This is a genomic window from Pedobacter sp. V48 (assembly GCF_000523515.1).
In the GTDB taxonomy this organism is placed as follows: domain Bacteria; phylum Bacteroidota; class Bacteroidia; order Sphingobacteriales; family Sphingobacteriaceae; genus Pedobacter.
In genome coordinates, this window is record NZ_AWRU01000032.1 from 230,687 (window position 1) to 334,739 (window position 104,053).

The following is a 104,053-nucleotide window of genomic DNA, read 5'->3' on the forward strand; positions in this document are numbered from 1 at the left end:
AGGCGCGCAGTACGCAGGTAAAATTCATACGCGCGTTGTTCGTCGTTTAGTTTTGCAGCTAATATGCTATGCACACAGGGCGAAAGGGAGCTTTCATGAACGGTTCGGCTTTCATAAAAATCGAAGTTTTTTCTTAAAGTTTCCAATTCATAATCCTCTTCAAAGAAATACATTCCCTGGAGCACATCCGCCTGCTTGATGAAGCCCGATCGCAATATTCTGTCCCAGCTCCATTTTTGATTAAGAGGTCGCTCCTCAGCAGGCAAGTCTTTAACCAGAAGCTGTTCCTTATCCATAAAACCATCCTGTTGCAGAAACACTCCTGTATTTTCATCATAAGGGTAATACATATTGACCACTATTTTTGTCCAATCAGCGAACTCCAAATCCGTGTTCAGATTTGTTTTTAATATTACACTCTGGTACTGCTCCGGATGTTTTTCCTTCACTATTTCCGCAGCTTCAACTGTATATTCTAGGCACCAAGCTGCTAATGTATTGGTATACCAATTGTTATTAACATTATTCTCGTATTCGTTTGGCCCGGTTACCCCCAGCATTACATACTTATTCTTTTCTGTACTCCAATTAACCCTTTGTTTCCAAAAACGAGCGATGCCAATCAAAACTTCTAATCCATATTCACTTAAGTAACTTTCATCACCAGTATAACGGACATAGTTAAATATGGCAAAAGCTATGGCTCCATTTCTATGAATTTCTTCGAAAGTTATCTCCCATTCATTGTGGCACTCTTCTCCGTTCATAGTTACCATCGGATATAGGGCGGCCCCATCTTTAAAACCAAGCTTTGATGCGTTTTCAATTGCCTTTTGAAGATGTTTATAGCGATATACCAATAAGTTTTTAGCTACTTTCTGAGGAGCCGTTGATAAATAGAAAGGAATACAATAGGCTTCAGTATCCCAATAAGTTGAGCCACCGTACTTTTCTCCGGTAAACCCTTTAGGTCCGATATTTAATCTTGCATCTTTACCCGTATATGTTTGATTTAATTGAAATATGTTAAATCTAATTGCTTGCTGAGCAGCAACATCACCAGCAATGACAATATCGCTTTCCTGCCATTTAACTGCCCAAGCATCTGAGTGTTCTTTCAGCAACTGTTCAAAACCCTTGGCGGAAGCTTGATCGATTACTTGTTTTGATCTTTCAATTAGCACTGGCTTCTCGTGATTCTCGGAAGTTAGATTGGATACAATTTTATAAACATCAATCACATCGCCCTGCTTAACATTTACCTTAACTGTTTGGCCAAGGTATTTTTCACTCACAACCGGACTTAAGCTTACACTTTCATTATTTATCAATATGGTTGATCTTGCACCCGTACAAACATCAAAATCAGTTTTTTTTGTTTTTAGTAATAAATAATCGGTATTCTTATTCTGCTCTTTACTTACCTCATTCCAGAACTTTTCATCATAATTGGAGTCTTCATTCTTTACATCTCCGTCAATAAAAGAAGTAACAGATAATACAATGTTTTCAAAGTTTAGTGGCACCAATTGATAATGTAATGCTCCCACTTCATCATCTACAATACTGCAAAATCGTTTGGCAATAACTTTAACAGCTTTCCCATTTTTATTTTCGGCAATAAATGAGCGTGTAAGATACCCCTCCTTCATATTTAATACACGTTTGAAGTCTGTAATCTTACAGTTATTGAGGTCAAGAGTCTCATCCCCAATCCTAATATCAATACCTACCCAGTTTGTGGCATTAAGAACCTTAGCAAAATATTCAGGATAGCCATTTTTCCACCACCCTACACGGGTTTTATCTGGATAATAGATCCCTGCTACATAATTTCCCTGAAGGGTTTCTCCTGAATAAGCTTCCTCAAAATTAGCACGCTGTCCCATCCGACCATTCCCAATGCTAAAAATACTTTCTGATATTTTGTTTAAATGTGGATCAAACCCTTCCTCTATAATATTCCATTCATCTGGTTTTATATAATTCTTCATCGTCTATTCTTCTCTGGTAATTAATGTTAGTTGGCCTTATGCATTTTCAAATTAATTATTCCTTAAGGCAAGGATTTTTTCGAGTGTAATCTCTGACAGATCTTTCGCTATTAGGTGCGTTTCTGTCAAATGTTCTTCATCACCTATTCCAACCACTTTCATATTAGCAGCAAGTGCAGCCATTACCCCTGCTTGCGCATCTTCAAATACAACACAGTTTTTAGGTTCCGTATTTAATATTTCTGCCGCTTTCAAAAAAACTTCCGGGTCTGGTTTGGAGGTTGCAACTGAATTCCCATCAACAATTGCATCAAAGAAATGTGCAAGATTGGTACGCTGTAAAATAATAGATGAGTTTTTACTTGCCGATCCTAAAGCGATTTTTATACCAGAAGATTTTAATTCGGTCAATAATGCTAAAGAACCAGGCAGCACCTCATCTGTTGTCATTTTATTGATCATAGCTACATACCATGAATTTTTGAGATTTGCTAATTCTTCTTTTTCTACAGCAGATTTCCGCATACCACCCCAATCCAAAATCATTTCTAATGAACGCATTCTGTTTACTCCTTTTAACTGCTCATTTTGCAATGGAGTAAAATCAAAGCCCAATGAGTTGGCCAGCTGTTTCCAGGCTTTGTAATGATAAACTGCTGTATCTACCAGTACTCCATCAAGATCGAATATGCAGGCTATTTGTTGTGTATATTGCATCTAGTTTAATTCTAAAACAAGGGTTGTTTTCGCAGGTACTGAAATGGTTTTAATACTATTTAGTTTTTCCTTTGTAAGGACGTTAGTGGCAGAGGTTACTTTTGAAAGGCACTGCTCAAAGCGAGAGGTGTTTAACTCTTTTACTTTATCTTCTGTGTTAACTAAGATCATTACATCCTTTTTGCCATCTACAGTATATCTGAAATAAGTATACACCCCATCTTCAGGTACAAACTGCATTAACTTGCCTGTTTGCAATGCTACACTCTCTTTTCTGTAATTGGCGAGAATACGGATATGATTCCAAGCTTCATTTTCCTGGGCCGTGCGACCATTTTTTGTAAATTTATCGGTCTTGTCTCCCTCCCATCCTCCTGGAAAATCAGAGCGCACCAATCCATCAGGGTTAGAAAAGTTTTTCATTAGAATTTCTGTACCATAATAGATTTGAGGTATTCCGCGCATGGTTAATAAAATAGACATACCTGTTTTGAATTTATTAAGGTCGTCGCCAACCATAGAATAAAACCTACTCATATCATGATTATCAAGGAAAACTACATTCTGGTCTACATCCTTATACAGGAAGTCTTGAGCAATAGTAGTGTAAAGTCTAAAGATCCCATCAGTCCATCCTGACTTTCCATTCAAAGCTTCATAAATTGCATTTTTGACAACAGCGTCTGTTACTCCCGGCAGTTCGGTATCAAAACCTGGCCTTACAGTGCTTCCACCCGTAAAAAAGGCTTGAGCAGCAACAGAATTTACTAGCGTTTCACCAAAAATAGATAAGGTCGGAAATTCGGCCTTTAGCTTTATAGCCCAATCTCTCATATATTCAGGTTCATTATACGGATAAGTATCTAATCTTAATCCATCAATACCTGCGTATTCGATCCACCAGATGTGATTTTGAGTAATGTAATTTTGAACGTATGGATTTTTCTGATTGAAATCTGGCATTGAGGGTACAAACCACCCGTCCAGCATTTTTTTCTTATCTGTTCCCGAAGCATGCGGGTCCATTACAGGCTCATCTCGGTAGCTGGTTTGTGTATAAGCCGGCCAGTGATTAACCCAATCTTTCATTGGCATATCATTATAGAACCAATGACCGGTTCCCATATGATTATGAACAACATCCTTAATCACCTTTAGTCCTTTTTCGTGCGCTTTATTAACATATGTTTTGTAAAGTTCTAAGGTGCCATAGCGTGGGTCAATTTTGTAATGATCTGTAGCAGCATAACCATGGTACGAAGCCAGTGGCATATCATTTTCGATTTCCGGTGTCATCCATATGGTGGTAATACCGAGGTCTTTTAAATAATCGAGTTTACCAATTAATCCTTGCAGGTCACCACCATGACGGTAATACATCGAATCGCGATTCAACTTAGTTTCGCGCATTCCCTTTATTACATCATTAGATTTATCACCATTTGCAAAACGGTCTGGCATTAACAGATAAATAAGATCTTTATTAGTTACTCCCTGAATTCTGGACGGAGATTCTTCTTTGTTTTTAAGTTCATAAACATATTGCAACTTCTTTTTGCCATTTCTATTAAATATAATCGGGAATTTACCTGCCTTAGCTCCTGCAGATATTTCAAGATCAAGAAAAAGATAATTTGGGTTTTCAACTTTATGGATTTCTAGAAGCTTCACTCCCGGATAGTTTATATCTGTCTCTAACGTAGCTATCTCAGTCCCATGTACAAGAAGCTGCAATTTAGGATTGTGCATTCCGACCCACCAAAACATTGGTTCAACACGTTCTAGCTTTTGTGCACTAACCCTTGCCACCAATAGAGCAAGAAACAATAGAATAAATGATTTCCTCATTTTTTTAGATTAATCGGTTATAAAAAATACGAGATTAGATAATATATACCCCGCAAAGATTGAGCAATGCGGGGTAATATTTATATATGAAAGTTAGTTTTTAATCAGAGTATACTTCAAATTATTCACATCGAATGTGATGGTATAACTACCCGCTGAAGTAACTTTAATATTGCTACCATTAAAAATTGCAGTTCCGCCACTACCGCCATAGTTCACATCCCATTTATGATCCTGCCTGAATTTCATTTCTCCAATTTTTAAATCAGCAGTAACTGTCCATAAACCATGGGCATAGGCCATATCTGTATCTCCATCCCATCCTTTTGGTGTTGCATCTCCAATAAGTGCAAACACTATTGGAGTAATTTCTATTTGATTCTTGTTTAAATCAACAAAAAGCTGAAATGCACCTGCAGCGGGAGCTTTAAAATTATCACCTGCAGTTGGACTTATTTTACCACCACCCGCATCTCCATAGGCAATATCCCATTTTTTTGCCGGTGTAATTTTAAATTCAAGATTACCTGGAGTAAATCCAATTACTCCTTTAAACTCACCATTTCCCGTAGGTGAAATTAGGCTGTCTGCTGTTTGTGGATTCCAACCCTGATATGCCCCTGGAACATAAATCCATGTAGTTAATGGGAATGGTCGGGCACTAAGTGTTAATGCATTACTGTAAACCGGTGCTACAGCACTGGAAATTGACGACTTAATCCTCATTTCTACCTCTGAATTTTCAGTAAACGATAGGTTCAGTGCCAATAACAAATTATTAAAATCAACACCCTTAAATACTTTTGAGAATGCATTTGCTTCTAATGCAACTTCTTTAGGCGTTTTAAAGTCTGTTCCTTTAACTGCCATTTGAAACACATTTGTAATGCCCGCCTGATATCCGAACGAGGCATTAGTTAAGTCAAGTGTAATTACATCTGTCTCTAACATAGCCTTATCCAGTACTAATGTTGATACAGATGATTTCAAAGTTCCGGGGGTACCCGAGGATGCAACGATCTTCGTTTCCTCTTTTTTACAAGACCAAAGCCCTATGGTGATTAAACCTAAAGCAATGGATTTTATGATTAATGATTTCATATCAATAATTTCTTCTTTATGTTAAATTAATAACCTGCGTTTTGGACTAAATTTGTATTAGCAATAAGATCAGCAGATGGTATTGGGAACAAATTCCTTGTTTCCGATACCCCAGTACCAGCTTTAGCACCACCTTTAAATGGCCATACATACGAGGCGTTCGTATATTTACCATAACGTATTAGATCTGTGCGGCGAAAACCTTCCCAATACAATTCCCTTGCTCTTTCATCCAGGAAAAAGGGAATTGATAAAGAGGTCACATTTCCGGAAGCGTTGCCATAAGCACGTTCACGTAAATTATTCACATAGGTAAGCGCCTGAGCTGCATTACCACCAGCCCCACCCCTGGTAACAGCTTCGCTATAAATTAAGTATTGTTCAGCCAGGCGGAACAACGGAAAATCAAGAGAAGAAAATTTGCCCTCAATTGAAGGAGCAGGAACTCCTACTGAGTTTACATTTCTAAATTTAGTAACTCTTAACCCATCAGAGAAAACACCCATTTCATCATTGGTAAGCTTTGTTCCAAAGAACATTGCTCTCTTATCTGTGTTACCGCTGTAATCTCCAAAAATCAGAGGAAGAGGATTCTTAGTACGGTTACCTGCCCATCCACCAGTTGGCACACCAAAAGAAGCCGGATTCATATCTCCATTGATAGCTGCATTTATAAGATATGTAGTACCTCCATCATTTTGAGTGTGAATACCATCATAATTAATGGTTAGAATTAATTCATTTTTACTTGTAACGTTATTATCTGTTAGAAATAGGTTTTTATAAGTACTGGCAAGAGAATAACCGCCATTAATAACTTTACTCGAATAGGTAATTGCTTCTGTGTATTTTGCCGTGCCTGTGTATATCTCTGCATTTAGATATAGCCTTGCCAATAGGGCCCAATCAGCACCTTTATCAGCTCTGCCGTATTCATTCGTTTGGGCATCAGCAAGATCAGATTCAATTGCTTTTAGTTCTGATTCAACATAATTAAATAAGTCTGTACGCTTGATTTGTTTAGGCGGAACTTTACCAATAACATCGTTTTCAGTTATAAACGGAGGATTCCCAAAACCATCTAATAATACCCAATACTGAAATGCTCTTAAGAATCGGGCTTCGGCGCGGTATCTCTGAACAGCCGTAGCATCAGCCCCCGAAATACCTCTTGATGAAAGTTTCTCTGGTGTACTTTCACGAAGGAATTCATTACAAACAGTAATCTGATAAATACTGCGTGAATATAACCCTCTTAAAAATGTAGTTTCTGAAGTCCAGGTCATCTGATTCAAATCAGGAATTCCAGTATCATTCCAAGAGCAAATAGCCTCATCTGAGGTTAGCTCTTGCGACATCCAGAACAGTCTTAAGAAATCGGTAAAACCAGGATTTAGTCCACCTATATCACTTTCGGCAGTTGCACCACTTGAATGGGTTAAGGCATAACTTGCATATAATTTCACCAATTCTTGCTTATAACCTGCCGGCGTTGAATAAACGCTGGCCGCTATTTGATCATTGGTAGGTGTTAAGTTCAAATCACTCTTCTTACATGAAGAGACAGACATCCATAAAATGCTGGAAACTGTTAATATTTTATATAAATTTCTCATTCTATTTCTTTTAATTAAAAACCAACATTAAAACCTAAAGTATATGTTCTTGGTCGTGGATACAGGTTATAATCAATCCCTAAAATTGATTCCGGGTCTAAACCTTTATACTTTGTAACTACGAATACGTTCTGACAATTTGCCGATATACGTAAAGTGATGTTATTACTTTTAGATATTCTTCCTGCATCAAAAGCAATCCCCGCATTATCCATCTTTAAAAAAGATGCATTTTTTATATAATAATCACTTAGATACTGGTTATTAGTAAAGTTTGTATTATAGATATCGGAAGTGGCATTGTTTATTAAACCTGTAGGGCTTAGGATATTTCGTTTAACACCGAAGTTTGAAGAAACATTATCATAAATATAATTACCCAGATTAGCTCTTAAAACTGCGCTTAAAGTCCATTTTTTATAATTGAAAGAAGTATTAAAACCAAATGTAAATTTAGGATCAGGTGCTTTGTAGAAATACTGGTCACCTGTATTAATAATGCCATCTCCATTTAAATCTGCATAAACACCTTCAAGTGGTTTATCATTTGAATCATAAACTTGTTTATACACATAAAAAGAACCCGGAATCTGGTTGATCGCATTATATTTTAGGTTTATTCCTGTACCACCAGTGATGCCACCCGCATCAATTATAAACTTAGGGTCAGGGTTTAGAGAAAGATTGGTTACCTTTCTTTTATTGTAGGCAGCATTTACTCCAAAATCCCAGTTGGTATTTTCACCTTTGATTACCGAGAAGTTCAAATTACCTTCTGCTCCTCTTACATCCATATTACCAACATTGGTTAACAACCTGTTGTTAAAATTGGTTCCAGAAGGAATATCAACAGTCGATAATAGATCTTTTGTTTTTTTATAATAAACATCAATCCCACCATAAATGCGTCCATCAAAGAAACCGTAATCTAAACCAGCGTTATAGGTTGTAGTGGTTTCCCATCTTAAATCAGGATCGTAAGCCGCTGGTGTGTAATAGTCGTAAAGAGTATCTCCAATCTGGTATTGCCCTTGCCCGGTATTTGAATAGTACTTTGACAAATAATTGTAGTTACCAATTCCATCTTTATTTCCGGTTTCACCATAACTTAATCTCAATTTCAAGTCAGACAAGACTTTACTGTCCTTAAGAAAATCCTCGCCAATTATTCTCCAGGTAAAACCTACTGAAGGGAAATAACCCCAACGATTTTCCTCTGCAAACCTAGAGGAGCCATCCGCACGCATAGTTGCTGACAGAATATATTTATCTGCAAGGGTATATACAAACCTACCGTAGTATGAAAGTAATTTTTCACGCTCTATTGCAAATGGGAAAGTTGGGGTTGATATAACTTCTCCGGTTCCTTTGTAGCTTGCAAAGTTATAAGTAGTGGAAGAGTTGTCATAGTATCCATAACCTGCGGTTACATCGAATTTGCTTTTAATACTTTCAACGTATTTGGCATAATTTAAATAGAACTCAGAAACTTTATTTCTTTGGGTACCTACTGATCGCGTAAAGGAGCCTTGCGTGGCGGCACTCTGAGCTGCATATATTGGCACACGAACGGTTCCATAACCTTTTGAAACATCATAACCTAAATTAAGATTAGCGTGTAGCTCAGGTAAAAAATGAAAAGAGTAATCGAATTGCGCGTTACCAAAGCTTCTCTCTGTTTTTCCGTTATTATCTTTTAGTCTGATCAGTCCAACTGGATTCCTTGGCGCATTCGGATTAGGAACATCACCCTGAATCCATTCAAAATAGTTACCGTACTTATTCTCTGCATAGACTGATTGGGTAGGATCAAATTGGATAGCATTTTGTATCGCATCCTGATTTGCAAAATGAGCTTCTGTTAATGACCCTTTTAAATTCAGATCAATTTTCAGGTGGTCGCCAAATAGTTTTGGTGAAATTCCGAACCCACCGGTAGCGCGTTTTAATCTGTCAGTGATTAACAATCCTTTTTGATCTAAATAACCTCCAGAAACCCTGTATGGCACTCCATGGAAAGCTCCCGAAAGACTTAAATTATTATCCGTTGTGAATGAATTATTATAGATTTCATCTTGCCAATCTGTATTTGAATTACCTAATAATGCTTTAAATGTATGATCAGGATTGTCATCATATTTAACATCTGGATTATCATTAACAACGGTCCTTATCTGGTCAGCAGAAAGTACGCCCACTTTTTTGGCAATAGTTGCATACGAATTATTTGTGCTGAAATTAATTACCGGCGTACCAGCAGAACCCTTTTTAGTAGTGATCAAAACTACGCCATTAGATGCCCTTGATCCATAAATTGCCGTTGCATTGGCATCTTTCAATACAGTAAAGCTTTCAATCTCATTCGGGTTTATTAACGCAAGTGGACTGGGTGCATTACCAATGGTATTGCCACTTAATGGCACCCCATCAATTACAATAAGAGGGTCGTTACTTGCATTAAGAGATGCTCCCCCTCTAATCCTGATCACACTTCCAGCACCGGGTGCTCCACCATTTGAGGTAATGTTTACACCCGAAACCTTGCCTTGAATTAATTGCTCTGGGGTAGTAATTGCTCCTTTCTGGAAATCTTTGGCACTAACAGTGGTAATTGATCCGGTTAAGTTCTTTTTCTCCGAAGTACCATAACCAATTACAACCACTTCACTAAGATTCTGTGCGTCTGGTTTTAAATTAAAATCTACGCTGGTGTTTCCGCTGATGGTAACCTGTTGGTTAAGGGTCTCGTATCCTATATAGGTAACCGTAACAGTTACAACACCATTCTTTAATCCACCTAGCTGAAAAATTCCGGTGGCCGGAGTGGTAGTACTTTTGTTTAAACTTTTGATTTGTATTGATGCTCCCGGCAAAGGTAATCCAGTCTCATCGAGCACTTTTCCAGTTAGTGAACTGGTTTGTGCATTTGCTGCAAAAACAGCTAGTGTTAAAAGCACCAGAAGACAGTGCTTCGTAAGGTAAAATACTTTCATATTTGGGCTCGTTTTTTAGTGTAATATTTGGTTAATGTTAACAGTATGTAACAGTTATGGTAAATTTACAAGCGCACTTGATAAATCAAAATTTTATATCATATTTTTTTCTAACACAATATTTTATACTTCAAAACAAGAAAAATAGCTTTATAAATTTGTAAGCTATTTTTCCATAAAACAACCTGAAAAATTAATAATAATTTGATTATAAACTATTTACAAAGTAAAATAAAGCTATTTAGTGTATATTTTACACTTATGTATTTCTGATCATTTCTTCGGGAACGTTACCGGGAACGTTCCCGAAGTTTTCAACATATTTTACTGCCACTCCTTAAGATTTGGATTGAAATTCTGCGTGAAATTGGAAAATCGCCATTTTTTTTTTGAAAAAAAACAGCAAAATAGACCATAAAAAACAGCTCTGTTTTTTCGTTAAAAAGTATCGTTTTTTGGATGCTTGATCGTCACTCTTTTTATTCAGGTTTTACCTCAGATTTCGGTCGATCTTCTCTTGATTAGTTTTGAATTAAGGACGATCTTTTCATTTGGATTTACCGATGATGGATCTTCGAGCATTTTAAATAAAAGCAAAGCCGCTTCAATACCAATTTTTGTAGCCGGCTGTGTAACTGTTGTTAATGAAGGATTCAATAAAGGTGCAATCTCCAAACTGGAAAAGCCTACTACTTTGAGCTGCTCAGGAACAGAAATTTTCAAATCATAACAAGCGTAATAGGTTGCAAATGCAAGGCGTTCAACCGAAGTAAAAATGCCATCGGGTTTTAACTCTGTAAGTACCTTCTTCAAAATCACATTATTTTTTGGGTAGCTATTTGTACAATCGATTACAAGGCTTTCATCGTAAGGTATCTTATATTTTCCTAATGCATCTATATATCCCTGCATCCGAAATTTACCTATAGAAAGATTCTTATTGATAACCAGATAAGCTATACGGGTACATCCCTGCTTAATCAAATGTTGGGTAGCAGAAAAACTACTATCATAATCATTAGTAATTACTCTGGGTGTAATAATATCTTCGTAAACGCGGTCGAAGAAAACAAGAGGTAAACGTTTTTGCGTCAGCTCATTTAAATAATTGTGGTCATTAGCCTCACCTGAAACAGACATTATAATTCCATCTGCCCTCCCATTATGTAAATGTCTGATAAAAGATACTTCTTTTTGGTAATCGTCATCGGTAGCATAGATCAGAATGTGGTAGCCTTTCTCCCGTGCTATGCGTTCTATCCCATGTATAGCTTGAGAGAAAAAGTTATTTGCCATCTCAGGAACAATTACTGCAATAGTTCTGCTACGCTGCTCTCTTAGATTGCTGGCATGATGATTAGGCTGATAATTCAGCTCCTTTGCCATTGTTAATATGCGCTCTTTAGTCTCTTTACTAATATCGCTATTATCTCTAAAAGCTCTTGAAACTGTTGAAGTTGATAAATTTAGTGCCTTAGCTAATTGCTTAATATTAACGTTATCCATCTAATTTTAATGATTTATATAGAATCACTAATTCACGGTAAATATAGATGAAAATCTAAACTCATAGTATTAACGTAATTAAATAATATAACGTTTACACCATGTCTTTATATTTATGGTACATTAGCTGAATATCATAGGGATATAGACAATATTAAGAAGAGGGAGAACAATTCATGACGAAAAAGGTCAAGTTTACCAATGCCAATAAATCCGCATTTTATGCAACTGTACGTTCAAGAGTTGATGCTTATTTTACTGAAAACAATGTCTCTACCTATGCAAATGGACAAATGTGGTTTAAGGCGTATTTTTTTCTTACAGGTCTTGTAGTTAGTTATTTATTAATTCTTACCGCAAGTTTAAGCCTCCCTATTATGCTTTTGCTAGCTATTATATTAGGTATGTTTGGTGCATTTGTAGGGTTTAATGTTTGTCATGATGCCATCCACAAGGCACTTTCGCCTCATTTGGCAGTTAATAAGATGTTCAGTTTTGTATTTAATCTAATTGGTGCAAGCCCATATGTCTGGAATATTTGCCACAATATTGTGCATCATACCTATACAAATATCGCAGGACACGATGAAGATATCGATGTAGCGCCTGGTTTAATTCGTTTTTCAGATGGTGAGACGGTTAACAGACTGCAGCGATATCAACATTTTTATGCCTTTGTGCTTTACAGCTTTGCTATGCTATCCTGGGTATTCAGAAAAGATTATAAAAAATTCTTTCAAAAGAAGATTGGCGAGCACGTTTTAACCCACCCAAAAATTGAATATTTTAAACTCTTTTTTTATAAAGGAATCTATTATTTCCTATTTATAGGCCTCCCTTTAATGATACTTGACATCACTTGGTGGCAATTTCTTGTTGGTTTCCTAGCGATGCAATTTTCACAGGGACTTGTATTAGGCCTCGTTTTCCAACTAGCACATGTGGTTGAAGGCACTAGCTTTCCAAATCCGGATACCCATGGCAATATTGAAGAAGCCTGGGCTGAGCATCAAATGAGAACAACTGCTAATTTTGCCATCGACAGTAAATTAACAGGCTTTTTATGCGGAGGTTTAAACAGACAAATAGAACATCACCTTTTTCCTAAAATATGCCATATACATTATCCGGCAATTGGTGGGATTGTTAAAGAAACTGCAACAGAATTCGGGCTGCCATATATTGAAAGTTCCACTTTTACCGCAGCATTGGTATCTCACTATAAAACACTACGCAAATTGGGAAAAGAAACTTATGCAGAAAACAAGTACATTAATAAATCATCGTGCTTATTTACCCGGAAAGTTTCCGCGGCATACTTATAGCATCTTTTTCTGGCCTTCTATCGTTAATCTTACTTCAGGTAACCTTTGTCTTTAAGAAAATCTGACCATATCTTATATCCCCCATCATTCAAGTGCAAGCCGTCTTTTGTTAAATCTGCTCTAAGATGATTAGCGCCATCAATAAACCTTGGATAAAGGTCTATCACTGTAAGCTGTCTGCCTTTAAAGTTTCTAATCTGTTCGTTTAGCCACAAGATATGCTCATCCTTATTATAATGATTCTTAAACTTATTGAACTCACTATTTACGGGCAGAAGTGTATAAAAATAGATTTTCGTTCTTTTTGAACCTTTGCTTATTTTACTAATAATTGTTTTATAATTTCTAAGAATAATGCTATCAGGGATATTTCTGGAAATATCATTAATTCCTATCAAAATAAATATTTTGGCAGGCCTTCCTGATATTACTTCATCTAAACGATCCAAAACACCAAATGTAATATCTCCAGAGATACCTCTATTTTTCGCATTAGGTAAATTCAGCAACTTAGCCCAGTTACCACCAGCCGTTATGCTATTACCCAAAAACACAAAATCCTTCTTAGATCTTTTATCTACATTAAATTCCTCTGTTATCTCTTTATACTTAGCAGGTCTGTAGGTACTATCCCAGGTTACCGTCTGTGCTATTGATTCTTTATTAAGAAGGAAAATTATTAGGATAAATCCTGTAAAAAAAATATTTAGCGAATTCTTTTTCATCATTTTGTTCTTTAGTTTCCTAGCAAATCCGGATAGTCAGAGATGATTCCATCAACTTGCATCTGCTTTAATATATTGATATCTTCTTTTGTGTTTGCTGTCCATGGAATCACTTTAATATGTTTTTCATGGCATTTTTTTACCATAGCATCATCAACCATTTTAAAAGCCGGACTCATAATAAATGGATTAAAACCAAGGTCTGCTAAATTTTCGTCAACGGTCTTCTTATTATCCACCAAAAAAGACGTTCTTACTTTTGGATATTTCTTATTAAGGATCTGCAATGTTCTTTTGTCAAAAGATTGAATAACTACATAAGGAATTATCCCCTTACTTTCTATAACATCCATCAACAGCTTCACGAATCTATCTGGTTCTGGATTCAAAATATTATCACCTTTCACACTACATTTCGTTTCAATATTATAGAACATCTGTTTTTTTCCTTTCGAATATTGCTGAACAGAGTCTATCAGATCTGCTAAAAGTGGGATGTAAGATTTGATCTTTCTTTGATTTGGAAATCCCGCATGAACTTTTGTCCCTAAGTCAAAGGTTTTTAACAGATCATAATTCATTTGATAAACAGGATATTTTTTTGAATCAGCAGTAGGGATATCCTTGCCATCTGATGTTAACATAAACCCTGGGCTTAGGTAATCATCATGCGTAACCACAACTTTGCCATCATTAGTTATGTGTGTATCCATTTCTAACGTGGTAACGCCAATGTCTATTGCATTTTGCATAGCGACAATAGTATTCTCGGGCATCAATCCCCTGCCCCCCCTGTGTGCTTCGGCACTAAATGAGGGAAAATCCAAATTACTGTTTCCACTGGTCTTTTTTATTGCTTTACAGGCGGCCATGCATAACAAAGCCATTGCTCCTAAACTAATCAGATTCTTCATTATTTTTTCTATTCCGTGATTTTTTATGATTCAGTAACTGCAGTATACTTATTTCCAAAACGATCAGTCACATCTACTGTAACCTTTTTTACTGAAGCGCTAAAATGTGCAATAAATAAGTGTTCTGTTTTTCGTGGTTCGGCAAAAGTCCTGCCCACCGGTAATTTATCACCTTTATATAATTCAACTGCCTTAGGGTCGTATCCCTTTAGCTGCTCAAGTAATCCCATTGGTTTATCGTCAAGGATATATTCTACCTTCCATTCGGGATCCCAATTCCAAACATTGGCAATCAGCCTTTTTTGGTCGGTTAGTTTATCTACATATATCTGGTAAAAAAAGCTTGCAGAGGATCTCTGCAAGCTTTATAAGGTCAAATTACTTTTCCCACCATACCTTGGTCATCACATTATCCCCCCCAATGCGGTCAGCGGCGATCTTATAATTACCAGGATTAAACCTGCGAACATCATTATGGTACATAAAACGGGTTGGCATTTCTCCATTATGAAGCATAAATTCTGTTTTAGGCAAAACAGGGAAGCCAGTTCTGCGATATTCAAACCATTGCTGGTAATCGCAAAAGAATAGGGCAAGATATTTTTGGTTCATTATCTGTTCAAACGTGCCGTTAAAAACAGCCCTCTGGTTTGTAAAATAATTTGCAGGCATTACACCATTTGGCCATTGGGTAACCGCCGCAGTAACTCCTTTTTCATACGCAACCTTTGCCGCCGCTAAGTCTCCTGTTTTCAGTGCAACCTCTGCTTTAATAAATTCGACTTCGGCATAGCTCATTATTATCTCATTAATGAATGTACCTACTGCACTTGGGTACATCAAATCCCCATTAGGAGTGCTTGGATTAAAGTCAAATTGGGTTATATCACCTGAGTGTCCGGCAGTAAAACCTTTATATCCTATACTCTCCGCTTTATCATTTACAATTCTTGAAGCCTTTGTCATAAACAAAGCCCTTCTTGGATCTTCCAGATCATTTAACATGTCAACAAAGAAAGAGCCCATTGCCGTAAAGTTAACGTAGTCTTGGCGGCGGCCCCAGGCATAATCATAAGGGGCAACACCGTTAACTTTTACAATTGCAGCTTCGCTATTGTTTGTAAATACAGGATATTTAGCAGGATTTGCAATCATAGCTGCCAATTTTTCATAACTTTTAAACTCAGCTTTTTTTGAAAGACGCAAAATCATTCGCATTAAAAGTGAGTTATTGAACTTACGCCAGTTTGCTTTTACGTTGTTATACAGGAGATCATTCCCCGACATAACCTCAGCTCCACTATAAATTGTATTTGCTTCCTCTAACTGTTGTATTAAAGAAGTATAGATTTCTTCCTGAGTATCAAACTTGGGTTGAGTGATTTTATCTTCTGCCTGCAATGCTTCTGAAAATGGGATATCGCCAAAACTATCTGTCAAAATACCAGTTATGTAGGCTCGTAAGGTGACAGCTACAGCTTTATAAGCTGGCTGATCATATGTTTTTGCAGCCGCCTCCATTTCTCTAACATTCCGTAAATACTTATAACAATTGTTCCAGGTCCCATTTCCGGCACCTTCCTGAACGTCATAGCGATGTATTCCAAGTGCAACACTTGGATTCGGAATCCCCACCTGCATCAATTGCCAGGTAAAGTCATAACTTCTTACCGTAAAATATGTACTCATTCCATAAATGGTAGGTGTGATTAAACTACCTGGCGTTACTTTATCTATTCGGTTAGGATCAACATTTAGTTCTTCAAAATTTTTGGTACATGAAGAAGCTGCCATTAGACTAACTAAAGTAAAAACGGCGATTATCTTTTTTTTCATCTTTATCTCTTTTTTGGCCATAGCCTTATTATCAATATTTTATCTAGAACTAACTACAGTTGCAAGCGAAGATTTAATCCAAATGTTCTGGTACTTGGCAACTGGCCCATTTCCACTCCAGGCATAATGGTTGATCCATTCAGAGCCGCTGTTTCAGGGTCGAAAGCAGGGAACTTTGAAATCATCGCAAGATCTCTTCCGTAAACGGCAACTGTAATCCCTGATACCTTTAGTCTATTGATTACTGATTTAGGCAGGCGATATTCAATACGGGCTTCTCTTAACTTTAAAAACGATGCATCAAAACTGTTCGTCTCTAAATTTGCACGGCGGTAATAATCCGCATACCAGGTATTAACTGGTACTCTTGTATTATTTGGAGAAAAGGACCCGTCAGCATTCTGCACAACACCATCTCCTATAACTCCACCTTCTTCACGACCTGCCAAAGTATGTTTCAATTTACCTTGTTCTGTCATTTTATGATGTGTTTGGGAGTAAACTATCCCACCATATTGTCCATCAATTAATATACTAAGTGTAAAATTCTTATATCTAAATTCATTTTGAAAGCCGCCTCTCCAATCTGCATAAGCATTTCCAATTTTTTGTATATCGTTAGGGCGAGCTGCCAGACCGGTAGCCTTATCAAAAATAACCTGACCCTTATCATTTCTAACTAATCCATAACCCCACAAATCTCCTGTAGAACCTCCAACCGTAGCAATTATAGAAGCCGCACCGGCTCCGCTTTGAGCAATAACCTGCTGCGATGCAAGTACATCTTTACTTAACTCCAGAATTTCATTCTCATTCTTTGCCCAGGTAATTGTGGATGTCCATGTAAAATCCGTTGTTGCTACCGGTTTTCCACTCAACATCACCTCAATACCTTTGTTCCTAATTTTCCCACCATTTATAAAGGCACTACTAAATCCGGTAGTTATGTCTAGTGGAACTGATAAGACCTGATTCGTAGTATTTGTTAAATAAAGGTTAACATCGGCATTAATGCGATTCTTAAACAGGGATATATTCGCTCCCGTCTCCCAGGATCTTGACATCTCAGGTTTCAGATCTGCATTTTGTAAAGTGGTCGGCGCTTCCGAAGAACCAGGGAATGCAGAAACTCCATAGTATTTAATAGTTCTATAAGGTTCAGTATCTGATCCTATTTGGGCCCACGACAGTCTAAGTTTTGCAAATGAAATCACTTCTGGCAATTTGAAAATCTCGGTCAAAATATAACTTGAGCTTACTGAAGGATAGAAATAGGAGTTGTTGTTTTCCGGCAAAGTAGAAGACCAATCATTGCGCCCAGTAATATCCAGATATATCTTCTTATCCCACGAGAAGTTCATCAAGCCAAAAATGCTATGTGTTTTTCTTTTATATAAGGCATTTTCTGCTACTGCGGAAGTTAAAGCATTAGAAAGTTTATATACACCAGGCAATAATAAGCCCCTTGCAATTGAATTAATTTGTTTCTCGTCCCTGTTCATCAAGTTTCCGCCAACAGACGCACGAAACTCTAACTTTGGCAAAAGTTCATTGTTATAGCTTAACAATGCATCTGTATTAGACTCCATGAAATTAACATCCTGTTGCTTATAGTATCCCAGAGGGAAGTTAGCTGAATCAAAAGTGCGGCGCTGCTCTCTTGCATCAACTCGCATATTAATACCAGATCTAAACATTAATTCCCACCTATCATTAAAAGTATAAACTCCCTGTAAGTTTCCGTCAAGATTAATGCTATTCAAGCTGTTGGTCATTTCATTGGCAATCAGAAAAGGATTCTCAATAAAAGAACTATAGGGGTGAATCTGTTTCAATTGCTCCTGACCTTTTTTCCATCTTGGGGCATACCAATTAAGATCAACGTTTGGATTTTGGAAAATCATAAAATAGGCAATAGACTGACCATTATAACCGGTACCAGGCAAATTATCACTTGTTTTATTTGTATAATTAAATTTACCATTCAACTTAAGTTTCTTCGAAAGTTGCAAACTGGTATTTAATGACCCTACTATTCTTTCAAAACCAGTGTTAGGCATTATCCATTCATTCTTGGTATGCGTTATAGATGCTCTTGCAGTAAACACATCAGTTCCTCCATCTAATGCAACACTATTTTGCAAAGTATATCCTGTTCTCCAAAATCCTGTAATATTATCTTTATAAGGAACCCACGGAGTTCTTGTTGCACCTTGTCCTTCTACGTTCGGGTCATATTGAAAATAATTTTGACCATTAAATTTAGGTCCCCAGGCGCTTGATGTTGATCCAGTATTTGGGCCATCAGCCGAAGCTGAATAGGAATAATAAAGTTCTCCGTCCTTATTTTTATTCAAGTTACCCTGTCCATACTCATATTGATAGTCTGGCCAACGCAACACATCGTTAAAACTAGTATTCGAATTTACAGTAACACCGATTCCCTTATCTCTTTTACTGCCTGATTTTGTGGTGATAATAAAAGCCCCATTTTGAGCTCTACTCCCGTAAAGTGCAGCGGCAGCAGCCCCTTTTAATACAGTTATGGATTCTATGTCATCTGGATTTATATCTGAAATCCCATTTCCAAAATCAACAGGAATATCTTTATCTGCGCCCGATGATCCGGCTCCGTAAGCATCATTAACTCCGGAACTTGCAGAACGTGTTATTAAAGGAACACCATCTACAACTATTAAAGCTTCATTATTTCCACTAAGGGATCTATCTCCCCTCAAATTTATCCTTGTACTGTTAATGGGTCCAGAACCAGTCTGTGTAAGGGTTAAACCTGGCACTTTTCCTTTTAAAGCGTCGGACCAGTTATTTGAAGGGGCATCTGAAATTTCTTTTCCACTTACTTTAGTTGCGCCAAAGCCCAGTGAATTTGCCTCACGTTTTATACCTAATGCAGTGACCACCACCTCATTAAGTTCACTGCTTGAAGAAGTCAATTTAATCTCTACATTTGACTGGTTATCAGAGAAAATCCTTTTAGCTGCAATATATCCGAGCATATTAAAAGACACTTCAGTACCTTTATTAACTGTTACAGCAAAAGCCCCTTCTCCATTTGTAACACCTAGAACTTTCTTTTGATTATCAGTGATTGTAACTCCTGGCATTGGCTGGCCATCATTAGCATCCTTTACCGTTCCTTTAATTGTAATTGTCTCCTGCTGAGACATTTTGCCCGAAACTACAATTGGTGCAGCCGTAAGCACTTGAAGCGGATTCATAAAAGTAACAAAGAGTGCAAAAAGCACATACTTTGAAACTTTTCGTAATCGCATTTGATTAGTAAAAGTTTTATTCATCATACTTGGTTTATTTGGTTTTCTTTCCTTTTCTTGCAGCATTTCGTTTCATTTCGTTTTTCTTATTTTGCTGCAAATATGCCAGTTGTAATTTTAACTTAATATTAACACTGTATTAAGTTCACATCAATCATACTAGCTTAATAAATATTGTTTCACCAGATTTTTGAACTCTGAAACCTGAGTTTCTACCCATTTAGTATCCTTTCGTAATTCTTCAGCCATTAAGCGCGCTACCTCTGGGGCAAGCAGTAACGCGCCTTTTGCATCCAGAAATAACAGTCGCATTCTACGAGAAAGTACATCCTCTATAGAGCGCGCCATTTCATTTCTTACCATCCAGATCACTTCTGCCTTTAGGTAATTGTATCCGTTATATATAGGAACATTCAATTCAGGCTCATCTATCATCAGCTTCCTTATTCCTTTGGCGTCTGCTCCATAAATCCCTAAAGCACCCTCATCAACTCCTGACATGTACCCATGAATCTTAACGCCTTCAGTAATACAATGGGCCGCAGGCAATTTGCCAAGCTCAATAGCCCTATTTACCACGTCCATAGCCATTCTACGATAAGTAGTCCATTTACCGCCAGTTATCGTAATGAGCCCAGATTTACTAATTATAAGCTTATGACTCCTGGATATCTCTTTAGTACTATTGGTATTTTTCCCCGGAGCAGCTAAAGGGCGCAATCCGGCAAATGTTGCCAGCACATCAGATCGAGATGGCACCTTTATGAGGTATTTACCTGCTGTGCTTAATATAAAGTCAATCTCTTCGTCCAATGGTTTAGGCTCCAAACTGTGCTCATCCAGTGGCGTATCTGTAGTACCTACAAGCACTTTCCCATGCCAGGGAACAGCAAACAAAACACGCCCATCCGATGTCTTTGGAATCATTAAAGCACTATTACCCTGCAGAAACGACTTGTCGAGCACCACGTGTGCACCCTGGCTTGGCCGCACTATCGGCATACCAGAAGGTATATCCATTTTTAAAATCTCATCAACAAATACACCGGTAGCATTCACAACCACTTTAGCTTTTAATGAATATGATTTCCCGCTTTCAAGATCAATAAAAGAAACACCATTAACCAATTCTCCCTCTTTTACCAAACCAGTCACCTTCGTGTAATTGAGGGTTACACCGCCGTACTCAGCGGCAGTCTGGGCCAGGTTTAAAGCTAACCTTGCGTCATCGAACTGACCGTCGCTATAACTAATACCACCAATTAATCCGTCGCGTTTTAAACCAGGAATTGCCTGTAAAACCTTGTCAACAGATAGAAATGATGATTTTTTAAACCCACTTTTGCCGGCCAGTAAATCATAGAATTTTAATCCAATTAGATATTTGTATTTAGAAAGCCATGAATAACATGGTATGATAAAATCCTGATCCTTCACCAAATGAGCAGCATTCTTTAGAAGTAAGCCGCGTTCATGCAGCGCCTCATAAACTAAGGCAATATCGCCTTGAGCCAAATACCTCACACCACCATGAACTAACTTCGTACTTCTACTTGATGTTCCCTTAGCAAAATCAGACTGCTCCAAAAGCAAAGTACTATATCCTCTGGATGCAGCATCCAGAGCAGTCCCTAATCCGGTTGCACCTCCACCTATAATGATAACATCCCAATCACTTTTCTGATCAATGCGTTCAATAAATGCCGCTCTATTAAAAATCATTTCGTTTATTTTCTATTTAAGCTGTTATTATTTCATAAACTTTCGTTTATAATAATAAAAATAACAAAACGAAACTAAACATAATTATTTTATAATAAAAACAAAATCATTAAAAATTTAGATAACTATTTTTATTGCTTCACTAACTTTACAGTTGAAAAATATCATTATATTAATAGCTCTTTATATTTTAACTCTAATGATTAACATTGCAGAAAGACACCAGTATATTTTAAATAAGATTCAAGTAAATGGATCCCTCGATGTTCAAAGCTTATGCAAAGAACTCGATGTTTCATCTGTTACGATACGGAAGGATTTGAAACTACTCGAAGATAAAAACCTTCTTTTTAGAACCCATGGAGGGGCAACCTTGAACAATCCATATACAGTAGATAAACCTGTGAATGAAAAAGAGCATCTTCAATCTGCAGAAAAAATCAGAATCGGAACACGCGCTGCCGAACTCATAGAAGACAATGATTCTATCATTATAGCATCTGGCACTACCGTTCTAGCATTAGCAAGGTGCATTAAACCAAAAGGTTCGTTAACAGTAATTACCTCAGCATTAAATGTTGCTCTTGCGTTGGTTCATCATTCAAACATAGAAGTAATTCAGCTGGGTGGCTTACTAAGAAAAAGTTCATCATCCGTTACAGGCCCCTATTCTGATAATGTTTTAGGAAACGTATTTTGCAGCAAATTGTTTTTAGGTGTTGATGGAATTGACCTGGAGTTTGGCCTAACCACAACAAACGCTTTTGAAGCTCACTTAAATCGACAAATGATAGATTCATCGCAAAAAATAATTGTCCTTGCCGATTCAACCAAATTTGGCAAACGTGGCTTCGGCAGAATATGTGGCATCGAAGAAGTAGATCATATCATTACTGATAGTGGTGTGTCTGAGCACACCATAAAATCAATTGAGAGTATGGGAATTAAAATATCAATAATTTAAAACACCTAATTTAAAGTTCACAATAGGTTAATATAGCTGATGTACATTTACTATATACATCATCCATATGAACAGCGTTTTCAAATTCTTTATCCCGCCCGACAAAAAATTTCAACCTTTATTTGAACAATCAGGTAAAAATCTAATCAGCATTTCCGAAACACTTTTGCTAGCGCTTAGCACTAATGATCTTGATCAGCGAAATAAGCACATCAAAAAAATTGAACAGCTGGAGCGCAATGGAAATAAAATAAGGCATGCTGTTTTTCTGGGTTTAAGCAAAAGCATGATCACCCCATTCAGTAGGGAAGATATTCATACCCTGATTAGTGCCCTTTATGACATTGCAGATCATATTAGGGCCGCTGCCATCAGCATAGAAATGTTCAATATTCTTCAGCTGGATAAAACAATGATCAAGCTCGCTAACCTGCTAACAGAAATGTGCAGAGATCTTGATCGCGCCCTTAAAGAATTAAGGAGTTTCAAGAATAAAACGATTATATCAGATGTTTGTCTGAGGATATATAAAGGTGAAAGTAAAGCAGATCAGCTATGCAATCTTGCAGTCGCAGGTCTCTTTAAAACCGAATCCAATCCAATAGAACTCATTAAACAGAAAGAGTTACTGCAAACATTGGAAATGGCTACCGACAAGTGTGACGATGCGGCTAATGCGCTTGAAGCTATTCTTGTAAAAAACTCTTAACTACTATCTTGCTACCACCTCCATTCACCAGCAATCTTTAGAGGAACTTCTAGATTATTCTGTTTCAAGAACCCCTTTAGTTCATCGTCAGTTTGTTTTTTAACAGGTAATACAGGGGTATTCGCAAGACCATACACTAGCATAGCACTAAAACGCACAGTATTTTTCAATTGCTGCTCATCAACTAGTTTAAAAACGTCCCCATCCGAATGATAGAAAGGTCCTGAATTATTAGGTAAATCGCCTCCAGTTCCTCCACCTATGGGGATTCCCTGCAGCATAAAAGGCTGATGATCACTATGCAGCCATGCCCCCGAATAAAACAGGTTTTTAAACCCTGTATCAATCTTTGTAATCTGACTGCCCCATGAAGAAAATAGATCTTTCATCTCCACTCTGCTGGCAGCAAATCCTTTCGGATTATTAGTCATGTCGTAATTCAACATAAATCTTATCTGATCAAGCGTATTTAAGTGCCTTGCGGCCTCAACGTACGCCTTAGAGCCCAGCAATCCTTGTTCCTCTCCCATAAAAAGCACAAACTCAATTGTCCTTTTATTTTCGAGTTTTAATGCTTTAAATGTTCTGGCCATATCTATCACCGCAAAAGAACCTATACCATTGTCAATTGCACCTGTAGCTAAATCCCAACTATCAAGGTGACCACCAACTACAATTTTCTCTCCCAATGTATCTGTACCTTTCAAAGTAGCTATTACATTTCTGGCTTTAATTGCACCAGAGAAATTAGTCATATTTACGCTCGCAAATTGCTTCTGTGTCTTAAGCTTCTCCTTAATACGCATTCCATTTTCGAAACCAATGCAAACGGCAGGTATTGGAATTAGCTTTCCAGTTACAGAAGCTGTGCCCGTAAGCAATACTCCTCCTTTTACGCCGTTAATAATGATTATTCCTGCAGCACCATACTTTGTTGCAATAGCCGTTTTCTCCGAACGATGAAGCGATGGTGTACCTTCAGGAGAACCAGGAAGTACCCCTAAAAATACCAATGCTATTTTTCCTTTTACATGTCCGGAATCCAGTTTATAATCTTCTTCAAGACCATTGCCTAAATCAACCAGTTCTGCCTTTACATTTGCCTTTACAGGGGAATGAGCAAGGGTTACTGATGTTATTGCAATCAGACTATCTTCCGAATCACCAACTTTGGTTTCATTGGTTAGGCGGCTCCAGCTTTCTACCTCAAATCCTTGAAATTTTACATCATAGCCATAAGATTTCAACAATTTATAGGCGTATTCTTCGGCCTTTGCCCCGTTAGCAGATCCTGTTAATCTATGTCCTATTGATTCGGTGGCATTTTTTAAATTTACATATGCCTTAGACTCACTCTGAACTTCTGTATTAATTTTATCAAAAGCAGATCCAAAATCATCCTGTGCCTGAACTTTAATAAAGGCACAAAAAACAAGTAAAAAGAGAGAAATTCTCATAAAGGATATTTATAGTTTATGATAATATCATAACAGAAAAAAACGAATATTATTTCTTACGCTCGGTAGTATATCTCACAAGTTGTTCCAGTCCGGTCCGTGCTTCACCAGGTTCAAAGCTGTGTAGAATATCGAAAGCTTCCTGCTGATATTGTATCATTTTCTGATTGGCATAATGCACGCCGTCTTTTGCATTTACAAAGTCGATGATCTCCTGAATTTTCAAAGGATCATCCTGATGATTCTTTACAAGACTAACGATTCGTTTTTTTTCAGCTTTTTCAGCCCTGTTTAAGGCATAAATTAAAGGCAGTGTAACCTTTTTTTCCTTGATGTCTATTCCCAGTGGCTTTCCAACATCATCGGTCCCAAAATCAAAGGTATCATCCTTAATCTGAAAAGCGATTCCAACTTTCTCACCAAATAGTCTCATCTTTTCTATGGTTTCATCATCAGCACCCGCAGAGGCTGCTCCACAAGCACAACACGAAGCAATTAAAGATGCGGTCTTCTGTCTGATTACATCAAAATACAATGTTTCGCTGATATCCATCCGCCTTACTTTCTCAATCTGCAGCAATTCGCCCTCACTCATCTGTTTTACGGCCTCAGAAACTATTTGCAACAATCGGAACTCACCATTATTTACTGATAGCAATAGACCCTTAGCCAGCAAATAATCACCCACCAAAACGGCTATCTTATTTTTCCATAGTGCGTTAATAGAAAAGAACCCCCTTCTTTCATAAGCGTTATCAACTACATCATCATGAACAAGAGTGGCAGTATGAAGTAACTCTACCAATGCAGCCCCACGATGTGTAGATTCGATAATACCACCACAAAGTTTTGCAGCAAAAAAAACGAACATCGGACGGATTTGCTTACCCTTTCTTTTTACAATATAGTGGGTAATACGGTCTAATAATGGAGCATCGCTATGCATCGAGTCTTTGAATTTTTCTTCGAAGACATCAATATCTTTTGCTATTGGTAATTTTATCTGATCTATTCCAGGCATTCAGGTAAAAAATGTGTGTGCAAACATAAATTAAATTCCTTTAAAACCGTACTTTTAGTAAAAAGTTTAAGGTGAAAATAACATTAATAGTACTATCCTCGCTGCTAGCCCTGGCAATTGTGGTCTATCTGTTAGGCCCAAAACCTCAGCATCCACTTTATTCAATAAATCTCCCCGCAATTCCCCCAGTCAATAAACTCGAAGATTATGTTAAAAGTATAGAAAGTCGACATAAAATAAAACCAAATAATGAAGCTGAAATTGTTTGGGCTGATACCGCTGTCAAGCAGCAAACTGAATATGCAGTAGTTTATTTGCATGGTTATTCTGCATCAAAAGAAGAAGGCAATCCTGTCCATATAAATCTTGCAAAAAAAATAAAAGCAAATCTTTATCTCTCCCGACTAGCAGATCATGGTGTAGACACAGTTTCGGCAATGGAATATACAACTGCCGATCGTCTATGGGAAAGCGCCAAACAGGCTCTTGAAATAGGAAAAAGATTAGGCAAAAAAGTGATTCTTGTTGGCACCTCCACTGGTGGTACATTAGCATTAAAACTTGCAGCCACTTATCCGGACATTTATAGTGTTATTCTAATTTCGCCTAATGTGGCAATTAACGATAAGCTTGCTTTTCTTGCCAATAATCCATGGGGACTAGAGATGTCGAGATTAGTAATTGGCGGGAAAGAAAAAATAGTAGAAGGCAAGTCTGAAGAATATAAAAAGTACTGGTATACCCAATATCGTCTGGAATCTGTGGTACAACTGGAAGAGCTTGTTGAAACAAGCATGACCGAAGAAACTTTTAACAAGATTAAACAACCCCTACTACTTTTATACTATTATAAAGATGAAAAGGAACAGGATCCTGTTGTAAAGGTCGACGCGATGTTAAAAATGTTTGATGAATTAGGAACACCGGCGGGCTTAAAATCGAAAGTAGCTATCCCTAATGGAGGCAGCCATGTGCTTGGCTCTCATATTACATCTAAAGATATTGAAGGTGTTCAGAAAGCCATTGACAACTTCATTACAAATACCTTAAAGATCAAAGAAGACTAAAACTCAGTCTTTCATAGCTTTAGATGGGCAGGCAAAATCTGTACGTTTCAACCCTGTAGATTTAATGGCTCCGTATCCCCCTGCAATATCCACAACATGCTCAACCCCTCTCGCTTTTAGTATAGATGCCGCTATCATGGAACGATAGCCGCCGGCACAATGAATATAATAAGTTTGCTTAGTATCAATTTCCTTTGTCCATTCATTTATATAATCTAAAGGACGGGCTAGCGTATTCTCTAAATGCTCAGCTTCATATTCTCCTGGCTTCCTTACATCAAGGGCGTTCACATCAGGATCCTCATTTACGATATCTTCAAACGCTTCAGCAGAAATAGAAGTAATCGTATCTAAATCCTTACCACTTGCTTCCCATGCGCCAATCCCCCCTTTCAGGTACCCAATAGTATTATCATACCCCACACGAGATAAACGTGTAATCGCTTCTTCTTCTTTTCCTTCCTCAACAATGAGCAATAAAGCTTGTTTCAGATCTGTAATTAAAGCGCCTACCCATGGAGCAAATTGCCCGTTAAGGCCAATATTTACCGANCKAAGRWMKRAASCCTTTAGCAAACACCTGTGGATCTCTGGCATCCAAAATCACAGCTTCCGCATGATTAACCATAGCCTCAAATTCATCTGGGTTTAAAGGATTAAAACCCTTTTCATAAACGTCGTCAAAACGCTCATAACCATGTTTATTCATCTCTGCATTCTTGGCAAAGTATTGGGGTGGTGGTAAAATACCATCGGTCACTTCTTTTATAAATTGTGTTTTTGTTTTCGCTTTAAGTGCGTAGTTTACCTCTTTTTGATGCCCCAAAGTGTCAAAAGTCTCCTTACTCATGTTCTTGCCACAAGCAGAACCAGCACCATGTGCGGGGTAAACCAATACATCATCTGCTAAGGTTAATATTTTATTCTGCAATGAATCATATAATGTGGCTGCCATATCCTCAACAGTTAAAGAACCTTGTTGAGCCAGATCCGGCCTGCCTACATCACCAATAAACAACGTATCGCCTGTAAAAATACAATAAGCCTTACCCTCTTTATCTGTCAGCAAATAAGTTGTAGATTCTGGTGTATGTCCGGGTGTATGTAAGGCAGTAATGGTTAAATCCCCAACTTTAAACTGCTCACCATCTTTGGCAATATGCGATTTAAAAGACGTTTTAGCAGTTGGGCCGTAAACAATATCAGCACCAGATTTTTCTGCTAAATCTATGTGTCCGGATACAAAATCTGCATGAAAATGTGTTTCAAAAATATACTTAATCTTTGCGCTATCTTTCTCGGCCTTCTTTAAATATGGCTCAACTTCACGCAAAGGATCAATTATAGCCGCTTCGCCGTTACTCTCAATATAGTAAGCCGCCTCTGCCAAACAACCCGTATAAATCTGTTCAATATTCATACACAAATTTAAGATTATAATCTTTCCGCATAAAACCTACGCCGCAAATTTACTTTAAATAGTTAATTCCCCTCTTAAAGGCTTTTCTATTAAACCTACCAGTTCACTGTTTTCCAGACCCTGCCCCATAAGGTACATTAATTTAGTAGTGGTAGCCTCAAATGTCATATCATAACCGCTTACAACTCCCATCTGCTGTAGCTTTTTGCTTGTTTGATACATGCCGAGCTCAACTGAACCACGCTGACATTGAGTAATATCTACGATCACTTTACCCTTATTAATTGCTTTTTGCAGGCATTCAATAAACCACTCAGCAGTAGTAGTGTTCCCTGAACCAAATGTTTCCAAAATAATGGCATCTACCGGAGAATCGGTTATTGCTTTAACTGCCTGAGGTGAAATTCCAGGATACAATTTTAAAACACCAATATTTGGATTAAATTTCAAATTTACCTTTAACTGTTTCTCCGATTGGGGTAAAATATAGTTCTTGAAAAAAGAAAGTGTTACCCCTGCTTCTGCCAGAATAGGATAATTTGGCGACCGAAAAGCCTCAAATTTTTCGGCGTTGTATTTTATTGACCTGTTGCCTCTGAACAACTGATAGTCAAAATAAATACACACTTCAGGAATCATTGCCTTTCCGTTTGATTTTGTTGCTRCAMKWYSCWSKKCMGWWMTTARMTTNCTCTTTTGCGTCTGTCCTGATTTCTCCAATAGGGAGCTGAGAACCTGTAAGCACTACTGGCTTTCCAAGGTTTTCGAGCATAAAGCTTAAAGCAGATGCGGTAAAAGCCATCGTATCTGACCCATGCAAAATCACAAAACCATCAAACTCGTCATATTTATCATAGATCAACTGGGCAATATCAGCCCAGATCTCTGGCGTCATATTAGAGGAATCGAGGATTGGATCAAAAGAATACACATCAAGATCATAATTCAAGCGCTTCAGCTCAGGAACATTTTGTTGAATTTGCTTAAAATCAAACGGAATCAGCGTTCCGGTTTTAGGGTCATTAACCATCCCAATTGTACCACCGGTATATATAATAAGTATTCTGGTCATTGTTAAACTTTAAAAACGCTGATGGAATTGGCTGTTGTTACGGAGGCGATCTCTTCTACACTTGTATTATAGATCTCTGCTAACTTCTCTGCAACATGAATAAGATAACTGCTTTCATTGGGTTTCCCTCTAAAAGGAACAGGAGCTAAATATGGAGAATCCGTTTCTAAAACAATATTAGCAAGCGGTATGTTCATTAACACCTCACCAAGTCCCGATTTTTTATAAGTAACTACACCTCCAATGCCTAAATAAAACCCAAGTTCTATAGCATGTTTTGCTTGCTCCAGATTACCTGTAAAGCAATGAAAAATTCCTCTTAGCTTTTTGTCCTTTTCCTGTTCTAACACTTCAAAAACCTCATCAAAGGCTTCTCTGCAGTGAATAACAATGGGTAAATCAAGATCCTTAGCCCAGTTAATCTGCTCTATAAAGGCAATTTTCTGAATTTCTAAAGTGGCCTTATCCCAATAAAGATCAATCCCTATCTCACCAATAGCATAGATCTCTCTATCCACAATACTTTGGCAAATTTCATCCAATACCAATTCATAATCCTCCTTCACCTCACATGGATGCAGGCCCGCCATAGCAAAACAATTTTTAGGGTATTTCTTCACCATAGCATCTATGCTAGCAATTGAAGCAATATCAACATTGGGCAAAAACAATCGCTCTATATTATTATCAAAGCAACGCTGCATAAGCAACGCTTGTTTCTCCTCGTCCGTTTCGTAGTACAGGTGTGTGTGGGTATCCGTTAAAAGCATGAGCAAAGTTAACAAAAAACCACAGTAAGCTGATAATAACAAAAAGAGGGTATATCATTGTTGTGATATACCCTCTTTTAAACTTGCTGTATATACAGCTAAAATACTATTTTTTCACTGGAGCTGCAGGAGTTATTGGAGCAATAGTTGCACCAGCCTGAGCTGTTGGTTTTTTAATATCTACAATCTCAATGTCAAAGCAAAGAGGAGAGAAAGGCGTAATTCCAGCTTGTGGCTGACCGCCTTCTCCGTAACCTAATGCAGAAGGAATAATTACAGTAATTTTCCCACCTTTACCAATTAATTGATAAGCCTCATCAAATCCTGGGATTGCTGCCCCGATAGTAAACGGACGTGGAGCATATTTTGCCATAGCATTGTATTTTCCAGCCGCTTTAGCAATAGATTCAACTGAAGTATCAAAAATATTGTCTTTACCGTCTGCCTTTTTATTAAGCAATTTACCAGTGTAGTTTAACATAATTGTATCACCCGCAACTGGTTTTTGAGTACTACCCGGAGCGTTAATTACATACTGTAAACCTGATGCAGTAGTTTGAGTTTTAAGATTATTATCAGCAATGAATTTTTTGATCTTACCAGCTTCAGAATCTTTCAATTTAGCTATGGTAGCTTGATAATCTTTTTGGAAAAACTCTTGAGCTTTCTTCTGGAAAGTAGTATCCGCCTCGCCAGCAGCTTTTTTCAATACTTTTTCTATTTTAACAGTAAACACCATGTAGGTATCTTTTGCATTTGCTGGCGGTTTTGGCTGACCAGAGTGCTTAGCCATAGTATCAAGGTTTAGCTTAAATGTTGCACTATCACCTTCACCAAATAAATAAAGTACATCGTTCATATCGCCATCATAAGCTTTTTTTCCAACAGGAAATACTTGTGGCTGTCCTAAATCAAACGTGCTTACAATTGTCGAATCTTTTTCAGTTTTTTGGATAAAGTTTATTTTAACAATATCACCTTCTTTAATTTTTTCGTTTCCTCCAGATTTGTGTATCTGATACATCAAACCTCCCGGTCCTTTTTTGTAGTTGTTACAAGCAGCTAACCCAAGTGTTGCTGCGAAAAGAATTACTATACCTTTCTTCATGTGGTTGTTTATAAATTATTTTTGGTTTTTATTTATTGTAATAATTGTGTTTTATATTCTATCAATACCGATTTAAATTGCGCTATTGTATCCTCCAAATTTTTATCCGAAAATCCTCCCGCCGCATTCCTGTGTCCACCACCATTAAAATATTTCTTGCAGATTTCATTGGCAGGAAAATCCCCGGTGGAGCGCAAAGATAATTTAACTTTATCAGTTCTTTCAATAATAAATGCAGCAAGCCTGATTCCATTTATAGATAAGGCATAGTTTACTATCCCCTCTGTATCTCCCGTAGCTATATTATATTGGTTTAATTCTTCTTTAGTAACAGAAATAATTGCGGTATTAAACTCCCGTAGTATCTCTAACTTGTTACTTATACAATGGCCTAAAAACCTTAATCTGTTTTCAGTAGCATTATCATACACCAACTGATGGATCTTCCAATGCTCTGCTCCAAGATCAATCAGGTCAGCTGCCATACGATATACTGCAGATGTTGCCGATGGAAATCTGAAAGAACCAGAATCCGTCATTAAACCAGTATAAAGACAAGTAGCAATATCTTTGTTCATCCTTACCCCATCTCCAAGTTCATCTACAATAAACTCATAAACCAATTGAGCAGCAGCACATGCACTAATACTCCAATGACGATAGTCGTCAAAATCTTCAGGCTCCAGATGATGGTCTATCATCAATTTATATGCATTTGAAACTCTAACCAACTCACCAAGTTCATTAATTCTTGTAAGGCTGTTAAAATCAAGACAAAAGATCATTGCGGCTTCGGCAACTAATTGTGCAGAGTGTTCAGGCTGCTCTGTATAAATAATTACATCAGAGTTATTAGGAAGCCAATGCAAAAAGTACGGATAATCAGTAGGTGTAATCACCTTAACATGATGCCCCAATTGAATCAAATAAGCATACAAGCCCAAAGAAGAGCCCATTGCATCACCATCAGGTTTGTGATGGGTAGTGATCACTATTTTTTGCGGCGTAGCCAGCAACGACTTTATTTCTGAAATGGATAACATAATTTTCGGTCGCAAAGCTAACGAATTAATATTTAATGATTAATTGAACCTATTATATTTCCTCTATAATCCAATTTATTTACAAGATAGAGGTGAGATCGATTTATTTTGTTTTATGCAGCAGCAAGTATATATAAATTTCAAACTTTAATATTAACAGTATAAAATGTAATTTTGCAAAAAATTTGAAATAAAAAAATGACAACGAACAGAACTTTTACCATGATCAAGCCTGATGCTGTTGCAAACGGGCATATCGGCGCAATTATTAATGATATAACTACAGCTGGTTTTAAAATCATCGCACTGAAATACACTCAATTAACGCCTGAAACTGCTGGTAAATTTTATGAAGTACATAAAGAACGTCCTTTTTATGCAGATTTAGTAAGCTTTATGTCTTCTGGACCTATCGTTGCTGCTATTCTAGAAAAGGATAATGCAATTGAAGATTTCAGAACACTTATCGGTGCTACCAACCCTGCAGAAGCAGCCGAAGGTACTATCCGCAGAAAATATGCAAAATCTATTGATGCAAATGCTGTTCACGGTTCAGATTCAAATGAAAACGCTGCTATAGAAGGTGATTTCTTCTTTACCGCTGCTGAGCGTTTCTAGAAAAACCTTTATTACCCTGCATGTGTAAAATTTCGTTAACATGCAGGGTAATAATCATAAGTTTGTACCTTTCGGAACAAATTTATTAAAATGAAGAAGATCGCTATCGCACTTTTATTACCATTATGCTCAGTTGCAGCACTTGCTCAGACAAGCAAAAAGCCTACCCCCGCAAAAAAAACAACAGCTACTAAAAGCGTACAAAAACCAATCGTCAAGCCTGTTTTTAAATCTACACTAGACTCGGCAAGCTATTCTTTCGGAATAACAATGGCCAGTAATATGAAAAAAGATGGTTTAAACGCTATTAATTATGACCTGATGATGCAAGGAATGAAAGATGCTTTTAACGATAAGCCTTTCGCCTTAACAACTCAAAGCTCACAATCGGCCATCAACAATCTATTTGCGACCTTAAGTAAAAAGAAGTTCGGACCAGCAATTGCCGAAGGCACCGCATTTCTCGAAAACAACAAAAAACAACCCGGAGTTCAGGTTACAGCGAGTGGATTACAATACCAGGTAATTACAAAAGGTACAGGTATTATGCCCAAAGCTACAGACTCAGTGCTTGTACATTATAAAGGAACCCTATTGAACGGAAAACAATTTGATAGTTCGTATGATAGAAATGAGCCTATTTCATTCCCACTTGGCAATGTTATTCCCGGCTGGACAGAAGGAGTACAATTAATGCCTGCAGGTTCAAAATATAAATTCTTTATACCATATAACCTTGCCTATGGCGAACGTGGTGCCGGTCAGGATATCCCTCCTTACAGCACACTCGTTTTTGAAATTGAGCTTCTAAAGGTAAACGGCAAGTAATTCTAAAACCATTATCATAAGATTTTGTTACATACATTAAAAACATAAAGCTTATGATGACCAAAAGATTTTTCCCACTTGCAATTATTGCATTTCTATCAACCACATTAGCCAGCTGTGAATTAATTCAAGGAATTTTTAAAGCAGGCGTTTGGACTGGAGTAATCGTTGTTGTTCTGGTACTGGCGCTAATCATTTGGTTGATCAGCAGGATATTTTAAGTAAAAAACACTACAGAAATACAATATCTGTAATCACTTCAGTGCCGGCATGTTCATTTATCTTTTGAATAATGCCGGCTCTAACCATCAGCAATTCGTTTTTAACAACCGACGATTCAAGCCTTACAAATAATTTCTTGTGCGCAATGTAAATCTGAGTAGTCCGGTTCGCCACAGCTTTACCCATCAATTCTGGCCAAAAAGCAACCACAGAGGTTTCGTCAAACCTTCCTTTTAGCCTATATACATTCAGTAATTTACCAATACCTTCTTTTAAGGTAATATCATTAGGTTTACGCATGATTTACTGATCCGTTATTTACTTCAAATAATGTTACCGGCACGTTTATCTTATTAAACAATGCCAAAACTCTCTCTCTTCCTGTATCCGTTATAAAAATCTGTCCAAAATCCTGATGGGAAACCATTTCCATTAATTTATGCATCCTGCTATCATCAAGTTTATCAAAAATATCGTCCAGTAACAGCAAAGGCTTAAATCCCTTATGTTTCTGAAGATAAGCATATTGCGCCAATTTTAATGCAATTAAAAAGGATTTTTGTTGCCCCTGCGAACCAAACTTCTTTAAAGGCATTTCTGTAATGGTAAATATCAGGTCGTCTTTATGAATTCCGGTGGTAGTTCTCTCTAAAATCTTATCCTTTTCTATGGACTGTGCTAGTAACTGTTCAAAAGGAGTATCACTTAACTGGCTTTGGTATTGCAAACTTACCTGCTCATTATCATCAGTTAAAAACTGATAGTACTTATCAAAGAGTGGAATAAAATCAAGCATAAATTGTTTCCGCTTAGCAAAAATCTTTACACCCGACTGAACCAATTGCTCATTATAAATTTCCAACAAAGTTGGATCGTAGCTTCTTGTTATTGCTATCTGTTTAAATAGCGCATTGCGATTTAACAGGTGACGATTGTATAAAATCAGTTCATCCAGATAACGTGTATCCGTTTGTGAGATCACATTATCCATAAAACGTCTCCGTTCCTCACTGCCATCTGTTATAATGTTGGTATCATAAGGAGAAATCATAACCAAAGGGAACAACCCAATATGATCAGCTAATTTATCGTACTCTTTTTTGTTCCTTTTAAACTGTTTCTTCTGATTTCTTTTAACACCGCAGGTTATTTTCTCGTTCTTTTCCTTACGGTCAAAATCACCTTGTATTAAAAAAAGATCCTCGGCTGTTTTAATCTGCTGACTATCTATTGGATTAAAATAGCCCTTACAAAGACATAAATAGTGTATTGCATCCAGCAAATTAGTTTTACCGGCGCCATTGTTTCCCACAAACGCATTTACTGTTTTGGAAAAACTAATACTAGCATCTGCGTAGTTCTTAAAATTGAGGAGTGTAATATTCTTTAACCACATATTATCTGAAGCCAAAGTTACCGTTTAGCTTTGTTAAATCAGGCCGATACATCCTATTTATTTACCCACAAACTTTTCCTATTTTGACGGTAGTTTAACATGCCTCAGCAACATATTCAGCCATCGGCCGGTTCTAATTAACGCTCAGTTCATTAAACTTTATTTAAATACTCAAAAAAGAGGTTGATACTTTAATGTAAAAATGTATTTTTGCAGTCCTTAATTTTTTTAAATAAAATGTCCACAACAGAAAAAGAAATAAATCAACAGGTAAGAAAGGGTTCTTTTTTACAAGAAAACTCAAAAAGCCTTTTGTTCATTGCAGGTGCTATCATTGTACTAATTGGAATTTACATCTGGTATCAGAATGTTTATTTAAAAAACAGAGCGGAAGAAGCCTCAGCTAAAATGTATAAAGCAGAGCAATTCCTTGGTGTAGACTCATTGTCCAACAAAGCTATAAACGGCGAAGGTGGTTATCCAGGGTTTGAAAAAATTGCTGATGAATATGCCAACACTAAATCGGCTAACCTTGCTAACCTTTATTTAGGCGGCATCTATTTACGTAAAGGCGAATACAAAAAAGCAATTGAATCTTTAGGTAAATACTCTGATACAGGAAGCCCTGTTGCAGATCCTTTAGCATTAGGTTTATTAGGTGACGCTTACAGCGAACTAAAAGATTACAAGCAAGCCATCACTTATTATAAAAAAGCTGCTGATAAAGCGAGCAACAAATTCACCTCTCCATTGTTCCTTAAAAAACTAGGTTTAGTTTATGAAGTTCAAAAAGACTACAAAGGTGCTGCTGATGCTTACAACAAAATTAAAACACAGTATCCTCAAAGTCAGGAAGCTCAAATGATAGACGAATATATTGCTCGGGCAGAAGCACAGGTAAAATAAGATATTATAACATTATAGTAAAAGGCCGGTACATATGTACTGGCCTTTTTTATGTTTCCCCTATTTTTTATACCTTAATAAAAATTCCGATCCATGGACTTAATTAACGACCTCAAAAGTGCAAAAATCATTACCGACAATGAAGGCGCAAGAATATCAAACTTCTTGAATAAACAAACTACGCAACATCCATTGTCACCTCTTAATACCTTGTATTATTTTTTCTTAAACAGAGATTCAGAAGAAATAAATACGAATGTTGGGATTGTTGTTGTAGCAGAGGAATCAGCACCATTGTCTTCCGATGAGCAGAATAGTAAAGAGGTAATTGCCTTTTTAGAAATCTTATTAAAATATGAACTGATCGATGGGGATATAAATCGTAAGCTGCATGAAGTACTGAAACATTCCATTCTAAACGAATTTTACATCCTACATCTGGCAAATGAACTACTCAAATTACAAGAAACATTTACCACAGAAAACCAGTTAGAATTTGCTCAAACGCTTAATCAAAGTTTTTCCAATCACTTAATTGCCGGAATGTTGGATCATGAGGAGCAGCAGAGATTGCAAGCAGATATAACGGAGAACAAGGTTCAAAGCTATTTCGATTTCTTTAAGTACTCCAGGTTTTGCAAAATTCTGGATCTGTTGCAATATCCGGATGGTCATGAAAAACTACTTGCAGACCTTACCGAAATTATAAATACATTAACCTACACCATCTTTAAAATTGAGGAAATTACATTCTCAACAAGTGATTTTTCAGGCATTCCTGTTCATCATCCTAAGAAATGGACAATAAACATTAATACTGGAGAGGAAATCCATCAATTTGAATATTCAGTTATTTTCATATCGGAAATTCCTGAACTTAAGCGGGGTTATGATCAAACCCTTGTTAAAAACATACTCCAATCTGTGAATTCCCTGCTTGCTGATTTTAATTGCAGCTACAGGTTTACTTCTCTCATCTCGAAATTGCCCGGCCTCCTATTTCCTGAGCACAACCATAAGCTAATCATTTGCAGAGTAGATCGGGAAAATTATCAGATATTTGATTTCTGCAACCTGGAAAAAAGATTTCTATATAATGATCCTAGTCTCAATTTTCAGCTGCCACTTTCCTATAAACACATAGCTTACACAATTCACCATTTTAAAGAAAGTGGGATTTTTTCAAATCTAAGCGAGGCAGAGGTTACTAAACATTTTGCGGATGTTTACAAAAAAAAACATCACATCCCTGCCGAAATCTTAACAGACTTCCCCGAACTTGTAATTCCTGTAATTACAGATCCTCTACCAGGTAAAAAACCATATAAGGAGTTTCTCGAAAATCTAAATCGCATCTCCAAAGGGATATTAAATTTTTCAAATATTGAAGACGAATTCCCTAATTATGAACTTGAAGCTTACTATTCTCCAGGGGAATTCAAAGTCTCATTTGAAATAGATGAAGAACGGCACGAATTTATTTGCAATTATCTTGAAATGGGGTTTAATAATCCGGTTATCTATAAGGTAATAGAAATCATCAGCCAAAACTATCCCGACTATCAGTTAATCAGGGTGCCAACAAGCCGTATATACCATAACCTTTACCTCTTCACACAAAAAGAGTCCGTCTCCTATCTGGAATCCATAAGGTTACTTTAGCACTTCCTTACTTTTCAATTAAAAAACTTTTATGATTTTTCCCTAGCTTTGTACCATGGCAACACAATTAAAGAACCTGTCTGATTTTTCTCATACAACAGTACCGAACGGAAGCGCTTTTAAGATAGCTATAGCAGTAGCAGAATGGAACGCAGAAATTACCGGAAGTTTATACAATGGCGCTTTGGAAACACTAACTAAGCATGGTGTTGCCCAAGAGAATATCCGATCAATTGCAGTACCAGGTAGTTTTGAGCTAACATCCGCAGCTGATTTGCTTTTACAAAAACATAAAGATCTTGATGCGGTTATTTGCCTTGGCTGTGTAATTCAGGGTGATACCAAACACTTTGACTTCATTTGTGATGCAGTTGCAAATGGCATCACTCAGGTAAGTGTTAAACATAGCAAGCCCGTAATATTTGGTGTATTAACTACTAACAATCAGCAACAGGCTATAGACAGAGCAGGGGGCAAACACGGGAATAAAGGAGATGAGGCTGCTATTACCGCCTTAAAAATGGCTGAGCTTTTGGCAACAGTCTAAAATTACTTTGATACTTTCTTCGAAAAGCTGTAGATTAGAAGAATATATCAATTAAAGACCATACAGATGAAGAAAGTAGCTATTTTATTACTTGGCGTATTTTTTGCCATATCTGTTTTAGAAGCATGTTCTAATAGGCTTTGCCCAGCTTACAATTCGTATCCGGAAGGCAAGAGAAGAAGATGATAACTAAGGCTAAACTTTAGAAAGATATTAGATGCAGTGGAAAAACATTACTGATTTAACTCAAATCAGCGAAATAAAACAAAAAGAAGGTTACAGTTTAATTTTTAAACACAGTACCCGCTGTTCGGTTAGCTCTATGGCTAAACGACGCTTCGAATTGGACTGGGAAGTACTACCAGCAGATACTTCACTGTATTTTCTGGACCTGATCAGCTATCGCGATATTTCTGCAGAAATAGCTGAAACTTTTCAAGTACATCATGAATCTCCTCAAATCCTTTTGATCAAAGATGGAGACTGTATTCTAGATGCTTCCCATAGTGACATCTCTGCAGACGAAATTGCAGAAGTGATCAACAACTAGCAAATCTACTTTAGAAGTTAAAAGAAGCCCTTTTCGGAGATGCTAAGCGTATGCCTTATATCGGCGTTACACGTTGTTTATGAACAGCTTACACACTGTTCATGCACTCTTTTATTGTTTAACTATCGTATGATCACTGTATAAACCCCAATACAAATCTGATTACCAGTCATTTGCATAGGGCTAAAAAATAACATTACATCACGTAAACATTTCATTTTTGCAACAATTCAAACCTATTGCTTAACTTTGCACCATGATCGCACTTCCGGTTGTTTCAGAAAACCCAGCACAACGTAAACCAGATTGGCTTAGAGTAAAGCTTCCTGTTGGTAAAGAATATGCACAAGTCCGTAGTCTTGTAGACACTCATAAGCTACATACGATCTGCGAAAGTGGTAATTGCCCTAATATGGGCGAATGCTGGGGTGCTGGTACGGCTACCTTTATGATTCTGGGAAATATTTGTACACGTTCCTGCTCATTTTGTGCTGTGGCTACAGGCCGACCTTTAGCAGTTGATTTGGACGAGCCAAACCGCGTGGCCAACTCTGTTAAACTAATGCAGGTAAAACATTGCGTTATTACTTCGGTAGACAGAGATGATCTAAAAGATGGTGGTTCAATTATCTGGGCTGAGACGCTACAGGCCATTAGAAGAGAAAGCCCTGAGACTACTCTTGAAACACTTATTCCAGATTTCAGAGGGGTATGGGATAACTTATACCGTGTACTGGAAGAAAGACCTGAAGTGATGTCGCACAATGTTGAAACGGTTAGACGTTTAACAAAACAAGTGCGTATCCAGGCAAAATACGATAGAAGTTTAGAATGTTTGAAACGTATTTCGGAGTTTGGATTAAGAACTAAAACAGGCATTATGCTTGGCTTAGGAGAAACAGAGGATGATGTTTTAGAAGCAATGGATGACCTGGTAGCTAATGGAGTCCATATATTAACATTGGGGCAGTATCTGCAACCTACACGCAATCATCACCCTGTGATAGACTGGATTCATCCAGATCAGTTTGCTAAGTATAAAGAAATAGGCTTGGCTAAAGGATTAAGGTACGTAGAAAGTGGCCCTCTGGTACGTTCTTCTTATCACGCAGAGAAACATTTATTTGATTTTTAACTTTCGGTTAATTAAAAACAAATTCTCCTTTCATCTTGTTGTAGTTTCTGTATATTAGCAAACCCTTGGGAACTACAAAAAAAATATCGCTATCTGAAGAAGAGCTGGTTAGTAAACTGAAAAGTCGGGATACTATAGCTGTTCAGGCATTGTATGACATGTACTCTGGTGCACTGCTAGGTGTTATCTCAAGGATTATTCAGCAAACTGAAGTAGCCGAAGATCTGTTACAAGAAACCTTTATAAAAATCTGGAACTCTGCAGATAGCTACAACAGCTCTAAAGGTCGACTATTTACATGGATGATGAACATTGCGCGCAACTTAGCTATAGACAAGTTACGCTCAAAAGATTTTAAAAATTCAGGTAAAAACCAAGATATAGAAAATAACGTAGATTTCATTGACGCACAAAAAGAAGTTACCTTTAATGCGGATATTCTGGGGATTAAGGATATGGTTACCGCGCTTAAACCCGAATTTAACGATGTACTAAATATGGTGTATTTTAAGGGGTACACACACGTAGAAACGGCAGAAGAATTAAATTTACCATTAGGTACTGTGAAAACACGTATCAGAATGGCTATTATGGAATTAAGAAAGCATTTTAACTAAAGTGGAAGAAGTAAAAGCATACATTGAATCAGGCATACTTGAACTTTACGTTCTGGGGCAATTGAATGCTCAGGAGCAGAAAGAAGTTGAAGCAATGGCATCAAAATATCCTGAAGTAAAACAGGAAATTGAGGCCATTGAGATTGCTATGGAACAATATGCGCTTGAAAATGCGATAAGCCCTTCTATTGATCTGGAAAGTAAAATTCTTGAAAAAATAGGTTTCTCTAAAAGTCCGGGGAAAACCGAACCTTTACCAGAGCCGGTTAAGGTAATTGAACCGATAAAAGAAACGGTAATAGTACCATTGCATACCGCTTCTTATGAGTCTAAAATAAAATCGCTACGAATTGCACTTGTAGCTTGTATTGCGCTTTTAGTAGTAAGCATTGTTGCACTTTACTCTGCACACAATCAATTAGGTGATGCAAAAGACCAGATTGCTGCTTTAAACCTCAACAACGAGAAATTTACAAGCACTGTGAATTTCATGAAGCAAAGCAATGCTGATCTGCAAAAGATCATTGATATGAACAATGACCCGGATTGGAAAACCGTAAAACTAGCAGGGACTGTTATGGATCCGAAGGCTAAAATGACGGTTTACTGGCATGCCAAAGGTAAGCATGTGATGGTCGATAATTCTAAAATGGATTTACCTGCCAATGATCAGCAACATCAATATCAACTTTGGGCTATCGTAAATGGCAAACCTGTTGATTTAGGCGTATTTGATGTTAAAGCCGATTCTACTCATATCCTTGTAGCCATGAAAGAAATTGGCTCTGCGGCTGCATTTGCAGTAACGCTAGAGAAAAAAGGTGGTAGCGTAAGCCCTAGCATGAATCAAATGATTGTAATAGGCAATGTTTCGATCTAATAATTTTAACCGAGGAAATCTTTTACAGTTTTCGGAAGTTGCATTGCAACCTGTGACGCAGTTACGTTAAAAACATCTGCAGCCAAATCATCGCCTGCCTTGCCGTGAAAATAACATCCTAATATTGCGGCATCCTTAGCAGGATAACCTTGTGCAACATATGCTGTAATTATTCCGGTAAGTACATCACCCATACCACCCTGCGCCATTGCCGGATTACCTGTGGAATTAATAAGTACTTCGCCTCGCTGGCTCACAATAAAAGTATATTGGTTTTTAAGCACAATAACTATCCCAAGCTGTATCGCCTTTTTTCGTGCGGTCTGTAACCTGTCCCACCAATTTGTATGCTTGCCAAATAAATTGTCAAATTCCTTTAGGTGGGGTGTTATTATGGAATGTTTTTCTATTACAGCTAACAGATCCGGACGCAGTGCTAATATATTCAAAGCATCTGCGTCAGCAATAAAGTCTCTTTTTAGGGCAAATAACTGCGCCAGTGTCTGTACAGCCTTTGCTCCTTTACCCAAACCAGGGCCTATAGATATGGCATTATACTTAGTTAATGCTTCATTTTTTAGTAGCGCCTTTCTTTTCACAAACATTACTTCCGGCAGAGAGGTATTTAACGCCACCAGACCGCTTTCGGGCATTGAGGTAGTAGTTAATCCTGCTCCTGCATAAAGACAGCCCTTAGAGGCCAGCAAAGCAGCCCCCATAGTTTGGGGCGCGCCTGCAATAATTAATGCATGCCCATAAGTGCCTTTATACGAAAATGCTGTTCTTTGTTTAAACAATTTTTTGATATCATCAGATTGTATAAGGCGATAAGGAGATGTTTCTTCTTCTTTAGTATTTTGTTTGCCCAGACCCGTTCCTACAACCTGCACTTTGCTGTGCGGATCAGAATCTGGAATGAAAGAATCTAAAAAGATAGCCATATGCTTAAAGTCCCATTTCTTTTTTCAAAAACTTACCGGTAAGGCTTATTGGATTTTGAATTAATCCTTCTGGCGTACCCTCAAAGATAATTCTGCCTCCACCTATGCCACCTTCTTCACCAAGATCAATAACCCAGTCGGCAACTTTTACAACATCCAGGTTATGTTCAATAACCAGTACTGTATTTCCCTTTTCAACCAATTCATTTAGCACACCTAACAATACATTGATATCTTCAAAGTGCAAACCTGTTGTTGGCTCATCAAGAATGTAGAAAGTTCTTCCTGTATCTTTTTTAGAAAGTTCAGTCGCCAGTTTTACACGCTGTGCTTCTCCTCCTGATAAGGTTGTTGATGATTGCCCAAGGGTGATATATCCTAAACCAACATCTGTAAGTGTTTTAATTTTGCGATAGATAGCAGGCATGTTCTCAAAAAAGTCACATGCTTCTTCTATACTCATGTCCAATACATCACTAATAGATTTACTTCTATAACGTACTTCGAGCGTCTCGCGGTTATACCTTTTTCCTCCACACTCTTCACAGGGCACCTGTACATCCGGCAGGAAGTTCATTTCTATAACTTTCATGCCTCCGCCCTGACAGGTTTCGCAGCGCCCCCCCTTTACATTGAAAGAGAAGCGCCCTGGCTTATAACCTCTTATCTTGGCTTCGGGCAACTGAACGTACAGATTTCTGATATCTGAAAATACACCTGTATAAGTAGATGGATTAGAACGCGGCGTACGACCGATAGGCGCCTGATCTATTTCAATTACTTTATCTATTTCTTTTAAGCCATTTATCTTTTCGTATGGAAGCGGATGTTTCTTTGCTCTAAAGAAATGATGATTTAATATTGGGTACAGTGTTTCGGTAATTAGACTCGATTTGCCACTGCCAGATACTCCGGTTACAGCTATAAACTTGCCTAAAGGAAAATCAACTGAAACATCCTTTAAATTGTGTCCGCTTGCCTTAATGATGGAAAGCTTGTGTCCATTTCCTTTTCTGCGTTTAGCAGGCACCTCTATCCCCTTTTTACCATTCAGGTAAGCGGCAGTTAACGTATCTGATTTTAGAATTTGAGCCGGTGTACCCTGGGCAACAATTTGTCCTCCATGGGCTCCCGCTGCGGGTCCTACATCTATTACGTGATCTGCTTCCAGAATCATGTCCTTATCGTGTTCTACAACCAGCACCGTATTACCAAGATCCCTCAGGTTCTTTAGTGCGCCTATTAAACGCTCATTATCACGCTGATGTAAACCAATACTAGGCTCATCTAAAATATACATTACGTTCATCAGCTGCGACCCAATCTGGGTAGCCAGCCTTATCCGTTGCGCCTCGCCACCTGAAAGCGTACGTGCAGTACGATCTAATGACAGGTAATTTAAACCCACGTCTGTAAGGAAACCTAATCTGGCACGTATCTCTTTAAGAATCTCTTTGGCAATAATGTTTTGTCGCTCAGTAAGTCTGCTCTCCACATCAACATACCAGTTTTTAAGGCTGATGATGTCCATTTCGGCAAGCTCAAATATGTTCTTGCCATCAATTTTAAAGTTCAGGCTCTCTTTCTTTAAACGCGCTCCATTACATACAGGGCAGGTCTTTAATTTACGGAAGCTCTCCATATCATCAACTCCTCCCTCGCCTTTCCGCTCTTGCTGCTCCTCTAACAGTTTAATAATTCCATCAAATGAGATTTGATAGTTCTGCACGTTCCATTTATTATATTCTACGGCTACACTTAGCAATTCCTGAGTACCATTTAAAAGAATATTAATATTCTCTTCTCCAAGTTTTTCAAGAGGAGTTGAAAGTGAGAAGTTATATTTTTTTGCAAGCGCTTTCAAAACCTGAAACACCCAAACTTCACGGTATTCGCCTAACGGGGCTAATCCGCCATTTAGAATACTTAGCTTGGGATTAGGCATTACAGATTCTTTATCTATTACAAAGATGTACCCTAAACCATCACAATTCTCGCAAGCTCCATAAGGAGAGTTGAAAGAAAAACTATTTGGCTGCGGTTCATCGTAAGAAATACCGGTTGTTGGGCACATTAAAAAACGACTGAAGTGAGACACATTGTTAGCCTTATCACTTATTTTAATGATTCCCTTTCCTAAACGCATAGCGGTTTGGAGTGAATCCTGAAGTCGCTTAATATCTTTTCTATCTATTACAAGTCTGTCTACAACAATTTCTATGTCATGGATTTTGTACCTGTCCACCTGCATTTTAGGTGTAATATCCTGTATATCGCCATCGATACGTACTTTCACATATCCTTGTTTACGGATTTGCTCAAAAAGTTCACGATAATGGCCTTTACGACCTTTAACAACGGGCGCCAGAATATTTACCGGCATATCATCAAACTTCTTGAAGATGTTGTTAAGGATCTGGTCTTCGCTCATGCGCTCCATCTTCTCACCTGTATTGTAAGAAAAGGCATCAGCTGCGCGGGCGTAAAGTAAACGCATAAAGTCATAGATCTCAGTAATTGTTCCTACTGTGGATCTTGGGTTTTTGCTTGTGGTTTTTTGTTCTATCGCAATAACCGGACTTAAGCCCGAGACTTTATCTACATCTGGCCTTTCCATTCCACCCATAAACTGGCGCGAATAGGCACTAAAGGTTTCCATATACCTGCGTTGCCCCTCGGCATAAATGGTATCAAATGCCAGAGACGACTTACCGCTCCCACTTAAACCTGTAATTACAACAAGCTTATTTCTGGGAAAGGAAACATCTATATTTTTAAGGTTATGCACCCTGGCACCATACACTTCTACATCTTTTTGCTCGCCCAGGTCAATGGTATTTTTGCTCATATATATATTAAAAACAATATGGATATCTGATGATTAAGATAACAATTTTAAAGGCACAAAGGTAAGCCATTATAAGGAAAGATTATCTATTTACCAAACTATGGTTGTGTCATTTTCTGTAGGATGACCTGTACAGACCAGCACCCTGCCGGCAGCAATTTCATCGTCCATTAAAATTTCGTTATAATCCATACGTACACCGCCTTTAACACAATTTGCAGTACAAGTACTGCAAATGCCGGCCTTACAGCTGTAGGGCACATCTATATTCTGTTCAAGAGCGGCGTTAAGTATAGTTTTATTATAGGGCACCGAAAGTCGATACTCCTGCCCTTTTAAGTTTAGGACAACGGAGTAAGTAGTAGTATCCTTTATTTCTTTTTCTGTAGTATCGTCTTCATCAACTTCATCCTCTGGCATTACAAAGGTTTCCCTTTTGATCTGACTGATATCGAACCCTAAGTTAAGCAGGGTAATGCGACAAGTAACCATGTAATCTATTGGCCCGCAGGTATAGAACAAAGCATCCTTTTTATCAAACTCCATGTATTCCTTAACTATCTTTTCTATAAGAAATACATTTAACCGGGCCATCATCAGATTCTGCGATTGGCTGGATACGTAGATAATCTTAAATCTATCCGAATAATTATTCTGCAGCTCGTTAAGCCCCTCATAAAAAAGTGTCTCGTCAGCAGAGCGGCTACTATATATAAGGATGAGCTTCGACTGGCTTTCTTTTACAAGCGCAGTTTTAATAATAGAGAAAAGAGGTGTAATGCCTACCMNCTRMGMYMRRAAGARMRWCNGTKYWKTTTAGCTCATCTTGCGGTGGGTAAGTAAACAAACCATTCGGATGCATTGCGTAAAGGATATCTCCAACGGCTGTTCTGTGATGCAATAGTCTCGATATTTCACCGTTTTCTACCCGTTTTATAGCAATAGCAAGTGGTTCATCAACATCAGGAGAACTGCATAGAGAATAGGACCTCCTGAGCTCTTTTCCTTGAATGTCAAAAACTAATGTTAAAAATTGGCCGGCTAAGTATTTTGGTTTTAATCCATCCAAAACATCGAATGTAAGAACCAGCGTTTCCCCCGGACCATACTTCATATCTTGTATACACAGTTTCATCACTCCCATCATAGGGCAGTAAATTAGTAATTTTCATATAAAACAAAAAGCCGTTCCAATAATTTGGAACGGCTTTCCCCATTTGCACGTGTCTTTTCTCTTTCTAATTTATAGAGCTTTGGGCATTACCCTCGTTCAAAGCTAATAATGCCTTTGGAGCTTTATAGCCATGACGAACAGGATCTTCCACTATCTCTTTCATGGAAATCAATTTATAAACATAACCACCTGTTTCGCGGTTTAATCTCATTTTGAAATAATTATCCTGATTTTGTCTGTTTATTTGTCGTCTCATGTGGCCATCGCCTACATTATAGGCTGCGGCAACCAGCGTCCAACTATCAAAAATCCCATAAAGCTCTTTGATGTATTTAGCGGCTGCTATAGTTGATTTACGTAAATTCTGACGCTCGTCTACTCTTGAGTTAACTTTTAAACCGTATGTACGGGCAGTTGCAGGCATAAATTGCCAAAACCCTGAGGCACCTCTTGGTGACACCCCCGCTTTTAATCCTGATTCTACTAAAGGAACATATTTAAAATCCTCTGGAATGCCGTAAGCGGCAAGGATTGGTTCTATCACAGGAAACCATTCTGCCGCTTTTCTATGCAGGCGATTGGTCTGTAAATTATCGAAGCTAAATTCAGCTAGAACTCTCTTCATTTTGCGTTCCACTTTGGCATCCCCTAGTGGTAGTGTTTCTTCTGCGAAACTCAATTTAGCCATCAGAGATAATGGCTTTTCATTTTGTGTTACTGTTGTATCTTTTGTTGTTGTTTTTTCTTCTTTTGAAAGACTTTTTGCTGCTTGGGGCATGTTGTAAGCAAACACTTTTGCCATAACCAGTAATGAAATTATTACCGTACATGTTATTATGTGTTTCTTTATCATTTTCCTCCTTTTTTTGGTTAATAATATAAAACGCCTGCAAACATACGACATATTGACCTAATTATCAAGCTTTTATGAAAAACACTTCCAAAATCGAGGTTTAAACCGCCGTGAGGCTAGATTTTTTGGTTCAGGTTGCTCAAGAGAAAAAATGCCAAAAACTAAGCTTTTTCGACTCCAAAACCAACCATTAAAATCAACAAAACCAATCGATAAAGGAGCTTCGCATTTTCCGAAATATTACGGTTTACCTACACTTAAAATTGTGAATTAGAGCAATTTTAAGTAAGTTTGCACCCGCATAAATTATGCGGTTAAAAGCGTATCATGATAAAAAACAACAACAGGAACAGTCGGGATGACAAGTCCAAACCGGGAAACCGAAGCACAACTGGCAAAAGACCAAGTGGAACAGAGAGTTCTTACAAAGGAAAAAGCAAGTTTGATGATAGAGGGGGAAAAGATGATAAATTTGGTGCGTCGAAAGACTTTAAGCCAAGAACACCAAGAGACGGAGACAGCAACAGAGACTATAAGCCAAGAGAGGGCGACAGAAAGGATTTTAAACCTAGAGGAGGAAAAGACGGAGATTCGAGAGGCTTTAAACCAAGAACTGAAAATGACTCAAAAGATTTCAAATCAAGAGGCCCAAGAACTTCGGGTAGTGATTTCAAACCAAGAACACCAAGAGATGGTGATTCAAAAGGCTTCGCCCCTAGAGGTGCAGCAGGTAAAGACTTTAAACCAAGAACACCAAGAGACGGAGACAGCAGAGACTACAAACCAAGAGCCTATAAAGAAGGTAGCTCAAGAGAAACTCCTCCAGGCGAAAAAACTCGCAGTTACATAAAGAAAGATAATTTTAGTCCTACTGGCGATAAGCCTTTCAGGAAATTCGATGATAAAAAAGGGCAATCGTCCAGAAGTACTGACAGCAGACCATTCAGAAAAAGAGAGGGAGATGGTCCGAAATCAGACTTTCAATCTCGCCCCGATCGTGCAGAGCGCGGCGGACGTCCTGAGCGTTTCGATAAAGAAACGGTTATGCGTAGCAGGAAATCTCCTGTTATAAAAGATGACGGCTTAATTCGTTTAAACAGATACATTGCAAATTCAGGAATTTGTTCTCGTCGTAAAGCCGATGAACTTATTGCTGCTGGTGTAGTTTCTGTTAATGGGGTAGTTGTTTCTGAACTAGGGCAGAAAGTTGATCCTTCGAAAGATGAGATCCGCTATAACGGTGAATTGTTAAAACGTGAGAAAAAGGTTTATGTTCTATTAAACAAACCTAAAGATTATATCACTACTACTGATGATCCACAGGAACGCAGGACTGTTATGCAACTTGTTGAAAAGGCGAGCAGAGAACGGATTTATCCTGTTGGAAGATTAGATCGCAATACGACTGGTTTGTTATTAATGACAAACGATGGTGATCTTGCCGACAAACTATCTCACCCTAAAAATGGTATTACAAAAATCTATCACGTTGAATTAAGCAGAAGTTTAAGTCAGGGTGATTTGAATAAAATTCAGTTTGGGATTGAACTTGAAGATGGTATAATTAAACCAGATTCAGTATCTTACGTTGCCGGTGGTACCAAGCGTGAAGTTGGTATCCAGATCCATAGTGGAAAAAACAGAATTGTGCGCAGGATTTTTGAACACCTGGGCTATGATGTAGTTAAACTGGATAGAGTAGTTTATGGTAATTTAACCAAGAAAGATCTTCCACGTGGAAGATGGCGCTTCCTTGAAGAACATGAATTAATCCAGATCAAACATCTGATTAAATAATTTAAACATGAAAAAATTTTTCCTTTTACCCATTATCCTTTTAGCGATGCAGAGTTGTGCACAGAAAAATGATTACAATTTAATAATTGGAACATATACCAATACGGGTAAAAGCGAGGGAATTTATACTTATGACTTTGACACCAATACTGGTGAATCTAAACAACTAACTGTTACAAAGGGGGTTGAAAACCCAAGTTACCTTACCTTAAGTGCCAATAACAAATTTGTTTACGCTGTAAACGAAACGGGCAAAACAAGTGCGGTAAGCGCCTTTAGTTTTGACGCAGCAAAAGGTAATCTCAAGCTTCTAAACAAACAGGCTACGAATGGTGATGACCCTTGTTATATTATTGCTGATGAGAAAAATGTAATCTCTGCCAATTATTCTGGAGGTAATGCTTCTGTTTTTGGTATTGAAAGCAATGGTTCATTAGGTGCAATAAAACAAATTGTACAGCATTCTGGGAAAAGCGTTAATAAAGACAGACAAAATAGTCCTCATGTACACATGGTATTCTTTACACCAGATCATAAATATTTAATTATTAATGACCTTGGAACAGATAAGGTTTACTTATATAATTACAATATCAATGGGACTAATGATGTTCTTACACCTCATGATAGCGTAGCAATAACTCCTGGTGCCGGACCAAGACACATCACTTTTAGTAAAGATGGTAAATACGCATACCTGATTCACGAAATGGATGCCGGAATAACAGTTTTTAGCTATACTAATGGCTCGCTAGAAAAAATACAGGAAACTAAAATAACTGAAGACGGGTTTAGCGGAGAAAATGGCGGTGCTGATATTCATATCTCTCCCGACGGGAAATTCCTATATGCCAGCAACAGGGGAAGTGAAAATAAAATCACTTTCTTTGCCATTGAAAAAGGTGGTCTGCTAAGCAAAAGAGGTCAAATCAGCACTTTAGGGAAAGGCCCAAGAAATTTTGCAATTGATCCTACCGGAAAGTACTTGTTGGTTGCTCATCAATATACAAATGATGTAGTGGTATTTGAACGTGATACACAAACAGGTGAATTAAAAGATACAGGAAAAAGAATTGCTGTTGGAGCTCCGGTTTGTCTGGTATTTGCACCTAAAAAATAAAGAGAAAATCAACAGTAAAAGAGGGTGATAATTTGATTACCCTCTTTTACTGTTAAAACTGCTTGATAAATAATTATACCGCTTTTAGCTTATGCTGTGTTTCAATAACTTTGTTATAATAGTTAATGTAAGCCGGCAATATTTTCTTAAGATCAAAGTCTTTTGCTCTTGTTAAAGCATTTTCTTTGAACTGCTTTAAAATCTCATCATTCTCCAGGAYAYGAMKYKCTTTTNRAAGCCATATCATCAATATCACCAACATTGCTCATATACCCGCAAAAGCCGTCAATATTCAATTCCGGTAATCCACCTGCATTTGAAGTAATGGCTGGAACTTTGCAAGCCATAGCCTCAAGTGCTGCCAAACCAAAACTCTCAGACTCTGAGGGCATTAAAAACAAATCAGAAACAGAAAGAATTTCTTCTATGGCATCTTGTTTTCCTAAGAACCGAACATGTTCACAAATCCCAAGGTTTCTACAAAGCTGCTCATCATATGCTCGTTCCGGTCCATCACCTACCATCAATAATTTCGAAGGAATTTTAGCTTGAATCTTTTGGAACATTCTAATCACATCAGCCGTACGCTTTACTTTTCTAAAGTTTGAGGTATGAATTAATATGCGTTCGTTATTAGGGGCAATAGCTTTTTTAAAATGATCTTTTGGCTTTAAACTAAATCTTGAAAAATCAATAAAATTTGGAATAACCTGAATCTCATTAGTAATTTCGAAATGCTTCTCTGTATCATCCTTTAAGCTTTGCGAAACAGTTGTAACTCCATCCGATTTATTGATAGAGAAAGTTACTACCGGCTTATAGGTAGGGTCTTTACCAACAAGCGTAATATCTGTACCGTGCAGCGTGGTTACAAATGGAATGTTAATACCATAAGTTTCCAAAATCTGCTTTGCCATAAATGCAGCAGATGCATGTGGAATTGCATAATGAACATGCAAAATGTCCAGTTTTTCAAAACGTACTACATCCACCAGTTTACTGGCTAATGCGGATTCGTAAGGTGCATAATCGAATAATGGATAGTCTCTAACTGAGACTTCGTGATAGAATAAGTTCTCAGAGAAAAAGTCTAGCCTGGCCGGCTGACTATATGTGATGAAATGTACCTGATGACCCTCGTCGGCAAGCGCTTTGCCTAATTCAGTGGCAACTACACCACTACCTCCAAAAGTCGGGTAACAAACGATACCTATTTTCATGAATATTTTTTTACGATGCAAAGTACACTACTTAAATTGAGCTTTGTGTTAAACAATTGCAATTATTTAAGTTTTTGATCGGTTCAAAAGATTCGATTTAGGATTTCATCTCTGCTTGTATCACCAAATACATTTCATTAGGTCTTTGCGTACCAATGTAATATTCAAATCCATCAGTATCAGTAAGCACAACAGCATCTTTTCCGGATGAATAAAAGCGAATGCTTCCCTTACGATGAAGATTATAAACCGGATTATTGAATAAGTAATTACTATAAGTATCTTTTCTTACTTTAACTATTGAATTCAAATCTATTTCTACTCTTTTAGCAGACCACAAACCGTCTATTATGATTTTCTTATTCTCAATAATTGTTTTGTATTGAATCAGAAAAAGCAACGCTATTGAAACTCCGATGATACCAAATCCAACTACAAGAAATAAATCCTGGGTATTATCTCTATCTCGTTCATATACATAGGCAGCAAAGCAAAATGCAGCCATAACTAACCGGATACAGATCCTGATATAATCACGTCCTATGTACTGTTTTTCAAAAAAAGCGTAGCGGTTGCTCATTTATGTAAATTTCAATAAAGTTACTTTTTTTTTATTTCCGTAACACCTCTATCTCAGTTAAGATTGTTTAAAAAATGTAATATGATTATTTCAGATCGAATATAGCCACTTTTTTTGTTGCCGATGTCACCTTGTATCTGTCGTCTTGCCTCATACCGCCCAGCCAGATAATTTCGCCGTTTCCATTTATCAGAATAGGAACATCAGCCTTCTCTACAAGTGGAATTTTCTCATCAATAAAAAAATCACTTAACTTTTTAAAGAATTTCATACCAAGTGGCATAAATTTATCACCAGATTGCCAGGGACGTACCACTAAAGGAAACATCAGCTTATCAGCATCTACAAATGCCCTTTTGGTATCCTTTTCAAAATATGGCTTAGCTATGAAAGACATTAAAATCTTATAATGGGACAGATTTACACTTTGATCATTAATATGAATAAATGCCAATTGCTGATTTCCTTTAATAATAGGGTTTAATATTAAATCATCCCTATCAATGGTAATTCTATGAGAACTGCTATAGAAAGAGGTGCCACTCTGCTTATTCAGTGCTTGCAGTAGCTCTATCACTACAAGTTCAGAGAAGCCAAAGGGCTTAAGCAGTTCAAAAATCAACAAACGTTGGGGCGTCAATGCTTTGACCTTGGCAATTGACAAGTGCAGGCTATTTTGCTTTTCGACAAGCAAGTCGTCCCTTAATTGGGAAACTGCTTTTTGCAGCACAAGCTCTGTTTCGGCAAATCGTTGAATGTTTTGTTCAAATGTTTGCTCAAGGTTAGGGTTAATCTCTTTAAGACGAGGGATAACCTTTAGACGAATTCTATTACGGGCATAGTCTACAGATAAATTTGAGCTATCTTCTACAAAATCAATATTATGATTTGCTATTAATTCATTGATTTGCTCACGCGAAAGAAATAGCAAGGGCCTGATGAGCTTATCTCTTTTAGAAAAAATGCCATGTAATCCAGCTATCCCCGTTCCCCTGGTTAAATTTAACAATACGGTCTCCATGGCATCATCCTGGTGCTGTGCAAGAGCAATGAAATTGTAGTTATTAGATTCCCGAATCTCTTCGAACCAATTGTACCGTAAATCTCGCGCGGCCATCTGGGTAGATATTTTATGCGCTACTGCGTAATCTTTAGTTTTGAAATGGGTTACATGAAGTGGCACTTCCAAAGAATTAGCAAGCATTCGTACAAAGTTTTCGTCTCTTTGAGACTCATCTGCTCTTAAATTAAAATTACAGTGTGCTATACCAAAATCAAAACCAGCGAGTTTAAAGAGATGGGCCATTAAAACAGAATCCTTCCCTCCGCTAACAGCAAGCAATATCTTGTCACTGGCAGCGAAGAGTGAATTATGGCTGATAAAATCCTTAAAGTTTTGAATGGGTAACATCTTTCAAAAATATTTAATTAAAATGGTAAGCAAAAAACTAACTTTGTAAAGTGCAGAAAATACGCTTTTTCATTATCTTTTTCATGTTTCCTTTCTCTTTGCTAGCGCAACAGAGAACCAAGATTATTTTGAAGGATGCCAGAATTGGAAATACAGATGGAAAGAAAAATATTTCTTATCTGAAGTTCCCGGTATTTAGTCATGAAAATGCTACCTTAACTTGCGACAGTGCCGTTTTTTATCAAAATGACAATGTTTTTGAGGCATTTAAAAACGTCCATATTAATCAGGGAGATACCATAAATATCTATTCTGATCACTTAACATACAATGGAAATACTAAAATTGCGCACTTAACCAGTAATGTGCGTATGATCGATAAGGAGTCCGTTCTTACCACTAATGTGCTTGACTACAATATGGCCACCAAGGTTGGAACATATGTAGAAGGGGGCAAAATTGTCAATAAGGATGTGACGCTAACGAGTAAAAACGGATATTACTTTTCTAATAGCCGGGATTCTTACTTTCGTTATAATGTGGTAGTAGTAACACCACAAAGCACTATTAAATCAGATACATTAAGATACAATACCCTTACTAACTGGACCTATTTTTATGGCCCTACAAATATAAAAGGTAAAGAAGACAACCTATACACCGAAAACGGTGCATATAACACCAAAACTGAATATGCTTATTTTGGTAAAAAGAACTTATACACCAATGGGACTAAATCTTTAAAAGGAGATAGTTTATACTACGATGGCATTGCAGGATATGGTAAGGCTGTTAGGAATATCATCTTTAAGGATACTGCCGACAAAACGGTTCTTTATGGGCAATTGGGTTATTACTACAAAATAGACGAGCGTGCTGTTGTAACCAAAAATGCTTATGTAGGTATGGGTACAAAAGACTCCATAACGGTAAACAACAAGTTACAGCCAGATAGTTTATGGTTAGGTTCAGATACTTTAGAGACTCAAATGGTACTTCAAAAAACATTGAAGCTGATTGAATCACCGGTACTCAAAAAGAATAATGAGCTTGGTGATCCTGAAAAACCACAAAAGAATAATGCATCACAAGCACCCGGAATGACTGCCGAGGAAATTGGGATAACAAAGAAATCAGAAAAAAAAGAAGCAAAAGAAAAGGCAAAAACGGCTAAAAAAGATAACAAAAACACAAAGCCGACTGATTCTACGGCAATTAAAGCAGTTAAAGATAGTCTGCTAACAAAGGTTTCTTTACCCAAGGATAGCCTTTCGAAGGATAGTATTGCTCAAAAGAAGCCCGATACCCCGTTAATTAAGGATTCTTTAAATACGGCAAAAGCCCCCATCAAAGCTATAAAAACGGATATTTCAGGTAAAAAAACCGATAGCTTAAGCAAAAAGGCCGACAGCCTGGCAAAACCAGGAAATGTAGTAAAGAAGATTGACGCCACCATTAAGACCACCGATAGTTTAGTAAAGAACCCCTTGGATACAGTAAAAACACGTTCCATTAAAGCTTATCATAATGTAAGGGTTTACAAATCCAATATGCAAGCTAAAGCGGATTCTCTATTTTATACCAGTGCCGATTCTACTTTAAGGTGGTATGGAGATCCTATTTTATGGTCTCAGAACTCTCAACAAACTGGAGACACGATTTACCTTCGCTTAAAAAACAATAAGCTTAATACACTACAGGTAATTGATAATGCATTTCAGGTGAATGTAAATGCGGATTCCGCAAGGTTTAACCAGATAAAGGGGAAGCTCATTACTGCTTTCTTTAAAGATGGTGAATTAAGCACTATGTTTGTGGATGGAAATGCAGAAAGTGTTTATTATAACAGAGGGAAAGACAGTGTATACACCGACATGAACCAAACCGTAAGCAGTAGAATAAAGATCTTGTTTAAAGACAAAGAAATAAGTCATATACTTACTGTTAAAGAACCCGAAGGAATCAGGGTACCCATTACGGAACTAAAAGAAGATGTTTTATTAACAGGATTTACATGGAAACCTGAACTTAGGCCGCTTTCTAAAAAGGAAGTAATAAGTGGGAAACCTAGAACAAAGCCTGCAGCATCTAAAACTCCGGCAGCAGGGACAAAAAAACCTAGAGTCCCAATAGGTAAAGCACCCAATAAAGCTGAAGTAGCCAAAAAAGGATTAATTAAAGCTGCTTTGAAAGAGGTTGTTAAGGCTGCCTCCAAAATTGATTCAGCCGCAATAGACTCAGTGAAAGCTATTATAGCACCAATTAAGAACTTACCCTTAAAGCCCGATACCAGTAAGAAACCTGATACTGCTAAAAAAATTACACCTGCTCCTTTAAAAAAGCAATAAGCTTTTTCATCGCAATAGCCCTGTGACTGATCTCATTTTTTTCGGTCATACTCATTTGCGCAAAGGTCCTATCGTAGCCAATAGGCATAAATATTGGGTCATAACCAAATCCTTCATCTCCAATTGGAGTTTGTGTAATGTGGCCATAAATAACTCCTTCAAAAAGATAGTTCTTATTATTTTGGTTTAAAGAAATAACTGTCTTAAAATGGGCCTTTCTATTCGCTTTGCCCTCCATCTTTTTCAGTACAAGATTAAGGTTTTCAAGATCATCTCTAACTCCTGAATACCTGGCCGAATAGATTCCAGGTTCGTTATCCAATGCATCAATCTCCAATCCGCTATCATCAGCAAAACAATCCAACTTAAAATTTTCAGTTACATAACTGCTTTTAAGCTCCGCATTCTCTGCAAATGAGTTCCCGGTTTCAGGGATATCCACATCGCAGCCAATATCTTTAAGATTTAAAACTTTATATTGATTTACAAGGAGTTTACCAATTTCTTCTGTTTTATGCTTATTGTTGGTAGCAAACACCAATTCAGGTAAAATCATAGTCCCAGTTGCCTTAAACTACCCCATAGCACCTTTTTTCCATTTGCATCTTCATCAAGTTTTTGGAGAGCCGAAGAAAATATCAGCTTTACCCCTCCTTCAGTTACTACCGTGTTTTCAGGATGGTTCTTTAATCCAAGTTGCTGAGGCGAAACACCAAATGCAAATACAATAACACTCGAAAAACGCGTCTTCAATTGCTCATAGGTTGCTTCTTTATATTTGGCATAGTTTAATAGCGCGAAATCACTAGCTGTCAGATTTATTGATTTTACGATCTTTCTTAACAACTCTCGCCCCTTTTCATCGCTAACATCATTATAATCATCGTATACCAAAATCAGGATATTACGGTTATTGTTACCTAAAAATTTAAACTCAGGCTGTTCTTTAACTAAAGGGATTATTGGTTCATTAACAATTAAAGGCTGCGCAGGGGAGGCAGCTTCAGCTTTCACATAAGCTTGTACTTCTTCATTTAATGTACCCTCAGGCTCCTTAACCAGGTAAATATCATCTGTAAAAAATAAACGTAGACCTTCTCCGTCAGTTGTAAGTTGGCTCACCATTAATGATAATTTTATTGAAAATCTTTTTTCTGTTAAAATTAGTTAAATATCTCATTATAGTACCTTTATTTATTACTTTTATGCCTTAAAATTATATACCATAAGTCTTTTGTGAGAAAAGTTTACTGTTCCATTATCATCAGTCTTTTTATTACCGGTGCATTTGCTCAAAATGTGGCTGTAGTTAATGGAAAACCAATAAGCAATAAAGAGTTTATGTGGGTCTATAAAAAAAATCATTCCGGCAACGGAAATGCGACGGATGAAGATTTGCAGGCTTATCTAACCCTATATATAAACTTCAAACTTAAGGTCACTGAAGCTCGGGAGTTGGGTCTGGATAAGGACACAGCTTATCTTGCTGAGGTGAAAAACTATGAACACGCATTGCGTACACAGAAAAGAATATCGAAAACAAAACCAGAATATCTTTTCATAATGAATGAATATAAAGAGGCGGTTTTAATGTTTAATATCTCTGAAATAAAGGTATGGAACCAGGCGCAGAATGATGAAAATCAGCTCCGCATTTTTTATGATAAAAACAAAAGCGTTTATTTGCAAAGTTCTTTTGATGAGGTTAGAGGGCAGGTAGTCACAGATTATCAGCAGGAACTGGAGAATGAATGGATAAAAACACTAAGAAAAAAATACCCTGTGAGGATTAATCAGGAAGAGATAAGAAAATTGGCTAAACCATAAACTACACGCCAATAGCACAGATAATATTAGATTTGCAAAAAGAATATAATTGAACAACCATAGAATGAGGAAATTTTTAGTAACAGCAAGCGGATTGATTTGTTTGTTTTTCAACGTACAGGCTCAAAAGAAAAATATAGATAAAGTTGTTGCTGTATTGGGTAATAACATCATTTTACTATCAGATTTAAATCAGCAATATGCGCAATACTTAAATTCAGGAAATCCTGATGACGATAAAGTAAAGTGCTATATATTGCAACAAATGCTTGCACAGAAACTACTTAAACAACAAGCGGAGATTGACTCTGTTGTAGTTGAAGAAGCCCAGGTTGATGAAGAGGTTGAAAAACGTATGCGTTATCAGATTCAGCGCGCAGGTGGTCAAGAAAGATTGGAACAGTTTTTAAATCGCTCTGTTCTCCAGTATAAAGATGAAATCAGACCTGACATTAAAGAGCAGTTGATTTCTAATAAAATGCAGCAAAAAATAACTCAGGATGTAAACATTACACCAATTGAGGTTAAACGTTATTTTGATTCTTATCAAAAAGATAGCCTTCCTGATATTCCTACTGAATTTGAAGTTGGAGAAATTGTACTTCATCCAAAACTTACAAAAGCAGAAAAGCAAAAATTCTATGATAAAATTGATGCATTAAGGTTAAGAGTGAAAAGTGGTGAGGATTTTGCATTCCTTGCTAAATCTTATTCTGAAGATACAGGTTCCGCTGCTGAAGGTGGTGACCTTGGGTTCTTCGATCGTACCAGAATGGTGAAAGAATTTACAGCTTGGGCATTTAAACTAAAACCAGGTGAAATGTCGCCGGTATTTGAATCAGAACACGGCTTCCATATTCTTCAGGTTATTGAACGGCGCGGAGAACAGGTTCAGGCACGCCATATTCTTATACGTCCGGAAACTACACCAGCCAGTTTAGAAAGAACTAAATTACAAGCCGATACCATTTATAAAAACATCATAGAGAAAAAACTTCCATTCTCTACAGCTGCTTCATTATATTCTGACAACAAAGAATCTCAATATAACGGTGGTATGATATTATATGCAGACAACGTTACTGCCAGAACCACATTTATCCCAGCTGATAAACTTGATCCAAAAGTATTTGTTGTTGTTGATACAATGAAAGTAGGCGAAGTCTCTCAGCCTGTTTCTTTTACAGATCCTGATGGCAAACAAGGATATAAGATTCTTTATTTAAAATCTAAAATCCCGCCACATAAAGGAAACCTGGAACAGGATTATTCTAAATTCAAAGAGAAAGCACAACAGAATAAAATCGATAGAATGCTAAGTGAATGGTTCGAAAAAAGAAGAGAAAACACTTACATCAGAATTGACGAAGACTATGACGATTGTGATGAATTGAAAATTTGGACTAAAAATTCAACTGCTAAAAAATAACGCGTATGCAGTTTGAAAATGATATAAAGGCAGTAGATGCATTGCATCAGGCTTATAATAACATTAGAACCGAAATAGGGAAAGTTGTTATAGGTCAGGAAGAGGTGGTAAAATCTGTTTTGATTTCCATCTTCAGTAATGGTCATTGCTTACTGGTTGGCGTTCCAGGGCTTGCCAAAACATTGCTCGTTCAAACTGTTGCTGATGTAATGGATCTTAACTTTAACAGGATTCAATTTACTCCAGATCTAATGCCAAGCGATATTATTGGCGCGGAGATATTAGGCGAAGACAGAAACTTTAAATTCATAACCGGGCCTGTATTTTCAAATATAGTTCTTGCAGACGAAATCAATAGAACGCCGCCAAAAACTCAGGCAGCTCTTCTTGAGGCAATGCAAGAGAAGGCTGTCACAGCAGCCGGGCAAAGGCATGTATTACCAAATCCATTCTTTGTATTGGCTACTCAGAACCCTATTGAGCAAGAAGGCACCTATCCTTTACCTGAGGCTCAATTGGACCGATTCATGTTCAATGTTCTACTTAGCTATCCTACATTCGCTGATGAGCTTACAATAGTAAAGAATACGACCAGCAACAATGACATTAAGCTTAAAAAGATAATAGATGCCAAACAGATTCAGTATTTCCAAAAATTGGTGAGAAATATTCCTGTTGCGGACAATGTAATTGAATACGCCGTAAAGCTGGCAAGCAAAACCCGTCCTCATACAGCCTTGGCTACTGAGGATATTAATAAATACATAAGCTGGGGTGCAGGTCCAAGGGCCTCACAATTCCTTGTTATTGGAGCAAAATGCCATGCCGCTATATCAGGGAAGTATTCACCGGATATTGAGGATGTTCAGGCCGTTGCAGAAGCAATTTTACGACATCGCATTGTACGCAATTATAGAGCAGAGGCCGAAGGATTATCAATTGAACAGGTCATTAAAAACCTGTTTTAGGTTAATTGTCCTCCAATACCTTTTTATAAATATTTGGGTAATCGGTAACAACCCCATCTACGCCCAATCCTATTAGGTATTTCATATCTTTAATTGAATTTACTGTCCATGGTATGATCTTAACGCCCGCCTCATGGCAGCGCCCTACCAGTCCCTTACCTACTAACACGGAATATGGACTATAAACAGTTGGCTTAAAGCCAAGATCTGCTATGTTTACCTCAAAGTCTATCTTTTCATCAATTAACAGAGCTGTTTTTATTTTGGGATAATTTTCGTGCAGGTACTGAAGTGTTCTGACATCAAAAGATTGTATGGTTACCCGTTTTGTTAGTCTCTTTTTGATCACTATCTCCATAATCAGATCAACAAACTCCGCAGGTTCTGGATGGAACTCATTGTCCCCTTTGGGAATAGTTTTGGTCTCAATACTAAAATTAGGTTTTGGCAATTTTTTCTTTTTAGCATAACTCTCTACAGAATCTATTGTCTCTTCCAACAGTGGTTTATAAGCTTCGAACTTTTCCTGATATGGGAATCTGCTATGGACCTTACTTCCAACATCAAACTTTTTGATATCAGCATAATCCATTTTATACATATTATAGCTCTTTTGATTTTTGAGGGTTATCGGTTTTCCATCAGGGCTAGTACTAATTTCAAAATTAAAATAGGGCTCTTGAGAAAGTACTACCTTTTTATCTTTAGAAATCACCACATTCATATTTAGGGTATTAACTCCCAGGTCCAATGCCCTTAACATACCAGGGATTGTATTTTCGGGCATTATTCCCCGTGCTCCGCGGTTACCTTGCAGATCGAATTTCTGCGCAATTGTTTGAAGAGTGGTAATTAGTATTGCTACTGTTAGTATAATTTTTCTCATTTGCTTTACTGTATAAAAGAAAGGGCTTCTTAAATCAACTCTTTAAGAAACCCTTTCATGATAAATATGATTTATAAAATAACGCTTTCTCTTGCTACATGTTGTTAACGCTCTGCGGGTGCAAATACCATAGCAATTAGGTTCCAGTTAAAATCAGCCTGACGCTCATAAATAAACACATAGTTGAAACTCTCTCTTAGATCAGCTTTATAATCTACTGTTGCAACCCCATACGTATAAGCCAGGTCCCCACCATCGGCTTTATCCACCTTGGTAGTCTTCAAAAACACCTTACTCATCATGCTATTTAAAAATGCAATTGCTTTATCCTTACCAAGAATAGGCTCATAACCTGGAAACAATACTCTTGCATCCGGGTTTAAAAATCCTGCAAAAGCCGATACTCCATAAGATTTAAGTGTAGCATTTAAAGTCTTTTCTGTAGTAGCTATTATATTGGCTCCCGTTGCACGTTCCTTATCATTTAAAAACTTAGGTTTATGGAAATCTTTTGGTTCCACAAACTCTTCTTTCACTTTATTTAAGGGTTTATTGTGAGTTGTACCCAAATCTAAAGCAAGTTCCCATTTACCGTTAACAGCCTTCCATACAGAAAGGTACTGTCCGTATTGAGTTTCTTTTCCTGCTAAGGTAAAAGGTCCGGTAGTAAATCCCCAGTCTCCACTTCTTGATACTTTTGCATATACAGGTGTCCAACTTAAGTCTTTAGTATCATCCTCAGTCGCGTAAAATGTTTTGGCGTTTACAGGGTTCGGCCTGAAGACTAAGCCATCTGCTGCCGAATAGGTAGTAAAGGCAGTTTTGGCGCCATTTTTTGCCAGGTTCGTGGCAAAATCTTTCTCTGCTTTAACAAGTGATTTAGTGCTTCCATCTGATTTTTGAGCGTAAGCACCAATCGTCATGGATGCAACAGCAATTGTATAAAGAAATTTATTCATCATCGTTTTTAAATAGTTTCTGTGCTAAGATAAGGGTTGAGTAATTTTTTCCTTCAAAAAGTAATTAACAATTAAACAAAATTAGATTTTATTCCACGTTGTTCCATCTTTACTGTCTTTCAGTTGGATACCCATGCTTTGTAAACCCAATCGTATCTTGTCTGATGTAGCATAATCTTTATTCTCCTTAGCCCCTTTTCTTATGTCAATAACGAGATCAAGAACTGAGTTCAATTCAGTGTTTGAAGTCTCTTCGTCCTTCAATCCAAAAACATCAAAAACGAAATCATTCATGAGTTTTTTTAGTTTTTCCAGCTCAACCTCAGATATGTTGCCTTTTCCATCATGAACGGTATTAATAATACGTACTGCTTCAAATAATTCCGCAATAACAACCGGACTATTAAAATCATCGTTCATTGCTTTAACGCAATTGTTGAATATTGGTTCTATCTCAAAATCACTATTTGCTGAAGGAGTTAACTTCTCTAATAAATTCACTGCATTCATCAATCTTCTGAAACCCTTTTCAGAAGCATCCAAAGCTTCATTGGAAAAATCTAAAGTACTTCTGTAATGTGCCTGAAGGATGAAAAATTTAACCGTCATTGGGCTAAATCCTCTTTCAAGTAAAGGATGGCTTCCTGTGAACAGCTCCCCAGGTAAAAATCCATTGCCCGCACTTTTAGACATGCGTGTACCATTTACAGTAAGCATATTAGTGTGCATCCAATATTTTGCAGGTTGCTTATGACTGCACGCCTCCGATTGTGCAATTTCATTGGTATGATGAGTAGCTGCAAGGTCCATACCTCCACCATGAATATCAAATTCATCTCCTAGGTACTTCGCACTCATAGCCGAACATTCTATATGCCAGCCCGGAAAACCAACACCCCATGGGGATGCCCAACGCATAATCGTTTCGGGTTTAGCTTTAATCCATAATGCAAAATCTAACCTCCCATGCTTTTCGTCCTGCCCACCCAATTCTCTTGTGTTGGCAAGCATATCTTCCAGATTTCTGTTGGTTAATATGGTATAGTTATATTCCTCACTATATTTTTCTACATCGAAATAAACAGTCCCGTTTATCTCATAAGCATAGCCATTCTTTATGATCTCTTTAATCATTTCAATCTGCTCAATAATATGACCAGTTGCAGTAGGCTCTATACTTGGAGGTAGTGTATTAAACATCCTTAATACATCGTGGAAACCCAGGGTATATTTCTGAACAATTTCCATTGGTTCCAATTGTTCAAGCTTAGCTCTTTTAGCAAATTTATCATCCCCCTCATCTCTATCTCCTTCCAAATGGCCAGCATCGGTAATATTCCGTACGTAGCGTACCTTATAACCGCTGTATTTCAAATATCTGAATATTAGGTCGAAAGATATAAAAGTGCGACAGTTCCCTAAATGAACGTCACTATAAACAGTAGGGCCGCAAACATACATTCCTACATTAGGGGCATTAAGGGGTTCAAAAAGTTCTTTCTTACGTGATAAGGTATTATAGAGCTGTAAGCCTGTATTCATTTTGCAAATGTAAAAATTTTAGGGGTTTAATCTCAAATCGCTACGAACGGGAAAATGATCAGATAACTTAGCATCAATAATGCGGTAATTGATCACTTTAATATCTTTAGTTGTAGCAATATAGTCAATTTGAAAATTAGGAAATTTACCGTTATAAGTTCTTCCAAGGCCAGTACCTTGTTCTTTAAAGGTGTTATTTAATGATTTCGTAAGTTGCGTTACTGCATAAGATGCTGGGGTATCATTAAAATCACCTGCAATTAAGAAGGGGGTTTTACATGTTTCCATATGATCTTTCATAATATCAACCTGTCCGCTTCTCTTAACAAAAGCATTTTTAAGAAGTGTTAAAATCCGTTTCGAAGGCACAAGATCCGCGTCCATCTTTTGAGTAACCTTATCTATATAACTATAATCCTGCTTATCGAATGAAATGGACTGTAAGTGTACATTGTAAACCCGCAGTTTTTGCTTTTTAATCATTATATCAACAAAAATACTGGCATTGCCTCCAAAATTCTCTCCGAATACAATTATGCCTTTATCCTTTATAGGATATTTTGAAAATATAGCTAAACCGGTCGCCTCGTAATCGTTCGCTGAAGAAGGCACAAAGTAATAGTATGGGGTTTTTAATATTCTTTTTAGGCTATCAGTGATATCATAAGGACCTTTACGACGGGTAAAATATTCCTGAAAGCAAATAATGTCTGGATTTTCATTTCTTATAAGTTCCAGCATCTGTTGTTTCACCGATTCAATATTATCTAACCCATAAGGTTTAAAGCTATGAACATTATAGGTCATCATCCTTACATGCTCAGGTTTGTCTTTGGCTTGTTCACCTGATTTACCAAAGATCCCAATTGTTGCGGTTAAAGCCCCCCACCCTACAAAAATCAATACAATTGTTCCAATCGCAAAGGTCCATCGCTTTCTGATACACCACCAAACTATCATGAAAATATTGAAAAGAAGAATAAAAGGATATGCCAAACCAAAGAAAGGAATGTATTTATATTCACGCGGATCAAATCTACCCGCTAAAAAACCAAGCACTAAGGTAATTGCCAAAACAACAGCTGCCAGGCGAACTACTTTATCAATAAATGTTGGTTTATTTTTCTTCATTAATCTATACCCTTACCTCTTCTATACGCCCTTTTAATGTTTACTGGCTTTAAATAAAGTTTCCTTTTCTTCTTTTGTTAATTTATCATATCCCGACTTCGAAATTTTATCTAAAATCGAATCTATTTCTCTTTGATCAACCGATGATTCTTTTTTCTTAACAGATGGTTTAGCTCCATTATTTTTAACCACTCTTAACTTAGGTTTTTTCTTAAAGAGATTACTCCAATCTGTGCCGTTCTGAAGCACCTTAATATAGGTAAAACCTATAATCGCTCCTCCAATATGAGCAAAACTGCCGCCTGCATTCGCAGAAGTAGTTCCTATTAAATCTAACACGATGTATGCTATTGCCAGGTATTTCAATTTAACATCGCCAAATAACAACAACCTGATGCTATAATCAGGCACTAGCGTAGCTGTTGCCACAATAATAGCCATAACCGCTGCTGATGACCCAATTATAACCTGTCCGGAAATCCCACTAATAAATACTGGAAAGATGTTAAAAGCCAATGTAAACAATATAGCACCGGCAAAACCACCTGCTAAATACACAAAATGGAATTGACGAGGTTTCAGGAAATCCAAAAAGATTCTGCCAACCCAATACAACCACAACATGTTAAATAACAAATGGAGAAAACCTCCGTGAAAAAACTGATAGGTAAGGATAGTATAAAACCTTACAGGGAGCTTTGCTAATGAAGCTGGAAAACCAAAATACTCTCCTATTATTGCATCGAAATTAACGCCATTCCCCGAAAGAAAAAATGGCACATTTATGATCGCTACAACTACAAAAACAAACGTATTTATACCTATATATAAATACGAGGGATTGCCTGAGTGAAATACTTTGTTCTTTAAGTCCTGAAATACACTGTTATTCATAATATCTATAGAATCTATTATTGTCCTTATCTTTCCAAAGCTTAACTAAAATAAAGCCAATTAATGCCCCCCCCAAGTGAGCATAATGCGCAACTGAATCTCCTTGAACTCTTGCTACTCCCATACTTAGTTCAAAAAGAATATATACAGGGATAATGAACTTTGCTTTTATCGGAACTGGGATAAACAGAATATACAATTCTGTATTTGGGTAGAGCATACCAAAAGCTACCAGCAGACCAAATACCGCTCCAGAAGCACCAAGCATTGGTCCATTGTATATGCCTATAAGAGTTTGAACTTGTGCTTCGGTAAGATTCTGCAAGTGATAAAGCGCCTGACCTGGCATTGCTGTCCCTGCAATCTGATATACCTCAAATGCCTGTACAGCCCATTGAAGCGCCAATGCCCCGAGACCGGTTATCAAATAAAAATTAAGAAAACGCTTAGCTCCCCATCTTGATTCTAATACTCCTCCAAACATGTATAAAGCAAACATGTTAAAGAAAATATGCATGAATGTCCCGGGACTATGCATAAACATATAAGTAATCGGCTGCCAGATTTTAAAAAATGGAGAATCGAAATAAAATACAGAAAGCTTTTCTACTAGTAAATAACCACCCTGACTATCTTTAAACATAAAAGTTGCAGCAAAGAAAATTACATTGATAATCAACAGGTTCTTTACAACAGGTGGTATATGGATGTTATTCATTCTTTATTATTTATCAAATTTTTTATCAAGTTCTGTTAGCCCAATTGTTTGAATAACCGGCTTTCCACTTATGCTAAAGTTAGGAGTTTTACACGCAAAAAGCTGCTCAATAAGCATATTCATTTCTACTTGTCCTAATACTGTCCCACTTTTAATAGCACTGTTTCTAGCCATACTTCTGGCCAATGCATCTCTTTTATCCAGCTTCAATTCCTGTTGCGAATTTTTGAACCCTTCTATCAGATGTTCAAATAACTGAGTTTCATTTATATTACTACTTCCAAGATCAACAGGAATCCCTTCAATAACTAACGTATTTTTACCAAATTCTCTTACCTCAAAACCCAAACTTTTTATGTCATCAAGTAAACTCTTTGCCAACTCATAATCGTTAGGACTTAAAGTAACCGTTTGCGGGAATAAGCTTTGTTGTGATGCTCCTTTTCTATCTTCAAGATGCAAAATAAAACGTTCATACAAAACCCTTTCATGTGCCGACTGTTGATCTATTAACATAAGACCAGATTTAATCTGTGATATGATATAGCGGTTATGAAGCTGCATCAGTTGCTTCTGTACGGGAACAAGTTGATCATCGCCTTCATTACCAGGCAGATCGAGAGATGACTGATGAGCAGGATTATGATTTGCGATTTCATAAAGAGAGCCCCAATTTTTTGTACTTGTCGGCGTTTTACCACCTCCCGATCCGTAGCTTTTAGGAAAACTTGCATAAGAAGAATCCTGGCTATAGGATGAATCTCTTGCTGCCGGTTTATCTGCCGCAAAAGGGTTAAAATCTGGATTAAAGCTAATGCTCGGTGGTACTATCTCTTCGGGTGCTTTATGGGTTATCATACTGCTAAACCCGGTTTCCTGATCAAAATCAATGGTTGGGCTAATATTAAACCGCCCTAATGATCTTTTTACAGCAGAGTGCAGAATCGCATATATCGACTTTTCATCAAGGTATTTAATTTCTGTTTTTGTGGGGTGCACATTCACATCAATCTTTGAGGGATCAATGTCAATAAATAACACATACAAAGGGAAGTTATCATCTGGCAACAATTCTTCGTAGGCCCTGTTTACTGCATGATTAAGGTAGGCATCCTTAATAAACCTATTATTTACAAAAAAGAATTGCTCGCCACGTGTCTTTTTAGCAAACTCGGGTTTACCAATAAATCCTTTTAAGTTAATGATAGAGGTTTCCTCTTCAACAGGAATTAAGCGTTCATTGTAATTATTACCAAATAAATGGACTATTCTCTGTTTTAAAGCAGAAGCTGGCAGTCTATAAATTTCAATGCCATCATGATGAAGGCTAAAAGCAATACCAGGATTTGCCATCGCTACGCGCTGAAACTCGTCAATAATATGACGCATTTCTGCCGGATTACTTTTTAGGAAGTTTCTTCTGGCAGGTGTATTATAGAATAGGTTTTTTATACTGATGCTCGTTCCTTCAGGCGTAGCTACCGGCTCCTGCCTAATGAAAGTGGCCCCTTCAATCTCGATTAAAGTCCCTATTTCATCTTCATGCTTGCGGGTTTTCATTTCAACTTGGGCAATGGCAGCAATAGACGCCATTGCTTCCCCTCTGAAACCCATGGTCCTGATCGCAAAAAGATCCTCGGCTTTACGTACTTTTGAGGTAGCGTGGCGCTCAAAGCACATACGGGCATCAGTAACGCTCATCCCACACCCGTTATCTATAACTTGTATCAATGCCTTTCCGGCATCTTTAACAATCAATTGGATTTTATTAGCTCCCGCGTCTATAGCGTTCTCTAATAGCTCTTTTACTGCCGATGCCGGGCGCTGCACCACCTCTCCTGCTGCAATTTGATTGGCAACACTATCGGGTAAAAGTTTTATTATATCTGACATTTATATTCCTTGGTAAAGGTTGCTAATTTATGCAAAATAAGCCTCATATCGGCTCTTCTTTTCAGATAATTGATGAGCATTCACCAGATATTACCATAAAATTACCATTATATTTACATCGCGATACGCGCATCAAAAAGTTAAAAATTACGTTTGTAAGAACAAAACTACACTAAGGGAGAAATACACCTATGAGAAAAAATAACCTGGCAGGTATCATTGCAATTAGTTTCCTCGCCCTATTTACATTCACAGCCTGTGCTCAGGACCACAAACAAAACGAACAAACCCTCGCTATTTTAAATTCTATTGAAGGCAACATTACCCTCTTAAATAATCACGAAAATGTAATTCCCCTGCTAAATCTTGATAAAAAAAATATAGCATCTGTTAATCTGGGATTTACCAGTCAAACTATATTTGATAGCCTTTTAAATAAATACGCCAAAATTACATCATTCTCGTCTGCCAATTATCAAAATTCAGCCGCTTTAAACGACCTCGAAGATGATCTAAAATATTTCAATATCGTTATTATTTCTCTTCCGTCCACAGCAGCAAATGATGCCCGTAATATTAATTTTATTCAAAGTTTAAGCAGTAACAAACAGGTTATTATTTCTTTATTTGGAGATGGACGAGCCCTTTCTTCCTTTGATGCAATTAAATCCCCAATTGTGTGGACTGATCAAAGCACACCTTTAGCTGCCGCTATTACACCTCAGGTAATTTTTGGAGGAATCGGTGTCAACAAAAAGCTTACTACTAACTTCTCAGCCAAGTATACCGCAAATTCAGGATTCACTACGCTTCCAATCCGGTTAAAATATACACTTCCGGAAGATGCAGGCATAAATACTGATAACTTAAGAGAGATCGACAACATTGCCAATGAAGCTATTAATGCGCGGGCTACTCCGGGGCTTGTAGTACTGGTAGCTAAAAATGGGAAAGTGGTTTTCAATAGAGGCTACGGTACGCATACTTATGATGACAAAAGCCCCGATAAGGTTAGCGACATATTTGATCTGGCATCTATAACCAAAATTACCGCAACTACTCCAACTGTAATGCGTCTGTTTGAAGAAAAAAAGCTTAAGCTGGATACAAATATAGGAGCTTACATCCCTAAGGCCAGAACAACGCCAATGAACAATATCCAGGTAAGAGAGGTTATGCTTCATCAAGCTGGGTTCATTCCATATATTCCATTTCATGATGCCATCAAACCCACTGACCATAGTCCAGATTCTTCGGACGCCTATCCAACAAAAGTGGCCGACGGGTATTATGTAAGAAAGGATTATTTCAAAGACGTGATGTGGCCTAAAATGTTAAATGCCCCAATCAGAACCAGAGGCAAATATGTATACAGTGACATTAGCATGTATGTAATGAAGGATATTGTTGAGCGTATCAGCGGAAAACCGCTAAACGAATACGTTAGCGAGAATTTCTATCAACCACTTGGGATGCAAACTGCAGGTTTTTTACCACGAAACAGGTTCAGCAGAGATCAGATCATTCCAACAGAAAACGATACTTATTTTAGAAAAACTTTATTAGTAGGATACGTTCACGATCAGGGGGCGGCATTAGTTGGTGGCGTATCAGGACACGCCGGTTTATTTGCAAGTTCAAATGACATGGCCATTATGTATCAAATGCTGCTTAACAAAGGTACTTATGGGGGTCAGCAGTACTTTAAACCTGAAACAGTAGATATGTTTACTCAAAGGCAATCAGCCGTTAGCAGACGAGGATTAGGATTTGATAGATGGGATCCGGATTTGACAAAGAAATATCCTTCAGAACTTGCATCCTCACAAACTTACGGGCATACGGGTTACACTGGTACTTGTGTGTGGGTTGATCCATCAAGAGGCCTGGTTTACATATTTCTTTCAAACAGAGTAAACCCTTCTGTAACCGATAAATTAAGCACAATGAAAATCAGAGGAAGAATTGAGGATGCAATAATTAAGGCAGTTGACAAGGGCGTAAAATAGCCAACTAACCTTCTGAATTTCAAATAAATGTATAAATCACTACACAACTTTGTACATTTAAATACCACAGTTCATATAGAGGTGTTTTTTTCGTAAATTAGGTATAACCTAAAATCATATAGTTATGAAAAAAGTATCAATTATTGCGGTTCTGCTAATGCTTGTCGCAGTAGGCAGAGCCCAAACCCCGGACGATGCCATGATGAAAGCCTGGGAGGCCTACATGACACCAGGTGATGTACATAAAATGATGGCCAAAGATGATGGCACATGGGATGCAGAGGTAAGCATGTGGATGAGCCCCGATGCCCCGCCAGCAAAAAGTACAGGCTCTTGCACAAACACCATGATCATGGGTGGGCGTTATCAGCAATCATCGTTTAAAGGGACCATGATGGGGAAACCTTTTGAAGGGATGGGCCTTATGGGATATGACAATGCAAAAAAAACATTTGTAAGTTCCTGGGTTGATAACATGGGGACCGGCATTATGAATATGGAAGGAACATGGGATGACGCAACAAAATCTATTACACTTAAAGGCAAAACTGCTGATCCGATGACAGGTAAGGACCTTGATGTTCGTGAAGTATACAAAGTAATTGACGACAAAAACCATTTAATGGAAATGTATATGACCACTGATGGCAAGGAAATGAAAACCATGGAGATTAAATTTACCAGAAAATAAGAATCTAATCCGGGATATTTTTCACAATAAGGCCCAGTCTTGTAATCTTTCAAATCAAAACCGGGCCTTATTGTTGAATATCTAATTTATTTTTTTAATCCAATTTCCCTCAATCTTTCGTCAAGATACTCGCCCGCGGTCATATCATCATAAACCTTGGGATGCTCAGCATCTATGCAAGATTCCAGACTTGTTAAATCCATATCAGAACGAGGATGCAAAAAGAAAGGAACGGAAAAGCGTGAGGTCTTCATCAGCTCTCTTGGAGGATTTACAACCCTATGTGTTGTAGAACGAAGTTTATTGTTTGTTAACCTTTGCAGCATGTCTCCCACATTTACAACAACATCAGTATGGCCAGCTTTAATAGGCAGCCATTCATTACTGCGTGTTAACACCTCCAGACCATCTGCACTTGCCCCGATCAACAAAGTGATAAGGTTAATGTCTTCATGAGCACCTGCACGAACTGCATCATCCGGTAAAGCATCAGGATCCTGAATAGGGAAATAATGAATTCCTCTTAAAATTGAATTGCCATTATGAACATGCTTATCAAAATATTCGATTGGTAATCCCAGATAAGTAGCAATTGCACGCAACAAATGCTTACCATTACCCTCCAAACGCTGGTAGATTTCTCTTGTAACTTCATTAAATTCCGGGATCTCTTCTAGGTACTCATTATCCGGATATTGACTTTTAATAGGATCACCATCCATAACCTCCTGGCCAATTTGCCAGAACTCTTTTAAATCAGCTGTTTTAGCTCCTTTTGCAGTTTCTTTACCCGCGCTGGTATAACCTCGCTGACCAGCAAGTTCAACTCTTTCATATTTTTTCTTCTGCTCAACAGAAAGGCTAAACATTGATTGTATATTCTTATACAGCTTTTCGATTAATTCCTGACTTACTCCATGATTAGTGATGGTTACAAAACCAGAATCATTAAATGCCCTGCCCAGTTCGTCAGAGAATTTTTTACGCTGTTCTTCATTTCCATTGATGTATGAACCAAGGTCCAGACAAGGAATATAAGGTGTTGACATAGTGATTTATTTTTATGAGTAATAACAATCTAATTTAAGAAACAATTGTTAATAAACAGTAAAGGCACATCGGTAACATATATAACATCCTGCAAGTAACTAGGTTAAGTTATTCACAAGATCAAGGACAAAATAAGATTATCAGGTAATTGTAAACTTAGAATCAAATCAAATTAATTAAAAACTATGTACCTTCCTGCTACGTAATTTTACATGAAAGATGATTTTCAAAATTGTATTCAAATTATGAGAAATATATTAATTATAGCTATAATCCTTTTGTCGGCAGGCGGTGCAGATGCGCAGTCTAAAGGTCAGCAAAAAGCGACATTCGGCATGGGATGCTTCTGGTGTTCAGAAGCACTATTTCAGCGTTTAAATGGAGTTACAAATGTTAAATCAGGTTTTGAAGGAGGTAATGTCCCTAATCCATCCTACGAAGATGTATGTACCGGAGCAACTGGTCATGCAGAAGTAGTTGAGGTTACCTATGATCCTGCTAAAATAAAATACGATGAACTTCTTGAAGTATTTTGGAAAAGTCATGATCCAACAACCCTAAATCGTCAGGGTGCGGATGTTGGCACTCAATATCGCTCGGTTGTTTTTTATCACAATGAGGAACAAAAAGCGCTGGCAGAAAAATATAAAAAGGAATTGAATGACACCAAAGCCCTTGGTAAGCCAGTTGTAACAGCTATCAATAAGGCATCTACATTTTATGTAGCAGATGGATATCACCAGGATTATTTCAATAAAAATAGTAACCAGCCATACTGCCGCCTTGTAATTTTACCAAAAATGGAAAAACTCGAAAAGGTATTTAAAGCGAAGCTTAAACATTAAAAAGCTTTTCTAATAATTTGAGGATAGTGTCCAAAAAGGTAAAGTCGTCATTCTGACCACGAAATAGCTGCGAAGCAAAAATTACCAATGACAGATTATTTAAAGCGTTCGTCATCTCTCACGATGTTCGAGATGACGATGTGTGCAATCCTTTGTAATACTATATTCCAATTTTAAGTCCAACGTTTAACCCTAATCCACCAATGTTAATATACGAACGTAAATCATCTGAAGGTTTAGTAGGATCATAATTAGGTTGCCCTTTTACGTTCATTGTAGAATTAATGGTTTTATGATAATTAACCTCTCTATCTCCTTTTGGCTGATCCTCTAGCGTCAGTTGTTTTGACCCTGCCGGAGTGTTTGTAGCATTAACAACTACAGTTGCTGTTCCATCGTAACTTCTAAGTTCTTTATCTTTACCGCCAACCGAAATATTACGATACTCTATTTCTGAAAATAAACTTATATTATTTCCAATCTTGTAATCAAATCCTAAAGCGCTTTGAAATCCTATTGTTGGTTTTGGATTGATTCGCTCTTCTCTTGCCAGAACAAGAGTTGTACGAGTACCCGGAGGAGACACTGTTCCCTGAGAAGCTGCAATCTGACCAGTTTGATCATTAACTGAAGTATTGATTTGCAAATATCCTCCAACCGGAACTATCACCCCAATTTTACTGTATGGCTGGAATTTCCCTGTATTCGGAATTCGGAAAACTAATGCTGGTGTTACATCAAATGCTTTTACTTTACCCACAGCATGTAGACTTAACACGTTTGTTCCGTTATTTATTACAGTTTGTCTCAGCATATCCTGCTCTTCACTCTTAAAATAATTAACTCCCACTTCCAATCCAATAATCTTATTAAACTGATAACCGCCAACCAGGCCTACCCTAAAACCTTGTCCAAAAGACCCTGTCAATGCTGTTTCTGAAGTTGTTGTGGTTGCACTTGCACCAGTCCCTGTAATGGTTGTTGTTTTATCTCTTGCTAATTGGCCATTTATTGCCGGAAACTCAACAGGAGTTACCTTCATAAAATAGCTACCGGTCGGTTTAATGTAAAAGCCTTTTTCTTGTGCTAATAAAGACAGAGAGGCAGTGGCTAGTAATACTGCTGATAGAATTAACTTTTTCATATTTGATTAGATTTGGTATGCGCATGCACGCTTTTTTATCTATGCATGCATAATAATTAACGTATGAAACCAGAAAAAAGTTTGTTATCATTTTAAAGTCATAAGCTTTAGTATTTTTTTTTGTTTTGACTAACGTAACTACATTTGCTAACACTGTTATTTTTAAAGCTTGCGTTAGAGCTAAAAATAAGTGCTAAACGATAAAAAAATAAACTAAGATTTTCAATATGAGCTTAATAGAAGCCTTAAACTGGCGATATGCCACAAAAAAAATGAACGGTGAAAAAGTTTCACAAGATAAAGTTGATCAGATTCTTACCGCTGCACACTTAGCACCAACGTCATCAGGTTTACAACCATTTAAAATTATAGTTGTTACCAATCCTGAACTCAAAGAAAAAATTAAGGCTGTGGCTTATGGACAGTCTCAGATTACTGATTGCTCTCACTTATTAATCTTTGCAGCCTGGGATAACTATACCGAAGAACGTATCAAAGCGGTTTTTAATCGGACAAACAATGAACGCGGACTACCAGAATCAGCAACAGCAGATTATGTAAATAATTTGGTTGGCATTTATACAGCAAAAACTGAAGAAGAAAACTTCCACCATGCAGCTAAACAATCTTATATTGGCTTTGGAGTTGCATTAACAGAAGCTGCTATATTAAACGTGGATGCTACCCCAATGGAGGGTTTTGATCCGGCAAAAGTTGATGAATTATTAGGTTTAAGAGAACAAGGATTGCGTAGTACAACTTTACTACCATTAGGATACAGAGATGCAGCCGGCGATTGGTTGGTAAACCTTAAAAAGGTTCGCACCCCTTTACAAGATTTTGTAATTGAATTCAAATAACATAGAAGTTGCTGAATTAGATTCAGCGTAACAAAAAAATTAAGAAGATCCTGGAACCATATTCAGGGTCTTTTTTTTGTTTTAATACCCGGCATTAAATAGCAATGATATGTCAAAATATGTTAAAGATGCATTGTAACTAACCTATTCAATTCATAAATGAATATATTAGCATGATTAACAGCATACCATTTTGATGAGATTCGTAAAATTTGTAATTGCCCTAATATTATTTTCAACTGTATTGCAGCTTTCTTCATATGCACAGCAAGACAGTATTGTTTTAGATAACATAATGAACAAATCAAAAAAACTTGCGGAAGAACGTCCGACAGAAAGAGTTTATGTTCATTTCGATAAACCTTACTATAGCGTAGCTGATACGATATGGTTTAAAACGTATTTAACAATGGAACAAAATCTTCCTTCCATACTAAGTAAAATCGTTTATGTTGATGTAATAAACAGTAGTGATTCTTTAGTGCAAACCATAAAACTACCCGTTGTAAAAGGCGTGGCCGCAGGGAATATACCCCTTACCCCTGGTACTTATAAACAAGGAAACTATTATATAAAAGCATATACTTTATGGATGCTAAACTTTGGAGAAGACTTTTTCTTTAGCAAAACCATCCCTGTGGGCGAGGCAATTGATAAACAATTGATTACTCATTTTAGCTATAAAACTATTCAAACGGATAAAAACCAAAACATTGAAGCTATAGTCCAATTCAAAAACAGTGAGAACATTGCTCAGGCAAATAAAACAGTAAACTGGAGGGTGACTTCCAATTTTGATGTAGTTAGTAAAGGCAAAGGTACTACCGACCAGAATGGAATATTAAGGATTAAGGTTGATTCCCGTAAGGAACCCATTACAAGTGGTGAACTTATAACCGACATGACTTTAAGCGAAACGAATATAGTTACTTCGAACTTCAAGCTTAAACCTGCTAAAAGTGCCAATGATGTTCAATTTTTCCCGGAGGGCGGAGATTTAATTAGCGGTGTAGCAACAAGAATTTCTTTTAAGGCCATCAGCGGGTCAGGACTCGGCATTGAATTAAAAGGTACAATTACTGACAATGGAGGCAATACGCTCACCAATTTTACTTCAAGCCATTTAGGTATGGGCTCCTTTTATCTGAATGCAGAGAATAATAAAGTCTATACCGCAAATATTACGTTTAAAGACGGTACCACTAAGAGCGTCGAATTACCAAAGCCAGTGGCCTCCGGCATTACACTCCAGGTAACCAATACAGACCCGTTAGCTTTAGGCATTAAAATATTTGCCAATGAAGCCTATTTTGAAGCGAACAAAGGAAAAATGGTATTCATTGTAGGATCCAATGGTGGAATTGTTTATTACGCAGCAAAAACCAAGTTAAATAGCCTGGTTACAAATGCCAAAATTCCGAAAGATAAATTCCCGGCAGGCATCACTCAAATTACTCTTTTCTCTGAAGCGGGTGATCCTGTGAGTGAAAGATTGGCATTCAACTATCCAAAAAGCACCATAAATGTATCTTTAAAAACTGATCTGGCAGCCTATAAGCCTAGACAAAAGGTCAAAATGACAGTTACAGCAAAGAACGGTGCAGTACCTATTGAAGGAAATTATTCTATCTCTGTTACGGACGACCAAAAAGTTCCTGTTAGTGAAGATAATGAAATAACTATTTTAAGTTCCTTATTACTAACTTCTGATTTAAAAGGTTACGTTGAAAAGCCAAACTATTATTTCAATAAACCCGATGAAAAAAAGATCAGTGATCTGGATGTACTTATGCTTACACAAGGTTACCGCCGTTTTAATTTTAAAGATATTATGACCGGGCCATTCCAACCGCTTACTTTATTGCCTGAACAAGATATGAGAATCACAGGTACATTGAGAGATCGTACAGGTATGCCGGTTAGAAAAGGCGCATTAAGATTAACTGTTACAGGAAGCAAATATTCTGCAGAGGCATTAACCAATAACACGGGTGTATTTGCGTTCCCTAACCTTAACATTCCAGATTCATCAGAAGTAGTAATAAATGCAAAATATAACGCCAATGGCTCAAGCTTAATGATATTGCTTGATGGTCAAATGGCCCCCCCTGTTTCCAAAAACCCTAAACAAATTGACGAGATTGTTAATATAGACAGCGCATTAGCGCCTTATTTAAACAACAGTAAAAAACAATATAGCTACCTCCGTACACTTAAAGAGGTAAAAATTGAAGGCGCTAAGGCCAAAAGACCAAGCCACGCAGATTATCCATCTTTATCCGGATTGAGCAATATTACCGGAACAACAATAGATGGCGATCGTTTCCAAGGATGTAACACATTCGCACTATGTTTGCAAACTCAGGCAATGGGCTTAACTTTCTTTGAGAATAATTTCTACGTAACCAGAGATTATAATCAAGGGAACAAAACACCAGTTCAGATTTTCATCAATGGTACACCTAGCGATTATTTTGCATTAACCGCAGTTCAATCTTCAGAAGTTGAATCCGTAGAGATATTTCCAAGGGATGAATTAGGTACTGTAAACAGACTTTACGGCACCAATGGAGTACTAGTGGTGAACATGAAAAAAGCTCCTAAAGGAACAAAAATGAGTTTAGCAGAATTTAAAAAACTTATGCCCGAGGCCAACCTGTTAAAGTTTAGCCCCAAAGGATTTAGTGCGCAAAGAGAGTTCTATTCACCTAAATATGTAAATGCAGCCAGCACCTATAATTTTAATGATTTACGTAGCACGATTTACTGGAACCCTAAAGTAATTACGGATACAACAGGTGTATTATCGTTAGATTATTATAATGGTGATGGAAATGGCACTTATAGGGCTGTAATTGAAGGGGTAGACAAAGACGGAAATATATCCCGCTCCATCTACCGCTATACGGTTAAATAGTTAGGGTTATTCCCCGTTATTTTCTGTCTCTTCGTGTTCGCATTTGATACCGGCATCGGTCATTTTCCAAATGGTGAACTCACTGTTTGAATCATGATTGCAATCCCAATAGCCATAGCCGTCCAGATAACGGCTAAAGTCTTTGCTTATATTTAACCTGGTTCCAACAGGAACTTTTAATGTAAGCTCAACCTCTTGTCCGCGCCAATTCCCTGCTTTAACAAATTGCAACATTGGGCTAAAGGTTAGTAAAGAATCATGCTGCAGGAAATCGTAATGGATATTCTGCGCATTTTTTAATGCCATTTCAAAAGTCTTACCCCTCGCTTTATAATACTGGCTTAAAGAGGGCTTTCCATTTTCACTTCTCTCAATATTTAACCTGATGTTTCTTGGCGCATCAAAGTTATGGTCAAGATCAGTTAAAATTCTGCGCCCATTGTAATTTCCAGGATCAATGCTGTAACGTAAACTGTCTTCTTTTGTGAAGAATCTTGTTCTATCAATATTTAACGTATATGTCTGATATGGTTTCACGTCACTCACTTGTGTAAATTCGGCACCTTCTTTAAACTCCGATCCAATTTTAACCACATAAAATGAAGTCACTGCCACACCTGCAAGCCAGATAATTAACAATCCAAATGACAGTGACTTGTTAACTGGTCTGCTGTTAAAAGCTACCCTAATAGAAAAAAGTACAAGAGCCAGAACCGGAATCATAAAAACCAAAAAGGCAGCAATGGCCGATGCAGTTATATACTGATGATTTATGATGTTGAGCGGAAACATCTGATAAACATTTGAATCCCACATACCTAATAAAGCTGCTAGGGCTACAATAAGGAATAAAATAATTAATGATCCAAAAGCAATAATACCAGCAGCGATAATTTTGAATATAACCTTACCGGTTCCATTAATAAAATTACCCAAAACATCAAGGAATTCAGCTATAAAGCCTCTAGACTGATGCACCAAGGGTTGCAGATAACTATTAGCAAAACCTTTTAAGTTTGCCTCCTCGCCCCTCATTGTCATTTTTTCAGCTTTTGTAACAGCTCTCGGTATCATAATCCACAATACAACGTAAGCTAGTATTCCAGATCCGCCCAGAAAAATTGTAGCAATCGCAATTAGTCTAACTAAGCGTGATTCTACATCCAGATAGTGGCTTAAACCCGAACATACACCGGCAATCATAGCCTGGTCAGTATCTCGATAAAGTTTTTTCACACTAAAATGAGGAGGGGCAACGTACTCTTGACTTTCCTCTTCTTCTTCCGACGACTCAAAATCTTTAACTGAACCCATCTGGGCAGTAACTACCTGAACGTCCTGAATATTAATCACCTGCCTTTGCTGATTGGTCAATATTTCTGCAAACATCTCTGCAATTCTATTTTCAATATCAGTTACAATTTCAAAATCATCGGCATTCTTTGCAAAATGCTGTTTTACTTCATTTAAGTAAACCGTAAGCATTTCATAGGCATCCTCTTCTATATGAATGATGGAATTGCCAATATTTATGTTGAGTGTCTTCTTCATTACTTGTTAATATTTATTTGGTCGTTGGTATCATTATCTGCAACTTTCTTTGAAGTATTTATTGCGTACGACAGTTCCTGCCACGTAGCGTCAAGTTGGCTAAGTATAGATTTACCTTTTTCTGTAAGCAAATAGTATTTTCTGGGTGGACCAGAGGTAGATTCTACCCAATTATAGCTCAACAGGCCATTGTTTTTTAAGCGGGTCAGCAAAGGGTACAATGTCCCCTCAACAACAAGCAATCTTGCTGATTTCAACTCAGCTATAATATCCGAGGCGTAAATTTCACCTCTGGATATGATAAGAAGCACACAGTATTCCAGTATGCCCTTTCGCATTTGCGTTTGCGTATTTTCTGCTATCATAATACAAAGTTATATGTTTTATACAGTAATATGCAATACATAGTACTGTATAAAATAAAATACAGATGTATATTACTGATTTACAGACAAATAATTTTACGTAAAAGAGAAGGGTATCCCCGGAAACCTGGGAAGATGAGTAGAGATATCAACGAAAAATCAAAGTTATTAACATTTTAACCTCTGAGCGCTAATTTGGCTCACAGTTTGCAACAATCAATACATCTACTTGAAAATCATCTATCTATGTTAACAAAAACTTTTTCCTTACTTAATATATTCGCCAGGCGAAAAGAGGAGGCACCACCTAAAGAATTGACCAGAAAACAATGGATAGCTGCCGATCGAATTGTAATGATCGTTCTATTTCTTAGTGTGATTATTGGAGCAATTATTTTCTCTTAATTTACAACAGCAGCGTATCTATTCTGTGAGCCTGTACCCTATCCTGATATTCGGACCAGGTATAAATGGTAAAATGTCCATCCTGAGAAGCCACTAATGCTGTAGCATCTCGCTGATCATGAACGAATTGAGCAGCCGAAAGATGCCTGGTTCCGCCTACCTTAGAAGGATGAATTACTACAGCATCACCACCGGTTATCGGTTCTGAAAAAGAAATCTCATCAACATTATCCTTTCCTTTTGCCCGTCCTATTTTTGCTCCAAAAGCCAAAAGCTCATATTGATTGCTGATAACAGTTGCCCCATCCACTGCTGTTAAACCGGCAAGATGTTCTACCTCTCTTTTTAATGCAGTTTGCCAGAAAATTTGACTGGCCTCTTTACGATCTTGTTGCAACAATTTGGAAAGACCTGTAAAAGATGGCTGCACATAGTATTGAATAGGTTTGATAATCGATTGCAACCAATTACTGGTTTCCCCTGGCACCACCAGCAAAGTTCCTCCTCTTCCGTGTGCCCTCATAGAAACAGCAAGCTGGATTAGCACATTAACAGAATCGTTCCAATAAGAGGGCGCGGTAAGATCAAGCAACGATAAAAGCATTGGCGGACAATCCGGCACACTTGTACTTTGCCCGTCAACCATTTTGACTTGGTCACCTTTAAGCACTGCAATGTTCGTAAATTTTCCAAACCCATAAATCCTTCTATGCTTAATTACAAGCAATGCAGGTTCAGAAACATCAAGTACAAAACAAAAATTAGGAATACTAACGGTAGTTCCCCAAATGTAAAGTGCTCCATCCTCTTCCCACACGCCAAGATGTATCCCCGCACGCTCTATGCCTGGTGCCAGCTTAGTCAAAGTACCAGGGTTTAAAGGCAATCTATTTTTAAATAATAATGGGTTGCCCGCTTGCTGCGGAGGTAAAAATGCCAATGATATTTTTGGAGAGTGTCCTTCTTCTTTACGTAAACTTGCCCAAAAGGTGGCATCAATTATAGCTTCAACTATATCTGCTGTAGGTAAAGGTGCGAGATCGTCCTCTCCGCTATCTCTGGCAGCAGCAAGATGCGCGGCAAAAATAGTCTCAACTTTAGGGGCAATAATCCGTGCTGCCTGATAGGTAGATTGATAGATCATGCCATAAAGTTAAGGTATTGGATTTATTTAATTGTATATCTAATGCCAAAAAATCCCCTTACTCCTTGATTCGGACCGTAAACATAACTTGGATCAAAAGTAAGCCCATATGGGTTATCAGCAGTAGCCATTACCTGTCCGTTTTTGTCGAGCTCCACATGTTTATCAAAGGGATCATTAGCTCTCGCAATTATGAAAGGATTGCCTTTGTTTGGAGTCCAGTTTAATAGATTTTTTATTCCACCATATAGCTCAAATCTATTTAATCCACTAAACGTGAATTGAATATTTTGTATGCTCCAGACTGGTGAAAACTCTTTCCTTGGATCAAGGTCACTTAGCAATGGTAAACGCATAGGGCTGTAAATATTGCCTGTGTAGTCAATAGCAAGATTAAATGGTTTGATTTTGTATGAAATTGCCCAGTTTCCTGAAAATTTTTCTGTAAGAATTTGTTGCTTCTTAATTCCATGTTCAAAACTGGCAACATCCTGATAAGTTGCCCCAACGATAACCTTCAGTCCATTGTTAAAAGCCACATCAACATTAGCACTTAATCCTTTACTTACGGCATAACCATCTAAATTATCATAAATAATCTTATTAGGATCTGTATCAAAATCGCCTATAATTCTATTGTTAAAATAGGTATAAAATGCCGAGCCTTCAAGACCTAAAAAAGTCCCATTATCTGTGTATATTTTCTTTAAATAATTAAGATTTACATTATATGTTTTTTCGGGTTTAAGCTCATTAGGAATCTCTACAGTTCTGGCGCCTGTTAAGGCAGCATGATCTTCAGTAAAGATGTTTACTACTCTAAAGCCGGTCCCTGCATTTAATCTAAGAATATTATTATCATTTATGTTCCATTTATAAGCAACTCTGGGTGTAAAAATATTTCCATGAACAGAATTATAGTCATACCTAAATCCTGCAAGAAATTTATGCTTTGCGCTTAGTGTTATTTCATCCTGAATAAAGATTCCCGGGAGCCAGGTGTTTTTTGCAATCTCCTGGTTAAGGCCAGTAGTTGCTGCAGTATTATCATCATAAAAAGTATATCTTAAAGCTGTTCCAAGCAAAAGATCATGATTGTGAATCTTCTTATCCCAGGTGAGTTGGATAAACCCTATTTTCTGCTCAGCAATATAAGATGTTGTTCCATATCTGCTATCCTGATTATGTTCATTGTATGAAAAAGCCAGAAATATCTTCTCTTTTACCGGCAACTGATAATTTCCAATTAATTCCCAGCGTTTGGTATAAATGCTTTCACCATAGACCTGATCTCCACCCCTAAATGACTTATTCCATTGCATTTCTCCTCCCCACCTGTCTTCATACATATACCTTGCGCCTAGCGTAAATATTCGTTTGTTTTTCCTTTCAAAAGTCCATTTCTGGAATACAGAGATACGATCCTGAAGCGTCACATCTGTGAAATTATCATGATTGTGATCTACCGGATTGCCATATTTAAAATAATTCACCCCTGTTAATGCGATGGCTCTTTTACCGAGGTTAAATTTAAATCCAAGATCAGCATTGTATTCCTGATAATCGGTGGCAAAAAAATCTGCTGAGAGCAGCGGTGCATTTTCAGGCTTTTTAGTAATGATGTTGATTAAGCCTCCAACTGCCTCACTACCATACAAAGACGATGCAGGCCCTTTAACAATTTCAATCTGTTCTACCAGTGAATTCGGAATTCCTGAAAGTCCATAAACAGTCGAAAGACTACTTACTATTGGCATACCATCAATTAAGATCATAGTATAAGGCCCTTCAAGACCATTAATATGAATATCTCCGGTATTACAAATATTGCAGTTTAGCTGTGGCCTTACTCCATTTACGTTCTGAAGCGCCTCAAAAATACTTGGAGTTGGATTCTTTTTAAAGTACCCCGGCGTATAAACCTCTACCGGAACCGGACTCTCCAATCTCTTTACTTCCTTTAAAGTTCCTGTAACTACAACCTCATCTAAATCATTTTGAAGGTTGCTAAGATCAAAATTTAAAACTGATGACTCCTCATTCTTTAATGTAACGGCTTTAACCATTTTTCTAAACCCTATTGCCGATGCCTGAACCCTATAAGTACCCGATTTAACCTTACTAAGTGTATAATTCCCCATACTATCAGTTTGAGTGATTAGTTGAGTCCCCTCAATTCTAATATTTACGAGAGCTAAGGGCAGCTCTTCAGAAATAATTTTACCCCTAATGCTTCCGGTTTGCCCCATGGCATTCATAACAAACAACATAGAAAGAACTGAAAGTAAAGTTTTGCTAAACATATTTTTATATTAATCTAATAGCCAAATAACTTCAACAAAACTAATAAAGTTAGATTAACCTAACAAATATAATTTGATATTTATTATTTTTATTTCCTTTATAAAGCGATAAGTTTGTAATATGCTATCTTATACAGAAGAAAACTATTTAAAAGCTTTATTAAAACTGAGCTTTCAGAACGAAGACAGGCCGGAGGCAGGCACCAATGAAATGGCAGCTTATTTAGGCGTTAAACCTGCTACTGCCACAGATATGTTAAAAAAGCTGAAGGAAAAAGATCTGGTTACTTACAAAAAGTATGGCAAAATATTACTTACAGATATCGGCAGAAAAAATGGCATCGCCATTTTAAGAAAACACAGACTCTGGGAAACATTTTTATATGAGAAACTGGATTTTAGCTGGGATGAGGTTCATGAAGTTGCTGAACAACTGGAGCATATACAATCAGCTAAACTGGTAGATAAGCTGGAAGAGTTTCTTAACTTCCCGGAATTTGATCCACATGGCGACCCAATTCCAAAAGCAAACGGGGATATGCCCGCCATTGCAAAAACGTTATTAGCAGAATTAAATGCTGGCCAAAACTGCAAAGTGGCAGCCGTTAAAGACACCTCTACTCTATTTCTTCGATATTTAGAGAAATTGAAGATCACCATTGGCACCAAGATAAAAGTACTTGAAGTTATTGCTTTTGATGGGTCATTGAATATTCAGATTGAAAATGAAGAGCCAAGAAGCGTATCTATGAAATTTGCAGAAAGTTTATTTATTAACCAACTTCCATAACACCTATTATATGTCAACCGAAATAAAATGTCCTAATTGCGCGCATACTTTTCCCATTGAAGAGGTGATGGCTGAGGAATATAAAAAAGACCTCAGAGAGAAGATGGTTACCTTTACCAAACAAAAGGAAGATGAATTTGCTAAAAAGCAAAATGAATTTCAAGCATTGCAAAAACAGCAGGAACTTGCTTTTGAGCAGCAACAAAAAAAACAAGCCGCAGCTTATGAGCAAAAATTAAGCGAAGAAAAGAAGCAGCTGCAAACTGTGCTAGAAGAAAGCTTGCGCAAAAGTATAGCAACAGATTTCGAAAATAAGCTGCAAATGCTTGATAATGCGAACAAAGAGAACGAAGAAAAATTAAAATCTGCCCGCGCCAAAGAGCTTGATTTCCTGAAAAAGGAACAGGCAATGAAGCAAAAGGAAGAAGAAATGGAGCTTCAACTACAACGCAAACTACAAGAGCAGCGTGCCGATATGACGGAGCAGATCAGAAAGCAAGAGGCCGAAAAAAACAGCATAAAAGAGACCGAGCATCAACTGAGGGTAAAAGAACTGGAGAAACAACTCGACGATCAGAAAAAACTGGCAGAAGAAATGAAGCGTAAAGTAGAACAAGGATCTATGCAGTTACAGGGCGAAGTACAAGAACTAATTTTAGAAGAATTACTTAGAAATGCATTCCCTTTTGATCTGGTATCTGAAGTCGGTAAAGGAGTAAGAGGAGCTGATTGCGTTCATCATGTCAGAAATCAATTTGGGCAGGAATGCGGTAAAATCATATATGAAAGCAAACGCACTAAAGATTTCTCGATGGAATGGATTGAGAAATTAAAAAAAGACATGCGCAGTATGGGCGTTGACGTTGCAGTTATTGTTACCCAAACCTATCCAAAAGGGATGGACTGTTTCGGCGAAAAAGACGGCGTTTGGATCTGTTCGTTTGATGAAGTTAAAGCAGTTTCCTATATCCTGAGAGATGGAATTGTGAAGCTGTTCAGTGCTTCAAAATCCCAGGAAAACCGTGGAGATAAAATGCATATGCTATATGATTATTTAACGAGCAATGAATTCTCTGAGCAATGGAAAGCCATTAGAGAAGGATTCATGAGCATGAAATTATCTATCCAAAGAGAACGCGATGCAATGGAAAAGCTATGGAAAGCCAGGGAAAAACAACTAGAAAAAGTATTGTTAAATGCAGCACATATCAGGGGTTCTATTGAGGGTATTGCCGGAACAGATAGCATACAGCTAAGTCTTACTGATGACGAAGACGATCCTTTACTGTTAGAATAAATCCGGGTTATGATATACGCGAAAAAGAAAGTACAACAGACTGCTCATTTGGCCGCCCAAGCGGCCAAAATTATTGCAAATGTAAAAGAGCTTCTGGAAAAGAATCTATTAAGGATTGAAGGAAACGAGGTGTATGTGTATCCCGAAATCCTTAAAGATAAACCAACAGCATTAAATTGGATTAAATGCCTTCATCTGTATTGTATGCTAAAAAAGCGTTTTAAAGAAAGTGACTCACTTTTCTTTAAAGATTATACCACAGGAGAACAAATTGGGGCTTACAAAAACAAGAAGGCGAGCGTCACTATTTTCACTTAAGCCCAGTTACAACCATCTGCTTTTGCACCAGTTTTCTTGTTTCTCAAAGTCCATAAACGTCCAGGCCACAAACCGACTGATCTTTTGCCCTTGCACCATTTCTATTGTTCTAACTTCAAATGCGTTAGAATTTTGAATCGCTTTATAAATAAAAGGAAGGTTACTACTCTTTGAAACTAAGGTCGAGAACCATAGACATTGCTTTGCAAAAGAAGCACTCTCCTCTATCATTTTTCTAATAAACCCGACTTCCCCTCCTTCATACCAAAGCTCCGTATTTTGTCCGCCAAAATTCAGCGTTACCTCCTTACCTTTTTGCTTACCCAAATTCTGTAATTTCCGCCTTGTGCCAGATTGAGCCTCTTCGGCAGAAGAATGAAAAGGTGGATTACACATGGTGAAATCAAACAGATCCTCTGGTTTGATAATCCCTTTAAAAATATGATGTTTATTACTCTGTGGCCTGCAAGTTATGGAATTTGTCAGTTCCGAATTTGATGCAATAATTGCTTTGGCCGCTTTTATGGCTCCAGAATCTATTTCGGTCCCCACAAAGCTCCAACCATAATCCTGATGACCAATAATTGGATAAACACAATTAGCGCCCAATCCAATATCTAAACCTCGAACTGATTTTAGCGTTGGTATTACACCATCATTAACAGAAGCGAGCAAATCCGCCAGATAATGTACATAATCTGCCCGGCCAGGTATAGGAGGGCAAAGATATCCCGCCGGAATATCCCAATACGAAATACCATAGAAATGTTTAAGAAGTGCTTTGTTAAGACTTTTAACCGCAGCAGGATCAGAAAAGTCTATAGATTCGTCGCCATATGAATTAACTGCAACATAGTTTTTCAATTCCGGATAGCTTTTAATCAACTCGGGAAAATCGTACCTGAAGCGATGTTTATTTCTTGGATGGAGGGATGTTTTTTCTGTAGACATTCGTATAAAAATTATCCAAAGTTAAGGGTTCTGAGTAAACAATTGGATATATTAGAAAGCATGACGTACTTTGCAAGTATAATTTTTCAATTTTGAAGGTACTATGCTAAAGTTTATCAAGGGATTTGGGTATGCGTTTTCGGGTATTGGTTATGCCTTTAAAACACAGCTTAATTTTAAATTTCATATTGCGGCCCTCCTTGTAACGGCCATTGCCGGTTGGTATTTCACATTATCTATAAATGAATGGCTTTGGATAATTGCCGCAGCCGCTATTGTTTTAATAACAGAATTGTTGAATACAGCTGTAGAAGTACTTGTTGATTTGGTTTCGCCAAACTTTAATCCTAAAGCAAAGATCATTAAAGATGTAGCTGCCGGAGGTGTATTGATTGCGGCTATTGGTGCAGCTATAATTGGCTTGGTCGTCTTTATTCCTAAAATTTTTTAGGCCATGCTGCATAAAACCAGGGGAATTGTTTTAAAAACCACACTCTATAGTGAAAGCAGTGTAGTTGTACAAATCTTTACCGAAAAATTTGGCATCCAATCTTACATGATCAATGGCGTTAAAAAACCCAAGGCAAAGATCAGAATGAATATGCTCCAGCCATTGCATCTTGTAGATATGGTGGTCTATCATAAAACCAATACCAGCATACAGCGCGTTTCGGAACTCAGGCCATCTCCTATTTTTAGTAGCATTCCTTATGACATCATAAAAAGTACAATGGCAATCTTCTTAAATGAAGTATTGTACAAGAGCATAAGACAGCAAATGGCAGATGAGCACCTATTTGATTTTATATTTAATGCTATTTGCTGGCTGGATGAAAATAGCGAAACAAACGTAAATTTCCACCTTGCATTTTTGCTCAAACTATCACGGCATTTGGGATTTGCGCCCAGTATGCAAACAAAAAGCGACCAGAGTTATTTTGATTTACAGGAAGGGGAATTTAAGTCGATGCTCCCTGTACACCCCCATTATTTAGAAAAATCTGATGCGATTCTCTTTATTTCTCTGTTTACCTCACCTTTTGAAAAAATAAATCAAATAAAATTAGAAAATAAAACAAGAAGATTCATTTTAGATAAAATATTGATTTACTACACTTTACACACAGCATCTTTTGGTGATATTCGTTCGCATCAAGTTTTAGAGGATGTACTGTCTTAAAATATTACAAAAGTTTTGGAGTTTTAAATTAGAGGTGTATATTTGCACTCCCTAACAATCAGGGATTAATACAGCTTACTCGGCTGGCTTCTTAGCAAAAGAGTAGAACCAAGGGGGAGATTAGCTCAGCTGGTTCAGAGCACCTGCCTTACAAGCAGGGGGTCACTGGTTCGAACCCAGTATCTCCCACCAAAACCTAACGAGGATTCGAAGGTTATTAACAACAGCTTACTCAGCTGGTTTTTTAAACAAAAGAGTAGAACTAAGGGGAGATTAGCTCAGCTGGTTCAGAGCACCTGCCTTACAAGCAGGGGGTCACTGGTTCGAACCCAGTATCTCCCACCATAATGGACAACCTCGATAATTCCGGAGTTGTCCATTTTTTTTGCCCGCGCAATTCCTTGTTTATCAATGCAATACAGGCGTTTAAGTCATTCACTTTAGCGGTTCGAACTCCCTCACTGAAATAGGTCAAATTAGCGGGATAAACCGCACCAATTATCGCTCTTTTAGCAATACTATCCCCGGCTCTATACTTCCTGTAACCATATTTCAGGTTCGAAAAACACACATTAAGGTCCTTTTCAAGGCTGGCTTCAGCACTTATCAAATCAGGGATCTGTGCTTCCAGTCGCCTGATCTTTTCTTCAGTATCCTTTTTAATGATCTTATAATCCTCAGCATCAAAAGTTCCTGATGCTAAAAGGTTACGGGAATGGCTCAGTTTAGCATTGAGTTCCCTGACCTGGGTAACAATATCATGTCTGGCATCAGGATCACCTTGATGTAGGTTTCTGTAGGCTTTTAATATGCATTGTATGTAAAAATTGTTGTAGTCTTTACCTATGAAATAATCTTCCAGTTCTATTTCCAGAGTTTTATTGACTTCTTCTGCCTTAAACCTAACAGGGCAACCTCTATAGCAATGGTAGTAATGATAATAGGCATTTCGCCCTTTTGAGGCACTCCCCGAAAGTAACTTACCACACTCCGGGCAGATTAGAAATCCTCTCAGGTGGATCTGGTCAGCTGCATCTATTGCCGTTGCATCGATTCTGGGACTTACCTTTCGTTTATCCAGTATGTCCATCGCTTTATAAAATAAACCTTCAGTAATCAGTGGCTCATGTTGGCCGGGGACCAATTGTTCTTCTTCATCTTTATACCGGGGGACTACAATCTTACCGCAATAAACCGGATTGCGAATAGCGGAATAAAGGTTATTTACGCCACAGGGTAAACCCTTTGCTACCGCCCTCAGGTGAATTTGGTTAAGGTTATAATGACCCTTAACCAGTTCCTGAAAGATCCACTTCATTGCTGAGGCGGCAGGTTCAACCGGTGCGATATACTTGGTGCCATCTAGACGTGTAAAATTATCATAACCAAGTGGAGCGGAGGAAATCCAGCGCCCTTCTTTCTTTGCAGTTCTCATGCCATTGAATACATTGATTGACCGCCTGTCGTTTTCTACTTCGGGCGCAGCAAGGTAAAAGGCCAGCATCATTTTATTTTCGGGAACAGTCAGATCAAGTGGTTGTTCTATGGCCTGCGGCTCCACGCCCAGCTTCCTTAAAACCTCAATCATGCCATAAGCATCTCCGGTGTTCCGGCTGAATCTGTCCCATTTGGTGAACAATACCAGGTTAGACTTGTATTTATATTTCTTTAGATGGGAGATTAGTTTAGTCCAGCTTGGGCGGTTAAAAGTCTTTGCAGAATGGTCTTCATAGTACACTTTTCGGACGGTGATATTTTTCAGTCCACAATAGTTGCGCAATACTTCTTCCTGGTTTCTTTGCGAATATCCTTTTGAGGCCTGTTCATCGGTACTCACCCTAACATACAAATCAGCTATTTCCATAATAATCAGCAGTTTAACAACCACCAATTTACAGAAAAACGGCTTAAACAACAAATTGAAATGGAAATTCCGAATTAAAACGTTAGATAAAATGGGTTAATTTTAGCAGACTACTTTCCCTTTCATAAGTCACGTGATTATCAACAAAACTTAGCTTTCCCTGAAAAAGCATTGTGATCAAACGTCGCTTATGTTCCGTAGTTGCCTTTGCATAGCTCACATCTAGTCTTAAAAAATCTGTGCCGTATCTTTTGTTCATTTCTGAAAATTGAAGTTCAGCATCTGGCATACGGGCAAGCTCACTTTCCAAGGTGTTCAGGTGATGTATGTTTTCATCTTTTACCTTCAGGTATTCTTCTGGCTCTAAATGTGCCGATAACAGGAGTTCTCTTGCCTTGCTAATTTTTGTTTTTGTGGCTTCTATTTCCTGAACTAAGGAATTGCGTCTTCTTATATTGAGTCCTTGCTTGACGATCAGGCGTTTTTTGATGATACGTTTGAATAATGGGATAAATTGCCGTTGAGGAATAAACTTCTTTAACAGCGTTTTAAAAGCTGTGCTTATCATAACAGCCTTGTACCTACACCTGCATCCTTTAAAGCCGTGGTAGTAGTAATAATAAGCGCTACGCCCTTTACTTGCGCTACCTGTCATGATGATGTTGCAACGCCCGCAGTAAATATAGCCTCTAAGTGGTAATTGATCGGGCACGTAGATCTGCCGTCTTTTGCCTCTCCTATTATTTAGGATGTCTGATACCGCTCGGAATAAGCTTTCTGTTACGATCCCTTCATGTTGTCCTTCCGCCCAGTATGCTGGTTCATCGTTAAATGCAGGCACAAGGATTTTACCACAATAGACAGGATTACGTAGGATGTTGTAGAAGTTATTGAGTCCGGTTTTCAAGCCCATTCCTCTAACTTTTCTCCAGACTTGTTCGGTAGTATACTCCCCTTTCCCGATTTCTGTAAATGCCCATTTCATCAGGTTAGCCTGCGGATATTTGGGTGCGATGTATTTCCTTCCATTGGTATTGAAGTTCCCATAACCGATAGGTGGATTGGAAACATAACGCCCTTCCTTTCTGGCCCTGCGCATTCCATGAAAGACATTCAGTGCCCGCCTGTCGTTTTCAACTTCAGGAGCGGCCAGGTAAAAAGCCAGCATCATTTTGTTCTCTGGAATGCTTAGGTCGAGCGGCTGTTCAATGGCCTGAGGTTCTATGCCGTAAGATCTGAGTTGACTGATCATTTGGTAAGCATCACTGGTATTGCGGCTGAACCGATCCCATTTCGTGAATAGCACGAGCCCTTCGTAATTGAAACGGTTCTTTTTAAGATTTGACAGATAGGCTTTCCAGGCAGGACGATTGAAGCTTTTTGCAGAATGGTCTTCCAGGATCACTTCTCGAACCTGGTAATCTTTATTTATACAGAAATTGCGGAGGTGCTCTTCCTGAGCCCTTTGGGAATAACCTTTATCGGCTTGCTCATCGGTACTCACCCTTATGTATAGATCGGCCATTTTCATACGCCAAGAAAGTCATCTATCAGAATGTCAGCAAGCAGGTTAAAAAATTCTAATAGCTGTTTTGCTTCCTGGGTGTTAACGATTATACCATCTTTTTTTAATGTATCAAGCACATATTGCGGGGTGATTTTGTCATTATATATTTCCATAGGCATCTGCATTTAAATGCAATGATCAATATTTATGTAATGTTCTATAGGGGACTTTATCGGGGACTCCGTATATTTTTTTTATCCCATAGGTTGAGTTTAGATGAAAATGAAGATACCCTTAAAACATTTGGAGGGTATTTTATTTGTTTTGAGTGATATTTATATTAAAAAAACCATAATGGTCAGTTTGGGATCGTTAATTACTAGATACATAAATACTGTAGATTTGTTGTCATTCAAATTGATACTCAATAATGACACGAGAAGAGATAATCGAAAAGGCCAAGAAAGGTTTTATACCAGCACCATCTCCGATGACAAAATCAAATAAAATCACGTTAGCTGTAGGGGCTGGCGCTGTTGAAAACGCATGGAATCCTGTGATTAAAGCTTTGCAAAATGATTTTGAATTCGAGATAGATGGAGATTGTGCAAATAGTTATTTGGCTAGGATTGTTTACTTAACCAGATTTTATACGCATCCAAAAGCGACATTGTTAAAAGAGATGCTAAGTAATGTTAAGAGGGTTAAATTAGGCATTTGTAAACAACTGAAAAAAGCAGAACAAGCAAAGAGTATCAGAGCAAGGAAAGACCTATCTTCTATTCTACATAAATTTGTTTTTTCCGATGACTTGGCAAGTTTAATGGTTCTTAATACTAACTGGGATACGGTAATGGATAAAGCAATAAATAAATTAGCAGAGCCATATTACGAGCATATACCTGTGATTCATATTCACGGAGAAGCAAGTCAACCCGATAGTTTGTATCTCCCTTCTGAAATGGCTGTCGAGGCCTATAGAACTGAAAAGGAATCAGAAGATTTTTCTACAATGCATAGAAATGTATGGTCATCCATGGAATTATCCTCCAAAACTATATTATACGGCTTATCACTGGATCCGTTAGATGCTGAACTTTGCCAGACACTTGCGGCAGGTTGGTCAACACCAAAATGTCAGGAGATTATTATTATTGATCCCCAACATGAAAAAATAGCAAAACGCGTAAAAATGTTAACCGATAAGCGATATAAAACAGAAATAACAGGATATCTGCCATGGGATCTCAGTAATAAAACTGTATATCAAACTAAATAGACTCTCCGCCAGTTACATATCTAATTAAACAATTCTCTAATAAATCCATTCCATAATAATATGTGTTGACAAAAAATGAATCAATTTTTACTGAAAAGTCTATCAATCTCCACCCATGGATCTTCAAAAGGTTTGCTTTCTGATATGGGCGTAGGCGAGAAATCATCATCATCCCAGTTATTCATATACTGTTCTTGTATATCGTTTACAATTCTTGAAGCATCTAGTTCGTATTCATGATCCATTTCATCAAAATAATCACCTAATGATATGCCATTAACAAACTCAATATATCGATCCCAAACGTGATCTCGAACTCGGTTTTCAGCACTTGACATACCGTACTCGCCAATATAGCGGATTAGATCATTTTCATCGTGATAGATGTCTTTAATCATATCTGAAAAAACCGCACCTAACTTGAGTTGGAGTTGCAGCTTGTTGTTATTGTTATCCAGAAATGTACTGAAATCCTGATTGTATATTTTAAAGAGTTCTTTGAAATGATCGAAATCGTTCTCTATTTCGACATTATTTAACATACCAAGGATTAGCCTTTCAAAGTGAGTTTTGATCTTCTTGATAACTTCGGGCCACTCTTCATGTAAGCCAATACACCAGATTAGAAAAGAAAGCTTCCCTGAATTAATAAAAGATAGATCAGCGACTATTTTTTCTACTAAATCACTAGCGATATGTTGAATGCTTGAGATATTTGGCTCAAAGAAGGACTGAAGCAAATCCAAAATCTGAAGTGGAACACAAGACCTGTCTTCAATTGACTTTAATTCGCTGAATTTTGGTGTTAATACTTGAAAAAGCTCCTGGCGGATACTTGGTTCTATGTAAACTTTGTCATTAATTTTTACGTCAAAATAGACTGTGATCTGTTCAACGTAAACGACAGAACTTAAAGTCGCTATGATTTCCGCATTATTTCCTTTCATATACCCAAGAAGAAAATCAACAATTGAAGGATTAAAAAAAGTATACAGGTTTTTACTGGTACTAGAATCGTGTACTGCATTTACAAAGCCATTGAGAACTTTCTTTAATGAATGCTGGAATGCTCTTGGATTACGCTGTATGTTGTTATTTTTGATTTCATACCTGTATCTTGATTCGAAAGCAATCAATAATTGATCTTCTGGGACATTATTTCCACCAAGAGTGAACAAGCATAACAAAAGATATCTGTCTTCGTTACTAAGTTGCTTTTCAAATGCATATTCCCAGATCTCGTCAGGGTGTTCGAGCTTGTCGTAAATATAATCCTTAACTGTTTTAAATCCAGACCCCTTATATTTGGATTCATCGGTAATGAATTGGATCAACCTTGGAAAATAGTTGCGATGCTGAATGATGTTCTTGTAAACTTCTTTATTGAAAAAGGACTGTCGAAATTCCTTACCAAGTTGGCTGAAGAAAACATGATTGTAAAGTATAGTTGCTTTATCCAACATAGAGTACTGCTGGAGTTTTAGTTCATATTGTGAAAGTGTAGTTAACCCACTATTTTTAAGATGCTCATAGTCATACTTCGCTTGGTTTAGGATGGTAGTCCTAGATGTTAATACTAAGTATTTATTTTTAGCGAACTGAAATTTTTGCATGAAACTAATGAGTTTATTCTCTGGATTTTTTTGGGTTTTAATGTCATGAAGATTGGCCCCAAGAAAATCATCGATGAAAAATATCTGTTTTTTAAGCGGATCGTCTGAAAACGCATGTTCAACTTCCGCGATCCGCCCATCGCAATATACCAAGTCATACCCCCTGGCTAGACGCTCACAGATGAGCATAAAGGCCAACGTAGTTTTACCCACTCCTGGTGCTCCGGATATGATCAAGAATTTGTTTTCTGAGAGTTTGGAAATTGCATTATTAAAATTTGAGGTTAGCACATAAAGTTTGGTATTTGCAACGATTTTCGCCCGATGGAATTCGGAGTTATAAACGGAAGCATGATGCAATATATTCAACATCACATTAGTACTAGTCAACCATAGTTTAAAGAATTTTTTCTCCACCTCCGGGTTTCGACTCAATAGATTTTCAATCCGTTTTCTGCCATAGATGTCATTTGTGTTGCGAACATAAGGTGTTAATACGGCTTTAATGTCTCTGGCCTGCGCAGGTGAAAGGGGAAGCGTAGTCGCTACAATATATCTGCCTGGAGTCGGAGACATCTTTTTAAGATTTGACAATTCTGTATTCTTCAATTTTTCTAGTAGAAGAGAGTATGAAGAATTGATATAATGCTTGCACTGGACTACAATCTCGTTTTCAACTTTTCCGGCAAATACCAAGTCAATACCTCCATCTCTTCCAGCCTTAAATACCTGAAAATTGACCCCATAATGAATGTCGTAAAGTTCCTTGCAAAGATCCTCAAACTCTTTGTCGTTTAACACATCTAGGTTGTATTTCATACTTGGGTTTAGTTATGTTTTAAAGCTATGTAAATCAGGACAGGATATAAACTTGTTCGGTCCTAAGTCTATTTGTAAATAAATTATCAAATATTCAGAGTTAGTATGCCATGAGGCAATCTAATAGTTGGTCTTTAGAAATAATAAGCAGGTTGCTGGTATTGAAGGTTGGTTTACCAACATCATATAAAAATTCAAAATAACGATAGAGGTTAAGGAAAGCGCGGTGTTTTGTCTCATTAAACCCAATGGCTATTCCAACTTTACCAAGTGTGGAAGCATTGATCGCACCGCCCATTAGATGCTTTCTACTGACGTTATTTTCAATCTCTATTGCTATAAAACATCTTCCGTTGTAATTGGTGTGTTCAAGGTCATGAAGTTTCCTTGATACTAGATCGTTTCGATATTCAGGAAGGGTTTGACTTGTTATTATTTGAAGATTTTCTAGGTGGATCTCTGTCAATTGCTCAAAAAAACTCTTATGACCATTGAATAAATCTAGGTGTTCTTCGGTTTTTTGATTGCCATCCTCGATCGCAAATGGCCCAAGCGCAATATCCAAACGCGGTGCATAGAGTCCGTGTTTCATCTTTGAACTCCATTCATTTTTGGTTTCCAACTCAAATCTATGCTCGAATTCTGATTGCAAAAGTAATTGATATTCTGAGACTGTCATTATTTCCTTATAAACTGATATTTGTTTTCGCGTTTATAAAAAGCTTCCTTACCGCCTTCTAATGACACTAATACATCCCTTGTTTTAGTATTTTCGATTGTGGTGCCCTGCAAGATTGTGAATCCGGATTTCTCATCATTACTTAATATTTGGATAAACTCAGCGTCCCCGTTAACTACAAAATTTGCGTTGTGTGTAGCAAAAATTATTTGCCTGTTTTGCTTTGATTGCTTGATCACATCTACAAGATAATTTGCGATTAAAAGGCTGTCCAGATGTGCTTCCGGTTCATCAATTATTATGGGATTATTGCCCAGCAACAACAGTATAACCAGAACCGCAGTGCATCTCTGTCCGAATGATGACGATTCGACTGGTCGGCCATCATATAACACATTTATTTTTTTAAAAGCTTTATGATCTAAGAAATTTCTTTCGCATAAGCACCTATATGCCTCAAAGCTGGAATCCTCTTGGAATAAGTCATAAAGAAATGTTTTAGCAGAACTTGTACTACTGTGACCTTTTATTGCAATTAAAAAAGTTTGTTTGTCAGTAATTGTTTTTGGGTCCTGACAGAACAAAATGTCTTTAAGAACAGCATCACCCTTATGGTTGCTTTGATTTATACGTCCTTCAAATAACGACTTGAAATTGCTAAAAATTTCATCTTTTGCGGCTTGTTCATCAAAATCCAAACTCAGCGAAATTGGCTTTATTGATGGGTTGTCAATATCCTCCAACACCTTGCTTATTTCAASARSMTTSSMTTCTAGTTTATTCCTATAGGCCAAAGAATCAGTTGCAAGTTTAGTCTTATCAAATGCCTCAATTTTTTCCTCAAGCTCCTTTATTCTCTGTAGTTTTTCTTCAATTTGCGTTTCAAGCCCGCCAATTATGGTCGATGCATTTGATATGTCGTTTAGGTTGTCCTGTGTAACACCTTTGTTGGATAAATATTGTCTTAACTCTATTTGTTTGGCATTCTTTTTTTGTTCTAAGTCGGCAAGTTCACCTTCTGCTACAGTTATTTGATCGCTTGAAACGCCTTTAATTGCTTGATCAACACTCCCAGTAATTCTGTTTATTTCCTGATCAAAGTAATTTGTGCTATTTCTGTTCAATAAAGGTTTAATTTCCGTTGTTAGATCACTAATCAATTTATCAAGATCAGCTCTTCCTTTCACGTATTCATTATGCTTTTTAGTGATTTCGGTTATTTCTGCGCTTAAGGTTTTGTATTCGGCACTTGAAAAAGAATCTACGATCTTTTGATAACTCGCTTTTTCTTTTTGAAGTTGTGCAAGATCTTTTTTCCAGGAATTTCTGCTATTAACATTTATGGTATGCCTTTTAAACAAATGGAGTTCAGCGTCAAGTGTTGTCTCAAGCTCTGATAGCGTTCCGTCATCATCAGATTTCAAAAGCCTTGTATATATTGCATTAGTGAGCTTGGTGTAGTTTTGAGCAAATTCTTCGATCTCATTTTGACTTAAAAACTCGATCTGTTTTTCGTCATCATCATTGTCGATCTTAATGCAATCACCAATAGCAACCAATTTCCCATGCTCATCTTTGATTTTTTTGCTCTTAAAAAAGGTATTCTCTCCCGGTTTCAGTTTCTCATGTATCATATTTAATAATGTGCTTTTACCTGTGCCTCTTCCGCCGATGATGCAGGTAAAGTTTGGACTAAACCTTATTTCTTGTGTTCCGGTGAAACAGAAGGGTTCTCCTTCAAAGCTACTATTGACTGGAAAATTAAGGGCTACCTTATCGATACTCCTTAATGGGTTTATTGGTGGTTGTTCCCCTATGAATACCCTGTAATTCGGTTCATGCAGGATTTGTCTCAATCCCTCAAAAGTCGCTTCTGCCTTTATCCATAAGTTTTGTTTGACTGTATAAGAATTTACATTGTGATTATCCGAGCAGATTATGGTTGGTATTCTTTTACCAGTAGTTCGGTATACATGTGGCAAGACCATCTTTTTATAATCCTCAAAATCTTTTTCTTGACCAAGTTCAAAAATATCAATTGCTTTCGCAATGTCTTCTTTTTGAGCTAATCCGTGGCTAAGGGAATGAGCTATGSKWTCAAAGCTNTTGCTCTTAGACCCAGCATGAATTGTTACAATTCCGTTTAGTTCTTTAATCAGTTTTATCGTATCTGCAAGATCACAATATACTTCATTATGTCTTTTGCCTTCACTCTGTATTCTTCTTATAGAAGTAAGATTTTTTAGCTGTCCCCATACATATTCCAGATTACAGTTCTCGTCAAAAATAGCAATGAAATGAATAGGTTCATTTCCCCTTGCATCGGACAGAAATTCGATGCCAGGCAACACAGTAATCTTTCCCTTGCCGAGCTTCTGGAGTTCCTTAATTCGATCAACATCTATTACATGATGGTCTGTTATTGCAACAACTTCCACGCCATTGGCCACCAGGTTGTCTATTATATTTTGATTGGTAACTGACTGATCAGCGTAATCATAAGAAGAAGGTGTGTGAAAATGCAAATCCCATTTTCGCCATTTAGAGCCGTTCATTTAGAGCAATTAAGTTAGAATTTTAACTGAAGATACAAACTTAACAAATAATACAATGTTTGCCTTATTTATAAACTTCTATAGTTAAACTATCGGTACTCCCCAATTTACTCCCCACAAATGCCTTACATCCTTTGTCAACTTTGGCTCAATCAAAATCATTGAGCCCATGAACAATATATTAGAACTAGAAGGCCGTGAGTTTAACGGCACACCTCATCCAAAGATCAAAAGGATCGTTACTACCCCGCGCAAAAAGATTCGCTCCAAACTCAGAGGATTTCTTCCCCTGAACCTGGAAAAATTCATCGAAACACGTCCCATCAACCAACCCAGTTCAAAGCGAAGTTCCGGCCTGGACCCAGGAATCTAATCAACTCATTGTATCACCTTTTTTAATCAGCACTTCCTGATGTGACTGGGGTATGCCGCCTGTTTCTTTGGCGGAGTGAAATGTACGTTTGTGATACAAACGGATTTCAGTCCTTGCCTCGAAACTCGGCTACGGCATAGGAAAACCCCTCGGAACTCGGTTTTTCTGACCTATAAAGCATCAGGATTAATGCAACACCATAGCACAAAATGAGCAGTAAAAATACCAGGAGAAATGCCCCCAAAAGAACCGAGTGGATACACATCAGATTGACCACAATGGAATCCAGGAAAATCAACGAACGGTTTAGAAAGACCGCTTATAAGGATTTGAGTTCTTATATCAGAAAGATATTGATGGATAAACCAATTACAGTGGTTATACGCAACCAGTCCTTTGATCAGTTCATACAGGAAATGATCTTGCTGAAAAATGAACTCAGTGCCATTGGGAGTAACCTGAACCAGATCGCCAGGAAGATCAACAGCTATGTGACAACGCCCAGCCTAAAGCTATTGATGGAGAGCTGCAGGCTGGTAAAAGAAAGTGTGGATACAAAGACCAGAGACATAAAAATCAAGTTGAACCAATTTTCAGACTCATGGTTGCAAGGATCATCAGCGGACGACGTATCCGGGGAGCAATAAATTACAATGAGCAAAAAGTTGCACAAGGAAAGGCGGTTTTTCTTAGCGCTGAAAATTACCTCAAAGAAAGTCATCGGTTAAGCCCTACGGAAAAACTCCAAGTGTTGCAGCAAAGGACCAGACTGAATGAGCGGGTAAAGACCAATTGTGTGCACATCTCTCTGAATTTTGAAACCAACGAAAAGATATCCGCTGAAAAAATGCAGGAGATCGCAAAGGATTATATGGAAAGAATCGGCTTTAAAAACCAGCCCTATCTAATTTACAGACATGAGGATGCAGCTCACCCCCATTGTCATATCGTCACCACCAATATTGAGGCAGACGGAAAACGTATCAGTTTGCACAACCTTGGCCGTGACCAGTCTGAAAAGGGCCGGCAGGAAATTGAATTGAAATATGGACTGATCCAGGCAGCAGGCCGGGGCAAAGACCAGGACATACCTATAATAGATCCTTCGGCACTCAAAAAGGCAAATTACGGAAAGGATGAAACCAAAAAGACCATTACCCAGATCGTAAATACAGTCGTACAAAAATACAATTACAGCAGTCTGGCAGAACTGAATGCGGTATTGGGCAGGTTTAACATCTTAGCAGATCGGGGGCATGAAAAGTCAGCCATGTTTAACCAGCAGGGATTATTGTACCGGATCATTGATGAAAAGGGAAATAAACTGGGCGTACCTATTAAAGCAAGTCGCATTGCAAGCAAACATACGCTAGAGAAGCTGGAGCAACGTTTTGCCAGGAACAAGGGCAAGCGGAAGATCTTATCCGCTTCATTAAAGCACCGCATAGATCAGGTATTAAAGACCAATCCGACAAAGCAGGACTTTGAAAAGCTACTGAAAAAGCAAAAGATAGACATATTGTATCGTACCAGTAAAGACGGACAAACCTATGGGGTCACTTTTATTGACCACGCCGGGAAAGCGGTTTTTAATGGCAGTGAATTGGGTAAGGCTTATGGTGCAAAGGCCTTAACGGAAAATTTTGCTGAATCTTTGAAACATAAGCCAACAGCATTACCAAAGACAAAGTCTGCTGACCGTCCTAAGAAACAAAGCAAGCAGCGGCAAGGATTAATACAGCAACACGGCTCCTATCTGCAACCATCAGCGCCAACCAATTACCTGGAAATCCTGCTTGGAAAAACAGATCAGGAGCAGTCGGCGGCAATTCCTCGTAAACGTAAAAAGCGCAAAAAACTTCAATCCAACCAACAAATTACCCTATAAAACCATTATTATGAACACAGGAGAAGATGCCCAGGGACTACGTAAGATCCTTGATTTTACCAGGTTGATCAGTTTATTTATTTTGAGCATCCATTTTTACATCGTATGCTATAAGGCCTTTGAACTTTGGGGATGGACGGCGGCCCTTACAGATCGGATCGTCATCAATATCGCAAAGACCGGCCTGTTTACTGGCATTCTCAAACCGAAACTGGCAGGGCTTTTGTTTTTAGGCATCTCCCTGCTCGGCGCAAAAGGTAAAAAGGACGAAAAAATTCAAAAGAACAGCATAGTTATCTACCTGTCCAATGGCCTGTTGGTGTACCTACTGAGTCCTCTGGTGTTCTACCTGCGATGGAACATACCCCTCATCGCTGGCTTTTATATCGCTTTATCTGCAATCGGGTATTTGTTGATCCTTACTGGCGGTACCCGCCTGACAAGGCTGATTAAGAATAGCCTGTCCACTGATGTGTTCAATTCAGACAATGAAACCTTTCCGCAGGAAGAGCGATTGTTGGAAAATGAACATTCCTTTAGCCTGCCCACCAAATACAACCTAAAGGGAAAGGTCAGAAACGGCTGGATCAATGTAGTGAACCCCTATCGAAGTGTTTTGGTAGCGGGCTCTGGTGGGGCAGGTAAAACGTATTTTGTCATCCGGCATATCCTGGATCAGCAATTGAAAAAAGGATTTTGTTTATTCTTATACGACTTCAAGTATGACGATTTGACGAAAATGGCTTATAACAAACTGCTGAAATACCAGCAGAATTATCAGGTCAGGCCGACATTCTATGTCATCAACTTTGAAGACCTAAACCGCACCCATCGCTGTAACCCGCTTGATCCTGATGGCATGGAGGACCTAACGGACGCCGCTGAAGCCAGCCGTACCATTATGATGGGGCTAAATCGTGACTGGTTAAAAAAACAGGGTGACTTTTTTGTGGAAAGTCCGATCAATTTCCTGACGGCGGTGATCTGGTTTTTAAGACGTTATGAAGAAGGGAAATATTGCACCCTGCCACATGTGATTGAACTGATGCAGGCGGATTATGATCCTTTATTTGCGGTGCTGCAAACGCAGGAAGAAATTAAGGTGTTGATCAATCCATTTATTTCAGCCTTACAGAACAATGCACAGGCACAGTTGGAGGGGCAAATTGCATCCGCTAAAATTGGGCTGGCAAGATTGGCTTCTCCACAACTATATTATGTACTGACGGGCAATGATTTTACATTAGACATCAACAACCCTGATGCCCCTAAGGTGGTTTGTATGGGTAACAACCCTCAAAAGATTGACACTTACGGAGCGGTGCTTTCCCTATATGTGAACCGCATGTTAAAACTGATCAACAAGAAGGGCAAGCAGAAATGCAGCCTCATTTTTGACGAGTACCCGACGTTAGTGGCCAATTTAATTACGACGATCAGTACAGGTAGAAGTAATTTAATTTCCTGCACCATTGGCATCCAGAGTATAGAGCAGGTGAAAAAGGAATACGGTTCGGAACAGGCAGAGATTATTGCAGGAATTTGTGCCAATATGATCAGTGGTCAGGTTTCAGGTGATAGTGCTAAGAAGTTATCTGAAACTTTCGGTAAGATCATGCAGGACAGGCAGAGCATGAGTATAAACAGCTCGGATACTTCTATTTCTAAATCCATGCAAATGGAGTATGCCATTCCTGCATCTAAGATCGCGACCCTTTCATCCGGTGAGTTTGTGGGTATTGTAGCAGATAGCCCGAACGTGAAAATTCCGCAGAAAATGTTTTATGGAGAGGTACAAAATGACCATGAGGCGATTGCCAATGAAGAAGTTGCATACAGACCCCTACCAATAATTCAGAGAGTCACTAAAGAGGATGTGAGAGAAAACTACCTGAAGGTTAAAAAGGATGTCCAGCGACTAATGGAGCTGGAATTGCAAAAGATTAAGGAGCGCCAGCCGAAGAAAAAGAAAAAACGCAAAAACTGCGATGTTATTGGCAAAACCGGCACGGGTAAAATGAATACACAGCAAAAAGGTCTGTCGGTATGAGCTTTAACCATTCAGTTATTCAAATGTCTAAGGCATAAAATCTTTGGGACTACAATCAAAATCTTTAGCTAATTTGTTAAGTTGATCAAAAGAATACATACTTGGGAATTTTGGACTTTCTATTTGCCCAATGTAGCCATCTGTGACGTCTAATATCATAGCAATATAAGATTGAGTCTTCTTTTGACTATTTCTTATTCTCTTAACATTTTCAACAATAGCTATTTCAAAACTTGATTTCTGTCTCATTTAATTGCAATGAGCAGAAATTTTTAATTTTTTATTCTTAGTTATAGCTAAGAATATTTATATTCGATTATATAATTTGGGTCTTGCGCTGGCAACTCGTGATTCGAAGGGAAACAAGACGACGGTGAAGATGCTTACGCTGAATGGCATGGGCGCTTTTTGGCGTTCCCAGGTATGCAAATACCTCCAGTTTGATGAATTGAGATTCACGCCATCTAGCGTTAACTCTGTTTAAGACTCATTTTAATTGCTAACTAACTATTATTAATATGAACTTTACCAGTTGCAAGATCAAAGACGAACACCGTAATTTCCTCAAATTCAGTCAGGGTGATGAAAAAGGACTAGCTTACTTTTATAACCGGCTCTACCCTTCTTTATTCTATAAAAGAAGTCGGTACATTAAAGATGATACCAATGCGGCCAGCATCGTCAGCGAAGCCTTTCTGCGTCTCTGGCTAATCAGGAATAGTATCACAGACTCCAACCACATTGAAACCTTCTTGAGTGACACGACGATCGAAGCTTGTAAAGCCTATTACAAAACTTCCAGTCACAATTTCCAGCGGAATATGCTCAGGCTCGATGAGATCGAAAACTACCAGGAATTCATGGGAGGCTATGATCCTGAAGAAGAATTGGATCAGGATGACATCTTCTATCAGGAAGAACTGGATGAACGCTTAAAACTGCAGTGGCAGCAAGTTGAGGCGGTCATCCCCAATCTGACTGAGAATCAGCAACTGTTTATCAAGCTTTGCCTGAAATACGCTTTCAACTATGAGCGCATTGCCTGGCACATTGGTGGCATCTCCGATTATCAGGTCGCCAGCACGGTTGAAAAAACACTGGAAACCTTAAAGTCCATTCTGACCAGCTCACAAAAACTTGAGGCTACAGCAAAGACCACCAAATTCAAATTCGAAGGCGACCTCTGTGAAGAGCAATCCAGGATCMTNGCMYMNNCNCNATGAAYTCCWGKWNAGYTTTSRAKMKMWWRMNAGGYWNNTSAATWTAAGTCAGCAGCACATTCAACGAACCTTCGCTCAGGCTTGCACCAAGATCAAAAGAATTAAAAAATAAGCTATGGAAAAAGAGACCATGATTCTAACCCGTAAGATCCAGCTGCTGATTGATTCCGAAGACAAAGAAATCGTTAAAGCCGCAAAAGATCAGTTGTACAGCTGGCAGCGGATTTGTTTCCGTGCAGCCAACATGATCATGAGCCACCATTTC

The 104,053-nt window shown here is 37.7% G+C and carries 85 protein-coding genes, 2 tRNA genes and 5 pseudogenes (1 of these 92 only partly in view); 37 read left to right on the forward strand and 55 right to left on the reverse strand.

The features are described 5' to 3' along the window. The 7 genes from N824_RS23045 to N824_RS23075 all read right to left on the reverse strand — a co-directional run. Positions 1-1,994 carry the 5' portion of a glycoside hydrolase family 65 protein gene (locus N824_RS23045; RefSeq protein WP_048907464.1) on the reverse strand. 325 nt of this gene lie to the left of the window's left edge, so 1,994 of the gene's 2,319 nt are visible here — the first part of the coding sequence; it begins with the start codon at positions 1,992-1,994; the stop codon falls past the left edge of the window. A 51-nt stretch (positions 1,995-2,045) separates the two neighbouring features. Continuing rightward, entirely contained in the window at positions 2,046-2,711 is a 666-nt protein-coding gene (gene pgmB / locus N824_RS23050; protein WP_048907465.1) for a beta-phosphoglucomutase, read from the reverse strand. Next, positions 2,712-4,559, reverse strand: coding sequence for a glycoside hydrolase family 13 protein (locus N824_RS23055; protein WP_048907466.1), 1,848 nt, complete (start codon positions 4,557-4,559; stop codon positions 2,712-2,714). A gap of 93 nt (positions 4,560-4,652) precedes the next feature. Next, a complete protein-coding gene (locus tag N824_RS23060) occupies positions 4,653-5,660 on the reverse strand; it encodes a SusE domain-containing protein (RefSeq protein ID WP_048907467.1) in 1,008 nt (335 codons plus the stop codon). Positions 5,661-5,686: 26 nt separating this feature from the next. Beyond that, positions 5,687-7,276 (reverse strand): RagB/SusD family nutrient uptake outer membrane protein, encoded by a 1,590-nt coding sequence (locus N824_RS23065; RefSeq protein ID WP_048907468.1) that lies wholly within the window; start codon positions 7,274-7,276, stop codon positions 5,687-5,689. A gap of 14 nt (positions 7,277-7,290) precedes the next feature. Further along, the gene (locus N824_RS23070) at positions 7,291-10,269 is read right to left on the reverse strand and encodes a SusC/RagA family TonB-linked outer membrane protein (RefSeq protein WP_048907469.1); all 2,979 of its coding nucleotides are present in this window, start codon (positions 10,267-10,269) and stop codon (positions 7,291-7,293) included. A gap of 495 nt (positions 10,270-10,764) precedes the next feature. Next, a complete protein-coding gene (locus N824_RS23075) occupies positions 10,765-11,775 on the reverse strand; it encodes a LacI family DNA-binding transcriptional regulator (RefSeq protein ID WP_048907470.1) in 1,011 nt (336 codons plus the stop codon). A gap of 176 nt (positions 11,776-11,951) precedes the next feature. On the opposite strand from N824_RS23075, the gene N824_RS23080 reads away from it, so the two are divergent. After that, entirely contained in the window at positions 11,952-13,100 is a 1,149-nt protein-coding gene (locus N824_RS23080; protein ID WP_048907471.1) for an acyl-CoA desaturase, read from the forward strand. A gap of 29 nt (positions 13,101-13,129) precedes the next feature. On the opposite strand, the gene N824_RS23085 is transcribed toward N824_RS23080, so the two are convergent. From N824_RS23085 to N824_RS23110, 6 genes are all read right to left on the reverse strand, one after another. Further along, a complete protein-coding gene (locus N824_RS23085; protein WP_235207252.1) occupies positions 13,130-13,828 on the reverse strand; it encodes a GDSL-type esterase/lipase family protein in 699 nt (232 codons plus the stop codon). An 8-nt stretch (positions 13,829-13,836) separates the two neighbouring features. After that, positions 13,837-14,739: a glycerophosphodiester phosphodiesterase family protein gene (locus tag N824_RS23090; RefSeq protein WP_048907473.1), complete on the reverse strand. Its 903-nt coding sequence runs from the start codon at positions 14,737-14,739 to the stop codon at positions 13,837-13,839. Between the two features lie 23 nt (positions 14,740-14,762). Beyond that, positions 14,763-15,101: a calcineurin-like phosphoesterase C-terminal domain-containing protein gene (locus N824_RS23095; RefSeq protein WP_048907474.1), complete on the reverse strand. Its 339-nt coding sequence runs from the start codon at positions 15,099-15,101 to the stop codon at positions 14,763-14,765. A 16-nt stretch (positions 15,102-15,117) separates the two neighbouring features. Continuing rightward, entirely contained in the window at positions 15,118-16,575 is a 1,458-nt protein-coding gene (locus N824_RS23100; protein ID WP_084498441.1) for a SusD/RagB family nutrient-binding outer membrane lipoprotein, read from the reverse strand. A gap of 53 nt (positions 16,576-16,628) precedes the next feature. Further along, entirely contained in the window at positions 16,629-19,895 is a 3,267-nt protein-coding gene (locus tag N824_RS23105; RefSeq protein WP_235207253.1) for a SusC/RagA family TonB-linked outer membrane protein, read from the reverse strand. A 132-nt stretch (positions 19,896-20,027) separates the two neighbouring features. Continuing rightward, positions 20,028-21,590: a glycerol-3-phosphate dehydrogenase/oxidase gene (locus tag N824_RS23110; RefSeq protein ID WP_048907476.1), complete on the reverse strand. Its 1,563-nt coding sequence runs from the start codon at positions 21,588-21,590 to the stop codon at positions 20,028-20,030. Between the two features lie 199 nt (positions 21,591-21,789). On the opposite strand from N824_RS23110, the gene N824_RS23115 reads away from it, so the two are divergent. Then, positions 21,790-22,554 (forward strand): DeoR/GlpR family DNA-binding transcription regulator, encoded by a 765-nt coding sequence (locus tag N824_RS23115; protein WP_048907477.1) that lies wholly within the window; start codon positions 21,790-21,792, stop codon positions 22,552-22,554. A 67-nt stretch (positions 22,555-22,621) separates the two neighbouring features. Further along, on the forward strand, positions 22,622-23,263 hold the full coding sequence (locus N824_RS23120; protein WP_048907478.1) for a DUF47 domain-containing protein: 642 nt from the start codon (positions 22,622-22,624) through the stop codon (positions 23,261-23,263). An 11-nt stretch (positions 23,264-23,274) separates the two neighbouring features. Here N824_RS23120 and N824_RS23125 read toward each other — a convergent pair whose 3' ends face one another. Continuing rightward, the gene (locus N824_RS23125; protein ID WP_048907479.1) at positions 23,275-24,720 is read right to left on the reverse strand and encodes a M28 family peptidase; all 1,446 of its coding nucleotides are present in this window, start codon (positions 24,718-24,720) and stop codon (positions 23,275-23,277) included. A gap of 49 nt (positions 24,721-24,769) precedes the next feature. Further along, complete coding sequence (locus N824_RS23130) at positions 24,770-25,741, reverse strand: polyprenyl synthetase family protein (RefSeq protein WP_048907480.1); 972 nt, start codon at positions 25,739-25,741, stop codon at positions 24,770-24,772. Between the two features lie 71 nt (positions 25,742-25,812). Between N824_RS23130 and N824_RS23135 the strand changes: the two genes are divergently transcribed. Next, on the forward strand, positions 25,813-26,808 hold the full coding sequence (locus N824_RS23135) for a carboxylesterase (protein WP_048907481.1): 996 nt from the start codon (positions 25,813-25,815) through the stop codon (positions 26,806-26,808). Between the two features lie 3 nt (positions 26,809-26,811). Here the strand turns inward: N824_RS23135 and N824_RS35200 are convergent, their stop codons facing one another. The 7 genes and pseudogenes from N824_RS35200 to N824_RS23160 all read right to left on the reverse strand — a co-directional run bounded on the left by N824_RS35200 (position 26,812) and on the right by N824_RS23160 (position 32,221). Beyond that, the gene (locus N824_RS35200; RefSeq protein WP_235207254.1) at positions 26,812-27,384 is read right to left on the reverse strand and encodes a rhodanese-like domain-containing protein; all 573 of its coding nucleotides are present in this window, start codon (positions 27,382-27,384) and stop codon (positions 26,812-26,814) included. Continuing rightward, a pseudogene (locus tag N824_RS35205) lies at positions 27,341-28,228 on the reverse strand (MBL fold metallo-hydrolase). Before N824_RS35205 ends, N824_RS35200 begins: the two are co-directional and overlap by 44 nt. Before the next feature lie 54 nt (positions 28,229-28,282). After that, entirely contained in the window at positions 28,283-28,867 is a 585-nt protein-coding gene (locus tag N824_RS35210) for an asparaginase domain-containing protein (RefSeq protein ID WP_255327475.1), read from the reverse strand. After that, positions 28,857-29,300: pseudogene (locus tag N824_RS35215) on the reverse strand (asparaginase). The gene N824_RS35210 and the pseudogene N824_RS35215 overlap by 11 nt, the downstream one beginning before the upstream one ends. Positions 29,301-29,302: 2 nt before the next feature. Next, complete coding sequence (locus N824_RS23150; protein WP_048907482.1) at positions 29,303-30,070, reverse strand: TatD family hydrolase; 768 nt, start codon at positions 30,068-30,070, stop codon at positions 29,303-29,305. Positions 30,071-30,176: 106 nt separating this feature from the next. Beyond that, positions 30,177-31,178 carry an FKBP-type peptidyl-prolyl cis-trans isomerase gene (locus N824_RS23155; RefSeq protein ID WP_048907483.1) on the reverse strand — a complete coding sequence of 334 codons (1,002 nt, stop codon included), beginning with the start codon at positions 31,176-31,178 and terminating at the stop codon, positions 30,177-30,179. 32 nt (positions 31,179-31,210) lie between these two features. Beyond that, complete coding sequence (locus N824_RS23160) at positions 31,211-32,221, reverse strand: bifunctional oligoribonuclease/PAP phosphatase NrnA (RefSeq protein ID WP_048907484.1); 1,011 nt, start codon at positions 32,219-32,221, stop codon at positions 31,211-31,213. Positions 32,222-32,419: 198 nt separating this feature from the next. On the opposite strand from N824_RS23160, the gene N824_RS23165 reads away from it, so the two are divergent. The 3 genes from N824_RS23165 to N824_RS33880 all read left to right on the forward strand — a co-directional run bounded on the left by N824_RS23165 (position 32,420) and on the right by N824_RS33880 (position 33,888). Continuing rightward, positions 32,420-32,839, forward strand: coding sequence for a nucleoside-diphosphate kinase (locus tag N824_RS23165; protein ID WP_048907485.1), 420 nt, complete (start codon positions 32,420-32,422; stop codon positions 32,837-32,839). 90 nt (positions 32,840-32,929) lie between these two features. Next, positions 32,930-33,667 carry an FKBP-type peptidyl-prolyl cis-trans isomerase gene (locus tag N824_RS23170; RefSeq protein ID WP_048907486.1) on the forward strand — a complete coding sequence of 246 codons (738 nt, stop codon included), beginning with the start codon at positions 32,930-32,932 and terminating at the stop codon, positions 33,665-33,667. 53 nt (positions 33,668-33,720) lie between these two features. After that, on the forward strand, positions 33,721-33,888 hold the full coding sequence (locus N824_RS33880) for a hypothetical protein (RefSeq protein ID WP_172661564.1): 168 nt from the start codon (positions 33,721-33,723) through the stop codon (positions 33,886-33,888). Positions 33,889-33,898: 10 nt separating this feature from the next. Here N824_RS33880 and N824_RS23175 read toward each other — a convergent pair whose 3' ends face one another. Then, the gene (locus N824_RS23175; protein WP_048907487.1) at positions 33,899-34,189 is read right to left on the reverse strand and encodes a DUF721 domain-containing protein; all 291 of its coding nucleotides are present in this window, start codon (positions 34,187-34,189) and stop codon (positions 33,899-33,901) included. After that, complete coding sequence (locus tag N824_RS23180; RefSeq protein ID WP_048907488.1) at positions 34,182-35,285, reverse strand: DNA replication/repair protein RecF; 1,104 nt, start codon at positions 35,283-35,285, stop codon at positions 34,182-34,184. Before N824_RS23180 ends, N824_RS23175 begins: the two co-directional genes overlap by 8 nt. A gap of 237 nt (positions 35,286-35,522) precedes the next feature. On the opposite strand from N824_RS23180, the gene N824_RS23185 reads away from it, so the two are divergent. From N824_RS23185 to N824_RS23215, 7 genes are all read left to right on the forward strand, one after another. After that, positions 35,523-36,191: a tetratricopeptide repeat protein gene (locus N824_RS23185; RefSeq protein ID WP_048907489.1), complete on the forward strand. Its 669-nt coding sequence runs from the start codon at positions 35,523-35,525 to the stop codon at positions 36,189-36,191. 93 nt (positions 36,192-36,284) lie between these two features. After that, positions 36,285-37,853: a hypothetical protein gene (locus tag N824_RS23190; protein ID WP_048907490.1), complete on the forward strand. Its 1,569-nt coding sequence runs from the start codon at positions 36,285-36,287 to the stop codon at positions 37,851-37,853. 55 nt (positions 37,854-37,908) lie between these two features. Next, positions 37,909-38,400 (forward strand): 6,7-dimethyl-8-ribityllumazine synthase, encoded by a 492-nt coding sequence (gene ribH / locus N824_RS23195; RefSeq protein WP_048907491.1) that lies wholly within the window; start codon positions 37,909-37,911, stop codon positions 38,398-38,400. A 217-nt stretch (positions 38,401-38,617) separates the two neighbouring features. Further along, entirely contained in the window at positions 38,618-38,950 is a 333-nt protein-coding gene (gene ytxJ, locus N824_RS23200; protein ID WP_048907492.1) for a bacillithiol system redox-active protein YtxJ, read from the forward strand. 256 nt (positions 38,951-39,206) lie between these two features. Beyond that, a complete protein-coding gene (lipA, locus tag N824_RS23205; protein ID WP_048907493.1) occupies positions 39,207-40,085 on the forward strand; it encodes a lipoyl synthase in 879 nt (292 codons plus the stop codon). Between the two features lie 65 nt (positions 40,086-40,150). Further along, positions 40,151-40,702 (forward strand): RNA polymerase sigma factor, encoded by a 552-nt coding sequence (locus N824_RS23210; protein ID WP_048907494.1) that lies wholly within the window; start codon positions 40,151-40,153, stop codon positions 40,700-40,702. 1 nt (position 40,703) lies between these two features. Further along, positions 40,704-41,582, forward strand: a complete 879-nt coding sequence (locus N824_RS23215) for an anti-sigma factor domain-containing protein (RefSeq protein ID WP_048907495.1) — start codon at positions 40,704-40,706, stop codon at positions 41,580-41,582. 5 nt (positions 41,583-41,587) lie between these two features. Here the strand turns inward: N824_RS23215 and N824_RS23220 are convergent, their stop codons facing one another. The 5 genes and pseudogenes from N824_RS23220 to N824_RS23235 form a co-directional block, all read right to left on the reverse strand. Continuing rightward, a complete protein-coding gene (locus N824_RS23220; protein ID WP_048907496.1) occupies positions 41,588-42,523 on the reverse strand; it encodes an NAD(P)H-hydrate dehydratase in 936 nt (311 codons plus the stop codon). A gap of 4 nt (positions 42,524-42,527) precedes the next feature. Then, positions 42,528-45,371 carry an excinuclease ABC subunit UvrA gene (gene uvrA, locus N824_RS23225; protein WP_048907497.1) on the reverse strand — a complete coding sequence of 948 codons (2,844 nt, stop codon included), beginning with the start codon at positions 45,369-45,371 and terminating at the stop codon, positions 42,528-42,530. A 90-nt stretch (positions 45,372-45,461) separates the two neighbouring features. Further along, positions 45,462-46,151 carry a flavin reductase family protein gene (locus tag N824_RS35220; RefSeq protein ID WP_306413929.1) on the reverse strand — a complete coding sequence of 230 codons (690 nt, stop codon included), beginning with the start codon at positions 46,149-46,151 and terminating at the stop codon, positions 45,462-45,464. Beyond that, a pseudogene (locus N824_RS35225) lies at positions 46,126-46,518 on the reverse strand (FAD-binding oxidoreductase). Before N824_RS35225 ends, N824_RS35220 begins: the two are co-directional and overlap by 26 nt. A 91-nt stretch (positions 46,519-46,609) precedes the next feature. Next, positions 46,610-47,398, reverse strand: coding sequence for a lytic transglycosylase domain-containing protein (locus tag N824_RS23235; protein ID WP_048907498.1), 789 nt, complete (start codon positions 47,396-47,398; stop codon positions 46,610-46,612). Between the two features lie 327 nt (positions 47,399-47,725). Here N824_RS23235 and N824_RS23240 point away from each other — a divergent pair, with 327 nt between their 5' ends. After that, positions 47,726-49,195, forward strand: a complete 1,470-nt coding sequence (locus N824_RS23240) for a pseudouridine synthase (RefSeq protein WP_048907499.1) — start codon at positions 47,726-47,728, stop codon at positions 49,193-49,195. 7 nt (positions 49,196-49,202) lie between these two features. Beyond that, a complete protein-coding gene (locus N824_RS23245) occupies positions 49,203-50,315 on the forward strand; it encodes a lactonase family protein (protein ID WP_048907500.1) in 1,113 nt (370 codons plus the stop codon). Positions 50,316-50,388: 73 nt separating this feature from the next. Here the strand turns inward: N824_RS23245 and bshA are convergent. From bshA to tilS, 3 genes and pseudogenes are all read right to left on the reverse strand, one after another. Then, positions 50,389-51,535, reverse strand: a pseudogene (gene bshA / locus N824_RS23250) (N-acetyl-alpha-D-glucosaminyl L-malate synthase BshA). 97 nt (positions 51,536-51,632) lie between these two features. Then, positions 51,633-52,115 (reverse strand): hypothetical protein, encoded by a 483-nt coding sequence (locus N824_RS23255; RefSeq protein WP_048907501.1) that lies wholly within the window; start codon positions 52,113-52,115, stop codon positions 51,633-51,635. 85 nt (positions 52,116-52,200) lie between these two features. Continuing rightward, positions 52,201-53,526: a tRNA lysidine(34) synthetase TilS gene (gene tilS / locus N824_RS23260; protein ID WP_048907502.1), complete on the reverse strand. Its 1,326-nt coding sequence runs from the start codon at positions 53,524-53,526 to the stop codon at positions 52,201-52,203. A gap of 50 nt (positions 53,527-53,576) precedes the next feature. Between tilS and N824_RS23265 the strand changes: the two genes are divergently transcribed. Then, entirely contained in the window at positions 53,577-55,874 is a 2,298-nt protein-coding gene (locus tag N824_RS23265) for an OstA-like protein (protein WP_052334252.1), read from the forward strand. On the opposite strand, the gene rdgB is transcribed toward N824_RS23265, so the two are convergent. Both rdgB and N824_RS23275 read right to left on the reverse strand, forming a co-directional pair. After that, positions 55,846-56,430: an RdgB/HAM1 family non-canonical purine NTP pyrophosphatase gene (gene rdgB / locus N824_RS23270; protein ID WP_048907504.1), complete on the reverse strand. Its 585-nt coding sequence runs from the start codon at positions 56,428-56,430 to the stop codon at positions 55,846-55,848. The genes N824_RS23265 and rdgB overlap by 29 nt on opposite strands. Next, positions 56,427-56,999, reverse strand: coding sequence for a hypothetical protein (locus N824_RS23275; protein ID WP_048907505.1), 573 nt, complete (start codon positions 56,997-56,999; stop codon positions 56,427-56,429). The genes rdgB and N824_RS23275 overlap by 4 nt, the downstream gene beginning before the upstream one ends. Before the next feature lie 111 nt (positions 57,000-57,110). On the opposite strand from N824_RS23275, the gene N824_RS23280 reads away from it, so the two are divergent. From N824_RS23280 to N824_RS23290, 3 genes are all read left to right on the forward strand, one after another. Beyond that, positions 57,111-57,701, forward strand: coding sequence for a hypothetical protein (locus N824_RS23280; protein WP_048907506.1), 591 nt, complete (start codon positions 57,111-57,113; stop codon positions 57,699-57,701). 64 nt (positions 57,702-57,765) lie between these two features. After that, a complete protein-coding gene (locus N824_RS23285) occupies positions 57,766-59,130 on the forward strand; it encodes a peptidylprolyl isomerase (protein WP_048907507.1) in 1,365 nt (454 codons plus the stop codon). 5 nt (positions 59,131-59,135) lie between these two features. After that, positions 59,136-60,098, forward strand: coding sequence for a MoxR family ATPase (locus tag N824_RS23290; RefSeq protein ID WP_048907508.1), 963 nt, complete (start codon positions 59,136-59,138; stop codon positions 60,096-60,098). 1 nt (position 60,099) lies between these two features. Here the strand turns inward: N824_RS23290 and N824_RS23295 are convergent, their stop codons facing one another. The 7 genes from N824_RS23295 to mutL form a co-directional block, all read right to left on the reverse strand. Beyond that, complete coding sequence (locus N824_RS23295; protein WP_048907509.1) at positions 60,100-60,984, reverse strand: glycerophosphodiester phosphodiesterase family protein; 885 nt, start codon at positions 60,982-60,984, stop codon at positions 60,100-60,102. 104 nt (positions 60,985-61,088) lie between these two features. Then, the gene (locus N824_RS23300) at positions 61,089-61,946 is read right to left on the reverse strand and encodes a DUF4440 domain-containing protein (RefSeq protein WP_048907510.1); all 858 of its coding nucleotides are present in this window, start codon (positions 61,944-61,946) and stop codon (positions 61,089-61,091) included. 78 nt (positions 61,947-62,024) lie between these two features. Further along, entirely contained in the window at positions 62,025-63,485 is a 1,461-nt protein-coding gene (gene cysS / locus N824_RS23305; protein ID WP_048907511.1) for a cysteine--tRNA ligase, read from the reverse strand. A gap of 18 nt (positions 63,486-63,503) precedes the next feature. Next, a complete protein-coding gene (locus N824_RS23310) occupies positions 63,504-64,616 on the reverse strand; it encodes an endonuclease/exonuclease/phosphatase family protein (RefSeq protein WP_048907512.1) in 1,113 nt (370 codons plus the stop codon). A 33-nt stretch (positions 64,617-64,649) separates the two neighbouring features. Then, complete coding sequence (locus N824_RS23315; protein ID WP_048907513.1) at positions 64,650-65,510, reverse strand: rhomboid family intramembrane serine protease; 861 nt, start codon at positions 65,508-65,510, stop codon at positions 64,650-64,652. Then, the gene (locus N824_RS23320) at positions 65,503-66,228 is read right to left on the reverse strand and encodes a rhomboid family intramembrane serine protease (RefSeq protein ID WP_048907514.1); all 726 of its coding nucleotides are present in this window, start codon (positions 66,226-66,228) and stop codon (positions 65,503-65,505) included. The genes N824_RS23315 and N824_RS23320 overlap by 8 nt, the downstream gene beginning before the upstream one ends. A gap of 6 nt (positions 66,229-66,234) precedes the next feature. Beyond that, positions 66,235-68,121, reverse strand: a complete 1,887-nt coding sequence (gene mutL, locus N824_RS23325; protein ID WP_048907515.1) for a DNA mismatch repair endonuclease MutL — start codon at positions 68,119-68,121, stop codon at positions 66,235-66,237. A gap of 191 nt (positions 68,122-68,312) precedes the next feature. Between mutL and N824_RS23330 the strand changes: the two genes are divergently transcribed. Both N824_RS23330 and N824_RS23335 read left to right on the forward strand, forming a co-directional pair. Further along, a complete protein-coding gene (locus N824_RS23330; RefSeq protein ID WP_048907516.1) occupies positions 68,313-70,130 on the forward strand; it encodes a serine hydrolase in 1,818 nt (605 codons plus the stop codon). A 124-nt stretch (positions 70,131-70,254) separates the two neighbouring features. Then, on the forward strand, positions 70,255-70,821 hold the full coding sequence (locus tag N824_RS23335; RefSeq protein ID WP_048907517.1) for a DUF1579 domain-containing protein: 567 nt from the start codon (positions 70,255-70,257) through the stop codon (positions 70,819-70,821). 86 nt (positions 70,822-70,907) lie between these two features. On the opposite strand, the gene N824_RS23340 is transcribed toward N824_RS23335, so the two are convergent. Continuing rightward, positions 70,908-71,870 carry an isopenicillin N synthase family oxygenase gene (locus N824_RS23340; RefSeq protein WP_048907518.1) on the reverse strand — a complete coding sequence of 321 codons (963 nt, stop codon included), beginning with the start codon at positions 71,868-71,870 and terminating at the stop codon, positions 70,908-70,910. Between the two features lie 246 nt (positions 71,871-72,116). On the opposite strand from N824_RS23340, the gene msrA reads away from it, so the two are divergent. Further along, positions 72,117-72,716 carry a peptide-methionine (S)-S-oxide reductase MsrA gene (gene msrA / locus N824_RS23345; protein WP_084498427.1) on the forward strand — a complete coding sequence of 200 codons (600 nt, stop codon included), beginning with the start codon at positions 72,117-72,119 and terminating at the stop codon, positions 72,714-72,716. Between the two features lie 160 nt (positions 72,717-72,876). Here the strand turns inward: msrA and N824_RS23350 are convergent, their stop codons facing one another. Continuing rightward, positions 72,877-73,860, reverse strand: a complete 984-nt coding sequence (locus N824_RS23350; RefSeq protein WP_048907519.1) for an outer membrane beta-barrel protein — start codon at positions 73,858-73,860, stop codon at positions 72,877-72,879. Positions 73,861-74,087: 227 nt separating this feature from the next. Here N824_RS23350 and N824_RS23355 point away from each other — a divergent pair, with 227 nt between their 5' ends. Continuing rightward, positions 74,088-74,720, forward strand: coding sequence for an NAD(P)H-dependent oxidoreductase (locus N824_RS23355; protein WP_048907520.1), 633 nt, complete (start codon positions 74,088-74,090; stop codon positions 74,718-74,720). Positions 74,721-74,916: 196 nt separating this feature from the next. Continuing rightward, entirely contained in the window at positions 74,917-77,637 is a 2,721-nt protein-coding gene (locus tag N824_RS23360; RefSeq protein ID WP_048907521.1) for a carboxypeptidase-like regulatory domain-containing protein, read from the forward strand. 6 nt (positions 77,638-77,643) lie between these two features. Here N824_RS23360 and N824_RS23365 read toward each other — a convergent pair whose 3' ends face one another. Then, positions 77,644-79,188: a PspC domain-containing protein gene (locus N824_RS23365; protein WP_048907522.1), complete on the reverse strand. Its 1,545-nt coding sequence runs from the start codon at positions 79,186-79,188 to the stop codon at positions 77,644-77,646. Continuing rightward, the gene (locus tag N824_RS23370; RefSeq protein ID WP_048907523.1) at positions 79,188-79,553 is read right to left on the reverse strand and encodes a PadR family transcriptional regulator; all 366 of its coding nucleotides are present in this window, start codon (positions 79,551-79,553) and stop codon (positions 79,188-79,190) included. The genes N824_RS23365 and N824_RS23370 overlap by 1 nt, the downstream gene beginning before the upstream one ends. Positions 79,554-79,799: 246 nt before the next feature. Here N824_RS23370 and N824_RS33885 point away from each other — a divergent pair, with 246 nt between their 5' ends. Then, the gene (locus tag N824_RS33885) at positions 79,800-79,958 is read left to right on the forward strand and encodes a hypothetical protein (protein ID WP_200869927.1); all 159 of its coding nucleotides are present in this window, start codon (positions 79,800-79,802) and stop codon (positions 79,956-79,958) included. Between the two features lies 1 nt (position 79,959). Here the strand turns inward: N824_RS33885 and N824_RS23375 are convergent, their stop codons facing one another. Together N824_RS23375 and N824_RS23380 are read right to left on the reverse strand one after the other, a co-directional pair. Beyond that, on the reverse strand, positions 79,960-81,102 hold the full coding sequence (locus N824_RS23375) for a putative sensor domain DACNV-containing protein (RefSeq protein ID WP_048907524.1): 1,143 nt from the start codon (positions 81,100-81,102) through the stop codon (positions 79,960-79,962). Positions 81,103-81,125: 23 nt separating this feature from the next. Continuing rightward, complete coding sequence (locus N824_RS23380) at positions 81,126-83,405, reverse strand: TonB-dependent receptor (protein WP_084498428.1); 2,280 nt, start codon at positions 83,403-83,405, stop codon at positions 81,126-81,128. Between the two features lie 121 nt (positions 83,406-83,526). Between N824_RS23380 and N824_RS23385 the strand changes: the two genes are divergently transcribed. The 3 genes from N824_RS23385 to N824_RS23395 are packed head-to-tail and all read left to right on the forward strand — an operon-like array spanning position 83,527 to position 85,810. Continuing rightward, complete coding sequence (locus N824_RS23385) at positions 83,527-84,195, forward strand: metal-dependent transcriptional regulator (protein WP_048907525.1); 669 nt, start codon at positions 83,527-83,529, stop codon at positions 84,193-84,195. Between the two features lie 10 nt (positions 84,196-84,205). Then, on the forward strand, positions 84,206-85,492 hold the full coding sequence (locus N824_RS23390; RefSeq protein ID WP_048907526.1) for a DUF2130 domain-containing protein: 1,287 nt from the start codon (positions 84,206-84,208) through the stop codon (positions 85,490-85,492). A 9-nt stretch (positions 85,493-85,501) separates the two neighbouring features. Then, positions 85,502-85,810, forward strand: coding sequence for a hypothetical protein (locus N824_RS23395; RefSeq protein WP_048907527.1), 309 nt, complete (start codon positions 85,502-85,504; stop codon positions 85,808-85,810). A gap of 6 nt (positions 85,811-85,816) precedes the next feature. Here N824_RS23395 and rlmF read toward each other — a convergent pair whose 3' ends face one another. After that, positions 85,817-86,761, reverse strand: coding sequence for a 23S rRNA (adenine(1618)-N(6))-methyltransferase RlmF (rlmF, locus tag N824_RS23400; RefSeq protein ID WP_048907528.1), 945 nt, complete (start codon positions 86,759-86,761; stop codon positions 85,817-85,819). Between the two features lie 103 nt (positions 86,762-86,864). On the opposite strand from rlmF, the gene N824_RS23405 reads away from it, so the two are divergent. The 4 genes from N824_RS23405 to N824_RS23420 all read left to right on the forward strand — a co-directional run bounded on the left by N824_RS23405 (position 86,865) and on the right by N824_RS23420 (position 88,286). After that, positions 86,865-87,212 carry a diacylglycerol kinase family protein gene (locus tag N824_RS23405; protein WP_048907529.1) on the forward strand — a complete coding sequence of 116 codons (348 nt, stop codon included), beginning with the start codon at positions 86,865-86,867 and terminating at the stop codon, positions 87,210-87,212. A 3-nt stretch (positions 87,213-87,215) separates the two neighbouring features. Continuing rightward, positions 87,216-87,941, forward strand: coding sequence for a DNA repair protein RecO (recO, locus tag N824_RS23410; RefSeq protein ID WP_048907530.1), 726 nt, complete (start codon positions 87,216-87,218; stop codon positions 87,939-87,941). A gap of 114 nt (positions 87,942-88,055) precedes the next feature. Continuing rightward, a tRNA-Val gene (locus N824_RS23415) sits at positions 88,056-88,133 on the forward strand. Positions 88,134-88,208: 75 nt separating this feature from the next. Beyond that, positions 88,209-88,286 (forward strand) — tRNA-Val (locus N824_RS23420). On the opposite strand, the gene N824_RS29960 is transcribed toward N824_RS23420, so the two are convergent. The 3 genes from N824_RS29960 to N824_RS32075 all read right to left on the reverse strand — a co-directional run bounded on the left by N824_RS29960 (position 88,243) and on the right by N824_RS32075 (position 91,485). Beyond that, a complete protein-coding gene (locus tag N824_RS29960) occupies positions 88,243-89,805 on the reverse strand; it encodes a recombinase family protein (protein ID WP_084498443.1) in 1,563 nt (520 codons plus the stop codon). The genes N824_RS23420 and N824_RS29960 overlap by 44 nt on opposite strands. A gap of 82 nt (positions 89,806-89,887) precedes the next feature. Beyond that, complete coding sequence (locus tag N824_RS23425; RefSeq protein WP_052334254.1) at positions 89,888-91,336, reverse strand: recombinase family protein; 1,449 nt, start codon at positions 91,334-91,336, stop codon at positions 89,888-89,890. Then, the gene (locus N824_RS32075) at positions 91,333-91,485 is read right to left on the reverse strand and encodes a hypothetical protein (protein ID WP_161662353.1); all 153 of its coding nucleotides are present in this window, start codon (positions 91,483-91,485) and stop codon (positions 91,333-91,335) included. Before N824_RS32075 ends, N824_RS23425 begins: the two co-directional genes overlap by 4 nt. A 257-nt stretch (positions 91,486-91,742) precedes the next feature. Between N824_RS32075 and N824_RS23435 the strand changes: the two genes are divergently transcribed. Next, complete coding sequence (locus N824_RS23435) at positions 91,743-92,591, forward strand: hypothetical protein (RefSeq protein WP_152542445.1); 849 nt, start codon at positions 91,743-91,745, stop codon at positions 92,589-92,591. An 80-nt stretch (positions 92,592-92,671) separates the two neighbouring features. Here N824_RS23435 and N824_RS23440 read toward each other — a convergent pair whose 3' ends face one another. The 3 genes and pseudogenes from N824_RS23440 to N824_RS39330 all read right to left on the reverse strand — a co-directional run bounded on the left by N824_RS23440 (position 92,672) and on the right by N824_RS39330 (position 98,257). Next, positions 92,672-95,023, reverse strand: a complete 2,352-nt coding sequence (locus N824_RS23440; protein WP_048907533.1) for a restriction endonuclease — start codon at positions 95,021-95,023, stop codon at positions 92,672-92,674. 100 nt (positions 95,024-95,123) lie between these two features. Beyond that, a complete protein-coding gene (locus tag N824_RS23445; protein WP_048907534.1) occupies positions 95,124-95,702 on the reverse strand; it encodes a hypothetical protein in 579 nt (192 codons plus the stop codon). Further along, positions 95,702-98,257, reverse strand: a pseudogene (locus N824_RS39330) (TrlF family AAA-like ATPase). Before N824_RS39330 ends, N824_RS23445 begins: the two are co-directional and overlap by 1 nt. Positions 98,258-98,839: 582 nt before the next feature. On the opposite strand from N824_RS39330, the gene mobC (N824_RS23460) reads away from it, so the two are divergent. From mobC (N824_RS23460) to mobC (N824_RS23470), 3 genes are read left to right on the forward strand one after another with little or no spacing between them, the layout of a single operon-like run. Next, positions 98,840-99,277, forward strand: a complete 438-nt coding sequence (gene mobC / locus N824_RS23460) for a plasmid mobilization relaxosome protein MobC (protein WP_048907537.1) — start codon at positions 98,840-98,842, stop codon at positions 99,275-99,277. Next, entirely contained in the window at positions 99,232-100,518 is a 1,287-nt protein-coding gene (locus N824_RS23465; RefSeq protein ID WP_048907538.1) for a relaxase/mobilization nuclease domain-containing protein, read from the forward strand. Before mobC (N824_RS23460) ends, N824_RS23465 begins: the two co-directional genes overlap by 46 nt. 10 nt (positions 100,519-100,528) lie before the next feature. Continuing rightward, complete coding sequence (mobC, locus tag N824_RS23470; RefSeq protein ID WP_048907539.1) at positions 100,529-102,568, forward strand: conjugal transfer protein MobC; 2,040 nt, start codon at positions 100,529-100,531, stop codon at positions 102,566-102,568. Between the two features lie 27 nt (positions 102,569-102,595). On the opposite strand, the gene N824_RS23475 is transcribed toward mobC (N824_RS23470), so the two are convergent. After that, positions 102,596-102,817: a helix-turn-helix domain-containing protein gene (locus N824_RS23475; protein WP_048907540.1), complete on the reverse strand. Its 222-nt coding sequence runs from the start codon at positions 102,815-102,817 to the stop codon at positions 102,596-102,598. Positions 102,818-104,053 lie beyond the last annotated feature (1,236 nt).

Coding starts and splice junctions, on each gene's coding strand:
- pgmB (WP_048907465.1), bottom strand. CDS start 2,711: ATGCAATATACACAACAAATAGCCTGCATATTCGATCTTGATGGAGTA.
- N824_RS23055 (WP_048907466.1), bottom strand. CDS start 4,559: ATGAGGAAATCATTTATTCTATTGTTTCTTGCTCTATTGGTGGCAAGG.
- N824_RS23060 (WP_048907467.1), bottom strand. CDS start 5,660: ATGAAATCATTAATCATAAAATCCATTGCTTTAGGTTTAATCACCATA.
- N824_RS23065 (WP_048907468.1), bottom strand. CDS start 7,276: ATGAGAAATTTATATAAAATATTAACAGTTTCCAGCATTTTATGGATG.
- N824_RS23070 (WP_048907469.1), bottom strand. CDS start 10,269: ATGAAAGTATTTTACCTTACGAAGCACTGTCTTCTGGTGCTTTTAACA.
- N824_RS23075 (WP_048907470.1), bottom strand. CDS start 11,775: ATGGATAACGTTAATATTAAGCAATTAGCTAAGGCACTAAATTTATCA.
- N824_RS23080 (WP_048907471.1), top strand. CDS start 11,952: ATGACGAAAAAGGTCAAGTTTACCAATGCCAATAAATCCGCATTTTAT.
- N824_RS23085 (WP_235207252.1), bottom strand. CDS start 13,828: ATGATGAAAAAGAATTCGCTAAATATTTTTTTTACAGGATTTATCCTA.
- N824_RS23090 (WP_048907473.1), bottom strand. CDS start 14,739: ATGAAGAATCTGATTAGTTTAGGAGCAATGGCTTTGTTATGCATGGCC.
- N824_RS23100 (WP_084498441.1), bottom strand. CDS start 16,575: ATGAAAAAAAAGATAATCGCCGTTTTTACTTTAGTTAGTCTAATGGCA.
- N824_RS23105 (WP_235207253.1), bottom strand. CDS start 19,895: ATGATGAATAAAACTTTTACTAATCAAATGCGATTACGAAAAGTTTCA.
- N824_RS23110 (WP_048907476.1), bottom strand. CDS start 21,590: ATGATTTTTAATAGAGCGGCATTTATTGAACGCATTGATCAGAAAAGT.
- N824_RS23115 (WP_048907477.1), top strand. CDS start 21,790: ATGATTAACATTGCAGAAAGACACCAGTATATTTTAAATAAGATTCAA.
- N824_RS23120 (WP_048907478.1), top strand. CDS start 22,622: ATGAACAGCGTTTTCAAATTCTTTATCCCGCCCGACAAAAAATTTCAA.
- N824_RS23125 (WP_048907479.1), bottom strand. CDS start 24,720: ATGAGAATTTCTCTCTTTTTACTTGTTTTTTGTGCCTTTATTAAAGTT.
- N824_RS23130 (WP_048907480.1), bottom strand. CDS start 25,741: ATGCCTGGAATAGATCAGATAAAATTACCAATAGCAAAAGATATTGAT.
- N824_RS35210 (WP_255327475.1), bottom strand. CDS start 28,867: ATGATTCCTGAAGTGTGTATTTATTTTGACTATCAGTTGTTCAGAGGC.
- N824_RS23150 (WP_048907482.1), bottom strand. CDS start 30,070: ATGCTTTTAACGGATACCCACACACACCTGTACTACGAAACGGACGAG.
- N824_RS23155 (WP_048907483.1), bottom strand. CDS start 31,178: ATGAAGAAAGGTATAGTAATTCTTTTCGCAGCAACACTTGGGTTAGCT.
- N824_RS23160 (WP_048907484.1), bottom strand. CDS start 32,221: ATGTTATCCATTTCAGAAATAAAGTCGTTGCTGGCTACGCCGCAAAAA.
- N824_RS23165 (WP_048907485.1), top strand. CDS start 32,420: ATGACAACGAACAGAACTTTTACCATGATCAAGCCTGATGCTGTTGCA.
- N824_RS23170 (WP_048907486.1), top strand. CDS start 32,930: ATGAAGAAGATCGCTATCGCACTTTTATTACCATTATGCTCAGTTGCA.
- N824_RS33880 (WP_172661564.1), top strand. CDS start 33,721: ATGATGACCAAAAGATTTTTCCCACTTGCAATTATTGCATTTCTATCA.
- N824_RS23175 (WP_048907487.1), bottom strand. CDS start 34,189: ATGCGTAAACCTAATGATATTACCTTAAAAGAAGGTATTGGTAAATTA.
- N824_RS23180 (WP_048907488.1), bottom strand. CDS start 35,285: ATGTGGTTAAAGAATATTACACTCCTCAATTTTAAGAACTACGCAGAT.
- N824_RS23185 (WP_048907489.1), top strand. CDS start 35,523: ATGTCCACAACAGAAAAAGAAATAAATCAACAGGTAAGAAAGGGTTCT.
- N824_RS23190 (WP_048907490.1), top strand. CDS start 36,285: ATGGACTTAATTAACGACCTCAAAAGTGCAAAAATCATTACCGACAAT.
- ribH (WP_048907491.1), top strand. CDS start 37,909: ATGGCAACACAATTAAAGAACCTGTCTGATTTTTCTCATACAACAGTA.
- ytxJ (WP_048907492.1), top strand. CDS start 38,618: ATGCAGTGGAAAAACATTACTGATTTAACTCAAATCAGCGAAATAAAA.
- lipA (WP_048907493.1), top strand. CDS start 39,207: ATGATCGCACTTCCGGTTGTTTCAGAAAACCCAGCACAACGTAAACCA.
- N824_RS23220 (WP_048907496.1), bottom strand. CDS start 42,523: ATGGCTATCTTTTTAGATTCTTTCATTCCAGATTCTGATCCGCACAGC.
- uvrA (WP_048907497.1), bottom strand. CDS start 45,371: ATGAGCAAAAATACCATTGACCTGGGCGAGCAAAAAGATGTAGAAGTG.
- N824_RS23235 (WP_048907498.1), bottom strand. CDS start 47,398: ATGATAAAGAAACACATAATAACATGTACGGTAATAATTTCATTACTG.
- N824_RS23240 (WP_048907499.1), top strand. CDS start 47,726: ATGATAAAAAACAACAACAGGAACAGTCGGGATGACAAGTCCAAACCG.
- N824_RS23245 (WP_048907500.1), top strand. CDS start 49,203: ATGAAAAAATTTTTCCTTTTACCCATTATCCTTTTAGCGATGCAGAGT.
- N824_RS23255 (WP_048907501.1), bottom strand. CDS start 52,115: ATGAGCAACCGCTACGCTTTTTTTGAAAAACAGTACATAGGACGTGAT.
- tilS (WP_048907502.1), bottom strand. CDS start 53,526: ATGTTACCCATTCAAAACTTTAAGGATTTTATCAGCCATAATTCACTC.
- rdgB (WP_048907504.1), bottom strand. CDS start 56,430: ATGATTTTACCTGAATTGGTGTTTGCTACCAACAATAAGCATAAAACA.
- N824_RS23275 (WP_048907505.1), bottom strand. CDS start 56,999: ATGGTGAGCCAACTTACAACTGACGGAGAAGGTCTACGTTTATTTTTT.
- N824_RS23285 (WP_048907507.1), top strand. CDS start 57,766: ATGAGGAAATTTTTAGTAACAGCAAGCGGATTGATTTGTTTGTTTTTC.
- N824_RS23290 (WP_048907508.1), top strand. CDS start 59,136: ATGCAGTTTGAAAATGATATAAAGGCAGTAGATGCATTGCATCAGGCT.
- N824_RS23295 (WP_048907509.1), bottom strand. CDS start 60,984: ATGAGAAAAATTATACTAACAGTAGCAATACTAATTACCACTCTTCAA.
- N824_RS23300 (WP_048907510.1), bottom strand. CDS start 61,946: ATGATGAATAAATTTCTTTATACAATTGCTGTTGCATCCATGACGATT.
- cysS (WP_048907511.1), bottom strand. CDS start 63,485: ATGAATACAGGCTTACAGCTCTATAATACCTTATCACGTAAGAAAGAA.
- N824_RS23310 (WP_048907512.1), bottom strand. CDS start 64,616: ATGAAGAAAAATAAACCAACATTTATTGATAAAGTAGTTCGCCTGGCA.
- N824_RS23315 (WP_048907513.1), bottom strand. CDS start 65,510: ATGAATAACAGTGTATTTCAGGACTTAAAGAACAAAGTATTTCACTCA.
- N824_RS23320 (WP_048907514.1), bottom strand. CDS start 66,228: ATGAATAACATCCATATACCACCTGTTGTAAAGAACCTGTTGATTATC.
- mutL (WP_048907515.1), bottom strand. CDS start 68,121: ATGTCAGATATAATAAAACTTTTACCCGATAGTGTTGCCAATCAAATT.
- N824_RS23330 (WP_048907516.1), top strand. CDS start 68,313: ATGAGAAAAAATAACCTGGCAGGTATCATTGCAATTAGTTTCCTCGCC.
- N824_RS23335 (WP_048907517.1), top strand. CDS start 70,255: ATGAAAAAAGTATCAATTATTGCGGTTCTGCTAATGCTTGTCGCAGTA.
- N824_RS23340 (WP_048907518.1), bottom strand. CDS start 71,870: ATGTCAACACCTTATATTCCTTGTCTGGACCTTGGTTCATACATCAAT.
- msrA (WP_084498427.1), top strand. CDS start 72,117: ATGAGAAATATATTAATTATAGCTATAATCCTTTTGTCGGCAGGCGGT.
- N824_RS23350 (WP_048907519.1), bottom strand. CDS start 73,860: ATGAAAAAGTTAATTCTATCAGCAGTATTACTAGCCACTGCCTCTCTG.
- N824_RS23355 (WP_048907520.1), top strand. CDS start 74,088: ATGAGCTTAATAGAAGCCTTAAACTGGCGATATGCCACAAAAAAAATG.
- N824_RS23360 (WP_048907521.1), top strand. CDS start 74,917: ATGAGATTCGTAAAATTTGTAATTGCCCTAATATTATTTTCAACTGTA.
- N824_RS23365 (WP_048907522.1), bottom strand. CDS start 79,188: ATGAAGAAGACACTCAACATAAATATTGGCAATTCCATCATTCATATA.
- N824_RS23370 (WP_048907523.1), bottom strand. CDS start 79,553: ATGATAGCAGAAAATACGCAAACGCAAATGCGAAAGGGCATACTGGAA.
- N824_RS33885 (WP_200869927.1), top strand. CDS start 79,800: ATGTTAACAAAAACTTTTTCCTTACTTAATATATTCGCCAGGCGAAAA.
- N824_RS23375 (WP_048907524.1), bottom strand. CDS start 81,102: ATGATCTATCAATCTACCTATCAGGCAGCACGGATTATTGCCCCTAAA.
- N824_RS23380 (WP_084498428.1), bottom strand. CDS start 83,405: ATGTTTAGCAAAACTTTACTTTCAGTTCTTTCTATGTTGTTTGTTATG.
- N824_RS23385 (WP_048907525.1), top strand. CDS start 83,527: ATGCTATCTTATACAGAAGAAAACTATTTAAAAGCTTTATTAAAACTG.
- N824_RS23390 (WP_048907526.1), top strand. CDS start 84,206: ATGTCAACCGAAATAAAATGTCCTAATTGCGCGCATACTTTTCCCATT.
- N824_RS23395 (WP_048907527.1), top strand. CDS start 85,502: ATGATATACGCGAAAAAGAAAGTACAACAGACTGCTCATTTGGCCGCC.
- rlmF (WP_048907528.1), bottom strand. CDS start 86,761: ATGTCTACAGAAAAAACATCCCTCCATCCAAGAAATAAACATCGCTTC.
- N824_RS23405 (WP_048907529.1), top strand. CDS start 86,865: ATGCTAAAGTTTATCAAGGGATTTGGGTATGCGTTTTCGGGTATTGGT.
- recO (WP_048907530.1), top strand. CDS start 87,216: ATGCTGCATAAAACCAGGGGAATTGTTTTAAAAACCACACTCTATAGT.
- N824_RS29960 (WP_084498443.1), bottom strand. CDS start 89,805: ATGGAAATAGCTGATTTGTATGTTAGGGTGAGTACCGATGAACAGGCC.
- N824_RS23425 (WP_052334254.1), bottom strand. CDS start 91,336: ATGAAAATGGCCGATCTATACATAAGGGTGAGTACCGATGAGCAAGCC.
- N824_RS32075 (WP_161662353.1), bottom strand. CDS start 91,485: ATGGAAATATATAATGACAAAATCACCCCGCAATATGTGCTTGATACA.
- N824_RS23435 (WP_152542445.1), top strand. CDS start 91,743: ATGACACGAGAAGAGATAATCGAAAAGGCCAAGAAAGGTTTTATACCA.
- N824_RS23440 (WP_048907533.1), bottom strand. CDS start 95,023: ATGAAATACAACCTAGATGTGTTAAACGACAAAGAGTTTGAGGATCTT.
- N824_RS23445 (WP_048907534.1), bottom strand. CDS start 95,702: ATGACAGTCTCAGAATATCAATTACTTTTGCAATCAGAATTCGAGCAT.
- mobC (WP_048907537.1), top strand. CDS start 98,840: ATGAGCAGTAAAAATACCAGGAGAAATGCCCCCAAAAGAACCGAGTGG.
- N824_RS23465 (WP_048907538.1), top strand. CDS start 99,232: ATGGTTGCAAGGATCATCAGCGGACGACGTATCCGGGGAGCAATAAAT.
- mobC (WP_048907539.1), top strand. CDS start 100,529: ATGAACACAGGAGAAGATGCCCAGGGACTACGTAAGATCCTTGATTTT.
- N824_RS23475 (WP_048907540.1), bottom strand. CDS start 102,817: ATGAGACAGAAATCAAGTTTTGAAATAGCTATTGTTGAAAATGTTAAG.